At 71.7% G+C, this 112,268-nt stretch carries 125 protein-coding genes and 1 pseudogene (2 of these 126 running past the window's edge); 102 read left to right on the forward strand and 24 right to left on the reverse strand.

Going from position 1 to position 112,268, the window contains the following annotated elements; genetic code table 11:
* The 3 genes from leuC to IW245_RS35850 form a co-directional block, all read left to right on the forward strand.
* Window positions 1-960, forward strand: partial view of a 3-isopropylmalate dehydratase large subunit gene (leuC, locus tag IW245_RS35840; protein WP_197007524.1) — the 3' portion only. 426 nt of this gene lie to the left of the window's left edge; the window shows 960 of its 1,386 coding nt (coding positions 427-1,386); its start codon lies off the left edge, out of view; it ends in the stop codon at window positions 958-960.
* Window positions 960-1,550 (forward strand): 3-isopropylmalate dehydratase small subunit, encoded by a 591-nt coding sequence (gene leuD, locus IW245_RS35845; RefSeq protein ID WP_197007525.1) that lies wholly within the window; start codon window positions 960-962, stop codon window positions 1,548-1,550. Before leuC ends, leuD begins: the two co-directional genes overlap by 1 nt.
* A 244-nt stretch (window positions 1,551-1,794) precedes the next feature.
* The gene (locus IW245_RS35850; protein WP_197007526.1) at window positions 1,795-2,409 is read left to right on the forward strand and encodes an HU family DNA-binding protein; all 615 of its coding nucleotides are present in this window, start codon (window positions 1,795-1,797) and stop codon (window positions 2,407-2,409) included.
* A 73-nt stretch (window positions 2,410-2,482) separates the two neighbouring features.
* On the opposite strand, the gene IW245_RS35855 is transcribed toward IW245_RS35850, so the two are convergent.
* Genes IW245_RS35855 through cofC form a run of 3 tightly spaced genes read right to left on the reverse strand, consistent with a single transcriptional unit; the run spans window position 2,483 to window position 5,417 of the window.
* Window positions 2,483-4,516 (reverse strand): RNA degradosome polyphosphate kinase, encoded by a 2,034-nt coding sequence (locus IW245_RS35855; RefSeq protein ID WP_197007527.1) that lies wholly within the window; start codon window positions 4,514-4,516, stop codon window positions 2,483-2,485.
* 18 nt (window positions 4,517-4,534) lie between these two features.
* Entirely contained in the window at window positions 4,535-4,732 is a 198-nt protein-coding gene (locus tag IW245_RS35860; protein WP_197007528.1) for a cold-shock protein, read from the reverse strand.
* Between the two features lie 40 nt (window positions 4,733-4,772).
* A complete protein-coding gene (gene cofC, locus IW245_RS35865) occupies window positions 4,773-5,417 on the reverse strand; it encodes a 2-phospho-L-lactate guanylyltransferase (RefSeq protein WP_197007529.1) in 645 nt (214 codons plus the stop codon).
* Window positions 5,418-5,499: 82 nt separating this feature from the next.
* On the opposite strand from cofC, the gene IW245_RS35870 reads away from it, so the two are divergent.
* Genes IW245_RS35870 through IW245_RS35885 form a run of 4 tightly spaced genes read left to right on the forward strand, consistent with a single transcriptional unit; the run spans window position 5,500 to window position 9,411 of the window.
* Window positions 5,500-6,210 carry a lysophospholipid acyltransferase family protein gene (locus IW245_RS35870; RefSeq protein WP_197007530.1) on the forward strand — a complete coding sequence of 237 codons (711 nt, stop codon included), beginning with the start codon at window positions 5,500-5,502 and terminating at the stop codon, window positions 6,208-6,210.
* Window positions 6,211-6,221: 11 nt separating this feature from the next.
* Window positions 6,222-7,199 carry an NAD(P)H-dependent glycerol-3-phosphate dehydrogenase gene (locus tag IW245_RS35875; protein ID WP_197007531.1) on the forward strand — a complete coding sequence of 326 codons (978 nt, stop codon included), beginning with the start codon at window positions 6,222-6,224 and terminating at the stop codon, window positions 7,197-7,199.
* Between the two features lie 5 nt (window positions 7,200-7,204).
* Window positions 7,205-8,305, forward strand: coding sequence for a cystathionine gamma-lyase (locus tag IW245_RS35880; RefSeq protein ID WP_197008859.1), 1,101 nt, complete (start codon window positions 7,205-7,207; stop codon window positions 8,303-8,305).
* A gap of 11 nt (window positions 8,306-8,316) precedes the next feature.
* Window positions 8,317-9,411 carry a D-alanine--D-alanine ligase family protein gene (locus tag IW245_RS35885; RefSeq protein WP_197007532.1) on the forward strand — a complete coding sequence of 365 codons (1,095 nt, stop codon included), beginning with the start codon at window positions 8,317-8,319 and terminating at the stop codon, window positions 9,409-9,411.
* Here IW245_RS35885 and IW245_RS35890 read toward each other — a convergent pair.
* Window positions 9,408-9,899, reverse strand: a complete 492-nt coding sequence (locus IW245_RS35890; RefSeq protein WP_197007533.1) for a DUF3515 family protein — start codon at window positions 9,897-9,899, stop codon at window positions 9,408-9,410. The two genes, IW245_RS35885 and IW245_RS35890, sit on opposite strands and share 4 nt — an antisense overlap.
* A gap of 88 nt (window positions 9,900-9,987) precedes the next feature.
* Window positions 9,988-10,221, reverse strand: a complete 234-nt coding sequence (locus IW245_RS35895; protein ID WP_197007534.1) for an Lrp/AsnC ligand binding domain-containing protein — start codon at window positions 10,219-10,221, stop codon at window positions 9,988-9,990.
* Between the two features lie 95 nt (window positions 10,222-10,316).
* On the opposite strand from IW245_RS35895, the gene IW245_RS35900 reads away from it, so the two are divergent.
* Window positions 10,317-11,255 carry a thiamine-phosphate kinase gene (locus IW245_RS35900; RefSeq protein ID WP_197007535.1) on the forward strand — a complete coding sequence of 313 codons (939 nt, stop codon included), beginning with the start codon at window positions 10,317-10,319 and terminating at the stop codon, window positions 11,253-11,255.
* Window positions 11,237-11,725, forward strand: a complete 489-nt coding sequence (locus tag IW245_RS35905) for a GNAT family N-acetyltransferase (RefSeq protein WP_197007536.1) — start codon at window positions 11,237-11,239, stop codon at window positions 11,723-11,725. Before IW245_RS35900 ends, IW245_RS35905 begins: the two co-directional genes overlap by 19 nt.
* Here IW245_RS35905 and IW245_RS35910 read toward each other — a convergent pair.
* Window positions 11,722-12,564, reverse strand: a complete 843-nt coding sequence (locus IW245_RS35910) for a polysaccharide deacetylase family protein (protein WP_233473060.1) — start codon at window positions 12,562-12,564, stop codon at window positions 11,722-11,724. The genes IW245_RS35905 and IW245_RS35910 overlap by 4 nt on opposite strands.
* A 91-nt stretch (window positions 12,565-12,655) precedes the next feature.
* Window positions 12,656-12,847, reverse strand: coding sequence for a 50S ribosomal protein L28 (rpmB, locus tag IW245_RS35915; RefSeq protein ID WP_197007537.1), 192 nt, complete (start codon window positions 12,845-12,847; stop codon window positions 12,656-12,658).
* A 192-nt stretch (window positions 12,848-13,039) separates the two neighbouring features.
* Here rpmB and IW245_RS35920 point away from each other — a divergent pair, with 192 nt between their 5' ends.
* Together IW245_RS35920 and recG are read left to right on the forward strand one after the other, a co-directional pair.
* Window positions 13,040-14,518 carry a DAK2 domain-containing protein gene (locus IW245_RS35920; protein ID WP_197007538.1) on the forward strand — a complete coding sequence of 493 codons (1,479 nt, stop codon included), beginning with the start codon at window positions 13,040-13,042 and terminating at the stop codon, window positions 14,516-14,518.
* 2 nt (window positions 14,519-14,520) lie between these two features.
* Window positions 14,521-16,686, forward strand: coding sequence for an ATP-dependent DNA helicase RecG (recG, locus tag IW245_RS35925; protein ID WP_197007539.1), 2,166 nt, complete (start codon window positions 14,521-14,523; stop codon window positions 16,684-16,686).
* Window positions 16,687-16,728: 42 nt separating this feature from the next.
* Here the strand turns inward: recG and IW245_RS35930 are convergent, their stop codons facing one another.
* A complete protein-coding gene (locus IW245_RS35930; protein WP_197007540.1) occupies window positions 16,729-18,249 on the reverse strand; it encodes an LAVTG motif-containing sortase-dependent surface protein in 1,521 nt (506 codons plus the stop codon).
* Window positions 18,250-18,391: 142 nt separating this feature from the next.
* On the opposite strand from IW245_RS35930, the gene rsmD reads away from it, so the two are divergent.
* The 7 genes from rsmD (at window position 18,392) to mutM (ending at window position 22,699) form a co-directional block, all read left to right on the forward strand.
* A complete protein-coding gene (gene rsmD, locus IW245_RS35935; protein ID WP_197007541.1) occupies window positions 18,392-18,979 on the forward strand; it encodes a 16S rRNA (guanine(966)-N(2))-methyltransferase RsmD in 588 nt (195 codons plus the stop codon).
* A gap of 72 nt (window positions 18,980-19,051) precedes the next feature.
* On the forward strand, window positions 19,052-19,531 hold the full coding sequence (coaD, locus tag IW245_RS35940; RefSeq protein ID WP_197007542.1) for a pantetheine-phosphate adenylyltransferase: 480 nt from the start codon (window positions 19,052-19,054) through the stop codon (window positions 19,529-19,531).
* 11 nt (window positions 19,532-19,542) lie between these two features.
* Window positions 19,543-20,040 carry an SPFH domain-containing protein gene (locus IW245_RS35945; RefSeq protein WP_197007543.1) on the forward strand — a complete coding sequence of 166 codons (498 nt, stop codon included), beginning with the start codon at window positions 19,543-19,545 and terminating at the stop codon, window positions 20,038-20,040.
* A 170-nt stretch (window positions 20,041-20,210) separates the two neighbouring features.
* Complete coding sequence (locus IW245_RS35950) at window positions 20,211-20,762, forward strand: YceD family protein (RefSeq protein ID WP_197007544.1); 552 nt, start codon at window positions 20,211-20,213, stop codon at window positions 20,760-20,762.
* Window positions 20,763-20,766: 4 nt separating this feature from the next.
* Window positions 20,767-20,940 (forward strand): 50S ribosomal protein L32, encoded by a 174-nt coding sequence (gene rpmF / locus IW245_RS35955; protein ID WP_197007545.1) that lies wholly within the window; start codon window positions 20,767-20,769, stop codon window positions 20,938-20,940.
* Window positions 20,941-21,062: 122 nt separating this feature from the next.
* Entirely contained in the window at window positions 21,063-21,782 is a 720-nt protein-coding gene (gene rnc / locus IW245_RS35960) for a ribonuclease III (protein WP_197007546.1), read from the forward strand.
* A 65-nt stretch (window positions 21,783-21,847) separates the two neighbouring features.
* The gene (gene mutM / locus IW245_RS35965) at window positions 21,848-22,699 is read left to right on the forward strand and encodes a bifunctional DNA-formamidopyrimidine glycosylase/DNA-(apurinic or apyrimidinic site) lyase (protein WP_197007547.1); all 852 of its coding nucleotides are present in this window, start codon (window positions 21,848-21,850) and stop codon (window positions 22,697-22,699) included.
* Here the strand turns inward: mutM and IW245_RS35970 are convergent.
* Window positions 22,672-24,066 (reverse strand): glycosyltransferase, encoded by a 1,395-nt coding sequence (locus tag IW245_RS35970; protein WP_231399050.1) that lies wholly within the window; start codon window positions 24,064-24,066, stop codon window positions 22,672-22,674. The genes mutM and IW245_RS35970 overlap by 28 nt on opposite strands.
* Window positions 24,066-25,088, reverse strand: coding sequence for a UDP-glucose 4-epimerase GalE (gene galE / locus IW245_RS35975; protein WP_307788945.1), 1,023 nt, complete (start codon window positions 25,086-25,088; stop codon window positions 24,066-24,068). Before galE ends, IW245_RS35970 begins: the two co-directional genes overlap by 1 nt.
* Window positions 25,089-25,321: 233 nt before the next feature.
* Between galE and IW245_RS35980 the strand changes: the two genes are divergently transcribed.
* The 5 genes from IW245_RS35980 (at window position 25,322) to IW245_RS36000 (ending at window position 31,809) form a co-directional block, all read left to right on the forward strand.
* Entirely contained in the window at window positions 25,322-25,516 is a 195-nt protein-coding gene (locus tag IW245_RS35980) for a hypothetical protein (protein ID WP_197007549.1), read from the forward strand.
* Between the two features lie 156 nt (window positions 25,517-25,672).
* Entirely contained in the window at window positions 25,673-29,287 is a 3,615-nt protein-coding gene (locus tag IW245_RS35985) for an SMC hinge domain-related protein (RefSeq protein WP_197007550.1), read from the forward strand.
* Between the two features lie 43 nt (window positions 29,288-29,330).
* Window positions 29,331-29,987, forward strand: coding sequence for an HAD family hydrolase (locus IW245_RS35990; RefSeq protein ID WP_197007551.1), 657 nt, complete (start codon window positions 29,331-29,333; stop codon window positions 29,985-29,987).
* A gap of 79 nt (window positions 29,988-30,066) precedes the next feature.
* On the forward strand, window positions 30,067-30,570 hold the full coding sequence (locus IW245_RS35995; RefSeq protein WP_197007552.1) for a TetR/AcrR family transcriptional regulator: 504 nt from the start codon (window positions 30,067-30,069) through the stop codon (window positions 30,568-30,570).
* A gap of 63 nt (window positions 30,571-30,633) precedes the next feature.
* Entirely contained in the window at window positions 30,634-31,809 is a 1,176-nt protein-coding gene (locus IW245_RS36000; protein ID WP_197007553.1) for an MFS transporter, read from the forward strand.
* Window positions 31,810-31,947: 138 nt separating this feature from the next.
* Here IW245_RS36000 and IW245_RS36005 read toward each other — a convergent pair whose 3' ends face one another.
* Window positions 31,948-32,712, reverse strand: a complete 765-nt coding sequence (locus IW245_RS36005) for a lysoplasmalogenase family protein (protein ID WP_197007554.1) — start codon at window positions 32,710-32,712, stop codon at window positions 31,948-31,950.
* 67 nt (window positions 32,713-32,779) lie between these two features.
* Here IW245_RS36005 and ftsY point away from each other — a divergent pair, with 67 nt between their 5' ends.
* The 7 genes from ftsY to IW245_RS36040 all read left to right on the forward strand — a co-directional run bounded on the left by ftsY (window position 32,780) and on the right by IW245_RS36040 (window position 39,579).
* Window positions 32,780-33,913, forward strand: a complete 1,134-nt coding sequence (gene ftsY / locus IW245_RS36010; protein ID WP_197007555.1) for a signal recognition particle-docking protein FtsY — start codon at window positions 32,780-32,782, stop codon at window positions 33,911-33,913.
* 2 nt (window positions 33,914-33,915) lie between these two features.
* The gene (locus IW245_RS36015; RefSeq protein WP_197007556.1) at window positions 33,916-34,704 is read left to right on the forward strand and encodes an aminoglycoside phosphotransferase family protein; all 789 of its coding nucleotides are present in this window, start codon (window positions 33,916-33,918) and stop codon (window positions 34,702-34,704) included.
* A 137-nt stretch (window positions 34,705-34,841) separates the two neighbouring features.
* Window positions 34,842-35,156 (forward strand): WXG100 family type VII secretion target, encoded by a 315-nt coding sequence (locus tag IW245_RS36020; RefSeq protein WP_197007557.1) that lies wholly within the window; start codon window positions 34,842-34,844, stop codon window positions 35,154-35,156.
* A gap of 12 nt (window positions 35,157-35,168) precedes the next feature.
* Window positions 35,169-35,441 (forward strand): WXG100 family type VII secretion target, encoded by a 273-nt coding sequence (locus IW245_RS36025; protein WP_197007558.1) that lies wholly within the window; start codon window positions 35,169-35,171, stop codon window positions 35,439-35,441.
* Window positions 35,442-35,655: 214 nt separating this feature from the next.
* A complete protein-coding gene (locus IW245_RS36030; RefSeq protein ID WP_197007559.1) occupies window positions 35,656-37,005 on the forward strand; it encodes an ammonium transporter in 1,350 nt (449 codons plus the stop codon).
* A 2-nt stretch (window positions 37,006-37,007) separates the two neighbouring features.
* Window positions 37,008-37,346: a P-II family nitrogen regulator gene (locus IW245_RS36035; protein WP_197007560.1), complete on the forward strand. Its 339-nt coding sequence runs from the start codon at window positions 37,008-37,010 to the stop codon at window positions 37,344-37,346.
* Entirely contained in the window at window positions 37,336-39,579 is a 2,244-nt protein-coding gene (locus IW245_RS36040) for a [protein-PII] uridylyltransferase (RefSeq protein WP_197007561.1), read from the forward strand. The genes IW245_RS36035 and IW245_RS36040 overlap by 11 nt, the downstream gene beginning before the upstream one ends.
* 69 nt (window positions 39,580-39,648) lie before the next feature.
* Here IW245_RS36040 and IW245_RS36045 read toward each other — a convergent pair whose 3' ends face one another.
* A complete protein-coding gene (locus IW245_RS36045; RefSeq protein WP_197007562.1) occupies window positions 39,649-40,089 on the reverse strand; it encodes a hypothetical protein in 441 nt (146 codons plus the stop codon).
* Window positions 40,086-40,955 (reverse strand): amidohydrolase family protein, encoded by an 870-nt coding sequence (locus IW245_RS36050; protein ID WP_197007563.1) that lies wholly within the window; start codon window positions 40,953-40,955, stop codon window positions 40,086-40,088. Before IW245_RS36050 ends, IW245_RS36045 begins: the two co-directional genes overlap by 4 nt.
* A 143-nt stretch (window positions 40,956-41,098) precedes the next feature.
* On the opposite strand from IW245_RS36050, the gene ffh reads away from it, so the two are divergent.
* On the forward strand, window positions 41,099-42,625 hold the full coding sequence (gene ffh, locus IW245_RS36055; RefSeq protein ID WP_197007564.1) for a signal recognition particle protein: 1,527 nt from the start codon (window positions 41,099-41,101) through the stop codon (window positions 42,623-42,625).
* An 80-nt stretch (window positions 42,626-42,705) separates the two neighbouring features.
* Window positions 42,706-43,785 carry an amidohydrolase family protein gene (locus IW245_RS36060; RefSeq protein ID WP_197007565.1) on the forward strand — a complete coding sequence of 360 codons (1,080 nt, stop codon included), beginning with the start codon at window positions 42,706-42,708 and terminating at the stop codon, window positions 43,783-43,785.
* Window positions 43,786-44,018: 233 nt separating this feature from the next.
* On the opposite strand, the gene IW245_RS36065 is transcribed toward IW245_RS36060, so the two are convergent.
* Complete coding sequence (locus tag IW245_RS36065) at window positions 44,019-44,777, reverse strand: choice-of-anchor D domain-containing protein (RefSeq protein ID WP_197007566.1); 759 nt, start codon at window positions 44,775-44,777, stop codon at window positions 44,019-44,021.
* Window positions 44,778-44,956: 179 nt separating this feature from the next.
* Between IW245_RS36065 and proS the strand changes: the two genes are divergently transcribed.
* The 15 genes from proS (at window position 44,957) to IW245_RS36140 (ending at window position 58,385) form a co-directional block, all read left to right on the forward strand.
* Window positions 44,957-46,363: a proline--tRNA ligase gene (proS, locus tag IW245_RS36070; protein WP_197007567.1), complete on the forward strand. Its 1,407-nt coding sequence runs from the start codon at window positions 44,957-44,959 to the stop codon at window positions 46,361-46,363.
* A 244-nt stretch (window positions 46,364-46,607) separates the two neighbouring features.
* Window positions 46,608-47,150 (forward strand): ribonuclease FAU-1 family protein, encoded by a 543-nt coding sequence (locus tag IW245_RS36075; protein ID WP_197007568.1) that lies wholly within the window; start codon window positions 46,608-46,610, stop codon window positions 47,148-47,150.
* Between the two features lie 16 nt (window positions 47,151-47,166).
* Complete coding sequence (locus tag IW245_RS36080; RefSeq protein ID WP_197007569.1) at window positions 47,167-48,216, forward strand: WD40/YVTN/BNR-like repeat-containing protein; 1,050 nt, start codon at window positions 47,167-47,169, stop codon at window positions 48,214-48,216.
* A 124-nt stretch (window positions 48,217-48,340) separates the two neighbouring features.
* On the forward strand, window positions 48,341-50,914 hold the full coding sequence (locus IW245_RS36085; RefSeq protein WP_197007570.1) for an ABC transporter substrate-binding protein: 2,574 nt from the start codon (window positions 48,341-48,343) through the stop codon (window positions 50,912-50,914).
* A gap of 155 nt (window positions 50,915-51,069) precedes the next feature.
* Window positions 51,070-51,561: a 30S ribosomal protein S16 gene (gene rpsP / locus IW245_RS36090; RefSeq protein ID WP_197007571.1), complete on the forward strand. Its 492-nt coding sequence runs from the start codon at window positions 51,070-51,072 to the stop codon at window positions 51,559-51,561.
* Window positions 51,533-51,793 (forward strand): RNA-binding protein, encoded by a 261-nt coding sequence (locus IW245_RS36095; protein WP_372445288.1) that lies wholly within the window; start codon window positions 51,533-51,535, stop codon window positions 51,791-51,793. Before rpsP ends, IW245_RS36095 begins: the two co-directional genes overlap by 29 nt.
* Window positions 51,794-51,863: 70 nt before the next feature.
* Window positions 51,864-52,379, forward strand: a complete 516-nt coding sequence (gene rimM, locus IW245_RS36100; protein ID WP_197008863.1) for a ribosome maturation factor RimM — start codon at window positions 51,864-51,866, stop codon at window positions 52,377-52,379.
* Window positions 52,376-53,137, forward strand: coding sequence for a tRNA (guanosine(37)-N1)-methyltransferase TrmD (gene trmD / locus IW245_RS36105; RefSeq protein WP_197007572.1), 762 nt, complete (start codon window positions 52,376-52,378; stop codon window positions 53,135-53,137). Before rimM ends, trmD begins: the two co-directional genes overlap by 4 nt.
* A gap of 82 nt (window positions 53,138-53,219) precedes the next feature.
* A complete protein-coding gene (rplS, locus tag IW245_RS36110; protein ID WP_197007573.1) occupies window positions 53,220-53,579 on the forward strand; it encodes a 50S ribosomal protein L19 in 360 nt (119 codons plus the stop codon).
* Between the two features lie 139 nt (window positions 53,580-53,718).
* Window positions 53,719-54,510 (forward strand): signal peptidase I, encoded by a 792-nt coding sequence (gene lepB, locus IW245_RS36115; protein ID WP_197007574.1) that lies wholly within the window; start codon window positions 53,719-53,721, stop codon window positions 54,508-54,510.
* Window positions 54,510-55,154, forward strand: a complete 645-nt coding sequence (lepB, locus tag IW245_RS36120; RefSeq protein WP_197008864.1) for a signal peptidase I — start codon at window positions 54,510-54,512, stop codon at window positions 55,152-55,154. Before lepB (IW245_RS36115) ends, lepB (IW245_RS36120) begins: the two co-directional genes overlap by 1 nt.
* Window positions 55,151-55,807 carry a ribonuclease HII gene (locus tag IW245_RS36125; protein ID WP_197007575.1) on the forward strand — a complete coding sequence of 219 codons (657 nt, stop codon included), beginning with the start codon at window positions 55,151-55,153 and terminating at the stop codon, window positions 55,805-55,807. The genes lepB (IW245_RS36120) and IW245_RS36125 overlap by 4 nt, the downstream gene beginning before the upstream one ends.
* Window positions 55,808-55,895: 88 nt before the next feature.
* A complete protein-coding gene (locus IW245_RS36130; RefSeq protein WP_197007576.1) occupies window positions 55,896-56,207 on the forward strand; it encodes a DUF2469 domain-containing protein in 312 nt (103 codons plus the stop codon).
* Window positions 56,208-56,435: 228 nt separating this feature from the next.
* A complete protein-coding gene (locus IW245_RS36135; RefSeq protein WP_231399052.1) occupies window positions 56,436-56,846 on the forward strand; it encodes an NUDIX hydrolase in 411 nt (136 codons plus the stop codon).
* A 426-nt stretch (window positions 56,847-57,272) separates the two neighbouring features.
* Entirely contained in the window at window positions 57,273-58,385 is a 1,113-nt protein-coding gene (locus tag IW245_RS36140; RefSeq protein WP_307788946.1) for a tyrosine-type recombinase/integrase, read from the forward strand.
* 56 nt (window positions 58,386-58,441) lie between these two features.
* Here the strand turns inward: IW245_RS36140 and IW245_RS36145 are convergent, their stop codons facing one another.
* Both IW245_RS36145 and IW245_RS36150 read right to left on the reverse strand, forming a co-directional pair.
* Window positions 58,442-58,939 carry a hypothetical protein gene (locus tag IW245_RS36145; protein WP_197007578.1) on the reverse strand — a complete coding sequence of 166 codons (498 nt, stop codon included), beginning with the start codon at window positions 58,937-58,939 and terminating at the stop codon, window positions 58,442-58,444.
* A 230-nt stretch (window positions 58,940-59,169) separates the two neighbouring features.
* Window positions 59,170-59,970: a helix-turn-helix domain-containing protein gene (locus IW245_RS36150; RefSeq protein WP_197007579.1), complete on the reverse strand. Its 801-nt coding sequence runs from the start codon at window positions 59,968-59,970 to the stop codon at window positions 59,170-59,172.
* A 397-nt stretch (window positions 59,971-60,367) separates the two neighbouring features.
* Here IW245_RS36150 and IW245_RS36155 point away from each other — a divergent pair, with 397 nt between their 5' ends.
* The 12 genes from IW245_RS36155 (at window position 60,368) to IW245_RS36210 (ending at window position 69,014) form a co-directional block, all read left to right on the forward strand.
* A complete protein-coding gene (locus IW245_RS36155) occupies window positions 60,368-60,601 on the forward strand; it encodes a LexA family protein (protein WP_197007580.1) in 234 nt (77 codons plus the stop codon).
* On the forward strand, window positions 60,598-60,921 hold the full coding sequence (locus tag IW245_RS36160; RefSeq protein WP_197007187.1) for a hypothetical protein: 324 nt from the start codon (window positions 60,598-60,600) through the stop codon (window positions 60,919-60,921). Before IW245_RS36155 ends, IW245_RS36160 begins: the two co-directional genes overlap by 4 nt.
* Window positions 60,918-61,649, forward strand: coding sequence for a PD-(D/E)XK nuclease family protein (locus IW245_RS36165; protein ID WP_197007188.1), 732 nt, complete (start codon window positions 60,918-60,920; stop codon window positions 61,647-61,649). The genes IW245_RS36160 and IW245_RS36165 overlap by 4 nt, the downstream gene beginning before the upstream one ends.
* Before the next feature lie 63 nt (window positions 61,650-61,712).
* A complete protein-coding gene (locus tag IW245_RS36170) occupies window positions 61,713-62,249 on the forward strand; it encodes a hypothetical protein (protein WP_197007189.1) in 537 nt (178 codons plus the stop codon).
* Between the two features lie 17 nt (window positions 62,250-62,266).
* Entirely contained in the window at window positions 62,267-63,232 is a 966-nt protein-coding gene (locus IW245_RS36175) for a DNA cytosine methyltransferase (RefSeq protein ID WP_197007190.1), read from the forward strand.
* Window positions 63,211-65,844 (forward strand): phage/plasmid primase, P4 family, encoded by a 2,634-nt coding sequence (locus IW245_RS36180; protein ID WP_197007191.1) that lies wholly within the window; start codon window positions 63,211-63,213, stop codon window positions 65,842-65,844. Before IW245_RS36175 ends, IW245_RS36180 begins: the two co-directional genes overlap by 22 nt.
* 273 nt (window positions 65,845-66,117) lie before the next feature.
* Entirely contained in the window at window positions 66,118-66,642 is a 525-nt protein-coding gene (locus IW245_RS36185; RefSeq protein WP_197007192.1) for a hypothetical protein, read from the forward strand.
* Between the two features lie 13 nt (window positions 66,643-66,655).
* Window positions 66,656-67,093, forward strand: a complete 438-nt coding sequence (locus IW245_RS36190) for a RusA family crossover junction endodeoxyribonuclease (protein ID WP_197007193.1) — start codon at window positions 66,656-66,658, stop codon at window positions 67,091-67,093.
* The gene (locus IW245_RS36195; RefSeq protein WP_197007581.1) at window positions 67,090-67,770 is read left to right on the forward strand and encodes a hypothetical protein; all 681 of its coding nucleotides are present in this window, start codon (window positions 67,090-67,092) and stop codon (window positions 67,768-67,770) included. Before IW245_RS36190 ends, IW245_RS36195 begins: the two co-directional genes overlap by 4 nt.
* The gene (locus IW245_RS36200) at window positions 67,767-67,952 is read left to right on the forward strand and encodes a hypothetical protein (protein ID WP_197007195.1); all 186 of its coding nucleotides are present in this window, start codon (window positions 67,767-67,769) and stop codon (window positions 67,950-67,952) included. Before IW245_RS36195 ends, IW245_RS36200 begins: the two co-directional genes overlap by 4 nt.
* A gap of 207 nt (window positions 67,953-68,159) precedes the next feature.
* On the forward strand, window positions 68,160-68,666 hold the full coding sequence (locus IW245_RS36205; protein WP_197007582.1) for an XF1762 family protein: 507 nt from the start codon (window positions 68,160-68,162) through the stop codon (window positions 68,664-68,666).
* 3 nt (window positions 68,667-68,669) lie between these two features.
* Window positions 68,670-69,014, forward strand: a complete 345-nt coding sequence (locus IW245_RS36210; RefSeq protein WP_197007583.1) for an HNH endonuclease signature motif containing protein — start codon at window positions 68,670-68,672, stop codon at window positions 69,012-69,014.
* A gap of 102 nt (window positions 69,015-69,116) precedes the next feature.
* Here IW245_RS36210 and IW245_RS36215 read toward each other — a convergent pair whose 3' ends face one another.
* Window positions 69,117-69,482, reverse strand: a complete 366-nt coding sequence (locus IW245_RS36215) for an HNH endonuclease (RefSeq protein ID WP_197007584.1) — start codon at window positions 69,480-69,482, stop codon at window positions 69,117-69,119.
* A gap of 488 nt (window positions 69,483-69,970) precedes the next feature.
* Between IW245_RS36215 and IW245_RS36220 the strand changes: the two genes are divergently transcribed.
* The 14 genes from IW245_RS36220 to IW245_RS36285 are packed head-to-tail and all read left to right on the forward strand — an operon-like array spanning window position 69,971 to window position 80,167.
* Window positions 69,971-70,426: a phage terminase small subunit gene (locus IW245_RS36220; RefSeq protein WP_197007585.1), complete on the forward strand. Its 456-nt coding sequence runs from the start codon at window positions 69,971-69,973 to the stop codon at window positions 70,424-70,426.
* 19 nt (window positions 70,427-70,445) lie between these two features.
* Window positions 70,446-72,110 (forward strand): terminase large subunit domain-containing protein, encoded by a 1,665-nt coding sequence (locus IW245_RS36225; protein WP_197007586.1) that lies wholly within the window; start codon window positions 70,446-70,448, stop codon window positions 72,108-72,110.
* Window positions 72,111-72,120: 10 nt separating this feature from the next.
* Window positions 72,121-73,551: a phage portal protein gene (locus IW245_RS36230; protein ID WP_197007587.1), complete on the forward strand. Its 1,431-nt coding sequence runs from the start codon at window positions 72,121-72,123 to the stop codon at window positions 73,549-73,551.
* Entirely contained in the window at window positions 73,548-74,531 is a 984-nt protein-coding gene (locus IW245_RS36235) for a VG15 protein (RefSeq protein WP_197007588.1), read from the forward strand. The genes IW245_RS36230 and IW245_RS36235 overlap by 4 nt, the downstream gene beginning before the upstream one ends.
* A 53-nt stretch (window positions 74,532-74,584) precedes the next feature.
* Window positions 74,585-75,199 (forward strand): hypothetical protein, encoded by a 615-nt coding sequence (locus tag IW245_RS36240; protein WP_197007589.1) that lies wholly within the window; start codon window positions 74,585-74,587, stop codon window positions 75,197-75,199.
* Window positions 75,196-75,393, forward strand: a complete 198-nt coding sequence (locus tag IW245_RS41230; RefSeq protein WP_197007590.1) for a ribosomal-processing cysteine protease Prp — start codon at window positions 75,196-75,198, stop codon at window positions 75,391-75,393. The genes IW245_RS36240 and IW245_RS41230 overlap by 4 nt, the downstream gene beginning before the upstream one ends.
* The gene (locus tag IW245_RS36250) at window positions 75,390-76,682 is read left to right on the forward strand and encodes a major capsid protein (RefSeq protein ID WP_197007591.1); all 1,293 of its coding nucleotides are present in this window, start codon (window positions 75,390-75,392) and stop codon (window positions 76,680-76,682) included. Before IW245_RS41230 ends, IW245_RS36250 begins: the two co-directional genes overlap by 4 nt.
* Before the next feature lie 14 nt (window positions 76,683-76,696).
* Window positions 76,697-76,906, forward strand: coding sequence for a hypothetical protein (locus tag IW245_RS36255; RefSeq protein ID WP_197007592.1), 210 nt, complete (start codon window positions 76,697-76,699; stop codon window positions 76,904-76,906).
* Window positions 76,884-77,507 carry a hypothetical protein gene (locus IW245_RS36260; protein ID WP_197007593.1) on the forward strand — a complete coding sequence of 208 codons (624 nt, stop codon included), beginning with the start codon at window positions 76,884-76,886 and terminating at the stop codon, window positions 77,505-77,507. The genes IW245_RS36255 and IW245_RS36260 overlap by 23 nt, the downstream gene beginning before the upstream one ends.
* A gap of 2 nt (window positions 77,508-77,509) precedes the next feature.
* Window positions 77,510-77,890, forward strand: coding sequence for a phage tail fiber protein (locus tag IW245_RS36265; RefSeq protein WP_197007594.1), 381 nt, complete (start codon window positions 77,510-77,512; stop codon window positions 77,888-77,890).
* 2 nt (window positions 77,891-77,892) lie between these two features.
* Window positions 77,893-78,948 carry a hypothetical protein gene (locus IW245_RS36270; RefSeq protein ID WP_197007595.1) on the forward strand — a complete coding sequence of 352 codons (1,056 nt, stop codon included), beginning with the start codon at window positions 77,893-77,895 and terminating at the stop codon, window positions 78,946-78,948.
* 11 nt (window positions 78,949-78,959) lie between these two features.
* Entirely contained in the window at window positions 78,960-79,358 is a 399-nt protein-coding gene (locus IW245_RS36275; RefSeq protein WP_197007596.1) for a DUF6093 family protein, read from the forward strand.
* Between the two features lie 21 nt (window positions 79,359-79,379).
* Entirely contained in the window at window positions 79,380-79,778 is a 399-nt protein-coding gene (locus tag IW245_RS36280) for a hypothetical protein (protein ID WP_197007597.1), read from the forward strand.
* The gene (locus tag IW245_RS36285; protein WP_197007598.1) at window positions 79,775-80,167 is read left to right on the forward strand and encodes a hypothetical protein; all 393 of its coding nucleotides are present in this window, start codon (window positions 79,775-79,777) and stop codon (window positions 80,165-80,167) included. The genes IW245_RS36280 and IW245_RS36285 overlap by 4 nt, the downstream gene beginning before the upstream one ends.
* On the opposite strand, the gene IW245_RS36290 is transcribed toward IW245_RS36285, so the two are convergent.
* The gene (locus tag IW245_RS36290; protein WP_197007599.1) at window positions 80,168-80,332 is read right to left on the reverse strand and encodes a hypothetical protein; all 165 of its coding nucleotides are present in this window, start codon (window positions 80,330-80,332) and stop codon (window positions 80,168-80,170) included. It abuts the gene before it with no gap.
* Window positions 80,333-80,413: 81 nt separating this feature from the next.
* Here IW245_RS36290 and IW245_RS36295 point away from each other — a divergent pair, with 81 nt between their 5' ends.
* The 12 genes from IW245_RS36295 (at window position 80,414) to IW245_RS36350 (ending at window position 90,047) form a co-directional block, all read left to right on the forward strand.
* Window positions 80,414-80,749 (forward strand): hypothetical protein, encoded by a 336-nt coding sequence (locus IW245_RS36295; RefSeq protein WP_197007600.1) that lies wholly within the window; start codon window positions 80,414-80,416, stop codon window positions 80,747-80,749.
* Window positions 80,750-80,973: 224 nt separating this feature from the next.
* A complete protein-coding gene (locus IW245_RS36300) occupies window positions 80,974-81,453 on the forward strand; it encodes a phage tail tube protein (RefSeq protein WP_197007601.1) in 480 nt (159 codons plus the stop codon).
* Entirely contained in the window at window positions 81,450-81,980 is a 531-nt protein-coding gene (locus IW245_RS36305) for a hypothetical protein (RefSeq protein ID WP_197007602.1), read from the forward strand. The genes IW245_RS36300 and IW245_RS36305 overlap by 4 nt, the downstream gene beginning before the upstream one ends.
* A gap of 95 nt (window positions 81,981-82,075) precedes the next feature.
* Window positions 82,076-82,336: a hypothetical protein gene (locus IW245_RS36310; RefSeq protein ID WP_197007603.1), complete on the forward strand. Its 261-nt coding sequence runs from the start codon at window positions 82,076-82,078 to the stop codon at window positions 82,334-82,336.
* 19 nt (window positions 82,337-82,355) lie between these two features.
* Entirely contained in the window at window positions 82,356-85,205 is a 2,850-nt protein-coding gene (locus tag IW245_RS36315) for a phage tail tape measure protein (protein ID WP_197007604.1), read from the forward strand.
* Between the two features lie 13 nt (window positions 85,206-85,218).
* On the forward strand, window positions 85,219-86,046 hold the full coding sequence (locus tag IW245_RS36320) for a hypothetical protein (protein WP_197007605.1): 828 nt from the start codon (window positions 85,219-85,221) through the stop codon (window positions 86,044-86,046).
* A 2-nt stretch (window positions 86,047-86,048) separates the two neighbouring features.
* On the forward strand, window positions 86,049-87,182 hold the full coding sequence (locus IW245_RS36325) for a hypothetical protein (protein WP_197007606.1): 1,134 nt from the start codon (window positions 86,049-86,051) through the stop codon (window positions 87,180-87,182).
* 16 nt (window positions 87,183-87,198) lie between these two features.
* Window positions 87,199-87,708, forward strand: a complete 510-nt coding sequence (locus tag IW245_RS36330) for a hypothetical protein (RefSeq protein ID WP_197007607.1) — start codon at window positions 87,199-87,201, stop codon at window positions 87,706-87,708.
* An 80-nt stretch (window positions 87,709-87,788) separates the two neighbouring features.
* A complete protein-coding gene (locus IW245_RS42495) occupies window positions 87,789-88,547 on the forward strand; it encodes a peptidoglycan-binding domain-containing protein (protein ID WP_197007608.1) in 759 nt (252 codons plus the stop codon).
* Entirely contained in the window at window positions 88,526-89,497 is a 972-nt protein-coding gene (locus IW245_RS36340; protein WP_307788947.1) for a serine hydrolase, read from the forward strand. The genes IW245_RS42495 and IW245_RS36340 overlap by 22 nt, the downstream gene beginning before the upstream one ends.
* A gap of 14 nt (window positions 89,498-89,511) precedes the next feature.
* Window positions 89,512-89,808 (forward strand): hypothetical protein, encoded by a 297-nt coding sequence (locus IW245_RS36345; protein WP_197007609.1) that lies wholly within the window; start codon window positions 89,512-89,514, stop codon window positions 89,806-89,808.
* The gene (locus tag IW245_RS36350) at window positions 89,805-90,047 is read left to right on the forward strand and encodes a hypothetical protein (RefSeq protein ID WP_197007610.1); all 243 of its coding nucleotides are present in this window, start codon (window positions 89,805-89,807) and stop codon (window positions 90,045-90,047) included. The genes IW245_RS36345 and IW245_RS36350 overlap by 4 nt, the downstream gene beginning before the upstream one ends.
* A 67-nt stretch (window positions 90,048-90,114) precedes the next feature.
* Here IW245_RS36350 and IW245_RS36355 read toward each other — a convergent pair whose 3' ends face one another.
* Window positions 90,115-90,318 carry a hypothetical protein gene (locus IW245_RS36355; protein WP_197007611.1) on the reverse strand — a complete coding sequence of 68 codons (204 nt, stop codon included), beginning with the start codon at window positions 90,316-90,318 and terminating at the stop codon, window positions 90,115-90,117.
* 126 nt (window positions 90,319-90,444) lie between these two features.
* On the opposite strand from IW245_RS36355, the gene IW245_RS36360 reads away from it, so the two are divergent.
* Together IW245_RS36360 and IW245_RS36365 are read left to right on the forward strand one after the other, a co-directional pair.
* Window positions 90,445-91,164 carry a hypothetical protein gene (locus IW245_RS36360; RefSeq protein WP_197007612.1) on the forward strand — a complete coding sequence of 240 codons (720 nt, stop codon included), beginning with the start codon at window positions 90,445-90,447 and terminating at the stop codon, window positions 91,162-91,164.
* A gap of 77 nt (window positions 91,165-91,241) precedes the next feature.
* A complete protein-coding gene (locus IW245_RS36365) occupies window positions 91,242-91,820 on the forward strand; it encodes a hypothetical protein (RefSeq protein ID WP_197007613.1) in 579 nt (192 codons plus the stop codon).
* A gap of 58 nt (window positions 91,821-91,878) precedes the next feature.
* Here the strand turns inward: IW245_RS36365 and IW245_RS36370 are convergent, their stop codons facing one another.
* On the reverse strand, window positions 91,879-92,079 hold the full coding sequence (locus IW245_RS36370) for a DUF397 domain-containing protein (RefSeq protein WP_197007614.1): 201 nt from the start codon (window positions 92,077-92,079) through the stop codon (window positions 91,879-91,881).
* Window positions 92,076-92,972, reverse strand: coding sequence for a helix-turn-helix domain-containing protein (locus tag IW245_RS36375; RefSeq protein ID WP_197007615.1), 897 nt, complete (start codon window positions 92,970-92,972; stop codon window positions 92,076-92,078). The genes IW245_RS36370 and IW245_RS36375 overlap by 4 nt, the downstream gene beginning before the upstream one ends.
* A 1,015-nt stretch (window positions 92,973-93,987) precedes the next feature.
* On the opposite strand from IW245_RS36375, the gene IW245_RS36380 reads away from it, so the two are divergent.
* The 15 genes and pseudogenes from IW245_RS36380 to IW245_RS36450 all read left to right on the forward strand — a co-directional run bounded on the left by IW245_RS36380 (window position 93,988) and on the right by IW245_RS36450 (window position 107,630).
* Entirely contained in the window at window positions 93,988-94,353 is a 366-nt protein-coding gene (locus IW245_RS36380; protein WP_197007616.1) for a hypothetical protein, read from the forward strand.
* On the forward strand, window positions 94,350-94,703 hold the full coding sequence (locus IW245_RS36385) for a hypothetical protein (RefSeq protein ID WP_197007225.1): 354 nt from the start codon (window positions 94,350-94,352) through the stop codon (window positions 94,701-94,703). Before IW245_RS36380 ends, IW245_RS36385 begins: the two co-directional genes overlap by 4 nt.
* Before the next feature lie 329 nt (window positions 94,704-95,032).
* Entirely contained in the window at window positions 95,033-95,296 is a 264-nt protein-coding gene (locus IW245_RS36390) for a hypothetical protein (protein WP_197007226.1), read from the forward strand.
* Window positions 95,296-96,249 (forward strand): ATP-grasp ribosomal peptide maturase, encoded by a 954-nt coding sequence (tgmB, locus tag IW245_RS36395; protein ID WP_197007617.1) that lies wholly within the window; start codon window positions 95,296-95,298, stop codon window positions 96,247-96,249. Before IW245_RS36390 ends, tgmB begins: the two co-directional genes overlap by 1 nt.
* Window positions 96,246-97,352: a methyltransferase domain-containing protein gene (locus IW245_RS36400; RefSeq protein WP_197007228.1), complete on the forward strand. Its 1,107-nt coding sequence runs from the start codon at window positions 96,246-96,248 to the stop codon at window positions 97,350-97,352. Before tgmB ends, IW245_RS36400 begins: the two co-directional genes overlap by 4 nt.
* A 272-nt stretch (window positions 97,353-97,624) precedes the next feature.
* The gene (locus IW245_RS36405) at window positions 97,625-97,981 is read left to right on the forward strand and encodes a YraN family protein (protein ID WP_203787688.1); all 357 of its coding nucleotides are present in this window, start codon (window positions 97,625-97,627) and stop codon (window positions 97,979-97,981) included.
* Complete coding sequence (locus IW245_RS36410) at window positions 97,981-99,447, forward strand: YifB family Mg chelatase-like AAA ATPase (RefSeq protein WP_197007619.1); 1,467 nt, start codon at window positions 97,981-97,983, stop codon at window positions 99,445-99,447. The genes IW245_RS36405 and IW245_RS36410 overlap by 1 nt, the downstream gene beginning before the upstream one ends.
* Window positions 99,444-100,634, forward strand: a complete 1,191-nt coding sequence (gene dprA, locus IW245_RS36415; RefSeq protein ID WP_197007620.1) for a DNA-processing protein DprA — start codon at window positions 99,444-99,446, stop codon at window positions 100,632-100,634. The genes IW245_RS36410 and dprA overlap by 4 nt, the downstream gene beginning before the upstream one ends.
* A gap of 214 nt (window positions 100,635-100,848) precedes the next feature.
* Window positions 100,849-101,730 carry a tyrosine recombinase XerC gene (locus IW245_RS36420; RefSeq protein ID WP_197008867.1) on the forward strand — a complete coding sequence of 294 codons (882 nt, stop codon included), beginning with the start codon at window positions 100,849-100,851 and terminating at the stop codon, window positions 101,728-101,730.
* Between the two features lie 60 nt (window positions 101,731-101,790).
* Complete coding sequence (locus IW245_RS36425; RefSeq protein ID WP_197007621.1) at window positions 101,791-102,945, forward strand: aminotransferase class V-fold PLP-dependent enzyme; 1,155 nt, start codon at window positions 101,791-101,793, stop codon at window positions 102,943-102,945.
* A 125-nt stretch (window positions 102,946-103,070) separates the two neighbouring features.
* Window positions 103,071-103,655: pseudogene (locus tag IW245_RS41240) on the forward strand (M23 family metallopeptidase); the annotation flags it as partial.
* 209 nt (window positions 103,656-103,864) lie between these two features.
* Window positions 103,865-104,599, forward strand: a complete 735-nt coding sequence (locus tag IW245_RS36435; RefSeq protein WP_197007623.1) for a methyltransferase domain-containing protein — start codon at window positions 103,865-103,867, stop codon at window positions 104,597-104,599.
* A complete protein-coding gene (locus IW245_RS36440) occupies window positions 104,596-105,732 on the forward strand; it encodes an alkaline phosphatase family protein (protein WP_197007624.1) in 1,137 nt (378 codons plus the stop codon). The genes IW245_RS36435 and IW245_RS36440 overlap by 4 nt, the downstream gene beginning before the upstream one ends.
* A gap of 10 nt (window positions 105,733-105,742) precedes the next feature.
* On the forward strand, window positions 105,743-107,068 hold the full coding sequence (locus IW245_RS36445) for a DNA polymerase IV (protein WP_197007625.1): 1,326 nt from the start codon (window positions 105,743-105,745) through the stop codon (window positions 107,066-107,068).
* A gap of 181 nt (window positions 107,069-107,249) precedes the next feature.
* Window positions 107,250-107,630: an SCO2097 family morphological protein gene (locus IW245_RS36450; RefSeq protein WP_197007626.1), complete on the forward strand. Its 381-nt coding sequence runs from the start codon at window positions 107,250-107,252 to the stop codon at window positions 107,628-107,630.
* A 220-nt stretch (window positions 107,631-107,850) separates the two neighbouring features.
* Here IW245_RS36450 and IW245_RS36455 read toward each other — a convergent pair whose 3' ends face one another.
* The 3 genes in view from IW245_RS36455 to IW245_RS36465 are tightly spaced (at most 31 nt apart) and all read right to left on the reverse strand, a layout consistent with a single transcriptional unit that may run on beyond the window.
* On the reverse strand, window positions 107,851-110,262 hold the full coding sequence (locus IW245_RS36455; RefSeq protein WP_197007627.1) for a transglutaminase TgpA family protein: 2,412 nt from the start codon (window positions 110,260-110,262) through the stop codon (window positions 107,851-107,853).
* 31 nt (window positions 110,263-110,293) lie between these two features.
* Entirely contained in the window at window positions 110,294-111,595 is a 1,302-nt protein-coding gene (locus IW245_RS36460) for a DUF58 domain-containing protein (protein ID WP_197007628.1), read from the reverse strand.
* Window positions 111,596-111,597: 2 nt separating this feature from the next.
* Window positions 111,598-112,268: the 3' portion of an AAA family ATPase gene (locus IW245_RS36465; RefSeq protein ID WP_197007629.1), read on the reverse strand. The gene runs 337 nt beyond the window's last position; the window shows 671 of its 1,008 coding nt (coding positions 338-1,008); its start codon lies off the right edge, out of view; the stop codon is at window positions 111,598-111,600.

The following is a 112,268-nucleotide window of genomic DNA, read 5'->3' on the forward strand; positions in this document are numbered from 1 at the left end:
ATCGGCACCAGCGAGGTCGAGCACGTGATGGCGACCCAGACCCTGCAGCAGTCCACGCCGCGCACCATGGCGGTCAACGTGACCGGTTCGTTGCGCCCCGGCGTCACGGCCAAGGACCTGATCCTGGCCCTGATCGCCCAGGAGGGCACGGGCGGCGGGCGCGGCCACATCGTGGAGTACCGGGGCCCGGCCATCGAGGCGCTCTCCATGGAGGGCCGGATGACCGTGTGCAACATGTCCATCGAGTGGGGCGCGAAGGCCGGCATGATCGCGCCGGACGACGTGACGTTCGACTACCTGCGGGGTAAGGCCCACGCGCCCGCCGACTTCGACGCCGCCGTCGCGTACTGGCGCACCCTGCCGACCGACGCCGACGCCGTTTTCGACACGGTTGTAACGATCGACGCCTCCTCCGTGACCCCGTTCGTCACCTGGGGCACCAATCCGGGGCAGGGCGCGCCGCTCGGCTCGGTCGTGCCCGCGCCCGCCGACACCGACGACCCGGTCGCGGCGGCCAAGGCGCTGGAGTACATGGGGCTGACGGCCGGTACCCCGCTGCGGGACATCGCCGTGGACGTCGTGTTCGTCGGCTCCTGCACCAACGGCAGGCTCGAGGACCTGCGCGCCGCCGCCGATGTGCTGCGCGGCCACAAGGTCGCCGACGGGGTGCGGATGCTCGTCGTGCCCGGCTCGGCGCGGGTGCGCCTGGAGGCCGAGGCCGAGGGCCTGCACGAGGTGTTCACGGCCGCCGGGGCCGAGTGGCGGTTCGCCGGCTGCTCCATGTGCCTGGGCATGAACCCGGACACCCTGAAGCCGGGCGAGCGCGCGGCCAGCACCTCCAACCGCAACTTCGAGGGCCGGCAGGGCAAGGGCGGGCGTACCCATCTGGTGTCCCCGCAGGTCGCCGCCGCCACCGCCATCGTCGGCCGCCTGGCCGCCCCAGTGGATGTGAGCCGTTGATGGACAAGTTCACCGAGCACACCGGTACCGCCGTCCCGCTGCGCCGTTCCAACGTGGATACGGACCAGATCATCCCGGCGGTGTACCTCAAGCGGGTCACCCGCACCGGCTTCGAGGACGGCCTGTTCTCCGCCTGGCGGGCCGCCGACCCGGACTTCGTGCTGAACCAGCCGCGCTACCAGGCGGCCAGCGTGCTGGTCGCCGGGCCGGAGTTCGGCACCGGTTCCTCGCGGGAGCACGCGGTCTGGGCCCTGTTGGACTACGGCTTCAAGGCCGTGCTGTCGCCCCGGTTCGGGGACATCTTCCGGGGCAACGCGCTCAAGGGCGGGCTGCTGCCGGTCGAGTTGAGCCAGCCGGTCATCGACGACCTGTGGCAGCTGGTCGAGGAGGACTCGACGCTGGAGGTGACCGTCGACGTCGTCGCCCGCGAGGTGCGCTACGCAGACCGGGTCCGGCCGTTCCCGCTCGATGAGTTCAGCCGATGGCGGTTGCTGGAGGGTTTGGACGACATCGGACTGACCCTCCGCAACGTCGACGCGATCGGCGCGTACGAGGCAACGAGGGCCGCCTGGCTGCCTTCCACCAGGTAGAAGAGGGTGAGGTCCGCCACGCGGACGGGGCCGGCCGATGCGAGGCGTCGACCGGCTCCTTTATGCTCGGGATTCCTTATGTGCCAACGGTTTCCGCGTCCACTACCACTATCGGGGGGCGTTGGAAATCCTTGCGACACAACAATTCTCTTACGATCGGTATTTGTATCTAGCCTCAAACCGGCCTAACGTGCGCGCAGAATGACAACAGTGTGAACCACACTGCAACTTCTGAGGGGGATACGTGAACAAGGCGGAGCTCATCGAGGCACTGGCCGTTCGGCTGGGGGACAAGAAGTCGGCGACTGCGGCACTCGACGCGGTGCTGGCTGAGATCCAGAACGCGGTGACCAAGGGCGACAAGGTTTCGCTCACCGGCTTCGGGGTCTTCGAGAAGCGGACCCGGGGCGCGCGCACCGCGCGGAACCCGCGGACCGGCGAGGCCGTGAAGGTGAAGAAGACCAACGTGCCGGCGTTCCGGGCCGGCGCCAGCTTCAAGGAGCTGGTGGCCGCGGGCAAGGCGCCGAAGGCGACCCCGGCCAAGGCCGCCGCCAAGGCCGCTCCGGCGAAGAAGGCCGCCACCACCACGGCGGCCAAGGCGGCCCCGGCGAAGAAGGCCGCTGTCACCAAGGCCGCGCCGGCCAAGAAGGCGGCTGTCACCAAGGCGGCTCCGGCGAAGAAGGCCGCCGCGGCGAAGACCGCCCCGGCCAAGAAGGCCGCGACCAAGACCGCGCCGGCCAAGAAGACCGTCGCCGCCAAGGCCGCGCCGGCCAAGAAGGCGGCTGTCACCAAGGCGGCTCCGGCGAAGAAGGCCGCCGTCGCGAAGAAGGCCCCGGCCAAGAAGGCCGCCAAGAAGTAGTACGACAGCGCCCCGCACGAACGCTGATAAGGGCACCCGCCTGGGGGATGGAGGCGGGTGCCCTGTCGTGTGTCTAGGCGTTCATCCGGCGGAGAAGTTCCTCCTGCGGGTTCGGGCCCTCGGCGGCCCGGCGGCTCCACATCCCCTTGCCGTCCAGCTCGAACGTCGACACGTCGTCGGCCATCGACAGGTCCAGCGCCAGCTCCAGGGCCTGCTTCGAGGCGTCCCCGGTGACCCGGACCAGGGCCTCCACCCGGCGGTCGAGGTTGCGGTGCATCAGGTCGGCCGAGCCGATCCAGTACTCCGGGTCCGTGCGGCCGAACCGGTACACCCGCGAGTGTTCCAGGAACCGGCCCAGCAGCGAGCGCACCCGGATGGTCTCGGACAGCCCCGGCACCCCGGGCCGCAGCGCGCAGATGCCCCGGATGATGAGGTCGATGGTGACCCCCGCCTGGCTGGCCCGGTAGAGCGCGTCGATGATCTGCTCGTCCACGATCGAGTTCGTCTTGAACTGGATCAGGCCCTCGGAGCCCAGCGCCGCCTGCGCCTCGATCCGTTCGAGGATGCCGGGGCGCATCCGGACCGGGGCGACGAGGAGGCGGCGGTAGCCGGTCTGCCGGGAGTAGCCGGTGAGCTGGTTGAACAGGTCCGTCAGGTCGGCGCCGACCTCGGGATCGGCGGTGAACAGGCCGAAGTCCTCGTACAGGCGCGCGGTCTTCGGGTGGTAGTTGCCGGTGCCCACGTGGCAGTACCGGCGCAGGACCGCGCCCTCCTGGCGGACCACGAGGGCCGTCTTGCAGTGCGTCTTCAGCCCGACCAGGCCGTAGACGACGTGGCAGCCGGCGCGCTCCAGGGTGCGGGCCCAGCCGATGTTGGCCTGCTCGTCGAACCGGGCCTTGATCTCGACGAGCACCACGACCTGCTTGCCGGCCTGGGCCGCCGCCACGAGGGCGTCCACGATGGGGGAGTCGCCCGAGGTGCGGTACAGCGTCTGCTTGATGGCCAGCACGCCCGGGTCCGCCGCCGCCTGCTCGATGAACCGTTGCACACTGGTGGAGAACGAGTGGTACGGGTGGTGCACCAGGATGTCGCCCTCACGCAGCTGCGCGAACACGCTCTTGGGCGTCTCGCCCTCGGCGAACTGCGGATGCGTGGCCGGCACGAACGGCCGGTCCTTCAGATCCGGCCGGTCGGTGGCGTTGTAGACCTGCCACAGCCCCGACAGGTCCAGCAGGCCCGGCACCCGCAGCACGTCGTGCGCGTCCATGTCGAGCTCGCGGATCAGCAGCTCCAGCACGTGGTCGGACACGCCGGCGGCGATCTCCAGGCGGACCGGGGGCCCGAACCGGCGGCGGGCCAGCTCGCGTTCCAGGGCCTGGAGCAGGTCCTCGTCGCGGTCCTCGTCGACGTCGAGGTCGGCGTTGCGGGTCACCCGGAACACCACCTGCTCGACGACCGTCATGCCGTCGAAGAGCTGGTCGAGGTGCGCGCCGATCAGCTCCTCGACCGGCAGGTACCGCCCAGGGCCGACCGTGACGAACCGGGGCACGTTGTTGGGCACCTTCACCCGGGCGAACCGTTCCGGGCCGTCACCGGGGGCTTGGACCAGTACCGCGAGGTTCAAGGACAGCCCGGAGATGTACGGGAACGGGTGCGCAGGGTCCACGGCCAGCGGGGTCAGCACCGGGAACACCTGGTCCCGGAAATAGGCCCGCAGCCGCTCCTGGTCGGCCTTGCCGAGCGCGGACCAGGTCACGATGTGGATGTCCTCGGCGGCCAGCGCCGGCAGCACGTCCTCGGCGAGGCACCTGCCCTGCCGTGCGACGAGGCTGCCGCCCCGGGCGGCGACCTGTTCGAGCTGCTCGCGATGCGTCATGCCGTCGGGGCTGTGCATGGTCAGGCCCATGGTGAGCCGCCGCTTCAGGCCGGCCACCCGGACCATGTAGAACTCGTCGAGGTTGCTGGCGAAGATAGCCAGGAACTTGACGCGTTCGAGCAGGGGCAGCCGGGGGTCCTCGGCCAGGGTGAGGACCCGGGCGTTGAAGTCGAGCCAGGAGAGCTCGCGGTTGAGGAACCGGTCAGCGGGCAGATCGGGTGATGCGTTCACACGATCATCATGGCCGGATCAAGGCATCGTGGGGATGGCCAACCGGTAAACACGACCTTGCTCGTCGGTGTCCAGTCGGATCCGCTGGCCCAATCGGAGAAGCCGCAGGCCGGAGGCGGCGAAGGCCTCCGCCGGAAAGTCCAGCTCCTGGCCGTTGTCGAGCAGCACCGTGCCCGAGTGGTCTTCAGCGTTCCACGTGGCGACTGTCCCCTGCATAGGGCAACCCTAGCGGTACCAGATCACGACCATTCGATGGTTACGGCGACACCTGCTCCGCGCGACGGCGGCCGATCGCGTCGCTGGTGTGCCGGCCCAGCCCGAGCGCCACGGCGGCCACCAGATCGGCCGGGGTGTCCACGTCCAGGCGCAGTGACGGCCACTCCCCGGCCAGCGCCACTGCCCCGGACCGGGCGTGCGCGGCCGCCGAACCGGGACCGAACGCCGGCCTCAGGTCCCCGGCGGAGGCCAGCAGGGTCGTCCCGGTCCCGGCCGCGTCGGGCACGTGGCAGCGGTGGTGCCACCGCGCGGCGGCGAGCGCGGCGGTCAGGTCGGCGGGCCGGAGCGCGGGCAGGTCGGCGGTCAGCGCGACGATCCGCCCGGTTTCGTGGGCGCGCAGCACCGCCTGGCCGTGCCGGATCGCGGCGTTCAGGCCGTCCCGGCCGGCGGCCGTGGCGGGGTCCGCCGTCACGAGCACCCCGGCCGGCAGCGCCGCGCGCAGCTCCTCGTCGTCGGTGACCACGAGGACCCGCCGGACGGCCGGACAGGCGAAGGCGGCGGCGACGGTGTCGAGGGCCAGGGCCCGGGCCAGGCGTTCGTGCTGCGCTCCCGGGGTCGCGCCGCGCAGCCGGGACTTCCCGAGCACGGCCCGCTTCACCGGAATGATCAACGACCACGGGGACACTCCGGCAGGCTACCCCGAGATGGACAGCTGACCGGTGATGGCGGACGATCAGCAGGCAGACAGGGAAACGAGGAGGTTGCGGATGGGCCGCAGGCTGGGGTTCTGGCGACGGTTCGCTGTGAGTGTGGTCAAGCCGTCGGTGCTCGCGCTCACCCGGCGGGACTACCGGGGGATGGGACACATCCCGGCGTCCGGCCCGGCGATCCTCGCGGCGAACCACATCTCGCACGCCGACCCGTTCGCCCTCGCCCAGTACGTCTACGACGCCGGCCGTTGGCCCCAGTTCCTGGGTAAGGCCAGCCTGTTCAAGCTTCCCGTCGTCGGCCCCTGGATCCGGGCGGTCGGCCAGATCCCCGTCTACCGGGGCACGGTCGACGCCGCCAAGGCCCTCTCCGCGGCGGAGGCGGCCCTCGACCGGGGTGAGATCGTCATCTTCTACCCGGAAGGGACGGTCACCCGGCAACCGGAGCACTGGCCGATGCGGGGCAAGACGGGCTGTGCCCGGCTGGCCCTGACCACGGGCGCGCCGGTGATCCCGATGGCGCAGTGGGGGCCGGAGAAGATGTTCGACCCGATCACGAAGAAGGTGGGTCTGCGGCTCCGCAACGACGTGGCGATCGTGGCCGGCCCGCCGGTGGACCTGAGCCGGTGGAAGGACTCCCCGCTGACGACGACCGTGCTCCAGGAGGTCACGGACGAGATCATGTACGCGATCCGGGATCTGCTGCAGGACATCCGTGGCGGACGCGCCCCGGAGTTGTACACCCCTCAGAGCAAGGGCGGCCACGCGTGAAGACTGTTGTCATGACTGCCGGTTCGTTCGGCACGACGTTCGCCAAGGTCCTGGCCGACGCCGGCAGCGACGTGACCCTGTGGCACCGCCGGCCCGAACTCGTCGCCCGGATCAACGAGTTCCATGACAATCCCGACTATCTTCCCGGTATCGCGCTGCCGCACGCCATCACGGCCACCGCTGACGCCGCGGCCGCCCTGGCCGGTGCGGAGATCGTCGTCCTCGCGACCCCGGCCCAGGCCCTGCGGGAGAACCTGGTCGCGTGGCGGGACCTGATCCCGCCGACCGCCACGATCGTCAGCCTGGCCAAGGGCATCGAGCTGGGCACCGGGCTGCGGATGAGCGAGGTGATCGCCGAGGCCGGTGCCGTGTCCCCGGACCGGATCTGTGTGCTCACCGGCCCCAACCTGGCCCCGGAGATCGCCGCCGAGCAGCCGACCGCCTCGGTGATCGCGTGCACCGACCCGGCCCGGGCCGAGCTGGTCCAGGACGCGGTCGCCAACGGGTACTTCCGGCCGTACACCAGCACGGATGTGATCGGGTGCGAGCTGGGCGGGGCGGTGAAGAACGTGATCGCGCTGGCGTACGGCATCGCTACCGGCATGGGGCTCGGCCACAACACCAAGGCCACGCTGATCACCCGGGGGCTGGCCGAGACCGCCCGGCTGGGCGCCAAGCTCGGCGCTGACCCGATGACGTTCGCCGGCCTGGCCGGGCTCGGGGACCTGTTCGCCAGCTGCTCGTCGCCGCAGGCCCGCAACCGGGCGTTCGGCGAGGTGCTGGGGCGGGGCGCGACGCTGGCGGAGGCCCAGGCCGGTACCCGTCAGACCGTCGAGGGTGTGAAGAGCTGCCTGGCGATCCGGGATCTGGCGCGCGGCTGCGGGGTCGAGATGCCCATCACGGAACAGGTGGAGCAGGTCTGCCACGAGGGCGTCGACCCGCGCAAGGCCCTGGCGGCCCTGATGGGCCGGGAAACCAAGCCGGAGTAGGGGACATCGTGGACTATCACGACGGGACCCGCGCGGTCCGCGCCGGCCTGCCAGAGCCAGTGCCCGGCCAGCCCTTCCTGCCGGGCCCGGTGTTCGCGGGGCCCTACCACCTCGACCCGGTCGCCGGCCCGAACGCCGCCCCCGACGCCTACGGCCGGGAGAGCAACCCGACCCTGGGCCGGCTGGAGGCGGCGATCGCGGAGCTGGAGGGCGCGGCCGGCTGCCTGGTGTTCGCCAACGGGATGGCCGCCGTGTCCGCGGCGATGCTCGCCCTGACCCGGCCCGGCGACGCGGTCACGGTGCCCGCCGACGGCTACTTCGGGGTCCGGCTCTTCGCCGACGGGGACCTGGTGCCGCGCGGTATCGCGGTCCGGGCGATCCTGACCGACGCCGACCACGACTTCACCGGCGTCCGGCTCGCAGTGCTGGAGACCCCGGCGAACCCGAGCATGGCCGTCTGCGACATCGCGGCCCTGTCCGCGCGGGCGCACGCCGCCGGCGCGCTGGTCGCCGTCGACAACACGATGGCCACCCCGCTCGGCCAGCGCCCGCTGGACCTAGGCGCGGACCTGGTCGTGGCGTCCGGCACCAAGGCGCTGACCGGCCACTCGGACCTGCTGCTCGGCTACCTGGCCAGCAACGACCCCGACCTGCTGGCCACCCTGCGGTCCTGGCGCAGCCACACCGGCGGCCTGCCCGGGCCGTTCGAGGCCTGGCTCGCGCACCGGTCGCTGGGCACCCTGGACCTGCGGCTGGGCCGGCAGAGCGCCAATGCCGCGGCGGTACACGGGATGCTGGCGAAGCGGCCGGAGGTGACGAACCTGCGGTGGCCCGGCACGGACCCGGTCGCGCTGCGCCAGATGCGGCGGATCCCGGGGGTGCTGGCCTTCGAACTGCCCTCGGCCGACCATGTGGGCGCTTTCCTGACCCACTCGGCGCTCGTGCACCCGGCCACCAGCTTCGGCGGGCTGCACACCACGGCCGACCGGCGGGCCCAGTGGGGCGAGAACGTGCCGGAGGGGCTCGTGCGGCTGTCGTGCGGGTGTGAGGATGTCGACGATCTTCTCGCGGACCTCGCGGCTGCTCTGGACCGCGCTGCCGGGTAGATTGACTCTCCGTGAACAGCGCGCGGAAGATCAGGGTCGCGGTCGTCTTCGGCGGTCGGAGCACGGAACACGCCATCTCGGCGGTCAGCGCAGGCAGTGTGTTCGCCGCGCTCGACCCCGACGAGTTCGAGGTCGTGCCGATCGGCATCACCCGCGAGGGGCACTGGGTGCTCACTTCCGGTGATCCCGCGGGCCTGGCGCTGGAGGGCCGCACGCTTCCCGAGGTCACCGAGGGCTCCGGCTCCGCCGTGGCGCTGTGGGGCGGCGGCACCGTCGTCGCGCTGGACGCGACCGCCGGCATGCCGGGCCTCGGGGACGTGGACGTGGTCCTCCCCCTCCTGCACGGCCCGTACGGCGAGGACGGCACCATCCAGGGCCTGCTGGAGATGGCCGGCGTGCCGTACGTGGGCGCGGGCGTCTTCGCCTCCGCCGCCGGGATGGACAAGGAGTTCACCCGCAAACTGCTGGCCGCGGCCGGCCTTCCGATCGGCCCGTGGACCGTGCTGAGGCCGGGCCAGGAGTTCGACGAGGCCGACAAGGAGCGCCTGGGCCTGCCGGTGTTCGTGAAGCCGGCCCGGGGCGGCTCCAGCATCGGCATCTCGAAGGTCACCGACTGGGCCGACCTGGACGCCGCGATCGCGCACGCCCGCGCCGCCGACCCGAAGGTGGTCATCGAGGCCGCGATCGTGGGCCGTGAGGTCGAGTGCGGCGTGCTGGAGGGCGAGCACGGCGGGGCGCCCGAGGCCAGCCTGTGCTCGGAGATCCGGATGGTGCGCAGCGCGTCGGGCTGGTACGACTTCGACACGAAGTACCTCGACGACGCCTGCGAGTACGACCTCCCGGCGCACCTGCCCGCCGAGGTCACCGCGAAGCTGCAGGACTACGCCGTGCGGGCCTTCACCGCGCTGGACTGCGCCGGCCTCGCCCGGGTCGACTTCTTCGTCACCCCTGAGCTCGACGTCTACATCAACGAGATCAACACGATGCCGGGCTTCACGCCGATCTCGCAGTTCCCGCAGATGTGGGCGGCGTCGGGGCTGCCGTACCCGAAGCTGGTGTCCCGGCTGATCCGCACGGCGCTGCGGAAGGGCACCGGGCTCCGTTAGTTCTTGCAGGCCGCCGGCGGTTCCGCGACGGCGGGCACGGCGGCGGCCACCGAGGAGGAGAACCCGGCGATGAGCTGCCCCTGGTACGACGTCGGGATGCTCACCCGCACCGGCGTCACCCGGTCCACGGTCCGGAACACGTTGGTGTCGGCCGCCTGCTCCCCGTACCAGCACACGCCGTTGATCGGGAACAACGTGCCGGTCGGCGGGAATGTCGTCGCAGGCCCGCCGCAGGTCATGGTGATGGCCGGCGAGCCGTACGCCGCCGTCTGCTCCGTGTTGCCCACCACGGCCCGCCGGGGCAGCTCGCCGAGCACGTCCGGCAGGCCCGCGACCAGCGCCCGGCAGCGCGGCACGTCGGCCTCGGCCAGCGCCGCGCCGGGCACGGTGACGCCCGAGCTGGGCATGACCGTGGACGTCGGCGTCGGCTCGGGCGCGGCCTTCGTGTTCACGAACCACAGCGCGGCGACGCCCAGGACCAGGGTCACGGGGACTGCGACGAAGGTGGCGGTCCGCGCGGCGGCCCGCCGATCGGGATCGGACAGGGCAGGCTCCTCGGGGGCGGCCGGCGGAGACCTACAGGTGCACCACCGAACAGGTGAGTGTCCGGGTGATCCCGGGGACCGCCTGCACCTTACTCACCACCATCTTGCCCAACTCGTCCACGGTCTGGGCCTCTGTGAGGACCACCACGTCATACGGGCCGGTGACGGCGTCCACCTTCGCGACGCCGGGGACGTCCACGATCGCGGCGGCCACGTCCCTCGCCTTGCCCACTTCGGTCTGGATCAGGATGTACGCCTGGACCACGACACGACTCCTTTGCCGTCGACGCACAGGGTGTGAACTGTGAAACTACCGCAGCGGGGCAGGATTCGGATCGCAGAGCGCAGGGGAGTGCGGAAATGACAGTCGCCAAGACGGGGGAGTTCGGGTTGATTGCCCGAATAACCGCCCGATTGGGTACCGGACCCGGGGTGCTCCTCGGCCCCGGCGACGACGCGGCACTCGTGGCGGCCCCGGACTCCCGGGTGCTCGCGAGCACCGACGTCCTCGTCGAGGGCCGGCACTTCCGCCGCGACTGGGCCTCCGGCACCGAGATCGGCCGCCGGGCCGCCGCCGCGAACCTCGCCGACATCGCGGCCATGGGCGGCTACCCGACCGCGCTGCTCGTCGCCCTGTGCTGCCCACCGGACCTGGACGTCGCCTGGGCCGAGGAACTCGCCGACGGACTGGCCGCCGAGGCCGCCCTCGCCGGGGCGGCCGTCGTCGGCGGCGACATCTCCGCGAGCCCGGTGCTCACCATCGCCGTGACGGCCCTGGGCGACCTGCGCGGCGCGAAACCCGTGCTCCGCGGCGGCGCCCGCCCCGGCGACGTGGTGGCGGTGGCGGGCCGCCTCGGCTACGCCGGCGCCGGCCTGACCATCCTGTCCCGCGGCTTCCGGTCCCCGAAACTCCTGGTGGACGCCTACCGCCACCCCGAGGTGCACTACGCCGCCGGCCCCCAGGCCAACCAGCTCGGCGCGACCGCGATGCTCGACATCTCCGACGGCCTGCTCGCCGACCTCGGCCACATCGCCACGGCCAGCGGGGTCGCCATCGACGTGCAACGCGCCGCCCTGGACGTGCCGGCGGCGATGGTCGACGCGGCCAAGGCGCTGGGCGTGGACCCGTACAGCTGGGTGCTCGCCGGGGGCGACGACCACGCGCTGGCGGCCACCTTCCCGCCGTACGCCGACCTCACCGACGACTGGCACGTGATCGGCCGGGTGAGCCACGGCGGCGGGGTCACGGTCGACGGCCGCCGGTATATCGGGCAGAAGGGATGGGACCACTTCCGATAGGGTTGTTCACTGTGAGCGATCTCGTCTTCCGGTCCCTGCCGTACACCGACCCCGTCGTCCAGCGGCTCCTCGAGGAGATCTACCTCGACCAGACCGAACGGTACGGCGGCCCCGACGCTGCGGCCGTCGACCCGGCGGAGTTCGCCCCGCCGCGCGGTGACTTCCTGACCGCCTGGCAGTACGGCGAACCGGTCGGCTGCGCGGGCTGGCGCAGCGACGGCGACAACGACGCGGAGCTCAAGCGGATGTACACCGTCCCGGCGGTCCGGGGCCGGGGCGTGGCCATCGCGCTGCTCGCCGCCGTGGAGGACAGCGCCCGGGCCGCCGGCCGGATCCGGCTGATCCTGAACACCGGCCCGAAGCAGCCGGAGGCCATCGCGCTGTACGAGAAGTGCGGCTACGACCCGATCGAGCCCTACGGCCACTACAAGGACTACGCCGAGGCCGTCTTCCTGGGCCGCGTTCTCTAGCGGCCGTCGGGGAGGTCGGTGACCGGGAGGGGTTCCAGGGAGAACTGGGTCTTCAGCCACGGCAACATGTTCCGGTACGTGACCGGGGTCTGCGGCCGGCCGAAGTCGTGGGACAGCACGATGGTCCCCGGCCGGATCAGGGTCCGGATCCGCTTGGACATGAACGCGACCATCACCTCGCCGGTGCCCCGGTCCTCGTCCTTGTAGCTCAGGTCGTCGACGTCCCAGAAGATGGAGTTCATGCCGAGCAGGGCGGCGTTGTCGACCATGCGCTTGTTGAACTTGCCGTAGGGCGCGCGGAAGTACCGGATCCGGGCCTTGGGTTCCGCCTCGTGGATCGCGTCGTTCGTCGCGGACAGGTCGCTCAGCATCTCACGATCGGGCAGGTCGCCCAGGTCCGTGCGGTGTTCCCAGGAGTGGTTGCACACGGTGTGGCCCTCGGCGACGATCCGCCGGACCAGGGCGGGGTTCGCCTTGACCTGCTTGCCCACCAGGCAGAACGTGGCCCGCACGTGGTTCTGCAGCAACGCGTCGAGCAGCGCCGGGGTCTGCACCGGGTCGGGGCCGTCGTCGAAGGTCAGCGCCACAGTGGTACCGCCGGTGCCCTGCAGTGAGCCGCCGGGGCCGATCGCCTTGCCGTTGAGCGCCGGGGCCAGCGGGCGGCGCTCCGGGCCCTTGGGCGAGGACTGTTGGTGCTCAGGCGTCGGCTGGGGCGCGGTGGCCTTCGGGGTGGGCGCAGCGCCGGCCTCGGAGCCGGGCGGCGGACCGCAGCTGGTGACCGCGAACCCGAGCGATAGGGCGATGGCTACCAGGACGGTCCTGGGGAGGAGGGGGCGCACAATTGGAAAGAGTACTGTAAAAAAATCCGACCGTCCCCCCAAGATCATCAGGGTGAACGGTCGGATTCGAAGTGGAACTAGGCGCGCGTGACTAGGCCCTGGTGACCTTGCCGGCCTTCAGGCACGAGGTGCACACGTTGACCTTCTTGGTGTTGCCGCCACCAGCCGGGGTACGCACGGTCTGGATGTTCGGGTTCCAGCGGCGGTTGGTCTTCTTCTTCGACCAAGGCACGTTGTGGCCGAAGCCCGGCCGCTTGTCGCAGACGTCGCACACGCTAGACATGATTGTTCTCCTGGATCAGTCACTTCCGGCCGCGCGTTGGTCGCAGCAAGACACGGTCGCCCGGGGTGCAGGGCAACCCGGCAAGGTTACCTGACAGGAAGGCGGAACCTCTAATCCGGGTCCCGCCCCGACCCGCGGACCGGACAGCAGGTCAGGAAACACACACCGGGTTCTCCGCTAGGGTAACTAGTCGTGCTGGACAGTCTGGACGCGGGTGCGGTGCGCCGCTGGTGCGCCGCCGCGCTCGCGGCGCTCCGCCGGCACCAACGCGAGATCAACGACCTCAATGTGTACCCGGTGCCCGACAGCGACACCGGCACCAACCTCGTGTTCACCCTCGACTCCGCCCAGCGCGCGCTCCTCGCCGAGCCGGAGCTGGCCGAGCTGGGCAAGGTCCTGCACTGCATGGCCCGGGGCGCGCTGCTCGGCGCGCGCGGCAACTCCGGGGTGATCCTGTCCCAGCTGCTGCGCGGGATCGCCGACGCGCTCTCCGCCAGTCCGGACGCCCGGGGCCGGGCGCTCGCCGGGGCCCTGCGCGCGGCCGTGACCACGGGGTACGCGGCCGTGTCCACGCCCGTCGAGGGCACCGTGCTGACCGTCGCCCGGGCCGCGGCCGACGCCGCGGAGGAGTCCGGCTCCGACGACCTGGCCGCCGTGGCCTCCGCCGCCGCGCTCGGGGCCGAGGTCGCCCTGGCGCACACCACCGAGCAGTTGCCGGCCCTGGCCCGGGCCGGCGTGGTCGACGCGGGCGGCCGGGGCCTCGTGCTGTTCCTCAACGCCCTGGTCGAGGTCGTGACCGGCGTCGCACCCGCCCGCGCGCCGCTAGCCAGGGTGGCCGCCGACCCGACCCTGCTGCTCACCGCGCGCGAGGAGGGCTCGGAGGAGTACGCGTACGAGGTGCAGTACCTGCTCGACGCGCCCGACACCGGCGCGCTCCGCGACATCCTCGGCGACCTCGGCGACTCCGTGGTGATCGTGGGCACCGGCGACGGCTCGTGGAACGTGCACGCGCACGTCAACGATGTCGGCGCGGCGATCGAGGCCGGGGTGGAGGCGGGCCGGCCGTACCGGATCAGGGTCACCCGGTTCGAGGACGAGTCGCCGACCGCCCGCAGCGTCGTGGCGTTCGTCGAGGGGGAGGGCCTGCGCGAGCTGCTGGCCGCCGAAGGGGTGCTGACCAGCACCGACGGCGTGACCCGCCCCGTGATCGCGCTCGGCACGCCGCCGGCCGGCTGGAAGGGGGACCGGGTCATCCCGCTGCGCTCCCCGGTGCAGGCCCTCGCCGCGCTCGCCGTGCACGACCCGGGCCGGGCGCTCGACGACGACGTGATCGCGATGGCGGAGGCGGCCGGCGCCTGCCGGTACGCGGAGGTGACGTTCGCCACCCGCGACGCCATGACCATCGCCGGACCCGCCCACGCCGGTGACGTCGTGGTCCTCGTGGACGGCGAGGTGAACCTGGTCGGCCACGACCTGGCCACGGCCTGCGTGACCGTCCTCGACCGGGTGCTGGCCGCCGGCGGGGAGCTGGTGACCCTGCTGTTCGGCGCCGACGCCCCCGCCGGGTTGGACGCCGAGCTGCTCGCGCACCTGGCCCGCAAGTGGCCGTTCGTGGAGGCCCGGGCGTATCCGGGTGGCCAGTCACAGCCGCTGTTGATCGGGGTCGAGTAGTAGTGGTCACGCTGGAAACCCCGCTGAAGGGCGTCGTAGGGCCGGCCGCGGCGCCCCTGGAGAAGGCGCTCGGCCTGCGGACCGTGGGGGACCTGCTGCGGCACTACCCCCGGCGGTACGACGAGCGCGGCGAGCACACCGACCTGGCCACCCTGGAGATCGGCGACCAGGTCACCCTGATGGCCCAGGTGCAGCGGGTCACGGCCAAGCAGATGAAGCAGCGCCGGGGCAGCATCCTCGAGGTGCTGATCGGCGACGGGATCCGCACCATCACCGCAACGTTCTTCAACCAGCCGTGGCGGGAACGCGAACTCAAGGTCGGCAAGTGGGGCCTGTTCGCCGGCAAGGTCACGGAGTTCCGGGAGAAACGGCAGCTCAACGGCCCCGAGTACGTGCTCCTCGACCCCGACGACGAGAACGCCGCCAACGAGATCGAGGAGTTCGCCGGCGCGATCATCCCGGTGTATCCGGCGGCGGCCGGCCTGCCCACCTGGACCATCTCGCGCTGCGTCCGGCTGGCCCTGGAGATGGTCGAGCCCCCGCCGGACCCGCTGCCGTCCGCCCTGCGCGCCGAACGCAAGCTCGTCGGCCTCGACACCGCGCTCCGCGACATCCACCGGCCTGCGTCCAAGGAGGCCCTGTACGCGGCGAAGAAGCGCCTCAAGTGGGACGAGGCCTTCGCGTTGCAGGTCACGCTCGTGCAGCGCAAGCAGCGGGCCGCCGACTGGCCTGCCAGGGCGCGGCCGGGGCGGGCGGACGGGCTGCTGGCGGCGTTCGACAAGTCGCTGCCGTACACGTTGACGAACGGGCAGGTCCAGGTCGGGGCCGAGATCGCCGCCGACATGGCCGCCGAGCACCCGATGCACCGGCTGCTGCAGGGCGACGTGGGCGCGGGCAAGACGCTCGTCGCGTTGCGCGCGATTCTGCAGGTGGTCGACTCCGGCGGGCAGGCGGCGCTGCTCGCCCCGACCGAGGTGCTCGCCGGCCAGCACCACCGGGGCATCGTGGAACTGCTCGGCCCGCTCGCCGCCCGCGCGGACGAGAAGGCCCTGGCCGGGATGCTCGGCGGGTCCGCGGCCCTCGGCGTCGAACTGCTCACGGGATCGCTGGGCGTCGCCGCCCGCCGCCGGGTGCTCGCCGGGCTGTCCTCCGGGGAGACCGGGCTCATCATCGGTACCCACGCGCTGCTGTCCGAGGGCGTCGACTTCGCCGACCTGGGCCTCGTCGTCGTCGACGAGCAGCACCGGTTCGGCGTCGAGCAGCGCGACATCCTGCGCGCCAAGGCCGACCAGCCGCCGCACACCCTGGTCATGACGGCCACCCCGATCCCGCGCACCGTGGCCATGACCGTCTACGGCGACCTGGAGGTCTCCGCGCTCACCGAGCTGCCGGCCGGCAGGTCCCCGATCGCGACCCACGTCGTGCCGATGGGCGACCAACGCTGGCTCGACCGGGCGTGGGCCCGGGTCCGCGAGGAGGTCGGCAAGGGCCACCAGGCCTACGTCGTCTGCCCCCGGATCGGCGACGAGGAGCCGGGTGGGGCGACTGACCGCCGACCCCCGCTCGCCGTGCTCGACGTCGCCCCCGAACTGGCCGAGGGCCCGCTGAAGGGCCTGCGGGTGGAGATCCTGCACGGCCGGATGCCCGCCGAGGACAAGGACTCGGTGATGCGCGCCTACGCCGCCGGCGACGTCGACGTCCTCGTCGCCACCACGGTCATCGAGGTCGGGGTCAACGTGCCCAACGCGACCATGATGGTGATCCTCGACGCGGAACGGTTCGGCGTCTCCCAGCTGCACCAGCTGCGCGGCCGGGTCGGCCGGGGCAGCGCGCCGGGCCTGTGCCTGCTCGTCTCGGAGGCTGTGCCGGAGTCCCCGTCGGGGGAGCGGCTGGCGGCCGTGGCGTCCACGACGGACGGGTTCCGGCTCGCCGAGCTCGACCTGGAACAGCGCCGCGAGGGCGACGTGCTCGGCGCGGCCCAGTCCGGGAAGCGCTCGGCGGTGCGGCTGCTCTCCGTGATCAAGGACGCGGACCTGATCACCGAGGCCAGGGCCGCGGCCACGGCACTCCTCGCCGAGGACCTCGAACTGGAACGGCACCCGGTGCTCGCCGCGACCGTGGCGACACTCGTCGCGGAGGACCGCGCGGAGTACCTGGAAAAGGGTTAGAAAAAGGGCCCCGCCGGAGCGGGGCCCTCTCACGGTGCGGTGTTACGCGGTGAACGTCGTCCGGCGGCGACGGGCGGCCACGAACAGGAAGCCACCGACGGCCAGCAGCGCGGCGGCCACACCGGCGGCGATGCCGATCGAGGCACCGGTGACGGGCAGGTCACCGCCGCCCGGCTTGGTCGCGGTGCACGAGGCGTCCGGCGCGTAGGCCACGTTCGTGACCTTCTCGTCGATCGTCACGGTCGCGGTGAGCCCGGCGGTGCCGGCGATCACGACGTCCTTCTTCTCGCCGGCCGCGAGCTTGACGACCTCGGACTTCTTGTCGCCGTACTCGATCGTCGCCGTGACGCTCGGCAGGCCGCCGACCGGGTTGGTGACGGTGACCGTCAGGTTCTTGCAGTCGGAGGTGCCGGCGACGGTCGGCGCGGCGCAGTTCTTCGGCGCGGTCCAGTCGCCCTTGAAGAGCTCCTTGGTGCTCTTGCCGTCGGAGCTCTTGACGCCGGCCACGATCCCGGTGGCCTTCGCCGCCGGGATGGTGACGACCTTGACCTCGCCGGCCTTGAGGGTGACGGTCTCGGAGAAGCCGCCGGCGGCAGTGACGACGAAGGTCGCGTCCAGGGTGGCGGACTCGCCGTTCATCAGGGTGAGGCCGACGCTGCCGTCACACGCCGGGAGGGCGTTGACGGTCGGCACGGCGGCGCAGTCCACTGCCGGGCCCGAGTAGTGGTCCAGCAGGTACGGCAGCTTGTCCTTGTCGGTGCCGCCCTTCTTGGCCAGCGGCACGGACACCTTGGTGTCGTTGCCCTGCGCGGACGCGACGGTCAGGTCCGGCGCGGTGTCCAGGGTGGCGCTGATCAGGAGCACCTCGACGTTGCAGGCCGGCACCTTGACCGCCAGCGAGATCGTCTTGTGGGTGGGGTCGATCAGCTTGCTGTCCACGTCGAAGACGAACGACGCATCGTCCGGCGAGTCACCCGGGGACACGAACGAGACCAGGGTGAACGGCTGCTTCTCACCGTCGCACAGCGGCAGGTCGCCTTTGAGCGAGACCGTGGCGAGCCCCTTCGGGCCGTCGAAGGTGTGGCTGAAGTGCGCCCGCGAGGCCTTCAGACACGTCGGCGGGACGGGCTTCTTCTTGCAGACGTCCTTGAAGGTGACCGTGGGCAGGGCGTGCGGGTTCTTCTTGGTGCCGCCAGGGAAGCTGACGTGGTAGCCGTCGGGCCAGGTGACGGTCAGGCTCAGCGTTGCCTTCTTGGTGTCGCCAGGCACCCGCTGGGTGCCGCTGACGTAACCGTTGGCGTTGCCCGTGGGGACCGGGATGACCAGCTTGTCGAAGGTGACGTCGGTCGGCGTGGCCTTGACCGCGCTGATTGTGCCCTCGGTTTTGAAGTCGTTTCCGACGGTCCACGTCACGATCCACTCACCGGTGGCGCGGTCACACTCGGTGGTGGGGGTGACGGAGGAGTCGTGCGCGCTCGCGGGGCTGGCCAGGGCGAAGGTGGCGGTCAGGCCGACCAGCGCGGCACCGGCGACCGCCCCGAGGCGGCGGAGGGTTCGCTTCAAGGTGGGACTCCAGGGAAGATCGAGGGGCGCCGGCGGCTGTCGCGCGCCAGGCTCGCGGAGAGTAACGCTCGGTGCCCGCGAGCACGAAACGCGCGTGTACCGTCAGAACGCTGAACGAATATGGCCGGAAAGGACTCACCCGATGACCCGGATCGTCGCCGGAGCCCACGGCGGGCGGCGCCTCGCCGTCCCCGACGGGGCCGACACCCGTCCCACCTCCGACCGGGTGCGCGAGGCGTTGTTCAGCGCGCTGGAGAGTCGGATCGGCGTGGATGGGTCACGATTCGCCGACCTGTACGCCGGCTCCGGCGCGATCGGCCTGGAGGCCTACAGCAGGGGCGCGGCGCACGTCCTGCTGGTGGAGTCCGGCGCCAAGGCGGCCCGGACCATTCGTGACAACATTGTGACCTTGCGTGCCACGGGTTCGGTGGAACTGCTGGTCTCCAAGGTCGACTCCGCCGTACAGACCGCCCCTCCGGCGCCGTACGACATCATCTTCGCCGATCCGCCCTATGCGGTCACCGACTCCGATGTGGCCGGCATGCTGGCCGGACTCATGGCCAACGGCTGGTTGACCGAGGGCGGGGTGGTCGTCGTGGAGCGGGCGAAGCGGTCGGCCGAGCCGGAGTGGCCGGCGGGCCTGGTCGCCGACAAGCCGCGCAAGTACGGCGACACCACTTTGTGGTATTCGCGGCACGAGGCCGCCGCGCTGCCGTCCGAACCGGTGTGACGGTCCGGTGACCGCCCCGGCGGGAGCGCGCCGGAACGTCGCCGGGCCCCGGTCTTTGGTACGGTCCGCCTCGTGAATCGTGCTCTCTGCTCGGGCTCCTTCGACCCGGTGACCAAGGGTCATCTCGACATCGTCGAGCGGGCCAGCCGCCTGTTCGACGAGGTCATCGTCGCCGTCGCCATCAACGACACCAAGGCCGGCCTGTTCACCCTCGACGAGCGGATCGAGCTGCTCCGCGAGACGACCGGACAGCTCCCGAACGTCCGGGTGGACTCGTTCCGGGGGCTCACTGTCGACTACTGCAAGGTCAACGACGTGCGGGCGATCGTCCGGGGCGTGCGGGTCGCGGGCGACTTCGACTACGAGCTCCAGATGGCACAGATGAATGTCGGACTCGCGGGGGTGGAGACGCTCTTCATGGCCACGAATCCGCTCTACTCTTTCATCGCGTCCAGTCTCGTCAAGGAAGTGGCGAAGTGGGGCGGCGACGTCTCGGCCTACGTGCCGGACGTGGTCGCGCGGCGGCTGGCCGACAAGTTCGCTCAGGCTTAGGGGAGGCGTCAGTGGACCCGCTCGACCGGATCGACGAATTGGTCACGTACGTCGAGGCTGCGCGCTCGATGCCGATGTCGCGCAGCAACTGCGTGATCGAGCGGTCCGAGATGATCGCGCTCCTCGACGAGCTGCGCGGGGAGCTGCCGGCCGACCTGCGCCGCTCCCAGGCCCTGCTCGAGGAGCGGGACAAGATCATCAACGCGGGTCAGCGCGAGGCCGACCGGATCGTCTCCGAGGCCGAGGCCGAGCACGCCCGTCTGGTGTCGCAGAACGAGATCACGGTGTCGGCCGAGCACGAGGCGTCCCGGCTGGTCTCCGAGGCCCGCCAGGAGGCCCAGCGGCTGCGCGACGAGGTGGACGACTACGTCGACACCACCCTGGCGAACTTCGAGCAGTTCCTGACGAAGGCGTTGGCCGCGATCGAACGGGGCCGCGACAAGATGCACGCCCTGCGCGAGATCGGCTCGTTCACCCCCGACGACGGTGACCGGCCGCTGCCTTTCTGAGGGGTACCCGTCGCGTTGGGTTGATTTTGCCCTCGAAGCGGTGAATGTCCTGGCGAGCGTGGCGCGGGCCGGTGGTGGCTCGGGCCGAGTTGGGCGGGACGGACCTGGTCAGGTAACCTGGTTCGTCGGCCTATCCGGGTCGAGATTCCCTGACGCCCGCAGACGGAAGCATGTCTACTCATCTTGATGCCCGAGCACCGCTGGTCCTGGACACCCGGGAGCTGCCGCGGAGCCCTGGCGCCATGCGTGAGTTGCGTCGCACCGTCCCGGCGCCGGTGGATCTCGGTGTGGAGCTGATCGGCGTTCCGACCGGTTCCGAGCTCACGCTCGAGCTGCGGTTGCAGTCCGTCTCCGAGGGCGTCCTCGTGAGCGGCTCGGTGACCGCCCCGCTCGAGGGCGAGTGCGGCCGGTGCCTACGCCCGATCAACACCACGACGGTGGTCCACCTCTCGGAGCTGTTCGCTTACCCGGACAGCACCACGGCGGAGACCACCGACGAGGACGAGGTCAGTCGACTCGAGGGCGATCTGCTCGACCTCGAGCCGACTCTGCGGGACACGGTGGTGTTGGCTCTGCCGACCAATCCGGTGTGTCGCGAGGACTGCCCAGGCCTGTGCTCCGAGTGCGGAGTTCCCTGGGACGATCTGCCTGATGACCACAGCCATGAGGCGGTTGACCCACGCTGGGCCGCGCTTGGCAAGATCAAAGCATCTGAGGAGTAGAGACGTGGCCGTTCCGAAGCGTCGCATGTCGCGCAGCAACACCCGGTCCCGTCGGGCCAACTGGAAGGCCCAGGTCGTGCCGACCGTGGCCTGCCCGCAGTGCAAGGCCGACAAGCTGGCGCACGCGGTCTGCCAGACCTGTGGCACGTACAACGGCCGTCAGGTCGTCGAGGTCTAAAGCGCCTCTCCGTAGTTTTTCGGGGTTGTCCACGCGCAGCGATGCGCGTGGGCAACCCTTAACTTTTTGCCTATGCCGGTAATGTCCCTTTTGGGAATCCGCTACTGCCCGAGAGGGGACCGATGGCCGCCCATCACCGACCACCGCTGAGTCTGCTGGAAGCCGCGTTCGGCGTGCGACTCGAGCAGGGCCTGGTCGAACGGGCGCTGACCCACCGGTCGTATGCCTACGAGAACGGCGGCCTGCCGACCAACGAGCGGCTGGAGTTCCTCGGCGACTCGGTCCTCGGTGTGGTCGTCACCACCGCGCTGTACCTGAACCACCCCGACCTGCCCGAGGGCCAGCTGGCCAAGCTGCGGGCCAGCGTCGTCAACATGCGGGCCCTCGCGGAGGTCGCCAGGGGCCTCGGGCCGAACGGGCTCGGCGAGTACCTCTACCTCGGCAAGGGCGAGGAGGCCACCGGCGGCCGGGACAAGTCGAGCATCCTCGCCGACACCCTGGAGGCCATGCTCGGCGCGATCTACCTCGAACACGGCCTGGAGATCACCACCGGCGTGATCCACGGCCTGTTCGACCCGGTGATGGAGGCCGCATCCCAGCGCGGGGCCGGCCTGGACTGGAAGACCAGCCTCCAGGAGCTGACCGCGACCCACGGGTTCGGCGTGCCGGAGTACCTAATCGCCGAGGAGGGGCCCGACCACTCCAAGACGTTCACGGCGTGGGCGGTCGTCGCCGGCGAGCAGTTCGGCGCCGGGGGCGGTCGGACGAAGAAGGAGGCCGAGCAGCGGGCGGCCGAGTTGGCATGGCGGGACCTGTCGGACCGCAAACCGGCCACGGACTAGCCGGGCGGCACCAGGCGGCGGTGGCCGGATGGTCGAAGATCGCACAGTAGTGCGAAACTCAGAGCATGCCTGAACTCCCCGAGGTCGAGACCATCCGGGCCGGACTGGACCGCTGGCTGCCGGGCCGGTCCATCGCCGACGTCGAGGTGCTGCACCCCCGCTCCGTGCGCAACCACGAACCCGGCCCGGACCACTTCGCCTCCCTCCTGCGAGGACGGACGATCACGGGCACGGCGCGGCGGGGCAAGTACCTGTGGCTGCCTCTGGACTCCGGGGACGCGCTGCTGTGCCACCTGGGCATGTCCGGCCAGTTCCTGCTCAAGGGGGCCGACGAGCCGGCGGACAAGCACCTGCGGGTCCGGCTGTCCTTCGCCGACGACCAGCCGGAGCTGCGCTTCGTCGACCAACGCATATTCGGGTACCTGGACTACGCCGACGGCGGGGCCGACCTGCCGGCCAGCGTGGCGCACATCGCCCGCGACCCGCTGGACCCGCTCTTCGACGACGCGGAGTACTCGGCGCGCCTCCGCCGGAAGCGGACCGAGGTCAAGCGGTCCCTGCTCGACCAGACCCTGATCTCCGGGATCGGCAACATCTACGCCGACGAGGCACTGTGGCGCTCCCGTCTGCACTGGTCGCACCCGGTGGCCGAACTCACGGAGGAGCAGGTCGCCGAGCTGCTCGGCCACATCCGGGACGTGTTGGCCGAGGCCGTGGTCCAGGGCGGGACGAGCTTCGACTCGCAGTACGTCAACGTCAACGGCCAGGGCGGCTACTTCTCCCTGGTGATCAACGCGTACGGCCGCGAGGGCGAGCCCTGCAAGCGGTGCGGCGACCCGATCCGCCGCGAACCGTGGATGAACCGCTCCGCGTACTCCTGCCCGACCTGTCAGCCGCCGCCGGCCGCGACGCGGTAGTGCTCCTCGTGCGCGGCGAGCCACAAGCCGAGCGCGTGCCGGTCCAGGGCCCGTCGCCGGGCGAGCAGCCCGAGCCGCCAGCGCAGCTCCGGGTCGGCGAGCAGCCGGTCACAGGTCGCGCGCACGGCTGTGGCGGGCACAACGAGCCCGGCGCCGCCGAGGAGATCCGCGACGCCGTCGGCCTCCACCGCCACCACGGGCAGCCCGGACATCATGGCCTCGACCAGTGGGAACGTCGGCCCGGCGGTCGCCACGACCACGGTGGCCCCGGCGTAGTGCGCGGCGCCCAGCGGTGACCCGCCGGCCACCTCCAGCACTGCGGGCACGGCCGGCTCGGCGCGCCGGGGCGGATAGTCCCTGGCGTCCAGGACGAGGCGGCGTGCGACCGCCCGGTACGCCCGGTCGTGGCACAGCCCGGTGACCGGTCCGCCCGGGTCGACCCCGCTGAGGACGTACGGCGTCCCGCGCCGCCAGCTGTGCGCCAGCGCGGCGAGCCCCGCCCGGGGGCCGATCGCGTGCACCACGTGCACCGGGGGCAACCGCAGCGCGAGGGGCCGCAGGGCGTCGTGCAGGACGGCGGCGTGGCCGGCGGGCAGCGACTCCCCGCCGAGCGCGTCCAGCCGGACCCGCCCGAGCGGGTGCGGCCCGACCACGGGCTGGAACGGGACGCCGCCCGGACCGGTACCGGGATCGTGCACGCCGGCCAGCATCCGCCATCCCGCCGCGACCGTTCCGGGGTGGGCGGCCCGGCCGCCGGGACACGACAGTCCGGCCAGCATCCGCAGCCCGACGGCGAGTGTCCGACGGTCGCCGCGCAGGTATCCCCGGCTGAGGTGGCGGGCGGCGGCCTCCCGGATCAGCCAGGTGCTCGGTTTCCGGACTGCGGCCCAGCTCGGCGCTGATCCATCCAGCACGCCGTGGAGTGCGGCCCCGTGGCGGAGCCAGGCTTCCGTGAGTGTGGTGCCGTCGCAGGTCGTGGCGCCCGCGATCATCGGCCACCGGCCGGTCGGCTCCCGGGTCGGCCGGCCGTCGTCCGAGGCGGGGAGGCGGCGCGGCAGGTTCGTCATGGACAGCACGTTGCCGGGCAACCCGCCGCCACCGGCCCATCCACCCGCGCCGGACCGGCCGCTCGGATCGGATCGTCCGCCCATGCCGGACCCGGACCCCGGGCCGGGCCGGGACGCCGCCTCGGACCGCATGCCCGATCCGGATAGTGCCGACCTTGCGGGCCACAGCCCGGCGGCGACCGGGAGGGCGGGGCCGTCGTCGTCCAGGGTCACCAGGTGGAACTCGTGCCGACGGAGCCCGCGCAGCAGGTCGAGGACCTCGTGGTCGATCCGGTCGGCGAGCAGCGCCACCCGCAGCATCAGAGGGTCGTGGCCACGTCGTGCGGGCGGCGTTGCCGGGCGATCCGCAGCTGGGCGGCCGTCGCGGCCCACGCTGACCCGACGATGTCGTCCAGGCTGCGCTGCGCCCGCCAGCCGAGCCGGTCCCGGATCCGCGCGGGGTCGGCGACGGCGGTGGGCGGGTCGCCGGGCCGGGGTTCCCCGACGACGTACGGCAGCGGCTGGCCCGTGGCCCGCTCCACGGCGGCGATCAGTTCGAGGACGGACACGCCGACGCCCCGGGACACGTTCAGGGTGTCGGCGGTGAGGCCGCCCGCCTCCAGGGCGCGGACGGCCGCGACGTGCGCGCCGGCGATGTCGGACGGGTGCACGTAGTCCCGGACGCAACTGCCGTCGGGCGTGGGGTGCCCGGTGCCGTGCACAGTGGCCTTCCCACCCTCGACCGCCGCCCGCAGCAGCCGGGGGAGGAGGTTGTCGCCGCCGGTGTCGGCGAGGGCCGGCGCCCCGGCCCCGGCCACGTTGAAGAACCGGAGGATCGCGTGGTTCAGCCCGGTCGCGGCGCCCACGTCGCCGATCAGCCACTCGCCGGCCAGTTTCGTCCGCCCGTACGGGCTCGACGGCCGGGTGGGCGCGTCCTCCGCGTACGAGTCCGCCGTGCCGTACACGGCGGCGGTGGAGGAGAACACCAGGTGAGGTGTCCGAAGGTCGACCAGCACCTCGAGGAGATCTGCGAGGGTGTCGAGATTGGCGCGGTGGTAGCCGAGCGGGTCCTCGTACGAGGCCGCGACGTCCTTGAGCGCCGCCAGGTGTATGACTCCGCTCACGTGGTACCGGATGATCGCGTCACGGACCGTCATCCGGTCCCGGACATCGGCGCGGATCAGCGGAACGGTCGGCGGCAGCCGCCCCGCCCTGCCGGCTGAAAGGTCGTCCAGAACGACGACGCGCAGGTCAGCACCCATGAGCGCGCGCACAACGTGCGCACCGATATACCCGGCTCCACCTGTCACCAGCCATGCCACACGAGATACAACGATGATCACACGCTGTAAGTGTAAGTTTGTCAGACTTGGGACAGTCAACCGTTACAGAGTTGAGCCGACTTGACTCACCTTAACTTGACTTGCAACGGGGTGCGGTGGACGATATAGAGGTCGCTAGTCGCGCCCACGTGCGCCTGGTATTCGGTGCGTTCGAGATACCCGGCGGCGGGTCGCGGGTTCTGGCCCAACTGGCACATCTGCACTCAGCGACATTTATTCATCAAGGAGATGCTATGGCGAAGGCCCTCTATGGCCACGTCGGTAGCCTGCCCGATCGCCGGCTGCTCGACGAGGTCACCAAACTGCGTGCGACGGTTCACGCGCTGGAGTTCGAAATGACCCGCTTGCGGGCCGAGAACGACCGGCTGGCTGCCGCGGTCTCGACGGAGGAGGAGCTGTTGCGCCTCTCCGAGCCGGTCATGGCCTGAGGCCATCCGCGCACGCCCGACAGAAGGACAGAAACACCCGATCTCTCCGGGATCAGACAACAGCGATACCCGATCTCTCCGAGATCAAACATAAGCGCGCCGTCCCTGGTTGTGGGTCGGCGCGCACTGCTGTGACCAGGTAGGTAACCTCGGCAGGTGCATCTCAAGAGCCTCACGGTCAAGGGCTTCAAGTCCTTCGCCAACGCCACGACGCTCCGCCTGGAGCCCGGCATCACCTGTGTGGTGGGCCCGAACGGCTCAGGCAAATCCAACGTCGTCGATGCCATCGCCTGGGTTCTGGGTGAACAGGGCGCGAAATCCCTGCGCGGCGGCAAGATGGAGGACGTCATCTTCGCCGGCACGACCGGCCGTGCCGCCCTCGGCCGCGCCGAGGTGACCCTGACGATCGACAACACCGACGGTGCGCTGCCCATCGACTACACCGAGGTGTCGATCACCCGCCGGCTGTTCCGGACGGGCGAGAGCGAGTACGAGATCAACGGCGACTCCTGCCGTCTCCTCGACATCCAGGAACTGCTCAGTGACTCCGGCATCGGCCGTGAGCTGCACGTCATCGTCGGCCAGGGCCAGCTCGACACCGTGCTGCACGCCAACCCCGAGCACCGCCGCGCCTTCATCGAGGAGGCCGCCGGTGTCCTCAAGCACCGCAAGCGCAAGGAGAAGGCGCTCCGCAAGCTCGACGCCATGCTCGCGAACCTGACCCGGATCGGTGACCTCGCCACCGAGCTGCGCCGCCAGCTCAAGCCGCTCGGCAAGCAGGCGGAGATCGCCCGCCGGGCCGCCGGTATCCAGGCCGACCTGCGCGACTCCCGGCTCCGGCTGCTCGCCGACGACCTGGCCACCCTGCGCGGCACCCTGCACCGGGAGGTCGCTGACGAGACCGCGCTGCGGGAGCGCCGCGAGGTCGTCGAGGCATCGTACGCGGAGTCCTCCGCCGAGCTGGCCGAGCTGGAGAACGCCCTGGCCGCCGACGCGCCGGCGCTCGCCAGGGCCCAGGAGACGTGGTACAGGTTGTCGGCGCTCCAGGAGCGGCTGCGCTCGACGGCCCAGCTCGCCGCCGAGAAGCTGCGCTACCTGTCCACCGAGCCGGCCGACGAGCGCGCCGGCCGGGACCCGGAGCAGCTGGAGGCCGAGGCCCAGAAGATCCGCGAGCAGGAGAACGGCCTCCGCGAAGCCCTCGAGGAGGACGAGGAACGGCTCAAGGAGTCCGTCTTCGCCCGCCAGGAGCTGGAGGTCCGGCTCCGCGAGGCCGAGCGCGCCCTGGTGACAGCGGCCAAGGCCGTCGCGGACCGCCGTGAGGGGCTCGCCAAGCTGTCCGGCCAGGTCGGCGCGGTCCGCAGCCGGGTCGCGGCGGCGGCCGAGGAGCTGACCCGGCTCAGCACGGCCCTGAACGAGGCCAGGACCCGGGCCGAGGACGCCGCCGTCGCCCTCGCCGAGGCCCAGGGCGAGGGCGAGGCCGTGGACGAGGGCGGCGCGGACCTCGACGTGCGGCACGCCGACGCCAAGCAGGCGGCGGACCTGGTCACCGCACGGATCAAGGAACTCACCGACGCCGAGCGGGCCGCCGAGCGGGAGGTCTCCGGCTGGAAGGCGCGCGCGGAGGCCCTGGAGCTGGGCCTACGCCGCAAGGACGCGGCCGGGGCGCTGCTCGCCGCGGCCGGGCGGTCGCCGGGGGTGCTCGGCAGCGTCGCTTCCCTGCTGACTGTGGACTCCGGCTACGAGGCCGCGTTGGCCGCGGCCCTCGGTGGGCTGGCCGACGCGGTGGCCGTGGACTCGGTGGACGCGGCGACGGCCGCGATCACGATGCTCAAGGCCGACGACGCGGGGCGGGCCTCGCTGCTGGTCGCGGCCGGTGGCCGGCTGCCGGGAGCCGCTGGCGACGGCGGCCGAGCCGGAGACGGCGTCGTTGCGGCCGCCGGAGCCGCCGGAGCCGCCGGTAGCGGTGGGCAGGTGGCCGGCGTCGCCGGTGGCCGCCCAGCCCTGCCGTCCGGTGCGCGCTGGGCTCTCGACGTCGTGCGGGCCCCCGGGAACCTCGCGGACTCCGTGGCCGCCGTGCTGCGGGGATTCGTCTTCGTCCCCGACCTGGCCGCGGCCCGCGCGCTGCTCGCCGACCACCCCGGCCTGACGGCCGTCACCACCGACGGCGACGTCCTCGCCGCCGGGCAAGCCGCCGGCGGTTCCGCGAAGGCCCCGAGCCTGCTCGAGGTCCAGGCCGCCGTGGACGAGGCCAAGCTGCGCAAGGCCGAGTTCGAGGAGCGGGCCGGTGAGCTGGCCGACCAGCTGGAGATCGCCCGCGAGGAGCTGGCCGTCCGGCGCGAGGCCGTCACCGCCGTGGCCAATCTGCGCCGCGAGGCCGACGCGCAGCGCAACGCCGTCCAGCGCCGGCTCGCCGAGCTGGGGGCCGCGGCGCGCAGTGCGCAGAGCGAGGTGGACCGGTACAAGGCGTCGTGGGAGAAGGCCGAGGCGGCCCGCGAGCGGGACCTGGCCGGGCTCGCCGAGCTGGAGGAGCGGCTCCAGGCCGCCGAGGACCTGCCGGTCGACGAGGATCCGTCCACCGAGGAGCGCGACTACCTGGCCTCGGCGGCGCAGGCCGCACGTCAGGGCGAGATGGAGGTCCGGCTCGCTGTCCGGACCGCCGAGGAGCGGGTGCTGGCCCTGTCCGGCCGGGCTGAGGGGCTGGCCCGGCAGGCCCGGCAGGAGCGGGCCGCGCGGGAGAAGGCCGCCGAGCGGCGGGCGGCCAGGGAGCGCGCGGCCCGGGTCGCGCACGCGGTGTCCCTCGGCGCGGGGATCGCCCTGGACCGGATCAGTGGTTCGCTGAGCGTGGCCACGGCGGAGCGCGAGGAGGCCAGCACGGCCAAGGCGCAGCGGGAGCAGGCACTGGTCGGGGTACGGGCCCGGGTCCGGGAGTTGTCCGGCGAACTGGAGCGGCTGACCAGCCAGGTGCACCGCGACGAAGTGGCGCGCGCCGAGCAGCGGCTGCGGATCGAGCAGCTGGAGGCCAAGGCCGTCGAGGACTACAGCATCGAACCCACGGTGCTCCTGGACGAGTACGGGCCGCAGGCGCTGATCCCGGTCGAGGACGGCGACCCGGTGCGCTTCGAGCGGGCCGTGCAGGAGAAGCGGGCCGCCCGGGGCGAGCGGGAGTTGGCGCTGCTCGGCAAGGTCAACCCGCTGGCGCTGGAGGAGTTCGCGGCGCTGGAGGAGCGGTACAAGTTCCTCTCGGATCAGCTGGAGGACCTCAAGGCGACCCGGCGGGACCTGTTGACCGTGGTCAAGGAGGTCGACGACCGGATCCTGGAGGTGTTCCGCGACGCGTACGAGGACACGGCCCGGGAGTTCCAGATCGTGTTCCAGACCCTGTTCCCGGGCGGTGAGGGCCGCCTCGTCCTGACCGACCCGGACAACCTGCTGCTCACGGGCGTGGAGGTCGAGGCCCGGCCGCCCGGCAAGAAGGTCAAGCGGCTCTCGCTGCTGTCCGGTGGCGAGCGGTCGCTGACGGCCGTGGCCCTGTTGTGCGCGATCTTCCGCGCCCGGCCCAGCCCGTTCTACATCATGGACGAGGTCGAGGCAGCCCTGGACGACGTGAACCTGGGCCGGCTGCTCGACGTGATGAAGCTGCTGCAGGACAACAGCCAGCTCATCGTCATCACGCACCAGAAGCGGACAATGGAGATCGCCGACGCGTTGTACGGCGTCACCATGCGCGGCGGCGTCTCGCAGGTGATCAGCCAGAAGCTCAAGGAAGCGTGAGCGGTCACAGCGGCCTTTGATCCACGAACTAGGAGACACAGTCGTGAGAGACACCTGCAAAGCCCTGCTGATCGATCTCGACGGAGTGCTGCGGTACTTCTCGATCGAGCGGCTGGCGGCGGTCGAGGAGCGGCACGGGCTGCGCGCCGGGGCGCTGCCGGAGATCGCGTTCCACCACAGCCTGCTCAACCCGGTGGTGGAGGGCGAGATCAGCCACGCGGAGTGGGAGCTGCTCACCGCCGAGGCGCTGCACACGCTGGCGTGGCCGACCCCGGAGAACGGGCCGGACGACCGGATGGCCCGGGCCCGGGCGGCGGTGGCCGACTGGCAGTCCGACCACGGCGAGGTCGACAAGGTGGTGCTGGAGTTCGTCCGGGAGGTGCGGGCCGCCGGGCTGCCGGTCGCGTTGTGCACCAACGCGACGGACCGGCTCGACGCCGACCTGGCGGAGCTGGGCCTGGCCGGGCAGTTCGACCACGTGGTCAACTCGTCGGTGCTGAAGCTGCGCAAGCCCGACAAGGCGTACTTCGTCGAGGCGTCGGCGACGGTGGGCGTGCCCCCGAAGCTGTGTCTTTTCGTCGATGACAGCGACCGGATCATCAACGGGGCCCGGGTGGCCGGCATGGCGTCGTTCCGGTTCACCGGCCACTCGGACCTGGACTACCTCAGGGTCGCGCTCGGCCTGCCCAAGGCCGGCTAGCCCGGACCGACTCGCACGGCCGTGTGAGTCGGCTCTCTATTCCCTGGCTACTGTACCGGCTGGACGGTACAGTCATCCCATGACTCGCGGACGGATCCTGGACGCCGCCGAGGCGCTGCTCGTGGAGCAGGGCACCGGCGCGTTCACGCTGTCCGCCGTCGCCGAGCGGGCCGGCGTGAGCAAGGGCGGCCTGCTCTACCACTTCAAGACCAAGGAAGCCCTGATCCAGGCGCTGGTCGAGCGGCTCGTCGAGGAGTTCGACCGGTCGATCGAGTCGCACTTCGACGGCTCCTACGCCCGTGCCTACGTCACCGCGACCTTCGAGGTCGTCGCCGGGGACCCGGCCGTCACCGGGCGGCGCTGGGCCGTCGTCACGGCCGCCGCCACCGACGCCGGGATGTCCGAGCCGCTCCGGGTCGCGTTCCGCCGCTGGCACACCCACCCCGACACCGGGGACGAGGTGACCAGCCAGCTGGTCCGGCTCGCCGCCGAGGGGGTGTGGGAGGTCTGCCACATGGCCCCCGGCACGTATGACGCCCAGCGGCTCGCCGAGCTGCGCCAGCGGCTGCTCGACCTGATCTAGATCCACTTTCTCCAGCCGTCACCCGCGTGGGTGACGGCTGCTACCCGTGCAGGGAGGTACACGATGATCAACCGCGCCCGTTGGGGCACCACACTGACGTTCGCACTGGCAGGTCTCCTGATGGGGGTGTGGGTCACGCGTATCCCCGCGCTGGCCGCCACGTTCCACCTCGACGCCGGCCAGGTCGGCCTCGCCGTGCTCGCCTGGGGCGTCGGCGCCCTGGTCGCGATGCAGTCGATGCGCGCCGTGATGCTGCGGTTCGGCAGCCACGCCGTGCTGCGGGTCGCCACCCCGCTGACCGCGTTGTCGCTGGTCCTGGTCGCGGCGGCCCCCAACTATCCCGGCCTGCTCGCGGCCGTCGTTGTCTACGGCATGGTCTTCGGGATGATGGACATCGGGATGAACTCCCAGGCCGTCACGGTCGAGCAGGCCCACGGCGGCTCCATCATGAACGGCATGCACGCCGGCTGGAGCGTCGGCGCGCTCACCGGCGGCCTGGCCGGGGCCGGCACCGCCGCGCTCGGCCTGACCTTCGGCCAGGCGCTGGTGGCCGCCGCCGCCGTCGGGGTGCCCGCGGCCCTCGCGCTCGGCTTCACGTACCTGCCCGACGCGCGGGGCGCCCGGGTGGCCGGTGGCGCGCCGCGGCGGAAGCTGCCGCGCACCGTGTACCTGATCGGGGCGCTGGCGTTCGCCGCGTTCCTGGTCGAGGGGTCGATCGCGGACTGGTCGGGGCTGTACCTGTCCGGGGACCTCGGGTCGACCGAGGCGGTCGCGGCGCTCGGCTACCCGCTGTTCGAGTTCTCCATGATCATCGGTCGGCTGTTCGGGGACCGGCTGCGGAACCGGTTCGGGACCCGGAACATGCTCGTCGGGTCCGGGGCGGCCACCGCGCTCGTGCTCGTCGGGCTGATTCTCGCCCCCGGCCCGTTCGGCGGCCTGACCGCGTTGTTCGTGGTCGGGTTCGCGATCTGCACCGTCATCCCGATCACGATGTCGATGGCCGGGACCGTGGGCGGGGCGCAGTCCGGCGCCTCCGTGGCGCAGGTCGGGGCGATGGGGTACACCGGGTTGCTGCTCGGGCCCGTCGTCCTCGGGTTCGCGGCCGACCACTCGAGCCTGCGGACGGCGTTGTGGATCGTGGTGGGGGTGTCGGTGGCCATCGCGGTGGGATCGCGGCTGACCCGGCCCGGGACGGTGCTGCCGGTGGCCGTGGAGGAGCGGGAGCTCGTCAACGCCTGAAAGACCCTATGAGGGTTACGGAGGTTCCTGGGCCTGGGGGCGGCGGCACATCCTGCCGGGGGCCGGGGGTGATCCGTGAGGTCGGGTGGCCTTGGCGGGCGGGGCGCGGAGCGCCCCGCCCGCCAAGGCCACCCGCGATCAGTCCCGCACGACCCCGTCCTGCTGCCGGGCCAGCTCCGTCAACCCCAGCGCCAGCATCGCCTGTGCCGCCGTGTACGTCACCATCACCCCGGCGTCCAGCACCGTGTCGGCCCGGCCACCCGCGCCACCCGCCTGCCGGTACCGCCGCAGCCCGACCAGGAAGTCCGACACCACGAACAGCGCGCCACCGGTCGCGGCCCGGGTCGCCGCGGCGTCCCAGCGCGGATCCTCGCCCCGCCGTCCGCGCAGGTCAAGCGTGCTGACGGCCACGGCGGTGAGCAGCCCCGCGTACCCGAAGCCGGCCACGGCCTCGCCCCACCCGGTGCGTTTCGCGACCCCCGGCAACACGGCGGCGAAGCCGGCGAGCGCGAGCGCGTACGGCGCGGCGAGCCACGGCCGGTACCGCAGCATGCCCGGCCGGTCGCCCAGGCCGTTGACGGCGGCCAGGTAGTTGACGTGCGCCCCGGCGAACGCCCCGGCCCCGGACAGGAACGCCAGCCGGCTCTTCCCGAGCAGGGCGGTGTCCCCGGCCGCCGACAGGGTCAGCGCCGTGGCCACCCGCCGCTGGACGGGCCCCGGGTCGGGGGCGGCGACCGCCGCCGCGAGCACCGGCATCAGGGCCGGCTTGATCAGCCGGCGGGCCTTCGGCTTCCCGGCGAGGATGGCCAGGGTGTCCAGGACCGCCAGGCCGGCGTAACCCACCAGATTCCCCCGGGGGGTTACTTTGTTCACAAAGCCGGCGAGCGGCGAACGTCCCAACATGTGACCATCCTGCCCCAGCCCAGAGGAGCCCTCGGCTACCGGGCGGGCATCTGTCAGGATCTTCCCCATGGACTTGTGGGTTTACGCCGTCATTCTCGGGGTCGTGCTGCTGCTGGGCGGCGCGGGACTGGTCGTCGCCCGGCGCTCGGGGCGGGCCGTCGAGGCGCCGCCCGTACGGCCGCGGATCGCGCCGGAGGAGCCGGCGGAGACCGGGTCGGTCCCCACTCGTACCCCCGAGATCGGCGAAGCCGCTCCCGCGCCGGTGACGGTCGAACGGCCCGAGCCCACGGCGGGTCGGCTCGTCCGGCTCCGGGCCCGGCTCGCCCGCTCGCAGAGCACACTCGGTCGCGGGCTGCTGGCCCTGCTGGCCAGCGACAAGCTCGACGACGACGTCTGGGACGAGATCGAGGAGACCCTGATCACGGCCGACGTGGGGGTCGAGGCGACCGGGGTGATCGTCGCCCGGCTCCGCGAGCGCACCCGGGTGCTGGGCACGCGCACCGCCGCCGAGCTGCGCGGACTCCTCGCCGAGGAGCTGACCGCCGCCCTCGACCCGGACCTGGACCGTTCGCTGAAGAGTGCCCACGACGGCCGGCCGGCCGTGATCCTCGTCGTCGGCGTCAACGGGGCCGGCAAGACCACGACCTGCGGAAAGATCTCCCGGGTCCTGATCGCCGATGGCCGCACCGTCCTTCTCGGCGCCGCCGACACGTTCCGGGCCGCCGCCACCGAGCAGCTGGCCACCTGGGCCGGCCGGGTCGGGGCGGAGATCGTCCGCGGGCCCGAGGGTGGCGACCCGGCGAGCGTGGCCTTCGACGCCGTGAAGCGGGGCATCGACACCGGCGTGGACACGGTCCTGATCGACACCGCCGGCCGGCTCCAGAACAAGGTCGGCCTCATGGACGAGTTGGGCAAGGTCAAGCGGGTGATCGAGAAGCACGGGCCCGTGGACGAGACCCTTCTCGTGCTCGACGCGACGACCGGTCAGAATGGGTTGGCACAGGCGCGGGTGTTCACCGAGGCGGTGGACGTCACGGGTGTCGTGCTGACGAAGCTCGACGGTACGGCCAAGGGAGGCATCGTGATCGCTGTCCAGCGCCAGCTCGGCATCCCGGTGAAGCTCGTCGGCCTGGGCGAGGGCCCGGACGACCTGGCGCCGTTCGAGCCGGCCGCCTTCGTGGACGCTCTGCTGGGGGACTGACGTTGACGCAGCAGGAGATTCCGCTCTACGGGGGGAACACGTCCACGGTCGTCCGGATCGGCGACACCGTGCGCCGCAACACCGGGCCGTGGACCCCTGCTGTGCACGCGTTGCTGCACCATCTCGACCTGGTCGGCTTCACCGGGGCGCCCAAGGCGTTCGGCATCGACGAGCAGGGCCGCGAGGTGTTGTCGTTCACCGAGGGCGAGTGCGGGGAGTATCCGCTCAAGGAGCACTGGGTCACCGACGAGGCGCTGGTGACCGTGGCGACGATGCTGCGGATGTTCCACGACGCGCAGTACGGCTTCCGGCCGCAGCCCGGGGCCGTGTGGCGCTCGTTCGGCCCGCCGCCGCCGGACACCGAGATCGTCTGCCACCACGACGCCGCCCCGCACAACGTGATCTGGCGGCCCGACGGCACCCTGTCGCTGATCGACTTCGACCTGGCCTCGCCGGGCGCGCGGATCTACGACGTGGCGTACGCGGCGTGGACCTGGGTGCCGCTGTTCTCCGACCGCGACTCGGTGACCCTGGGCTGGCGGCGACCGGACCGGCCCCGGCGGCTGCGGCTGTTCGCCGACGCGTACGGGCTGATCCCCCGTGACCGGCACCGCCTGGTCCGCACCATCCGCAAGCGCATCGTGGACCATGTGGAGGGTATCCAGCGGATGGCGGGCGCCGGCGACCCGGCGTTCGTGCGGATCGTCCACAAGGGCCACCTCCGCCGCCCCCTGCGGGACCTGCAGCTGATCGACCACGAGCGCCCGATGCTGGAGTACGCGCTGCGGTAGCGATTCGGTCATATCCCTCTTGGTCGAAGTGGTCCCGTTCTGGGGTTGCGCGTGTCGAATAGCCTGGGCGGCAGACGGCTGGCGATCCGTTCCAGCCCTGGTTTGCACCTGGGGGTGTGATGAGTCAAGGGCAAGGCATGAACGTCGAGCACAGCACTCTGCACAGCGGCGCCACCGATGTTCGCGATGTCCGCACTGAGGTGGACGGATTGCTCGGCAGGCTGAAGGGCGTCGTCGTCGAGGACCTCAGCGGGGCGTGGAAGGGCAACGCCGCCGGGGCCTTCCAGACCCTCATGCAGCGCTGGGACGACGACGCCAGGAAGCTGCTCACGGCGCTCTCCGACATCGCGGACCTCCTCGACAAGGCCGGCGCGCAGCACCACGCCAACGAGGAGAGGAACACCCAGATCGTCGACGCGATCCACCAGGCACTGAGCCCGCACCGCGGATAGGGAGGCACACCGATGCTGGAAGTCAACTACGCCGCCCTCGAGCACGCCCAGGGCCAGATGAAGACGCTGTCGCACCAGATCGACGAGAAGCTCGACACCCTGCGCGCCGGCCTGCAGAAGATGCGGTGGGACGGCGCCGACCGCGAGGCCTACGACGAGCACCAGCGCGCGTGGGATGCCGCGGTCACCGACCTCAACGGCGTGCTCGGCCAGATCGCCGCCGCGGTCGGTCTCGCCCGGGAGAACTACATCAACACCGAGGCCAGCAACTCGAAGCTGTTCTGACGCTGGCGTGGTCCCGGCCGTCCGTGGCCGGGACCGTCGCGGTGGGTCCCGCGACGGTTGTCCAGACCGGTAACACTCCGGAAACAACACGTCACCTGGTCGAAACCGATCAGGCTCCGCGCGCGAAACACCCGCCCGGTTAGCTTCAGCCAGCCGGCAGCAGGGCAGTGTCGCCCCCCTTGGGCCGGACGACTGGCTACGAGAGGAGCGGCGCATGCCGCCGATCAACGCGGGTGACACCGCCTGGGTGCTCGCCTCGACCGCCCTGGTGCTGCTGATGACGCCGGGGCTCGCCCTGTTCTACGGCGGCCTGGTCCGAGGCAAGAGCGTCCTCAACATGATGATGATGAGCTTCTCCACCGTGGGACTCGTCAGCGTGCTCTGGGTGGCCTACGGCTACAGCATCGCGTTCACCACCGACAAGTACCAGGGCCTGTTCGGCGGCTTCGAGGCCCTCGGGCTGCGCGGGGCCCTGGACGGCTCGACGGGCGCCGACGAGCACAAGATCCCGGTTCTGGCGTTCGCGGCCTTCCAGTTGATGTTCGCGATCATCACGCCGGCCCTGATCAGCGGGGCGATCGCCGACCGGGCCAAGTTCGGCTCGTGGCTGCTGTTCGTGGGCCTGTGGGCCACGATCGTGTACTTCCCCGTCGCGCACTGGGTGTTCGGCGCGGACGGCTGGATCCTGAGCAAGCTCAAGGCGTTCGACTTCGCCGGCGGTACGGCGGTGCACGTCAACGCCGGCGCCGCGGCCCTGGCGCTGTGCCTGGTGCTCGGCAAGCGGGTCGGCTGGCCGAAGAAGGAGTCCTTCAAGCCGCACAACGTGCCGATGGTGCTGCTCGGCGCGGGCCTGCTGTGGTTCGGCTGGTTCGGTTTCAACGCCGGCTCGGCGCTGGCCGCCAACGGGCTGTCCGCGATGGCGTTCATGAACACCCAGGTCGCCACCGGTGCGGCGCTGCTGGGCTGGATCGTGGTCGAGTGGCTGCGCGACGGCAAGCCGACCGCCGTGGGTGGCGCGTCCGGCGCGGTCGCCGGGCTGGTCGCGATCACGCCGGCCTGTTCGACCGTGGAGCCGATCGGGGCCATCGCGATCGGGCTGATCGCCGGTGTCGTGTGCGCCCTGGCGATCGGGCTGAAGTACAAGCTGGGCTTCGACGACTCCCTCGACGTGGTCGGCGTGCACATGGTCGGCGGCGCGGTGGGCGCCCTGCTGATCGGCCTGTTCGCCACGACCCTGTCGGGCGGCACGGGCGACATCAACGGCGTGTTCTACGGCGGCGGCTTCGGCCAGCTCGGCAAGCAGGCGATCGCGGTGGCGGCCGTCGGCGGGTACTCGTTCGTGGTCACCTGGCTGCTCGGTTGGGCGATCGACAAGACGATCGGGTTCCGGCTCAGCCCCGAGGCCGAGGCCGCGGGCATCGACATGGCCGAGCACGCGGAGAGCGCGTACGAGCTGAGCACCACCGGGGGCGGCAGCGCCTTCGCCCTGGCCGGCATCGCGCCGGCCCCCAAGGTCGAGAAGACGGCGGCGGCGCCCGAGGCCGAGAAGGTTGGAGCAGAGTGAACATGAAGCTCATCACCGCGGTCATCAAGCCGCACCAGTTGGAGGCGGTCAAGGAGGCCCTCGCGGCGCTCGGCGTGGCCGGTATGACGGTCAGCGAGGTGCAGGGCTACGGCCGGCAGAAGGGCCACACCGAGGTGTACCGGGGCGCGGAGTACACCGTCGAGTTCGTGCCGAAGATCCGCCTGGAGGTCGTGATCGACGAGTTCGACGCGGCGAAGGTGGTCGACGCGCTGGTCACCGCCGCCCGGACGGGGCGGATCGGCGACGGCAAGGTCTGGGTCACGCCCGTCGAGGACGTGGTCCGGGTCCGCACCGGCGAGCACGGCCTCGATGCCCTCTGAGCGGCCCACGGCCTCCGGCGGTCAGGACCTGCGGGACCTGATCGCCGGGGCGGCCGTCGAGGAGCGGGCCGAGCTTCTCGACGGCTGGTTGGCGGGGCTCCTGCCACCCGGGGGCGGCGTCGCGCTGGTCGCGGTGGGGGGCCTCGGGCGGCGGGAGCTTCCGCCGTACCCGGATGTCGATCTGCTGCTCCTGCACGACGGCTGGCCGGGGATCGGCACGGTCGCCGACCAGGTCTGGTACCCGATCTGGGAGCGGAAACTGCCCCTGGACCACGCGGTGCGCACCGTCGAGGAGGCGCTGGCCGTCGCCGAACAGGACGTGAAGGCCGCGCTCGGCCTGCTGGACGCCCGGCACCTGGCCGGGGATCCGGCGCTGACCGCCCGGCTGCGGGGCGTCGCGGTCGGCAGTTGGCAGTCCCGGGCCGCGCACCGGCTCGCCGCGCTCCGCGAGGTCACCGAGGCCCGGTGGCGGGACCGGGGCGAGCTGGCGTTCCTGCTGGAGGGCGACCTGAAGGAGGCCAGGGGCGGGCTGCGGGACGCGACCACCCTGCGAGGTATCGGTTACGCGCAGATCGCGGACACGCCCCGGCCGGCCGCCCGGGCCGCCGCGGCCCGGCTGCGGGAGACACGCGAGGCGTTGCACCACGCGGCGGGCCGGCGGTGCGACCGGCTGTTGGCCGAGCTGCGCGAGCCCGTCGCGGCCCTTCTGGGGGTACCGGACCGGGAGGCGCTGCTGCGCCGGGTGTCCGAGGACGCCCGCACGCTGGCGTACGCGGCCGACGACGCCTGGCGGGCCGTGGACCGGTGGCGGGGCCGGGCGGGGAAGCCGGGGCCGAGGCGTCCGCTGGCCGACGGCGTCGTCGAGTCCGGGGGCGAGGTCCGGCTGGCCCGCGCGCTGCGGCCCGACCCGGTGCTGCCGCTGCGGGTCGCCGCCGCCGCCGCGACCCACCGGCTGCCGATCGCGGTCAGCACCCTGGACTGGCTCGTCGCGCACTGTCCCCCGCTGCCCGAGCCGTGGCCGGCGTCGGCCCGCAACGCGTTCCTGACGCTGCTGGGCGCCGGGCCGGCCCTGGTCGACGTGTGGGAGGCCTGCGACAGGGCCGGGCTGGTGACCCGGTGGCTGCCGGAGTGGGGCCGGGTGCGGTTCGCGCCGCAGTACGACCCGGTGCACCGGCACACCGTGGACCGGCACCTGATCGAGACGGCGGCGACGGCGGCCCGGTACGCGCACGAGGTGACCAGGCCCGACCTGCTCGTCCTCGGCGCGCTGGTGCACGACCTGGGCAAGGGCCTGGGGGAGTGCGACCACTGCGTCGCCGGCGTCGCCCCGGCCGCGCTGGTGTGCGCCCGGATCGGGCTGTCCGCCGCCGACACGGCAGTGATCACCGACCTGGTCCGCCACCACCTGCTGCTCGCCGACGTGGCCACCCGGCGCGACCTGGCCGACCCGGCGACCCTGCCGCCGGTCGCCGAAGCCGTGGGCACCGTGGACCAGCTGGAACTGCTGCACGCCCTCACCCTCTCCGACGCCGCCGCCACCGGCCCGGGCGCGTGGTCGGACTGGAAGGGCAAACTCGTCGCCGAACTGGTCGGCCGGGTGGCCGGCTACCTGGGCTCCGGCCCGGTACCGGCCCCGGGGCTGCCCGACCCGGCCCGGTTCGCCGGCGGCCCGCTGCCGGTGGTGACCTGGCGGGACGGGCTGGTGTCCGTGCTCGCCCCGGACCGGCCGGGCCTGCTCGCGGCGGTGGCCGGCTGCCTGGCCCGGCACCGCTTGGACGTGCTGGCCGCGACGGTGGCGGTGTCCCCGGCGCAGGTGGGGCTCGCGGCCGGGTCGGACGCCGCCGGACGTCCGGAGCCGGTCGGGGCCAGGGCGCTCGTCGAGTGCGAGGTCCGACCCCGGTACGGCGACCCGCCGGCCCCCGGCCTGCTCCTCGACGCGCTCCGCCGGGCGGTGCTCGCCGGACCCGAACCGCCGCGACCGGCGGACCCGGCGGGGGAGGTGCGGCTGCGCTGGTGCCACGACGCGACGGACGCCACGATCCTGGAGGTCCGGGCCACCGACGCGCCGGGGCTGCTGCACCGGATCACGGCGGCGCTCGCCGAGGCGGGGGCTGACGTGCGCACGGCGCGGGTGGCCACGTACGGCGCGGCGGCGGTGGACGCGTTCTACCTGGTGGGGGAGTACTCGCGCGTGGAGGTGGAGAAGGCGGTCACCGGCCGGGTCGGGGGCTGAGCCGGCCGTTCCGGTGGGGCCGGTCGTCGCGCGCCGGGTCGGGCCCCACCGTAACCGTCAAAGGTCTTTCTAGAGGGGCGTCGGGTGCAGTTGGCGGCGGAACAGCCGCATCAGGCAGAGGTTCTCCGCGATCGTCATCGACGCGTACGGCCCGTGGTGCAGCGCGCTGGTCTGCCCGGTGCGCAGCGCCTGCTCGGCGTTGGCGAGCGCGAGCCGGATCTCGGCGAGGTAGACGCCCTCCAGGAAGCAGGGCGGCTCGTCGGCGGCGATCAGAGCCGCGCCGATCTCCCACAGGGTGCGGCGGATGTTGCCGGACAGGAACAGGTTGCGGGCGGCCAGGGCCCGGGAGTAGAGCCGGACGTACAGCGTGAAGTGCGCCGGGTCGTCCAGCACGAGGGGCAGCACCCGGCCGTCGCCGAGGTCGACGTCGACGTTCTCCGGGTGCAGTCCCCGGTCGACGACCTCCTGGCAGACGTCGTGCACGTCGGTGCCCTTGATCGTGGTCCTCATCCCCGGCCGCCCTCCGCGGAGAGACCCAGCACGCGCAGCAGGTTGCCGCCGAACAGGTCCGGCATCCGCTCGGCCGGCACCCCGGCCATCGCCGCCATGATGCCCATCGACTGCAGGGACACGGTGCTCGACGAGTAGGGCTTGTCGGAGCCGTACATCACCCGGGACGGGTCGACCTCGCGGAGGACCTGGAAGAGGTCGTAGACCCGGACGACCGAGGTCTCGAAGTACACGTTCGGGAACGGCTTGAGCACCCGCAGCGCCCGGGGCATGTCGATGAACGACGCGTGCCCGAGGATCAGCTTCAGGTGCGGGAGCGCCGCGGCGACGGTGGCGACGTCGTGCGAGATGGCCGGCATGCCGTAGCCGGTGTGCACGAGCACCGGCAGCCCGTCGTCGGCGGCCCGCTTGTATATGCCGCGCACCAGGTCCGAGCCGATCTCGAACTCCTGGGCGCGCGGGTGCAGCTTGACGCCCCGGTGGCCCCGGGCGAGGCACAGCTCGTACTCCGCCTCCCACGGCCCGTGCGGGTTGAGCCGCATGAACGGCAGCAGCCGGTCGGCGTGCGGCGCGCACTCGGCGAAGATCCGCTCGTTGGGGACGTGGAAGTCCTCGCCCTGGTCGGGGTCGTTGAACGGGAACACCACGGCCCCGGTCACGTCGAACTTGGCCAGGTCGGCGAGCAGTCCGTCGGCGTCGAGGGTCTTGCCGTCGGTGTCGGTGCCCAGGTGGGTGTGCGCGTCCCAGATCGGGGCGTTCTCGACGGCGGAGGCCGTGACCTGACTCAGGTACTCGTACGAGTCCATCGCCATGCCCTCCTGGGGGATGGCGCGCAGATCGAAGTACCGCTCGTACGGGATGCGCATCGGAACATTATTAGGCACGTCACAGCGGAAGTGCCGGCGGGTGGCCGGTACCAGATGCGGCTTTTGACCGCCCCGAATGTTTCTGGACCGGGCCGGTAGTCTGGAGCGACGCGGATTCAACCACCACCAAGGGATGACCTGACGTGTTCGACACGCTCTCCGACCGGCTCTCTGGCATCTTCGCCCAGCTCAAGGGCAAGGGCCGCCTCAGTGACGCCGACATCGACCGCACCGCCCGGGAGATCCGGATGGCGCTGCTCGAGGCGGATGTCGCCCTGCCCGTGGTCAAGTCCTTCATCTTCCAGCTCAAGGAGCGGGCCCGGGGCGCTGAGGTGTCCAAGGCCCTCAACCCGGCCCAGCAGGTCATCAAGATCGTCCACGAGGAGCTGGTCCTGGTCCTCGGGGGCGAGGGCCGCCGGCTCCAGTTCGCCAAGCAGCCGCCGACGGTGATCATGCTGGCCGGTCTGCAGGGTGCCGGTAAGACGACCTTGGCCGGCAAGCTCGCCCTGCATCTCAAGGGCCTCGGGCACCAGCCGATGCTCGTCGCCGCCGACCTCCAGCGGCCCAACGCCGTCCAGCAGCTCCAGGTGCTCGGCGAGCGGGCCGGCGTCGAGGTCTTCGCGCCCGAGGTCGGCAGCGGCGTCGGAGACCCGGTCCAGGTGGCGAAGGACGCGATCGAGCACGCCAAACGGCACATGCGCGACATCGTCATCGTCGACACCGCCGGCCGGCTCGGCATCGACGCGGAGATGATGGCCCAGGCGGCCGCCATCCGCGACGTGACGAACCCGGACGAGGTCCTGTTCGTCATCGACGCCATGGTCGGTCAGGACGCGGTGGCCACGGCCGAGGCGTTCCGCGACGGGGTCGGCATCACCGGCGTCGTGCTGTCCAAGCTGGACGGCGACGCCCGCGGTGGCGCCGCGCTGTCGGTCCGCCAGGTCACCGGCCAGCCGATCATGTTCGCGTCCACCGGCGAGAAGCTGGAGGACTTCGACGTCTTCCACCCGGACCGGATGGCGTCGCGGATCCTCGGCATGGGCGACATGCTCTCGCTGATCGAGCAGACCGAGAAGCTCTTCGACGAGGAGCAGAAGGAGAAGATGACCGCCAAGCTCATGGGCGGTCAGGACTTCACCCTCGAGGACTTCCTCGACCAGCTGCTCGCGGTGCGCCGGATGGGCCCGATCTCCAACCTCCTGGCGATGATGCCGGGGATGAACCAGATGAAGGACCAGATCGCCGAGGTCGACGACAAGCACCTCGACAAGGTCACCGCCATCATCCGGTCGATGACCCCGGGCGAGCGGACCGACCCGAAGCTCCTGAACGCCTCGCGCCGCACCCGGATCGCGAACGGCTCCGGCACGTCCGTCACCGACATCAACCAGCTGATCACCCGGTTCACCGAGGCGCAGAAGATGATGCGCCAGATGGGCGGCATGATGGGCCTGCCCGGCCGGGGAGGCAAGTCCAGCTTCACGAAGTCGCAGAAGAACAAGCGCAAGGACTCGAAGAAGAAGGGCGGCGGCGCGTCCGGCGCCCGGGCCCGCGGCGGGATGCCGACGCTGCCCCCGGGCATGCCCCCGATGCCGCCGGCCGGTGGCCTGCCCGACCAGGGCTTCAAGCTGCCGAAGATCGACTTCAACAAGTTCAAGAAAGATCAATAACGCTTTTTTCGTACGGTGAGAAGGTCCCCGCCGCGCGCCGGCCGGGGCCTTCTCCCGTTCGTGGCCGCTAGATTGGGGCCATGGCGCTTCATGTGCGTGGTGTCGTCCTGCCCGACGACGAGGTCCGCGACCTGTGGCTGGTCGGCGACCGGGTCACCTTCGAGCGGGTCCCCGACGCGACGACGGTGGTCGACGGCGGTTTCATCCTGCCCGGCCTGGTCGACGCGCACTGCCACCCGGGCATCCGCCCCGGTGGCGGCCCGGTCGGCTCCCTCGAAGAGGCGCGCGGCCTCGCCGCGATCGACCGCGACGCCGGGGTGCTGGCGATCCGGGACGCGGGCTCGCCGTTCCCGTACGCCGAGCTGGACGACGCCGAGGACATGCCCCGCCTGGCCCGTGCCGGCCAGCACCTGGCCCCCGTCAAGCGCTACCTGCGGGGCGTCGGCGAGGAGCACGAGGCCGACACCCTGCTGGCCGGGGTGCGCAAGCAGGCGGCGGCCGGCAACGGCTGGGTGAAGATCGTCGGGGACTGGATCCTCCGCGAGACCGGCGACCTGGCCCCCTCCTGGGACGCGGACGTGATGCGGGCGGCCGTCGCCGAGGCGCACGCGGCCGGGGCCCGGGTCGCGGTGCACACCTTCGACGAGAAGGCCGTGGAGATCCTGGTGGACGCCGGGGTGGACTCGGTGGAGCACGGCACCGGGCTGTCCCTGGACCTGATCGCGAAGATGGCGGCCCGGGGTACCACCCTGACCCCCACCATGATCAACATTGAGACGTTCGAGGGGATCGCCCGCCAGGCCGACGGCAAGTTCCCGGTGTACGCCGCGCACATGCGCCGCCTCCAGCGCGACTTCCCCTCGGTGGTCGCCTCGGCGTACGAGGCCGGCGTCCAGATCTTCATCGGCACCGACGCCGGCGGCGGGATCAGCCACGGGCTGGCCGCCGAGGAGATGCTGCTCCTGCACGAACGCGCGGGGATGAGCGCCGTCGACGTGCTCGCGGCCGCGTCGTGGAAGGCGCGCGAGTGGCTGGGCTTCCCCGGCCTGGTGGAGGGCGGCCTGGCCGACCTGGTGGTGTACCCGACCGACCCCCGCCGCGACCTGTCCACGGTCCGCGAGCCGCGACGCATCATTCTGCGGGGCAGGGTCCTCCTGTAGCGGCGGCGCTCCGCACCGCCGCCACAGCGCCCCCTTCCGGGCCGCTCAGCCACACGGTGCGACCCTCGGCCCGACGGGGCGGCTCAGCCCGAAGCGGCCGTCATCGGGCCCGGCCCGATGACGGCCCCGAACGCGTCCGGGGAGGGCGCCGTCACCGGCGCCCTCCCCGAATCTCCGACCTCACCAGCGAGGCAGGGACCCCCAACCGCCCCCGCCCCGCCGGCGAATCCGACCTACGCCGCCTTGCGTGCCTTCGTCAGCCGCCGCAACGCGAACCCGGTGACCAGCAGGAACCCGGCCACCCCCAGCAGCGTCGGCACCAACGGGCCTCCACCGGTCACCGGCAGCTCCGGCGTGGTCGGCGGCGTGGACACCGGCGCGCTCGGCGAGGCGGTCACGCTCGGCGAAGGAGACGGCGAGGGCGACGGGGAGGATGACGGGGACGGCGACGGAGAGTGCGTCATCTTCACCTTGCCCCACCCCTTCAGGGTCGCCGTCCGGATGTGCTCGGCCGGCGACTGGTCGGTGACCGTGAGTGTCCCCGTGCGCGGTCCGCCGGCGGTGGGCTTGAACGCGACCTTGACGGTGCAGCTACCGGCCGGGCCGGGCACCGACATCCCGGTGCACATGTCGTCGCTCATCAGGAAGTCACCGGCGTTGGTCCCGCCGATCGTCACCGCGGTGATGTTGTACGGGGCGTTGCCGGTGTTGGTGACCGTGAACGTCTGGGTGGCGCTGGTCGTGCCGATGGCCTGGCCGCCGAAGTCCTTGCTGGTCGGGTTGAGCGCGACGATCGGCGCGGCCCTGACCCCGGGCGCGGCGAGCTCGATCGGGGCGGCGGCCACGGGCGCGGCCGCCTGGGGCGCGGACTCGACGGGTGCCTCGGCCTGGGCGGTGCCGGTCGTGACCGCGAACGCGACCAGGGCCGCGAGCAGTCCGACGGTGCCGGCCACTGTGGCGGGGGTGGAAAGGATGGACGTGCGTGTCCTCATTGTTCTCCTCGGAGCATGTGTGCGGGGCTGCGCGAGGTATGCAACTTCCCGTACCGAATTGGGTGCCTCTCGGGCCCGAGTGTACGGATCATTCTCCGCTTAGTACCCTTTATCGGTTATAAGTAGTTGAAAAAGGGCCGGCGGGCGGCGTTCCGGGCCCGCGACTAGGATCGGTGCCCATGGCGCGTGTGCTCACTCCCCGGGCGGAAGACTTTCCCCGCTGGTACCAGGATCTGATCTCCAAGGCCGAGATGGCCGACAACGGGCCGGTGCGCGGGACGATGGTGATCCGCCCGACCGGTTACGCGATCTGGGAGCGGATGGTCTCCGACCTCGACGCCCGGATCAAGGCGACCGGCGCGGAGAACGCGTACTTCCCGCTGTTCATCCCCGAGAGCTACCTCAAGCGTGAGGCCGAGCACGTCGAGGGCTTCAGCCCCGAGCTGGCCGTCGTCACGCACGGTGGCGGCAAGAAGCTCGAGGAGCCGGTCGTGGTCCGGCCGACGTCCGAGACGGTCATCGGCGAGTTCATGGCCAAGTGGACCCAGTCCTACCGGGACCTGCCGCTGCTGCTCAACCAGTGGGCGAACGTGGTCCGTTGGGAGATGCGCCCCCGGGTGTTCCTCCGCACCAGCGAGTTCCTCTGGCAGGAGGGTCACACCGCGCACGCCGACGAGCAGGACGCCCGCGACTACGCGCGCCGGATCCTGCACGAGGTGTACGAGGACTTCATGGTCAACGTGCTCGCCATCCCGGTGACCGTGGGCCGCAAGACGAACCGGGAGCGGTTCGCTGGCGCGACCAGCACGTACACCCTGGAAGCCCAGACCGGGGACGGCAAGGCGCTGCAGATGGGCACGAGCCACGAGCTCGGCCAGAACTTCGCCAAGGCGTTCGACATCTCCTTCTCCGCGAAGGAGGGCGGCCAGCAGTTCGCGTGGACGACCTCGTGGGGCGTGTCCACCCGGATGGTCGGCGGCCTGATCATGGTGCACGGCGACGACAACGGGCTGCGGGTGCCGCCGAAGCTGGCCCCGATCCAGGCGTACGTCATGGTGGTCAAGGACGGCGACGGCGTGGCCGAGGCCACCGACCGGGTGCTCGCCGAGCTGCGCGCCGCCGGGGTCCGGGTGCAGGTCAACGACCGGACCGACACCCCGTTCGGCCGGCGCGCCGTGGACGCGGAGCTCAAGGGCTACCCGATCCGGATCGAGATCGGCCCGCGCGACATCGCCGAGGGCAACGTGACCATCGCCCGGCGCACCGACGGCTCGAAGACCCCGGTGTCCGTGGACGGCGTGACCAAGGCCGTGCTCGACGCGCTCGAGGCCGACCAGAAGGCGCTCTACGACCAGGCCGTCGTGGCCCGCGCGGCGAAGACCACCGACGCGGCGACCCTGGACGAGGCGATCGAGGTCGCCGGTTCCGGGTTCGCCCGGATCGCGTGGGACAAGGTCGGCGTGGACGGCGAGGCGAAGGCCAACCAGTCGGCGGTCAGCGTGCGGTGCCTGGTCCGCGAGGACGGCGGCGTCCCGCTCAGCCAGGACGAGCCCGGCTTGATTGCGTATCTGGCGCGCTCCTACTAGTGGGTGGGGCCCAGCCTTACTGGGCAAACCAGCCACGACGGGGTGGTCGCACGCCGGTGACACCCCACCGTAACAAATGATGATCTTGATCTGGCTTTTGATCTGACGTCTTGGCCCGCTGAGGGCGTCGAGGCGGAGGCGCGGAGGTTCCGGCATACCGGTGTTGTATGCCGGGTTCTCCGCAACGCGCGCATCGTCGTCCTCAGCGGGTCCCACCACTAGCCCTTCTGGTTATGGTGGTCCGATGCCCACGGAGATCAACCTGTACTTCGGCAGCGCCCTCTGCCAGATCCTGCCCGTCCGCCCGGTGCTCGACGACGAACGCGGCCCACTGGTCGCCCTCGCCGGAGGCACCCCGGTGAAGCGGACCCGCACGGAGCGCTCGCTGCGGGACATCCCCCGCGACGAGTGGCCCGAGGGCGGCTTCCCGTTGGAGGACGACGTCTGGTTCGGCAACGGCGTGCTGATCTTCCAGCCGCACGGCGCGAACCACGCGGTGTGGTGGTTCTTCGAGGCGGACGGCGCGTTCGCCGGCTGGTACGTCAACCTGGAGACCCGCAGCCCCGACGGCTCGCAGGTCGTGGACCAGGAGCTCGACATCTGGGTGGAGCCGGACCGCACCTGGTCGTGGAAGGACGAGGAGTCCTTCGCAGCGAAGACGGGCGACCCCCGGTTCTGGTCGGCTGAGGAGGCCGCCGAGATCCGGGCGGAAGGGAACCGGGTCGTGAAACTGATCGAGGCGGGCGAGTTCCCGTTCGACGGAACGTGGACCGACCTCCGTCCTTAGAGTACTTTCCGATTGCATGATGAAGAAGATCGTCGTGACCGCCGCAGCCGGAGTCAGCATGGTTCTCGCATCCGGTGTGGCCGCTGAAGCCGCACCCCACCGCAGCTACGCCTGGGAGATGAACTCCACCCCGACGACGTCGCGGTTGCGCGGCCTGGCGGCCGTGAACTCCCACATCGCCTGGGCCTCCGGCTCGCAGGGCAAGATCCTGCGCACCGTCGACGCCGGGCACACCTGGCAGTCGGTCGGCCCCGCCGGGGTGGACGCCCTGCAGTTCCGCGACATCGAGGCGTTCGACGCGCGCAACGCAGTGGCGCTGTCGATCGGCCCCGGCCAGGACTCCCGGGTGTACGTGACCTCGGACGCCGGCAAGACCTGGACGAAGTCCTTCCAGAACGCCGACGAGAACGCGTTCTACGACTGCGTCGCCTTCGGTGACCGCCAGCACGGCCTGGCGATGTCCGACCCGGTGGACGGCACGTTCCGGATCATCTCGACCTCCGACGGCGGCCGGTCGTGGGCCGTGGTCGACCCGGCCGGGATGCCGGCTGCGCTGCCGGGCGAGGGCGGGTTCGCCGCGTCGGGCACCTGCCTCGTGGCCCGGGGCGACGACTACTGGATGGCCACCGGCGGCGCCGAGTTCGCCCGGGTCTTCCACTCGACCGACCAGGGGCGCACCTGGACCGTGGCGAACACCCCGCTGCGCAGCATCCCGTCGGCCGGCATCTTCTCCGTGGCGTTCCGCACCGCGACGGAGGGCATCGCGATCGGCGGCGACTTCGCCGAGCCGAACCGGGCCGGCCAGCTGCTGGCCGTGACGCACGACGGCGGCGCGACGTGGACGGAGGTCACCGACACCGCGCCGAAGGGCTACCGCTCGGGCGCGGTGTGGACGGGTGAGGAGTACATCGCCGTCGGCCCCACGGGCAGCGACTACTCCTTCGACGGGATCACGTGGAAGGCGTTCGACGCCGGCAGCTTCGACGCGGTGTCGACGGCGGACGGCCAGTACACCTGGGCCTCCGGCGAGCAGGGGCGCGCGGCGCGCCTGGTCGTCCGGCACTGACCCCCGTTCCACGACGACGGCCGCCCCACCCGGGGCGGCCGTTTCGCGGGTAGGGGCTGGCAGCAAGCGGCCGTCCGTCACCGCCCGACCACTGACAGCGCCCCGCATCGTCCATCATGGATCCATGACGACACGGCGCGACACGCTCCCGGCCTTCGAAGGCGCCGCCGAGCTGATGGACCTGCTAGGCAGCCTGTCCGCGCCGCCGCCCAACCTGCGCTGGCGCCGGTGGCGGCGGCGGATGCCCGTCGTGCACCTCGTCCGGGGCCCGGCGAACGCCGACCTGCTCGACCGGGTCAAGCTGCGGTTCTCCGGCCGGATCCCGACCGCGCGGCTGCAGCTCACGGCCGCCGACGGCGACGACCTGCGCGCCGTGCTCGCGCACATCGTGGAACTGCTGGCCGGGGCGCGGGCCTCGGGCGGCCGGTTGCGGTTCCGCCGGCACCAGCTGGTGGAGTACCTGCTGCAGCCGCTGCCCCGGGACGGGACGGCCGACGCGGCGAACCGGGACCGGCTCCGGCGCAGGCTGGTCCGGTGGCTGGGCGCGGTGGACCAGGCGAAGGAGGCCGTGCCGAAGGAGTGGCTGAAGGTCCTGGTCGGGGCCCTGATCACCCCGGCGACCGCGCTCGCCGCCGCGCTGGTGTCCCGGTTCGGCAGGCATGCCCGGTGGCTGACCACCCAGCCGTACCTGAACCCGGCCGGGGCGGCGGGCCTGACCGGCTTCAGTCGGCAGCTCGGCAACGCCCGGCACGTGGAGCGGCACCCGGTCCAGGTCGAACAGTTGCTGGTCGCGGCGTTCCTCGCCGACCTGACCGCCGCGTCCACCCACCGGCTGGCCGGCTGGACCCGGCCCCGGTGGCGGCGCCGGCCGGTCGCCCTGCTGATCGACGACCTGACGGCCGCACCGGTCGGGCCCCGGCTGCTGCGTGCCCTGTTGGAGGAGCGCCGGGCCGTCCCCGCCGACCCGCTGCTGCTGCTCGTCGCGGACGCCGGCCCGCCGGACGGCCCGGCCGGCGACCTGGCGATCGGTGCGCCGGCGCTCCGCCAGCAGCTCGACAACGGCGTGGACGGGCACGAGATCGAGACCCTCGTGGTGCCCGACGCGACCGTGCCCACGGCAGAGGTGCCCTTCACGCTGCGGGAACGCCGGCTGTGGCCCGGCTGGGTGTGGCCGACCGTCGCCGGGGTGCTGGCGGTGGTGCTGATCGGCGGGGTCGGCGGCTCCTGGCTGCGCGACCGGCGGACCTGGTCCGCGGAGCACTGCGGGCTGGCCGGGCCGGTGGCCGGGGTCGACGTGCTCACGGTGGGGCGCGAGTGCGTGGGGGTGTCGGACGGGACGTACCCCTTTGTGAATGATCTTGATCTGTCGCAGGGGCGCGCGCAGTCGGACCTGGGGGTCCGGCGGGCGGAGGCGGACCGGCTCCGCGCCGTGCAGGCCACGATCGGCGCCCGCAACGCCGAGATCACCGGCAGCGGCCGGCCCTACGTGACGATCGCGCACATGACGGCGATCTCCGTGGCCAGCCCCAGCGGGGCCCTGCTCAGGGGCGCGCGCGAGGAGTTGGAGGGCGTCGCGGTCGCCCAGCGCGAACTCGTGGAGTCGGGGACCCCGATCCGGGTCCTGATCGCCAACGCCGGGTACCGGATGGGCCAGGCCCCCCTCGTCGCCGACCTGGTCGCCGCCCGCCCCGGGGTGGTGGCCGTCACCGGCATGGGCCAGAGCCTGGCCCCGACCCGGGTCGCGATGGGCCGGCTCCAGGCCGCCGGCCTGCCGATGGTCGGCAGCGTGACCTCCGACGACGAACTGCCGGGCCTGTACCCGCTCTACCACCAGGTCGGGCCGGCCAACCTGCGCGAGGCGGCGGTCGCGGCGGCCTTCGCGAGAACGAGACTCGACGCGACGACCATCCGGGTGTACGCGTCCGGCGACCCCGACGACTCCTACAGCTCCAACCTGGCCCACGACGCGGAGGAGGCGTTCGCCAAGGCCGGGCTCGCGGTGGAGCTGCCCGGCCAGGGCCGCTACCGCACGGAGGCCGCCCCGGCCCTGCCCCTGCCCACGGCCGCCCAGCGCGGGATCGACGCCTGTGGCAGCGACAGCCTGCCGTTCTTCGCCGGCCGGGAGGCGGAGCTGAGCGAGTTCCTCAGCGGCCTGTCGCAGAGCTGTCCGTCGAAGCGGGTCCGGATCCTGGCCGGGGACGACGCGACCCGGTTCGTCCTGGACGGCAAGCTGGTCGGCTTCCCGAACGTCGAGCTGCGCTACCTGTCGTTCGCGAGCAGCGCGGCGCTGGCGGCCGGCGGCGGGCCCACGGGCTGCCAGCCGGCCCGGTTCTACCAGCTCTACCAGGAACTGTTCGCCCGGCAGTGCGACGACGCGCTCGACGGCCGGGCGCTGATCGGCCGCGACGCGGTGATGGTCGTCGCGCAGGCGGTGTCCCGGATCCAGGAGCGGGGCGCGCGGATCCCGGTCAGCCCGGGGGAGGTGCGGTGGGGGATCTGGCGGATCGGGGACCCCAGGCCCTTCGTGGGCGCGAGTGGCCTGATCGACTACTCGCACGCCGCTACCGGACAAGTGCCCAGAAACAAGGTTGTTCTTGTCATGCTCGCCCAGGTCGGGCAACCCAGGCCCACGCTGGAATGGCAGTGTGGCACGCTCGACGACGCCCACCCGGCGGCCAGGGGCTGCCCGATGGAGTGAAACCCGGGGGAGTCTGGCAGAATGGTCGGCTGGTAACACTGTCGTGTCGGCGCCCTCTAACCCCGGCACGGCGGCAGTCCACCCGAGGAGCCAGCGCCCAACCCCACGGGCGCGAAGCCACTCAACCGAAGCTACCGCTCAGGAGCAGTTCTACCGTGGCTACAAAGATTCGTCTTCTGCGGATGGGCAAGATCCGCAACCCGCAGTACCGCATCGTCGTCGCCGACTCGCGCACCAAGCGCGACGGCAAGGCGATCGAGTTCCTCGGCATCTACCACCCGAAGGAGGAGCCCTCGCTGATCGAGGTCAACTCCGAGCGGGCGCAGTACTGGCTGGGTGTCGGCGCGCAGCCGAGCGAGCCCGTCCTGGCGCTGCTGAAGCTCACCGGCGACTGGCAGAAGTTCAAGGGTCTCGAGGCCCCCGCGCCGCTGAAGGTCGCCGCCCCGCGCGCCGACAAGAAGGCCGCGTACGAGGCGGAGTCGAAGGTCGCCGCCGGTCTCGCCGAGGCCCCGAAGGCTGAGAAGAAGCCGGCCAAGAAGGCCGCCGAGAAGACCGAGGCCCCCAAGGCCGAGGCCGCCCCGGCCGTCGAGGCTGAGACCAAGACCGAGGAGCAGGCCGTTGTTGCGGACGCAGGCGCGGACGCCTGAAGTGCTCCGCCCCGCGCTGGAGCACCTGGTCAAGGGCATCGTCGAGCACACTGACGACGTCAGGGTGCGGATGGTCGACTCCCGGCGCGGTGCGCGCCTGGAGATCCGGGTGCACCCCGACGACCTGGGCACGGTGATCGGCCGGGGTGGGCGCACCGCCCGCGCGCTGCGCACCGTCGTCGGCTCGATCGGTGGCCGTGGGGTCCGGGTCGAGATCGTCGACGCGTACTAGGGAAATTCAAGGTGGCGTCGGGTGTCAGCCCGGCGCCACTTCTCTTTTTGTGGCAGGAGTTCAGGCGATGTTGTTGATTGTGGGGCGGATCATCCGTCCGCACGGGATCCGTGGCGAGGTCGTCGCGGAGCTCCGCACGGACGACCCCCAGGATCGCTTCGTGCCCGGCACGGTGTTCACCACCGACCCCGTGGCCCGCGGCCCGCTGACGCTGGAGTACGCGCGGCAGCACACCACGGCCGGCAAGGCCCGCCTGCTCCTCGCGCTGGAGGAGGTCAACGACCGCGACACGGCCGACAGCCTCCGGGGCGTGTTCCTCGGCGTCGAGGTCGAGGACCTGCCGGAGATCGACGACCCGGACGAGTTCCACGACCACCAGCTGGTCGGGCTCGCCGTGATGGTCGACGGCGAGAAGATCGGCGAGGTCAGCCGGGTCATCCACGGCCCGGCGCACGACCAGCTCGTGGTCCGCCGTCCGGGCACCCACGACGCGCTGGTGCCGTTCGTGGCCTCGATCGTGCCGGAGGTCGACGTGGCCGGCGGCAAGGTCGTGGTGACCCCGCCCGGCGGGCTGTTCGACCTGTGAGAGTCGACGTCTTCACGATCTTCCCGGACTATCTGGCCCCGCTGGAGCTGTCCCTGATCGGCAAGGCCCGGGGCACCGGCGCGCTGGACCTGCGCGCCACGGACCTGCGGGACTTCACCCACGACGTGCACCGCACGGTGGACGACACGCCCTACGGCGGCGGCCCCGGCATGGTGATGCGCCCGGAGCCGTGGGGCCAGGCGTTGGACACGGTGCTGACCCCGTCCAGTCTGTTGCTCGTGCCGAGCCCGGCCGGGCGGCGGTTCGACCAGGCGATGGCGCACGAGCTCGCTCTCGAGGAGCATCTCGTCTTCGCCTGCGGGCGCTACGAGGGCATCGACCAGCGGGTGTTGTCGCACGCGAGCGGGGTCTGCCGGGTCCAGGAGGTGTCCCTGGGCGACTACGTGCTGTTCGGGGGCGAGGTGGCCGTCCTGGTGGTCCTGGAGGCCGTCACGCGGCTGCTGCCGGGCGTGCTGGGCAACGCGGACTCGCTGCTGGAGGAGTCGCACGCCGCCGGCCTGCTAGAGGCGCCGATGTACACGAAACCGGCCGAATGGCGCGGGCATGGGGTCCCGGAGATTCTCCGTTCGGGGGATCATGCGAAAATTGCTCGATGGCGGCGTGACCAAGCGCTGTTACGTACGGCACAGCAGCGGCCTGACCTGCTGAAACAGTGTTACGACACGCTTGACAAGCGTGATCTCGCCACCTTGTCCGAGGCCGGATTTCAGGTATCAGCCCAGGATGTGGCAGAGTAGTGGGGTTGCTTCTGGCAGCCCCAAACCGTATTGACCGACCCGCGCGCCTATGCGCGCCTTGAGCACGAGGGAAGCAGCAGCGATGAACACGCTGGACACCCTAGACGCCCAGTCTCAGCGGACTGACATCCCGCACTTCCGCGCCGGCGACACGCTCAAGGTGTCTGTTCGGGTCGTTGAGGGCAACCGTTCCCGGGTCCAGGCCTTCCAGGGCGTCGTGATCGCCCGCCAGGGCGCCGGCCTGCGGGAGACCTTCATCATCCGCAAGGTCAGCTTCGGCGTCGGCGTCGAGCGGACCCTGCCGGTCAACAGCCCGGTGATCGACAAGATCGAGGTCGTCACCTACGGTGCCGTCCGTCGGGCCAAGCTCTACTACCTGCGCGAGCTGCGCGGCAAGAAGGCCAAGATCAAGGAGCGTCGCGACCCGAAGCCGGTCAGCTAACCGCTTCGAGATCGTCTGACATAGGCTCTCTCCCGTGAGGGAGCCCGAACGACCGTTTGATCGCCCCCGTGGTTCACGTGAACCCGGGGGCGATCGCCGTGCCAGCATCAGACAACGGATCAAGGAGCGGCGGCAGCAGATGCCGTGGTGGCAGGAGATGCCCCTGCTCCTGATCATCGCGTTCTGCATGGCCGTCCTGCTGCGCACGTTCCTGGTGCAGGCGTTCTTCATCCCGTCCGGCTCGATGGAGCCGACGCTGCAGATCGGCGACCGGGTGCTCGTCAACAAGGTCGTCTACGACCTGTGGCAGCCGGAGCGGGGCGAGGTCGTGGTCTTCCGGGGCACGGACAAGTGGGCCCCCGAGGTGGTGCCGGCGCCGACCTCGTCAGGTCTGTTCGGTCGGATCGGGCGCGGGTTCGGCGACCTCGTCGGGTTCAGCGAGCCCAGCGAGAAGGACTTCATCAAACGCATCATCGGGGTACCGGGGGACGTCGTCGCCTGCTGCGACGCCGAGGGCCGGGTCACGGTGAACGGCAAGGGCCTCGACGAGCCCTACGTCGCGGACAACTCGCCGCTGCAGGATCCGATCCCCGGCCAGGAGTGCAGGGCCCGCAAGTTCGTCAAACTGACCGTGCAGCCCGGGCACGTGTTCGTGATGGGCGATCACCGGGGCGTGTCGCAGGACTCCCGATGTAACGGGCAGGTGCCGATCGACAAGATCATTGGCAGGGCGTTCGTGATCGCGTGGCCGGTGGGCCGGTGGGATTCGCTGTCTGTGCCGAAGACCTTTTCCGAGGTACCGAAGTTGAACGCCCTCCGGTTGGAACCACGTCGGGTGGCCATGGCTCCCTTGGGTATGGGTCTGTTAATTCCGAGCATGGCGGTGTCGGTGCACACAGCACGGCGTCGGGGACGTAGGCTCCCTTGGTGATTGCCGAGGAGACCAGTAAGAAGAGTTCTGGATCGTTCTGGCGCGAGCTGCCGTTCCTCCTGGTGGTGGCCGTGGTCGTGGCCCTGCTGGTGCGCGGCTTCGTGCTCCAGACGTTCTACATCCCGTCCGAGTCGATGGAGATGACTCTCGTCAAGGACGACCGCGTCCTGGTCAACAAGCTGGTCTACGACTTCCGTTCCCCGCACCGCGGCGAGGTGATCGTCTTCGAGGCCCCGCAGGGCTGGCGGAGCAATCCGGACGAGAAGGACTTCATCAAGCGCGTCATCGGGGTCGGCGGCGACCATGTCGTGTGCTGCAACGACAAGAACCAGATCATGATCAACGGCGTGCCGCTGGATGAGTCGTCCTACGTCTACGACCAGCCGGGAGTCGAGCGCGACTCCAGCCCGGACCCGTTCGACGTGGTCGTGCCGAAGGACAGACTGTGGGTGATGGGCGACCACCGCTATCACTCCGGCGACTCCCGCGAGCACTACGTGCGCAGCAGCCACGACGCGACGACGGCCACGATCTCCGTGGACTCGGTGGTCGGCAGGGCCTTCGTCCTGTTCTGGCCGTTCGACAGAGCGAGGTGGTTGTCCGTGCCCGACTCCTACGACAAGGTGTCCGACCCGCCGTCATGATGTCTCCAGCCCGTGGGGTCATCCGCCGCGACGGCGGGCTCTACGCCCTCGAGAAGGCCCTGCACCGCCGCGGTTTCGCGGCGGTCGCGGGGGCCGACGAGGCCGGCCGCGGTGCCTGCGCGGGCCCGCTGGTGGCCGCTGCGGCGGTCCTCGGCGGCACCCCCGTGCCCGGCCTGGCCGACTCGAAGCTGCTGACCCCCGCCGCCCGCGACCGAGTGTTCGACGAGGTGCTCGCCCACGCCGTGTCCTACGCCGTCGTGATCATCGAGCCCGCCGACATCGACCGCTACGGCCTGCACGTCTGCAACATCGCCGGCCTGCGCCGCGCGATCGCGGGCCTGGACCTGCGGCCGGACTACGCGCTGACCGACGGCTTCCGGGTGGACGGCACGGGGATCCCCGGGCTGGCGGTCTGGAAGGGCGACCAGGTGGCCGCGTGCGTCGCGGCGGCGAGCGTGCTGGCGAAGGTCACCCGGGACCGGATCATGGTCGACCTCGACTCCCGGTTCCCGGAGTACGGTTTCGGGGTGCACAAGGGCTACGTGACCCCGGTGCACACGGCGGCACTCGAACGCCACGGGCCGTGTCCGGAGCACCGACGCTCCTACGCGAACGTGGCCCGGGTATCGGACAAAAGTTACGTTAGCGCCTAAACGGTGCCACGATCGGCGTGGCGTCGGGGGTCGACGCGCGATCAGGGGGCTACGTGAGTGAGAATGTCGGCATGGACGGCGGTGGACGATGAGTGCTGAGGATCTCGAGAAGTACGAGACCGAGATGGAGCTGCAGCTCTACCGGGAGTACCGCGACATCGTCCGCCAGTTCTCCTACGTCGTGGAGACCGAGCGCCGCTTCTACCTCGCCAACCAGGTCGACCTGCGGGTGCGCAACGGCGACGGCGAGGTGTACTTCGAGGTGGAGATGCAGGACGCGTGGGTCTGGGACATGTACCGGCCGGCGCGGTTCGTGAAGAATGTCCGGGTGGTCACGTTCAAGGACGTGAACATCGAGGAGCTGGAGAAGCCGGATATCTCTCTGCCTAGTGAGATCTAGCTGTTGGGTGGTGTGGCGACCCGGGCCTTTGGTCCGGGTCGTTCTGCGTCTGGGCGCTGGCGTACCGGGGCGTAGTCGTGGGTTTAGGTTCGGGGCCGTCCGGGATCAGGTTGTGCGTTTGGGGCTGGGCCTGAGCAGGGGGCTCGCAGCGGCCCGGATGGTGGGCCGGCGGGTTTTGTCCGGTGACGGGTCGGACAGACCGGCTGGTGGTTCCGGAGAATGGCGGTCATGTGGGATACGGCCGTGGTGATCGTCAGGGACAGCGCCGAGCGGGTGCTGCTGGTCCATCAGAACTACGGCCCGCGGTTCTTCGGGTTGCCCGGTGGCAAGGTCGAGCCGGGCGAGACGCTGGCGCAGGCGGCGGTCCGTGAGGTTCTCGAGGAGACCGGGCTGACGGTGACCGTCGGCGACCGGGTCTCCGTCGATGACCTGGTCTATCCGGGCGGGGCGCGCTTCCGGGCGCACGCGTTCGTCGCGGAGTCGGTGGAGGGTGTGCCCTCGGTGCCCGACCGGGTCGAGATCTCCACCGTCCAGTGGTATGACCTGGGTGAACTGCCGAGCCCGCTGACGCCGTCGGCGATGGCGATCCTGCCCCGGCTGAGGGCTGCACGGCACGCCGGCCCGGGGCGCGGGGTCTGACAGGGGCGGTGTCCGCCGATGGTGACCGGTTCGGCCCCGGGCGTGCCGGCCGGATCGCCGGTGACAACGCTGGCCACGTCGCTGGCCGGATTGCTGGGCCGTCGTCGAATCCTCCGCCGCTGGCACTCGAAGGCATCGCCGTGCACATCGACCTCGACGGCGGAGAACAGCTTGCCGCGTAGCCGAACGGGGAGCCCTGGTCGCGGTGTGCGCGAGGTGTCAGCACACGTCTGAGGGTGCTTTGGCACTGACCTGCTGAGGGTTGTCCACAGGCCGGGTGGTTGTCCACACAACCACGCACTACTAGATCTAGTGATGATCTAGAGCATCTGTACTAGATGTAGTGTGAGGTGGGTGGTTATCCAACTGAATAGGGAAGCGGGGGCCAGGATGGCGCGGGAGTATGTCACCCGGAGGGCAGTACCAGTGATCTACTCCATCCCCCTCGCCGAGGCGATCGACGAGTACACGTCGTCGAGCTTGTTCTCTCGACTCGCGGCATCGACGCAGCGCCACCGCCGGTACACCCTGTCGCGGTTGCTGGTCGTTGCGGCGAACATCAGCTCGACTGACTTGTCGGTTCGTCACGTTGATCTGTGTTTGCAGGATCTCGAACAGGGCGACGCGCATCTCGGCGGGCGGCGAAAGGGTAAGTCGCAGCGCAGCCTGAACAGCGACCGCGCGTCGCTGGGCATGTTCATCGAGTGGATGCGGTCGTCTCGGTCGTATGTGTCGCCGAGCTTCAATCCGGTCGCCGAGTTGAAATACTCGAAGAAGACAACCGCCCGCAAGATGCTTCAAATTCCCGCCGTTCGTCTGCCCGAGGTGTTCGCCGCCGCCGGGGCTCGGCATCCGGTCGAACGGATGGCGTGCGCGCTGGGCTCCTACCTGGGTTGCCGGCCCGCTGAGGCTGCGATGCTCCGGGTCGAGAGTGTCGATTTCGCGCGGCTGGAGATTGAGCTACTCGTCGAGAAGACTCACCAGCGGTTGACGATGCCGATGTGTGCCGAGCTGCGCGACGAGCTGGTCGACTACTTCCAGTGGTACAAGCGGGCGATGGGCGTGACCAAGCTGTCGCCGGGCTGGTACCTGCTGCCGGCGCGCCTAACCCTGGGATCGCCTCAGATGCCCCGTGGGCTGCGCGGAGTGCCGGGGGCTACCAAGATGACTCCCGGGTGGCCGGTCGACCCTGCTGCGCCGCTAGGGCGGGCTGGGATCGGTAAGGCGGTCAAGGCCGCCGCCCGCGCGGTCGGCTACTCGGGGTCTGAACTGGATTGGGTGGGCGGGCACACGTTGCGCCGGTCGGCGGCGCGGGCATTGTATGAGCGGCTGCGCGACCACGGCCGCGATGACGCGCTCGTGATGGTGCAAACCCTGCTCGGGCACGCCCAGATCTCAACCACGATGGCGTACATCGGCGTCGACACCCAGAAGGACCGCTTGCGCGGGCTGCTGGCTGGCCAGCGGATGTACGACGCCCCCGTCGCGGCCAAGGGCGCCGACGTGGTGGACCTGGACACCTGGCGGCGCGCGGCCTAGGTAGACCTGACGAAGCGGCCCCGGATGACTGGTATTCACCCGGGGCCGCGCTCAGGTTACGACACGGCCAGGGGGACGCCAAACCTTGCGGCTAATAGATGCTCTTCAGCCCTCACGCGGCCCCCGCGGTCGCGTCGAGCCTCTATGGTCAGTGTGTCGAGGGTGCGGCGCTCCCGGAGGGTGAGCGTGTCCACCCGCGCCCGCACGGTGGACGGCAGCACGCCGAGCACCTGCGCCGCCGCTTCGATGCCGCCGCCTCCCGCGACGAGCGCGACGGCCAGCTCGGCAAGCGGGATGAGCCGCGCCGAGGCGAGCCGCGCGGTCGCTGTGGCCAGATCGGGGACCGCAGCGCCGGCCAGCTCGGCGCGCGCCTGCGCGTGCGTCAGGCTGTCGATGAACGTCACCGAGTCGCACTCAGCCGGCATCAGGTACACACCCTCACTCGGGGCGTAGCGCGCCCGGTGGGCCGAGAGTCCCGGCACCCACAGGATGTGACGGCGGTGCGCACCGGCTACGCGCATCGGGTCGTAGTGGTCGTGACTGAAAAGCTCCATTTCCTGATCCTCCGTCCCCGGAGCAGCGCAAACGACGCCGCCCCGGCCCATCACTCGAACAAGCGTTCGAATGAAGGTCCCGAGCATACGGGACCGCCCCCAGCTTGGCGAAGATTCGCAGGAACGACCCACCCGCAACGGTCGTTGCACACGCAATCTTCACGCTGAACGGAAGATCAATCCGTTCGGCTGAGGGCGGTACATGTTCACATGCTCGACAAACGGACGCACTATGGTTTACCTAGTCGGTCCAGTATGGATCGGACGTTATCGGGCGCCTTGTGTGTTGGTGTCCCGTACGTGAGTGACAGCGCCGCGCGCACCGCCGCCCGGATCGCCTCGCGGCTCGGCTCGGGCAGTTCGTCGACCTCGGGCGGTAGTCGCCGGGCCCACTCCGATTGCGGACCCTCGTACACGGGAAAGCCCAGACTTGCCGCCGTGGCGAGGACGATCTCACGGGGGGCCACGTCGAGTGCGCGGGCGAGGCCCTTGATCGTGGCGACCCGGGGAAACTCCGAGTTCTCGCCCTTGGCGAGTCGGTGCACTGTCGTCGGCGAGTTGACCCCGACCTCGCGGGCGATCTCGGCGAGCGTCCGCCCGGCTCTGAGGGTGGCGATCAGCGCCGCGAGCGTCGGCGGCGGGTGCGCGCCGTAGGGCGGGGGGGCTGGTTCATACCGCGCGACGCCCAGCCCGACCGCGACAAGCTCCCAGGCCAGATCGAGGATGGCGCCGAGCAGCGCGTCGGGTATCTCGTCGACCTCGGGCGGCAACTCTGCGGCGAGTGTGCGCCAGGGCGTCTCGGCGAGCCCCATGTCGATGCCGACCCCCTGCGCCGTGGCGCGCACCGCGCCGAGCTGGGTGACGCCGAGCGCGTCGGCGAGCGCCCGAATGGTGGCAGGGAGCGGGAACTCAGTGTTCTCGCCGTCGCGGAGCTTGCGCAGCCCCTTCACGTCTCCGCCGAGCGTCGCCGTCAGTGCCTCCGGGGAGTGGCGCTGTTGATACTCGGCGATCAGCTCGGCCAGGGTCAGCATTCATGCGCCCAGGTCAGCATGGGTCTGTGTCCTTCCGTATGTACGGGTCGCTCTCCCGCACCGCTCTTTCTACACCGCCGCCCCTAGTCCACAGTGAGCCGCGTCTCGAACGGTCGCACTAAGCCTTTCAGTTTGAATCGTTAACAGGTGATCTTAAAGTGTTGACCATCGGGGCGCCCGAACGTAGGTTCGAGGAAGCCGCCAGGGCGCCTGACCTTTGAGAACTCCACAGCGTTGCATCATCAGCCCGCCTCGCCAGCGGGCCGCCCTCGCCCGACTTCAGGTCGGCAGCCCGGTCGCGCCGGGCCGAGGCGCGCGAAGCGGTGGGCGAGTTGAACCGTGTCCGCCGTTTTCAATTTAAACCTGATCGTTACAACTTCAAAGTGGAGGGGCTCACGTGATCGAGCTACTCACCGACACCCGCCGCGAGGTGCTCGCCACCATCGCCGGGTACACCCGATCGCACGGGTACCCGCCGAGCCTGCGCGAGGTCGCCGCCTCGACCGGCCTGTCGACGACCACCACCGACTACCACCTCCGGCGCCTGGCCAACGGCGGATACGTCCGCCGCGACTACGGCCGGTCCCGGTCGCTGGTGCTCACCGACCTCGGTACGGCGGTGGCGCTGTGACCGACTACCGACTCAAGCCCGAGCCCGTCGCGCTCGACGACCTGGCCGCGACGGTCGAGGCGTACCGCAAGTTCAGGGCCGAGGCCGACCGCTGGGCCGACGCCGCCGCCGAGCTGCGGCGCGTGATCGAGGCCCGGCTCGCCGACTCCGATGTCGGCACCGTCGCCGGCCGCCCGGTTGTGCGCCACACGAGCTACGTCGAGCGCCGGGTCGACATGGCCAAGCTGCGGCTACTGAGTCCGGCGGCACTGGTCGAGCAGTGCACCAACGTCACCGAACGCCGCCGGTTCTCCCTCGTCGAGGGCGAGGCGATCGAGTGAGCCTGTTCTCCCCACCTGCCGGGGCCGACCCGCTCGGCTCGACGATCCAGGGGGTTGTGCGTGCCGCCTCCGCCGGGGCACCCCGGTCGCGGCAACGCCGCATCGGCCCGAGCAGCGCCGGGCACCCGTGCGCGCGCCGGGTCGGGTACGAGCTGGCGGGCACCGAACATGTGAACGCCGGCTCGGACCCCTGGCCCGCGATCGTCGGCACCGCCGTACACGCCTGGCTCGCCGACGCGTTCGCCCGGCACAACCGCGAGCTTGACCGTGAGCGCTGGCTGATCGAGCAGCGCGTCGCCGTCACCCCGACCATGAGCGGCACCGTCGATCTGTTCGACACCCAGACGGGCACCGTGATCGATCACAAGGTGTTGGGCGCCGACTCGCTCAAGTCCATCAAGCGCGACGGGCCGGGCGACCAGTACCGCACACAGATCCACCTGTACGCCTACGGGCTGGCCCGCGCCGGGCACGAGGTGCGCCGGGTCGCCCTGGCCTGCTACCCCCGGTCCGGGTGGCTCGACGGACTGCACGTGTGGAGCGAGCCGTACGACGACGCACTCGCCGCCGACGCGCTCGCCCGCCTGGCCGGGGTCGCCGAGCTGTCCCGGCTGCTTGACCCCGCGAGCCTCCCGGCTGAACCCGGGCCGACGTGCACATGGTGCCCGTTCTGGCGTCCCGGCAGCACGCCGGACGCGACCGGATGCCCCGGAGCATCCGCACCGTAGCCCACCGCCCGACCGTCCATTCGGGGCGGAACAACTGAACAACAACTCAATAGGGGAAACACCATGTCTTTCGCTGCACCCGCCGCCAGCGGCGGCGACAAGCTCGCCGAGCGCGACGTACTCGGCCACCTGCTGATCGTGCGCCCGGTCGAGTACGTCGAGCAGATCACCACCGCTTTCGGGGACAAGGACGCCGTGCGCGTGTCCGTCGTCGACCTGGACGCCACCGACCCGGACACCGGGCAGCCCGGCCACCGGTTCGACGACGTGCTCTGGTTCGGCGGGCGCCTGGTCGGCAGCCTCAAGCGCCAGCTTGGCGACACGATCCTCGGGCGCATGGCTCAGGGGACCCTCAAGCCCGGCGCCACCGGCAAGCCGCCCTACGAGCTGTCCGACGCCACCTCAGACCCGTCCGCGGTCGCCCGCGCCGAGGCGTGGATCGCGGCGAACCCCCGGTTCACCGCACCCGCCAGCACCAGCCCGGCACCGGCCCCGGCGGCGAGCGCCGCACCGGCCCCGGCCGCCGTGCCCGAGGCGCTGCTCGCCCAGCTCGGCCCGGGGCAGCGGGCGCTGTACGAGAAGCTCGCCGCCCAGGGCTAGCCGTGCCGCTGCATCACGTGAGCCTGTTCGCGGGCGTCGGCGGGTTCGATCTCGCCGCCGCCCGCGCGGGGCTGACCCCGGCGCTCGCTGTGGAGATCGACCCCGCCGCCCGGGGCGTGCTCGCCGACCGGCTGCCGTCCCTTCCCTTGCTGTCCGACGTGCGTGAGGTATCCGCCCGTGACCTGGCAACAGCCGTCCCTGATCCCGCCGACTGCTTTCTCACCGCCGGGTGGCCCTGCCAAGACCTGTCCACCGCAGGCAACCGCGCCGGACTCGACGGCGAGCGGTCCGGACTGTTCTTCGAGCTGCTGCGCATCCTCGACGGGCTGCGCCCCGGCTGGTTCCTGCTGGAGAACGTCCCCGGGCTGCTCACCAGCAACGCCGGGCGGGACATGGGCACCGTCGTCGGGTCGCTGGCCGACCTCGGGTACCGCCTGGCCTGGCGGGTACTCGACGCTCAAGGTTTCGGAGTTCCCCAGCGACGCCGCCGCCTGTACTTTCTCGGCCATCGCGGCGCGGGAGATCCCGCCGCAGTACTACTTGAGCCCGAAAGCGGCGGCGGGCGCGCTGCGCCGTATCGACCGCCGGGGCCGCCGACTGCCGCCGGACCTGCGCGACGCGCTGGCCCTGCTCGCAGCGACACCGAACCCGTGATCGTCGGCCCCTTGCAGACCAGCCGCAGCCCGCGCGGTCACGGAACGGCCGGAGTCAATGACCAGTACGTGTTAGCCGGTCACGTGCGCGTGGCCGGTCCCGCCGCCGTCCGCCGCCTGGTGCCCGTCGAGTACGAGCGCCTACAGGGCTTCCCGGACGGATGGACCGCCACCAGCTACGGCAACCCCCAGGGGGACGTGCCGCGCTTCACCCAGCTCGGCAACGCCGCGCCCGTGCCCGTCGCCGAGTGGATCACGCGGCGGCTGGTCGCACACCACAACTCAACAACAGGAAGGAGTGACCCGCCTTGTTCGACCGCGAAGAGGTAGAGAACTGGCTCGCGCTGCTACACGGCGACTCCCCGGGGCTGGTGCACCTCTGCGGCACCGACGCATGGGCCGGACGCACCTTCACCCCCGACCGGCTCGCCGACGCCGCCGACTACGCCGCCCAGCTCGACGCCGAGGGCCGCGCCGGAATCTACGTCCGGATGACCACCGTCACCCGCGCCCCGAACCGGGGCGAGCGCGGTGGGGCGAACCTGTCGGCCAGCCTGCCGGCGCTGTGGGCCGACCTGGATATCGCCGGCCCCGGCCACAAGGTGGCGCCCGGGTCGCTGCCGCTGCCGCCGACCGAGACCGCCGCCCGCCAGATCATCACCACATCAGGACTCCCCGACCCGACACTGTGGATTCACTCCGGCGGCGGGCTGTACCCGATCTGGTACCTCAGCGCGGCGCACGTCATCGACGGCGACCTCGACGAGCTGGGCGCGCTGTCCGCCAAGTGGCAACACATCATCGGGGCTGCCGCTGCCCGCCTCGGCTGGCATTACGGCACCGGGGTCGGGGACCTCGCCCGGGTGCTGCGCGTGCCGGGCACCGTCAACCGCAAGACGAACGACCCGCGCCCGTGCCGGATCGTCGAGGCCGAGGGCAGCGCGTTCACCCTCGCCGAGCTGCTCGACGCTGCCGCCGCGATCGAGCTGCCCGCCCCGGTCGCGGTCGCCGTCGCCCCCACCGCGCCCCGCGCCCGCGACCTCGCCTCGCGGTTCCGGGCACCGGGCGGCGGGCTCGGCCCGTTCGACGCGCTCGCCGAACACGCCACGTGGGGCGACATCCTCAGCCCGCTCGGCTGGTCCCTTGTGGGACACGAGCGCGACGGCGCCGAGCTGTGGCGCCGGCCCGACGCCACCTCGGCATACTCCGCCCGCGCCAACCACGCCGGCACCCCGACGCTCGTCGTTCACAGCGACGCCGCCGGGCTCCCGTCCGGCCCGGGGCAGCGCCTCACGATGGGCCGAGTCTGGGCGCACCTGCACCACCGGGGTGACGAGCAGGCCGCAGCCCGCGACCTGGCCGCCGCCGCTGCCGGCACCGCCGGGGCGTCGGCCGCCGCGCTCTCGCTGCCGGGCACGGTCCTCGCCGCTGTCCGGGGCACCCGGGGCGCACGCATCCCGGCACCCCGCGCCAGCCCCGAGCAGCCGACCCCGAGGGCGGCCCCCTCGACCGAAGCGGCACCCGCCGCGCCGGTCGAGCGCCGCCTCGCCCTGGTCGACGGCACCGCCGCCCGTGCGCTGCCTGCGCCCGACCCCGAGCCGGTCGCGTCCGGGGCGCTGCCCGTCAGCTTCACCGACGACGGAAACGCCCTCCTGCTCGCCGACACCATCGGGGCCACCACCCGGTACGTGCCCGAGCGCGGCAAGTGGTTGGTGTGGGACGGCGGGCGCTGGGCGTGGGACGACGCCGGGACGGTCATCGAGCGCGCCCGGGTCATGGTCCGGGCGCTGCCCGCAGACGACGACGCCGCCCGCAAGCACCGCACGCGGTCGCTGTCGAGGGCGGGTATCGACGCGATGATCGCCCTTGCCCGCACCGACCGGCGGCTCGTCGCCCCGGCGGCGCTGCTCGACGGCGACCCGTTCGCGCTGTGCACCCCGGGCGGGGTGGTCGACCTGCGCACCGGAAACACGCGGCCCGCCAACCCGGCCGAGCTGCACACCCGGTCCACGCTGGTCACCGCCGATGCCGGGCACCCGGTCGAGCGTTGGTCGCGGTTCCTCGCCGACACGTTCGGGGACGACCCGGACCTCGCCGGGTACGTACAACGCATGGTCGGGTACGCCGCGACGGGCCGCGTGGCCTATCACGTGCTGCCGTTCCTGTTCGGTGCGGGCGGCAACGGAAAGTCGGTGTTCCTCGACGTGGTGCGCCGGCTGCTCGGCGACTACGCCGGGTCGGCCCCGGCTAACTTCCTGATGGCCGGCGCCCAGCAGCACGAAACCGAGGTCGCCCGCCTCGCGGGGCTGCGGTTCGTGATCTGCTCCGAGGTCAACCAATCCGACCGGTTCGACGAGGCGCGCATCAAGCTGCTTACTGGCGGCGACGCCCTGACGGCCCGGTTCCTGCACCGTGATCACTTCACGTTCGAGCCGTCGCACACCCTGTTTCTGATGGGCAACCACCAGCCGAGCGTGCGGTCGGGCGGCGTGAGCTTCTGGCGCCGGTTGCGGCTCATCCCGTTCACGAAGGTCGTGCCCGAGGAACGCCGCGAGGAAGGTCTCGCCGACCGCCTGGTCGACACCGAGGGGCCCGGCATCCTCGCGTGGATCGTCGCCGGGGCAGTCGACGCCCTCGCCGGGGGGCTGCGCGACCCCGACAGCGTGAAGGCCGCCACCGACGACTACGCCGCCGAAGAGGACTCGCTCGCCCGGTTCGTGGACGACCGGTTGCACATCGGGGGCGGCGACCTGGTGCGCACCGCCACCGCCGAGGTCCGCCAGGCGTACGAAGCCTGGTGCGCCGAGGAGGGTGAGCGCGCCATCTCGTCGCAGATGTTCGGCCGCGAGCTGCGGTCGCGCTACGGGGTGACCGTCGCCCGGTCGCACGGTCGGCGCTTCTACACCGCCGTCACGCTGCTCGACGGGGTGCCCGATGCGTAGCCCGGATGCGGCACCGGAACGGGCACCCGAACGGGCACCCGGGCCGCACGGCACCGGGACAGGCCGCCGCCGGGTGCCCGATACCCCCTCGCGGGTGCCCGTCTGGTGCCCGATTTTCGAGGCGACGGGCACCCGCCTTTCCCCAGCTCATCCATAGCGGGTGCCCGATGGTGCCTGAGTTTCAGCGGTATTGGTTCTCACACGCACACATAAGAGAGAACAACCCCCGCCGCGACCGTCACCATCGGGCACCCCCGACCCACGGGGTTCGCCATGTCCGATCACATGATCACCACCCAGGTACTACCCGGCCCGTGCCGCCGCTGCCGCTCCCTGGTCCTCACCGGGGTCGCCGAGGGCGTGCCCGTCAACGCCGACGCGCAGCCCCTCGACCGCGACGGGGTGTTCGCCGCCCTGCTCGGCGGGCGCTCGACCTACGTGCTCCAGCGCGGCGAGCTGGTGCGCCTCGACGCCACCCGTGCCGGGCTCACCGGCCCGGTAGTGGCGGATCACCGATGCGGGGAACCGCTCCCGGCCCCGCCGCCCGCACCGCCGCCGAGGGCTGCCCCTCCGGCCGCGGTTCCGTACATCTCCCGCAACGCGAACCGGGTACGCGAGCACCTGCTCGCCCACGGCCCGGACCTCACCACCGGGGTCGCGGTCCGGCTGGGGCTGTCCGTCGAGACGGCCGAGAACTTGCTACGCCGCCTGGTCGCCGCCGGGCAGGCCGAGCGCATCGCGGGCGTGATCCCCGCTCCATGGCGCGCTGTCGCCGCCGAACTCATCCCGCCGTACTAAGGAGGCACACCCCTTGTCCGAACTCATTGCCTCGTTCTACGCCTACGGCGACCCCGCCCCGCAAGGCAGCCTCAAGCACGTCGGCGGCGGGCGCCTGGTCGACTCGTCGCGCCGACTCCGGCCGTGGCGCCAGCTCGTCACCGCCGCCGCCCGCGAGGCGCTGCGGGTGTCCGGGCAGACCGAGCCCCACCTCGGGCCGGTGCAAGTCCTGGCCGTGCTCACGGTGCCCAAGCCCAAGAGCGCCCCCAAGCGCATCCAGACATGGCCGAGCAAGCGCCCCGACGTCGACAAGCTCGCCCGCGCCATCCTCGACGCCCTCACCGACGCCGGGGTGTGGCACGACGACGCCCAGGTCGTCGAGTTGACGGCCGTGAAGGTCTACCCCGACGAGCACCCGCTCGCGCTGCCGACGACCGGCGCCTACATCCAGATTTGGAGCGTGACCGAGTGAAGACCCTCCCCGCCGTGCTGTGCTGCTCGCCGCGCTGCGCCCGAACCGAGGACAAGGCCGCGCTTGACCCGCGCCCGGCCGCCCCGGGCTACGTCCTGTGCTGGACGTGCCGCGACCGCGCCGAGGAATACCTCACCAGCCTCGCCAGGCTGTACCTGGACTGTGAGGCCGCGATGATCCGGGCGACGGGGCTGCACGACAAGGTGTCGGGCACGTCGTCGCCGGGGCTGCCGCTCAACCTGGTCGCCGCCGAGGCCCGCTCGCGCATCGTCGCGGTGCTCGCGGAGTGGGCCGGCATGGTGGTCGACGAGCGGGGGATCGACGCACCGAAGCGGGAAGCCGGCGCCCTGGTCGACTTCCTGCTCGGTCAACTCCGGTGGCTGGGCGCGCACCCCGCCGCCGGGGACCTGTGCGACGAGCTGGCCGACCTGGTGCACGCCGCCGACCGCGCCGCCTATCCCAGCCCGCCCCGGCGGACCCAGCTCGGGCGGCGCTGCCTGTTCACCGAGTGCGGCGGCGTGCTGGTCGGGGTGGTGCACGTCGACCGCCCGGAACGGTCCCGCATCGAGTGCGACCTCGACCCGGCCGCGCACCGCTGGGCACGTGATCAGTGGATGGCGGTACGCCGCGCCGCGAAGGTCACCCCCGTCGCCCGCCCGGTCGGGATGGCGGCGTGAGCCGGGTCGCGGCGCTGACCGCCGCCGACGTCTCCGCGCTGTCCGGGCGCCCGCTGGGCACGATCTACCGCCTCGCGTCCGAGCAGCGCTGGCGGCGCCACCGCGAGGCGGGCAAGGTGTTCTACCTGCTAGAAGACGTCGAACACCTGCTCGTAACGACCCCCACAGCCAAGATCCATTGACCATCTGACCTGGACCGAAGAGGATAGATACCAGGTTGGTGCACTGCACCCGAGAGAGCCCCGAGCCGATGCGGCCGGGGCTTCTTTCGTCCCGCCGCCCCGTCGGGCGCACCCGGCCACAACAACCCACACCGATGCCGGCCGACGAGTCGCGCCCCGCCGGGGCGGCGGTTGAACCCCGAACACATACCCCCGGGAGGTGCCGCCGTGTCGCACGCCCACGAGGCCGCCATCCCGCTGCACGTCGTGCCCCTGGACCTGGCCGCAGCGAACCGCATGGTGGCTACCCTGCACCGCCACCACCCCAAGGTGGCCAGCCACCGCTACAGCATCGGCGTCATCGACGACCAGGGCGTCATCCGGGGCGCGGCCATCCTCAGCCGACCGGCCGCGCGCATGACCGACTGGCACACCGTCGTTGAGGTGTCCCGCCTCGTCACCGACGGCACCCCGAACGCCTGCTCGATGCTCTACGGCGCCGCAGCCCGCGCCGCCAAGGCCCTCGGTTTCCGCAGGGTGCAGACGTTCATCCTGGACACCGAACCCGGCACTACGCTGCGGGCCGCCGGCTGGGTGCTCGACGGCGTCTCGCCGGGCGGTTCCTGGGCCAGCCCCAGCCGCCCGGCCCGCGACCTGCACCCGACCGGCCCCAAACAGCGCTGGGTCAAGGACGTGAATCCCGTCCGACCGCGCCGGGCCGACCTCGACGGGTAGCCCGTGCCGCGCGCCGCGAAAACGTGCTCGACCCGCGACTGTCCGAACATCACCCGCGCCGGTCGGTGCGCCGACTGCCGCCGCGCCGCCGAGGCCGCCCGGGGCAGCGCCCGGGAACGCGGTTACGACGCCCGGTGGGACCGCACCCGCGCGGCCTTCCTCGCCCGCCGCCCACGGTGTGCACGCCTCGGCTGCACCCGAACGGCGACCGATGTGGACCACCGCGACGGGCTCGGCCCGCTCGGTCCCCGAGGCCACGACCCGGCCAACCTCCGGCCGCTGTGCCACGAGCATCATTCGCAGCGCACCGCCCGCGACCAGCCCGGCGGGTGGAACCGTCGCGTGTGACCGTCCGTCACCGTGGCACCCCAGGGGAGAACCCCCTTATGTCCGGTTTGGGGGACCGCCGGGGAGGGGGATTTTGTTCTGTACGCAACCCAGGGTTTCCCTCTACCGGAGATGATTGCGCAGGCGGAACCAGGTTCCGCACCGCGCGCCCTTGGCGTTGTTGCAGGGCTGACACGCACGCATGAGGTTGTACCAAACGTCCCGCCCTCCCTTGGCGATCGGGAAGACGTGATCCGTGTGTTCAGCAGTTGCACCGCAGTAGCCGCACGGGTCGTTCCTGATTGCCCGCCGGTAGTCCGTGGCCAACGCCCGATCCATGGCGTCCAGCCCCACTCCGGCACGCTTCCGGCGACGGTTGAAGCTTGCCTGGGCTACCTCGGGATTGTTGCGGTTGTACTGGCGTTTGTACTCGCTCAGGTACTCCCTGTTGGCCTGGTTGTACTCCCGGTTGTAGTGGGGCTTGCACATAGCTCCGGAGTAGGCAACCGCTCCACAGTCACAGCGACCCGGCGGCGGCTTGGGTACGTCGAGACCCGGGATGCGCGGATCGTCATATCGCCACCAGTGAATGTAGTGCTTCCAGCACCAACCCCTTGAGTGCTGCGGACCGGCGCACCCGGACAGTGTGCATTCTCGGGTTCGCACGGGTTCGTACGGCTCTAGCGTTCCCCTGTGGAACATCCGCCAGTAGTGCGGGGTGCACAGCCCATTAGCGTGAACCGGGCCGTCGCATCCGTCAGCGGTGCATGAGGTAGGCCGCGTCAAGGGCTTGACCAGGCCGCGTTTCCGGTGCCACTCGTAGTGCTTGCGGCAGTAACCCCGGGTCTGATTCGGTCGGGGGCAGTCGTCAACGCAACAAATGCCTGTATTCGGCCTGGACATGGTGGCACTGTACGGGGCGTCACTGACAAAACCGCCAGGCGGCCTCATGATTCACGATGGGTGGGGTGGTGACCATGCCCGCCCTCCCGAAGCGCAACCCCGCACGGCGGAACCGCTCCGCGACGGCGGCCACCCTCAGCGCCGTGCACGACGTCGCCGCGCCCGAGCTGCCTGCCGGCCGTGCCTGGCACGAGCAGACGGTCGCGTGGTGGGCCGACATCTGGGCGTCGCCCATGGCCCCCGAGTTCGACCCGTCGGACCTGCACGGGCTGCTGGCGCTGGCCGCGCTCGTCGATGACTTCTGGAACGCCGACACCGCCCGGGAACGCGCCGCCCTCGCAGGCGAAATCCGGTTGCAGCGGCAGTGTTTCGGCCTCTCGCCGATCGACCGGCGGCGGCTGCAATGGGAGATCGAGCGCACCGACGAGGCCGTCGACAAGGGCCGCCGCCGCCGTGCCGCCGACCCCGTTCCGTCCCCGCCGCCTGGCCCGGACGACGACCCCCGGGCGTTGCTGCACGCCGTGACCTAGCCGGCTGGGGGTGCGCACCGTGGCGACGTTCATGGTTCCGCCCCCGGACCCGACGCCGTGGCCGACGCTCGGTCCGCAGATCTGCGACCTGATCGAGGCGCGAGCCGTGCATGGCCCCGGCGACCTGCGCGGGCAACCGGCTCGGGTCGACGCCGAGACCCGCGCGCTGATCTACCGGATGTATGAGGTGCACCCGCGAGGGCACCCCCGCGCCGGCCGGCGGCGGTTCAAGCGCGTCGGGCTGTCGATGCGAAAGGGCAGCGCGAAGACCGAAAAGGCTGCGTGGGTGCTATTCGCCGAGCTTCACCCTGAGGGGCCGGTGCGCTGCGACGGGTGGCGCGAGGTCGATGGTGTCTGGCAACCGGTCGGCCGCCCGGTCGTCGACCCGTACATCCCGATGATCGCCTACACCGCCGACCAAGCCGAGGAACTGGCGTATGGCGCGCTGCTGGTGATGTGCACCGAGGGGCCAGACGCCGATCTTTTCGACGCCGGACTCGCACGCATCACCCGCGCCTACGGCGATGGCAAGGCCGAGGCCCTGGCGTCCTCGCCGAGCGCCGCCGACGGTGCGCGCACCACGGCTCAACATTTCGACGAGACGCACCGCCTGATCCTGCCCCGGATGCGAGACGCCCACCAGACGATGCTGGCCAACATTCCGAAAAGGACGTTGGCTGACGCCTGGTCGTTGGAGACGACGACCACCTACGCCGAGGGCGAGGGCAGCGTTGCCGAGGGCACGCACCGCTACGCCGAGCAGGTCGCCGCCGGCAAGGTGCACGACAAGACCCTGTTTTTCTTCCATCGGGAGGCCGCCACGCGGGCCGGGGAAGACCTGGCCGACCCCGCCCAGATCGACGCCGCCATCCGCGAGGCGTCCGGCCCGGCCCTGGCGCTGTGGCCGGATTTCGACGGCCAGGTCGAGGCCATCGCCAGCCTGTACAACCAGCCCGACACCGACCGGGCGTACTGGGAACGCGTGTGGCTCAACCGGCGGGTCAGCTCGGCCCGGCAGGCGTTCGACGTGGCCCGCTGGCGAGACCTGGCCCGGCCCAACGTGCGAATCCGCGAAGGCGAGCCCATCGTGATCGGGTTCGACGGCGCGCGCTGGCGCGATGCCTGCGGGGCTGTCGCCACGCACATCGAGACCGGTTACCAATGGCCCCTCGCACTGTGGGAACGCCCGACCGGCCTGTTGGTGGGGCACGAGACCGACCCGGATGTCTGGGAGGTCACCGACGACCAGGTCGACGGCACGGTCGCCGACGCGATGGCCCGGTACCGGGTCCTCGCGCTGTACGCCGACCCGCCGAGGTTCGAGGCCAACGTCGCGAAGTGGGCCGGCCGGTTCGGCGACCACCGGGTCCTGGAGTGGTACACCAACCGGCCCAAGCCGATCGGTGTGGCCATGCGGGCGTTCAACACCGCGATCACCTCGGGCGAGTTGACCCACAGCGGGGATGCCGACTACGTCCGCCACATCGGCAACGCCCGGCGGGGCGACCTGCGGGTCCTCGACGACGACGACACGCCCCTGTGGACCATCTACAAGCCCCGGCCCGACAGCGAGCAGTACATCGACCTCGCCATGTGCGGCGTCTTGAGCTGGCAAGCACGCCTCGACGTGCTGCGGCGCGGCAACTGGCAGCGACCCACCGGAAAAATGATCATCATGCGCTAGGGGGTGGCACGTGCCGCTTGCCCCCGAACATCAGCTCGCCCGACTGGTCGCCGAGCACCAGCGCGACCTGAGGCAGTTGCGGGAATTCGCCGACTACTACGACAACGACCCGCCGTACGCCTACATGGTCCCCGAGCTGATCGCCGAGCTTGGCGACCGCCTGCAACAGCTCTTGATCAACTGGCCGCGCCTGGTGGTTGACACCGCCGAGGAACGCGCCGACGTGTTGGGCTTCCGTGTCGCCGGGGTGCCGAAAGCAGACGGCGACCTGTGGGACATCTGGCAGGCGAACAACCTCGACGAGGCCAGCAGCCAGGCGCACACCGATGCGATGGTCATGGGCCGCGCTTTCATGATCATCAGCGCGAACCCGGAACCGGACCGGCCGCCGCTGATCACCGCCGAATCCCCCCTTGAGACGCACGCGATCCTGGACCCGGCCACCCGTCGGGTCACCTCGGCGTACAAGGCATGGACCACCGACGGCGACGGCGACGGGCCGCCGGTGGAGCACGCGACCTTGTACCTGCCGAACGAAACCCGTTGGTACGTCAAGACATCGGGCGGCGAATGGGTCGATGACCCCGAGTTCGAGGCGGACGAACACCAGCTCGGCCGGGTGCCGGTCGTGCCGATCGTCAACCGGCCTCGGTTGCGCCGGCCGCTCGGCCAGTCCGAGTTGGTCGACGTGATCCCGCTGGTGAACGGGGCCAACAAGATCGGCACCGACATGATGACCTCGGCGGAGTTCCACAGCATGCCGCGCCGGTGGGCACTCGGGTTCGGCCCCGAGGATTTCCAAGACGCCCAGGGCCGGCCGGTGTCCACCTGGTCGAAGATCGCCGGCCGTATCTGGGCGTCGACCCGCACGAGGTCCGAGGGTGCCGAGGTTGGCCAGTTCCCCGAGGCCGATCTCGCGAACTTCCATTCGACGTTGCGGGCGTTGGCCACCCTGGTCGCCAGTCTCTACGGTCTGCCCCCGACCTACATGGGTTTGAGTTTCGACAATCCACCGAGCGCGGATGGCGTCCGCAGCCTGGAAGCCCGGTTGATCAAGCGCGTCGAGCGCAAGTCACGGCCGTGGTCGGGGTCGCATGAGGACACCATGCGGTTCGCCGACCGGTTCGTCACCGGCGTCTGGCGGCCCGAGCTGGTGCGCCTGGAAACGATTTGGCGCGACCCGGCGACGCCGACGCGTGCCCAGGCGTCCGATGCCGCCGTGAAGCTCTACACCTCCGGCATCTCCACCAAGAGGCAGGCCCGAGAGGATGTTGGCTACACCGTCGAGCAGATCGACCGGATGGAAGCCGACGACGCCGCCGCCCTGGCTTCCGACCCGATCGGGCAGATGACCCGGGCGCTTTCCGCAGGCCAGGAAGGGGCTTCGGCCCCCGGTTCCGCCGGTTCCGGTAGCACCGGAAGTGCAGGCGGCACCGAGTGAGCGTCGTCGCCGTCGCCGAGTCCCACTACCGCCGCCAGGTCGCCCTAGCGCGCCGGGTGGCCGAGGAGTCGGCGGCGGCATGGCGGACCCTCGACCCGCTGCGCCTTGACGCCTCGTGGGCCGCCGAGTCCGACCGGCTGCTCGCCCTGGTCACCGGCGGCCAGGCCCTCGCCGCCGCCGACGCCGACGGCTACGTCACTGCCGCCCTGTCCGCCCAGCACCTCGACCCGGCCGCCGCCGGTGCCGTCAACGCCCGCAGCCTGGCCGGCGTGGCGTCCGACGGGCGCGGCCTGGCGACCCTGCTGTACGAGCCGGTGATCGCCGTCAAGACCGCGTTACGGCCGGCGGGCGGGCGGGGCGCGACCGTCGAGAAGGCCATGACCCTCGGCATGCTGCGCCTCGACACCATCGTCCGCACCCAGCTCGCCGACGCCGCCCGGGTGGCCGTCGGCGTCGGCGTGGTCGCCCGCCGTTCCGCCGGGGGCTGGGTGCGGATGCTGTCTACCCCGTCGTGCGCCCGGTGCATCGTGCTGGCCGGGAAGTTCTACCGGTGGAGTTCCGGTTTTCTGAGGCACCCCCGGTGTGACTGCCGGCATATTCCGGCGGCCGAGAACACGGCCGGGGACCTGCGCACCGACCCCGGGAAGTACTTCCGGTCGCTGCCGGAGCCCGAGCAGAACAAGCTGTTGGGCCGTTCCGGCGCGCAGGCGGTGCGCGACGGCGCGGACCTCGCCGCGGTCGTCAACGCCCGCCGGGGCATGACCACCACCGCCGCGTTCGGCCGGACGTTCGCCACCACCCGCGAGGGCACCACCCGGCGGGGACTGTTCGCCGGCTACACCACCGACGACCAGGGCCGGCTACAACGCCGGACCGGGCCGCCGCCGCGCTGGCGGCTGATGCCCGAGCAGATCTACACCGACGCCACCGACCGCGACGACGCGATCCGGCTGCTTCGCCATCACGGCTATCTGCGCTGAAACCCCGGCACCGCAACGGATGCCGGCATCCTCGACCCGCAACGGGAGCACCCTTGAACACCTCGACTGTCGCCGACTGGTTCCGGCTCACCCGGCACGACGCCCCCGCCGACACCCCGCCGGCCCCCGACCCGCAGGTCGACGACGACCCGGCCGACGGCGACGACGCGGCGGTCGACTGGCAGGCCGAGGCCGGCAAGTGGAAGAAGCTCAGCCGCACCAACGAGCAGCGTGCCAAGGACAACGCCGCCGCCGCGACCCGACTGGCAGAGCTTGAGGCCGCCCAGCAGACCGACGCCGAACGGCTCACCCAGCGCGCGGCCGACGCCGAGGCCCGAGCCCAGGCCGCCACCGCCCGCGCCGTGGTCGCCGAGGTGAAAGCCCTCGCCGGCATGTTCGCCGACCCCGACGACGCCGTTGCCCTGCTCGGCAGCCTCGACGGCTACGCCGATGCGGCTGGCGACATCGACACCGACGCCATCGGCGCCGACCTGGCCGACCTGCTCGTCCGCAAACCCCACCTCGCCAAGCCGGCCGGGCCGCGCACCCCGCGCCCGGACCCTGGCGTCGGCTCGCGCGGGGACGCCCCCGAGGTCGACTACCGCACCGCCGCCCCGGCCGTGTTCGCCGACGAGCTGGCCAAGTACGGGCTACGGCCCCGGTCGTGATCCGGGTCCGGGCCGAACTCGGCGACGGCCGGACCGTGATCGAGGTCGACGGGCACGAGCAGCACGCCGCCGACGGGGTGGTGTGCGCGGCGGTCTCTGCGATCACCCAAACGGCGTTGCTCGGCCTGCTGGCCGTCGCCGACACCCATCCCGACCTCGTGACGGTCGACATCACCCACCTGGAGCAACCTTGAACACCAGCCCCCGGCCGGCATGGTTCCGGCTCGGCCGCCACGACGTGCGCTCGACGCTGCCGGCGCCACTGCGCGCGATCATGCAAAACGGCGTCCTCGACCGCGTGTTCCTCGACGCGCTGCTGCCCGACTTCCTGTACCCGGCCATCGCCGACAGCGAGCCGTGGGCCGGCGGCTTGGGCGACACCAAGACGTTCACCCGCACCGGCCTCATCGCCCCGAACCCCGTGCCGATCACCGGTTCGGACCCGACCCCGCACACCTACGGCGTTGAGCAGTGGTCGGTAACGATGGATCAGTACGGCGACACCATCGACACGAACCTCCTGCACTCCGCGATGACCCTGGCGTCGAAGTTCCTGCGGGACGTGCAGACGCTCGGGATCAACGCGGGGCAGACGCTCAACCAGATCGCCCGCGCCCGGCTCTACGCCGCGTACGGCGGCGGCCGGACCTGGGCGACCACCGCGCAGGGCTCGGCCTCGACCACGTGCGTTGTCGCGGACGTGTCCGGGTTCCTGTCCGTGATGGTCAACGGGGTACCGGTCGCGGTGTCGCCGACGAACCCGCTGTCGGTCACCGTGGCCGGGGTCGCCAACACCGTCACGGCCGTCAACGTCGGCGCCAAGACCCTGACCCTGGGCACCGCCGTCACGCAGGCGATCGGTGACGCCGTGGTCGCCGCGAACGCCCCGGTGTCGGTACGTCCCGGCAGCAAGGCCACAGCGTTCAACCTCACCGGTTCGGACGTGGCGACGTTCAAGCTGTTCCGGGCGGCGGTCACCCGGCTGCGCAAGCAGAACGTTCCGAGCAACGGCGGCTACTACACCGCGCACATCAGCCCGGACACCGAGGCGGCGCTGTTCGACGACGCCGATTTCAAGCAGGCCGCACAGGGCCGGGTCGACTCGCCGATCTACCGGGATCTGTCGATCGGTCGTTTCGGTGGTATCGACTGGGTGAGGAACCTGGAGTCGCCGACCGTGACGGTGGGGTCGGTGACCGTGCAGCGGCCGATCGTGACCGGCGCGGGAGTCCTGGTCTCGGCGCCGTTCGAGGGCATGGGCTCGCTACTCGCCGGGACCGGCACCGAGGACGTGCCCGACATCCGGATGATCGGCCCGGCCACCGGCGCGCAGGTCGCGCTGATTGTGCGCCCGCCGCAGGACCGTCTCCAGCAGCAGGTGTCAACCACCTGGTCGTGGGTTGGTGACTTCGGCGTCCCTTCTGACTCGGTGACCGGCGACTCCGCGCAGTTCAAGCGGGCCGTCGTCGTCGAGCACGCCTGACGGGGGTGGTGTCGATGCGGGTCACCGCTCGTGAGGCGTTCTCGGCCTACTTCCAGTACCAGGTGCACCAGCTCGCCGCCGGGCAGCAGGTCGACGGGGACCTCGCCGACTACCTGCTCGCCTCGGGCGCGCCGGTGGACCCCGAGGGCGGCGACCAGCCTCGGCGGCGGGGCCGTCCAGCCAAGGACAAGGAGTCTGCCCGTGCTGCCCCTGGCGACGGCTGAACAACTCGCCGCCCGGCTACAGCGGGACCTTGACCGGGCCACGGCCGACCAGGCGCTCGCCGGGGCCTCGGCCCTGATCCGGGCGATTGCCCGCCAACGGCTCGACTACGCCGCCGACGACACCGTGATCCTCGTCGGCGGCGAGCGGGTGCTAACGCTGCCAGAGCGGCCGATCGACGAGACCGTGCCGTTGATGGTGGTGGAGCTGGCCGACTGGGACGGCGCGGCCGACCTGGTGCTCGTCGCCGGCCGCGACTACGTGCGCACCGGCGACCAGCTCACCCGAGGCTGGCCGGCCTGGTACGCAGGCGCCACCCGGTTGCAGGGCTGGCCGTACCACCGGCCGCGCGGCATCTGGGCACCCCGGGTCCGGGTCACCTACTCCCACGGACACCTGGTCATTCCCGACCACATCGTCGCCCTGGTCCTCGATGTCGCCCAGGGCTACTACCTCAACCCGGACGGCCTGAGGTCGCGGTCGATCGACGACTACAGCGAGACCTACGCGACCGAGACCCTGGGCGCGCCCCGGGTCGAGGCCATCCGCAACCAGCTCGCCGCCACCGGCACCCGCCGGGGCACGTTCTCGATTCGGGGGTGACCATGGCCGGCAACCTCACCGACGCCGCAGAAAACGCCGTGTTGAACTGGCTGTCGGGCAACACCACCACCGCGCCGGTCGGCCCGCTGCGGGCCGCGCTGGTCACCGCCGCCGGCACCGACGGCGCGCCCGGCACCGAGCTGGCCGGCGGCGGCTACAACCGCCAGACCGTCACCCTGACGGCCGCGCCCGGCCCGATCTCAAACACGACGTTGCTGCGCTGGTCGAACCTGCCGGCGGCAACCGTTGTCGGCGTCGAGGTGTGGGACTCGGCCGGCACCCCGGTGCGTTGGTGGTACGGCCCGCTCGCCGTGTCGCGCACCGTGTCGGCCGGCGACGCCCTCGAATTCGCGGTCGGCGCGCTGACCCTCGCCCTGGACTAGCCGTGACCACCCTCGTGTGGAACGCCGAGGGCGCGCCGGCCAGCGGCACGGTCATCACGGTCGGCAACTCCGGCGGCGGCTCGGGCACGCCGTTCGACGCCGTGCAACAGGGCACCGCAGCCGTGTTGCAGTACGACGCCGCTACGGCCGCCAACGGCACCTACTCGTTGCGGTGCGCGACCGGCGGCACGTCGGCCATGAGCTACGTGCGCTGGACAACCGCCGTCGGATCGATGGCGAGTGCGGCCGGCCGGTTCTACCTACGCTTGTCGGCCCTGCCGTCGGCGACCCGATCGATTCTCGCCCTGCACGCCGCCGGCCTGGCCAGCGACCGGGCCACGTTCGCCCTACTGACGACCGGCGCGCTCAGATTGAGGAATGCCAGCGCCGCCACGGTGGCCACGTTCACGAACCCTTTGGCGCTGGGGACCTGGTACCGGGTCGAGTACCTGATCGGCGCGTCGGCGGCCGGCATGTGGGAAATGCACCTCTACGCCGGCAACAACACGGCCGCCATCGAGGACATCAACGGCGGCGCGGCCACCTCCAATTTCGGCGGCCCGGTCGGCGCGGCCTCGTTCGGCTACTACACATCGGCCCCGTCGCTGCCCGACATGTGGTTCGACGGCCTGGCGCTCGGCGACGGCGGCGCGCTGTTTGGCCCCGAGACCCCGGCGACCACCTGGCAGGGCGCGGCCACCCTCGCCGGTGCTGCCGACGGTACCGCCACCGGCAAGCTCGTCACCCCGGGCGCCGCCGCGCTGAACGGCTCGGCGTCGCTGTCCGCCGCCGAGCGGTCCGTCGCCGTCGCCGGTGCCGGACTGTCCGGGGCGGCGACGTTGCTGTCGACCGGCCGCACCGCCGTGACAGCGACCGCCGGGTTGTCGGGCGCGGTGCTGTTGACGGCCGCCGGCACCGTCGCCGTCCCGGCCGCCGTAGCCCTGAACGCGGCCGGCGTCGTGACCGCCGACGGCACCGTCCCGCCCGGCCGCATCGTGCACCGCCCCGCCATCGGCACCGTCGCCCGCCCGTCGACCGGCATCGTGCCCCGCCCGTAGGGAGGTGCCTGATGTTGCTCGACCAGCTACTCGCCCGGGGCCGCGCGCTCGCCGAGGCCCTGATGGTCGACGCCTGCCGCATCCGGCGCCGCACTGGCGCGACCACCGACCCGGCAACCGGCACGGTCACCCCGACCTGGATCACGGTCTATGAAGGGCCGTGCCGGTTCCAGCAGGTCGGCCGGCTCGGGCAGCGCGCCGACGTGGCCGAGGCATCCGTCGTGCTGCTGCGCGCCGAGGTGCACCTACCGCTGGGGCCGACCGTCGGCCTGGCCGTCGATGACGAGATCGAACCGACCCGCGCCCAGTTCGACCCCGACCTGATCGGCCGCGTGATGCGCGTGCACGACCTGGAGCACAAGACGGCCGCGACCGCGCGCCGGGTGCAGACCGTCGAGACGACCGGATGACCCGGCCGGGACGGGGGCACAGTGGGTGATGAGTTCGAGGTGACGGTCACCGGGCTAGGCGAACTTGACGTCACCCTCAGTCGGGCGGCGTCGCGGGCGCTGCCCGAGACCGAGGCCGTGGTCACCCGGACCGCCGAGCTGGTCACGCAAGGGTGGCGCGCCCGGTGGGCCGGCATCGGTCACGCCCCGGCGCTCCCGGCCGCCGTCGGGTTCGACCTGTACCACCTGCCCGGCAGCGTCCGCGCCCGCATCGGCCCGGACAAGAACGCCCGACAGGGCGCGCTGGGCAACATCTTCGAATACGGCACGGTCAACAACCCGCCGATCCCCGGCGGCGCGCCCTCCCTCGACGAACAGGCCCCCGCGTTCGCCTCGGCGCTCGACGCCCTGGCGGCGCGGCTGGTGGAGGGGGACGCATGATCGCCGAGCACGCCGCAGCGGTCCTCGCGCTGCTGCGGGCGGTGCCGGGCTTGGTCGTGCATGACGGGCAGGTCCCGCCGGGCGCGGTGCCGCCCTACGTCGTGGTGTACCTGGTCGGGGCGTCGACCGGGCCGACGACGCTGGCCGGCCGCGCCGAGCACGCCACGACCCGCGCCTACTGCCACGCCGTCGGCGCGAACGCCGCCGCCGCGCGCATCGTCGCCGACCGGGTGGCCGGTGCGCTGCTCAACGCCCGGCCCGTGATCCCCGGTTGCTCGGCCGGCCTCATCCGTCACGAGCAGTCGCTACCGCCGCAGCGCGACGAGTCGACCGGGGTGCTGTTGATGGATGCCGTGGCGGTGTACCGGTTCGATAGCCACCCGGCGTGATCAGCCGCTGATCGGCTTTTTCGGCAGGACGTTCCACACGAGCACGCCGACGCCGACGCCGACCAACGCCAACGTGATCGGCGACGTCGCGCCGAGTTTCACCGCGACGGACATGGCGACGAACACCGCCACGACGGCGGCTACAAGCCTTGGACCTCGATGCATGCCCGTCACTGTACCGGCACATCGCCGCTGGTCACTGCCCACCTGACGGGCGAATTTCCCTAGAACCTTGGAGGCCGCGCGATGGCGCTGCTTGTCGTTTCCGCCGTCCCGGCCGCCGGTCGGGCAATCAACTTCCTGCCGGTGTCCATCTCGGACACGGTGGCCGCCGTCGACATCGCCGACCGGGGCGTCGTGTTGCACGTGCGCAACGGCGCGGCGGCCCCGATCACGGTCACGGTGTCCGACCCCGGCCGCACCCCCGCCGGCAATGCCCCGACCGTGCCCACGGTGTCGGTCCCAGCGTCCGGCGAGCGGCAGGTCCTCGTGACTCGCGCCAACGTCGACCCCGCGACCGGGCTGGCCACGGTCACCTACTCGTCGGCGACCACCGTCACCGCCGACGCCTACCGGTACTAGGGGGCGTCGTGCGCTGGTGCGTCATCCGCCACCCCGAGCGCCCCGAGCTGGGCGCGGCCGTGATCGCCGAATGTTCTCTGTCGCTGTATGAGCCCCTGGGCTGGGCGCGGGTGTCGGACTGGTCGAGGGACCGCGATGCCCTGCGCCTGGCCGATCATCCCGCCCCGGCCCCGCCCGCCCCGCCGTCCCGCGCGGCCGGTCGCACCCCGAAGGAAGTGAAATAGATGGCTGTTGTGATCATGGACGGCAAGACCCGTGTCTCGTGGCTGGTCGCCGTCGCCAACACCGCCGCGCCCACCGTCGCCGAGATGGCCGGCGGGGTGAGCCTGGAGACCGCGTTCACCCCCGACGGCCTCGACATCAAGGTCACCACCGGTCGCAAGGACACGTCGAACCTCGCGTCGCGCCGTAACTCCGAGCGGGTGACCCGGATCAGCTACGCGGTCGCGGGCACGTTCTACCGCGACGACACCAACGACATCGCGTGGAACCTGCTGCCCTACGGGGCCAAGGGGTTCCTCGTGGTGCGCGAGGGCATCGACCGTGAAACCCCGTGGGCGTCCGGTCAGCGGGTGCGGGTGTTCCCGTTGGAGGCCGGCGAGCCGAACCCGGTCAAGCAGACCCCGGAGGAGCGCTGGACGTTCGACACCGAGTTCGCGGTCTGGGCCGGTGAGCTGGTCAACCAGCGGGCGGTGATCGCGTGACCGAGTTCGCCGACATCCTGGCCGTCGCCCAGCGCCCGGCCACCTCCGTGCCGCTGTGCCTGCGCGGCGACCTGGTGGCCGAGTTCCGCGCCCTCGAACGCGATCTCGAACAGGCCGACCGGCGCGCCCCGAGCCTGGCCGAGGCGTCCCCGGCCGCCGTGATCGCCGCGCGCATGAACGCGCTGCGGGAACAGATGCTCGCCGCCACTGTGGCGTTTCGCCTGGAGGCCATGCCGCCGGCCGCGTGGTCGGACTTCCTGGCCACACAGCCCGCCAAGTCCAAGGACATCGACGAGGACGCGTTCAAGGCGGCCTGGTACGCATGGGTCTGCCAGCTCGTCGCCCACACCTGCACCGACCCGGTGATGACCGCCGAACAGGTCGACCAGCTCGTACCGCGCCTGTCGGGCGAGCAGTGGGCGCGCCTGTCGGACACGGCCTGGTCGATCAACGCCAGCGAGGTCAACGTCCCTTTCAGCGTCGCCGCCTCCGTGCTGCTTCCGGAAGCCAACTCCGCGCAGAAGTAGAGGCGGCGCGCGCCGTCGGGACCTCCCGGTCGCGCCTGCTGGGCCGGCCGGCGCGGCAGGTCACCGAGCACGACTTCGACGACGCCGGCCGGCTGGTGCGCTCGACCACCACCACCGACCCCGATTGGCTGCCCGAGGACCGGGGCCTACTGCTGGCGCTGCTGGCGGAAGAGGCCGACACGTGCGCCGGGTGCGGGCACCCGATCGACGAGTGCCGCGACCCGGCCAACGCCGGCCGGTACGAGGTCGTGCAACAGATCTGCCAGGCGTGCCGCGTGACGGCCGCCCAGCTCGACAACGACGCCGAGAACGGCAACCCGCCCCGTGGCCTCTACACCGGGTCCCGCCTGACCTGACCTACGGGGAGGTGCCGGCGTGGCTGAACGCACCGTCACCGTTTCCCTGATCGCCAAGTTGCAGGGGTTCACTCCGGCACTGGTCGCCGGGGGCCGCACCGTCCGGGAGTTCCGGGGCGAACTCGACCAGCTCGCCACGAAGCACCGTTCCGGGTTCAACGACCTGACCGTCGCCGCCGCCGGGATGGGTGCAGGGCTGGCCGGGGCGTTCATGTACGCGACTCGGGCCACCGCCCAGTTCGACAAGCAGATGTCGGAAGTCGGGTCCGTCGCCGACGCCACCGGCGGCCAGCTCGACCAACTGCGCCAGTCCGCTTTGCAAGCCGGCAAGGACACCGCCTACAGCGCGACCGAGGCCGCGAGCGCGGAAGCCGAGCTAGCCAAGGCCGGCATGAGCACGGCCGACATCCTCGGCGGCGGCCTCACGGGTGCACTCGACCTGGCGGCGGCCGGACAGATGGACCTGGCCGACGCCGCCACCATCTCCGCGCAGGTCATGAACGTCTGGCACCTGCGCGGAGACCAGGCCGCCCACATCGCCGACGTGTTAGCCGCCGCCGCCAACAAGAGCGCGGCCGACATGCACGGCCTCGGTATGAGCTTCGAACAGGTCGGCCTGGTCGCGGTTCAGGCCGGCTGGTCGTTCGAGCAGACCACGGCAACCCTCGCCGCGTTCGCCGACCGGGGGCTCAAGGGGTCCGACGGGGCGACCTCGCTCAAGACGGCGTTGACGGCGCTCATGGCCCCGACCGACAAGTCCCGGGCGCTCATGGCCGCCTACGGCATCGAGGTGTACGACGCCGCCGGCAAGATGCTCGACAACGTGGGCATCGCCGGCCAACTCCGCCGCGCGCTGGCCGGGGTGTCCGACGCCGAACGCAACGCCGCCCTCAGCACAATTTTCGGGTCGGACGCGATCAGGGCCGCCAACGTGTTGTTCGACCTAGGCGAGGACGGCGTACGCAAGTACAACGAGGCCGTCGACAACCAGGGCGCCGCCGCCAAGACGGCCGCCGAGAAGACGAACAACTTGTCGGGTGATGTCGAGCGGCTGACCGGTTCGTTGGAAACGCTGGCCATCACGTCGGGCAGTTCGGGGACGTCCGGGCTGCGGGTGCTGGTGCAGGCCGCCGACGCCCTGGTCACCTCATTCGCCACCGCCCCGCCCGCGATCACCGGCACGTTGACCGTGCTGGCCGGGGTGGCGGGTGCGGCGATCCTGGCCGGCGCGGGTGTCGCCCGGATGCGCCAGTCGATCGCGGACGCCACCGACGCCCTGGACCGTATGGGGCCGGTCGGGCAGAAAGCCGGCGTGGCGCTGTCGTTCACCGCCAAGTGGGCTGGCCGCGCCACCGTCGCGTTCGTGGGCTTGCAGATCGTCAACGCGATCGGTACCGCGATGGCCTCGGCCGCCCCGGATGTCGACCAGCTCACCCGCTCCATGCAGAAGTTCGCCGAGACCGGCGAGAAGTCCGGCGAAATGGCCCGGTTGGCGGGCAAGGATCTCGACCAGTTCGCCGACGACATCAAGTGGTTCCGCACCCAAGGCGGGCTGCACGGCGTCGAGCAGGCCGTCGCCATCGAACCGGGGTTCATGGCAGCGTTCGACGGCTCGGTCACCAAGGTGTTGGAGCGGGTCAAGGCATGGGACGCCGCCCTCGCCCAGATGGCCAAGAGCGGCCACTCCGCCGAGGCCGCCCGCGTGTTCGACCAGCTCGCCGACGCCGCCGCCCGCTCGGGCGTCAAGGTCGACGACCTGCGCTCGTACATGCCGGCCTATACCGCCGCCGCCGAGGACGCCGCCAAGGCCACCGACGCGGCGGGACTGGCCGCCCAGCGCGCCGCCGCCGAGCAGAAAGAGGCCGCCGACAAGGCGAACCTCCTGGCCGGCGGGTGGGCTGCCGCGGTCGACAAGGGCAAGTCGTTGGCCGACGTGTTCGACTTGTTGAACGGGAAGGCGATCGGCTGGGCCGAGGCCGAGCTACGGGCGCAAGAGGCCGCCGACAAGCTCGGGCAGGCGCTCGACGGGTCGAACGGGTCGTTGGACATCCACACCAAGGCCGGCCAGGACGCCAAGGCCGCGCTGCTGGATCTGGTCAAGGCCGATCAGGCGGCGATCCAAGCCAAGTACGACGAGACCCAATCGGTGACCGAGGCCAACGCGCTCTACGAGCAGTACCGGGCCGAGTTGTACCGGACCATGCGGCAGGCCGGCCTGACCAAGGATGCCGCCGAGGCGTTGATCGCAACGTACTTCCGGATGCCGCCGGCCGTGGCCACCACCGTCACCGCGCCGGGCGCCACCACCGCCCACAACCAGGTGGCCGACCTCGACCGGCAGATCCGGGCACTGACCGACCGGCAGGTCCGCATCGACGAGTCCGGCGCGCCCGACGCCGAACAGCGCATCCGCCGCTTGCAGCAACAGATCGACGCGCTGCACGACAAGCAGGTCACGCTGACCACGATCATCTGGGAACAGCGGCGCTACAGCTCGTCTGACGAGTTCCAGAACGAACACGGCTACCGGTGGGGCGGCGTGACCTACGCCGCGACCGGGGCGTTGCGCGACGCCAACGTGTACGCCGCCGGGGACAAGCCCACGTATGGGTTCGCGGAGAAGTCCACCGGGGGCGAGGCGTTCATCCCGCGCCTGGGCGACCTGCAACGGTCGCGGGGCATCGCCGAGCACGTCGTCCGCCGCTGGCTCGGCGGCACCGTCGCCTGGAACGGCGGCGGCATGGGCGGCGGGGGCGGCAGCGTCGAGACCCTGGCGCCGCTGGTGCTCAAGGTCGACATCGAAACCATCTGGCAAGGGCTGCTGCGGTTCCGGCGAACGGCCGGCAAGTCGGCCCTCGGGCTCGGGTGAGGGGGCGGACACGATGGCCCTACGTGTGGAGATCGCGTTCGCCTCCCCGCCCGACAGCACTTCGCCGACATGGGTGGACGTGTCCGAGTTTCTGCGGCCCGCCGACGCGCCCGTCACCATCCAGCACGGCCGCAGTACCGAACTCGACGAGATCGAGCCGTCGCGGGCGTCGTTCGCGCTCGACAACGGCGACTTGCGGTTCACGCCCGGCAACCCTATGAGTCCGTACTACCCGGGGGTGAAGGCCGCGCGTCAGGTGCGGATCTCGACCACGGCCGGCGGGCAGACGTTCGTGCTGTTCACCGGCTACCTACAGCCCATCGAGATTGGCGCCTGGACCGAGACCGACCGCGCCGGGGTCGTGCAGTTCACCGCCGTCGACCGCCTTGCGCGACTCGACCGGGTGCGCCAGGCCGAATCGACACTCACCAGCCACGTCGCCGGGCGCGGCGGCAGCGCGCTGGTCGCGTACTACCCGCTCGGCGAGCCGTCCCAGCCGGTCGGTTTAAGCCACGTGCCGGGCGTCGCCGACCTGGTGTACGCCGACAACCTCGACCCCGGCGACCAACTGGGCGCGCCGCTGCTCACACCGGCCGCCGGGACGCCCGCCCCGGGCGACGAACTGCGGCCGGCCCTGTTCACCTGGGCGACGGCGCGCACGCCCGCCAACGTCGCCTATCCCGACCCGGGAACGGCCACCCTCACCCTGTCCATGGACGCCGCCCCGTTGATCCTGCGCCCCGGGTACACGTTGAGCCTGGTCGCCTGGACCCGCCTCGGCGTCGACTTCTACGGCGACCGTTCGGAATACGGCGGCGTGACGCTCGATAGCGAGGTGTAGTCGTGAGCGTCTGGCTTGGTAACCGGCTGTTCTTCACCAAGCGGCCCGACGGCCGCTACCGGGGCGGCCTGATGACGGACGGCGGCGCCACCTTCGCCACGGGCCTTAGCTCCAACGCGGTCGGCGGCGACCCGGCCGCCGTGATGGTGCGCTACGTGTTTGGCGCGTCGACCGTCGACCTGTGGGTCAACAACGTCAAAACGACGTTCACGCTCAACGCCGCGCCGCCGACCTTTCAGTTGCCGTTCGATCGTCTGCAACTGGGCAATTTCGCGCTCGGGTCCATCTGGCATGTCCAGATCTACCAGGCGCCCACCGGGGCTGGGTTCGAAGAGTCCGACTACCTGGCACAGCTCGCCGTGGGCACGCGTCCGCTCGGCCCCCAGACGGTCCGCGACCGCATCGCTTCACTGGCCGACATCGCCGCCATCCCCGCCGCGAGCTTGGTTCTCGACCCGGCCGCGCGCACCCCGATGCCCACCGCCCAGGTCGCCGGCAACAAGGTGGCCGACCTGATGCGGCTGTCGGCGAACACCGACGGCGGCATCCTGTTCAGCGACGGCGCCGGCCGCCTGGTGCTGCACGCCCGCACCCGCCGGTACAACCAGCCGGTCGACGCGACCATCTCGTACCGGTGGTTGTCGCAGCCCTTGAGTTGGCGCGAGGACACGCCGACCAACGACGTGACGGTGCAGAGGCCCGCCGGCCCGCCGGGCAACGCCGTCAACGCCGCCAGTGTCGCAGAGTTCGGCACCTACCCGGCGACCGTGCTGGTGGACACCACCTGTGCTCCGGACCTGACCAACCGGGCCGCGTGGATGACCCGCACCTACGCCCAACCCCGGGTGCGCTGTCCCCAAATCACCCTCGACCTACTCGACCGCACCGAGGCCGAACGGGCGTTGATCCTGGCCCGCGCCATCGGCGACCGCATCGCCCTCACCGGCGTACCCGCCGCGTGGCCGGCCGGCGCGTCGAGCCTGATCATCGAGGGCATCCGGCACGTCATCGACGGCGACAGCCACGTCGTCATCTGGAACACCTCGCCCCTGCTGGGCACGACACCGGCCACGCCGCCGGCCTGCCCCGCCGTCGGGTCCGCGACCGTCGGCCCGTCGACCACCATCCAGTTCTAGGCCCGGAGGTGCCCCGGTGGCCATCACCGTGCCCGTCGCCCGCACCTGGGCGGACACCGACCCCCTCAACACCACCAACCTCAACGTCGGGGTGCGCGACCCCATCGCGTTCGCCCTCAAACCGCCCGGGTGCGCGCTGAACCGCACCGGCACCCTGTTCAACCTGCCGGCCAGCAGCTACGTCGCCGTGCCGCTCAACAACGCGGTGTTCAACAACGCCGGGATGTACAGCGCCGGCAACGACTACATCCGGATTCAAGCCACGGGCCTCTACCAGATCACCGCCTATGCCGGGTTCGACTCCAACGCCACCGGCCAACGAAAGCTGGGCATCAACGGCGACGGGCAGTACCTAGCCGAGGACAACCGGCCGGCCATCTCCGGTGACGCCACGCATTGCACGATCAACGCCCTGGTGCCGTGCACCGTCGACATGTTCATCCGGCTACACGTCTTCCACACCGGCAGCGCCGCCCTGAACATCAACGCGCCGAAACTCGCCGTCGCTTGGCACTCGGCCCTGTAGCCGTCCCATCAACCCCACCGCCGCGCGCCTGGCGCCTGGCGGCCTCTCGCCATGCCCACAACTGAATAGGGAGTACCGCTGTGGCCACGATCGCCACCACCACCATGCAGAAGTTCGCCCGTGACTGGGAGAACGCCATCGTGTCGGCCGAGTTTTCCGGCATCGTCGGCGACCGCGCCCACGCCCGTAGCGGCGGCTATCACATCAGCCGGGAGGATCAGCCCGGCTCGAACTACAGCGTTCAGCTTGCCGAGGACAAGCTCGGCGATTCCCGCTGGGCGAGCGCCGTAGACATGTCCATGAACGCCGCCGACATGGCGCTCGTGACGGGCCGGCTGCTCGCCAGCGCGAAGGACCCGGCCGACCCCCGGCTCGACTTCACGCGGGAGTTCTACGGCACGACCAACGGCCGCGACGTGACCGGGTGGGACACCTACTACAACCGGCCGTCGAGTTCGGACTCGTCGCACCTGTGGCACGTTCACGTGTCGTTCCTGCGCAAGCACGCCGACAACCCCGCCGCCATGTCCGCCGTGCTGTCGGTCATCACCGGCCAGCCCGCCCCGGGCGGGGGCACCCCGACCCCCCAGCCGGGCTACCCGGCGTGGCCGGGCCGGGAGTTCGCCTACACCCCGGGTCGGCCGCAGATGAACGGCGGCGACGTGCGTACCTGGCAGCAGCGCATGAGCGCCCGGGGCTGGAGCATCGGGGTCGACGGCTGGTACGGGCCGCAGTCCGCCAGCGTCGCCCGCCAGTTCCAGGCCGAGAAGGGGCTCACGGTCGACGGCATCGTCGGCCCGCAGACCTGGGCGGCGGCGTGGACCGCCCCGATCACGTGACCGAACCCGGCACGCGTCGGTGGCGCCGGGCGCGCGGGCCGCTGGCCGCGACGCTCGCCGGGCTGCTCGGGGTGGTGGTGCTCGGCGCGGCGACGTTCGCCGCCCGGGTGCCGCCGCCCCCGCCGGCCGCCTCCCTGATCCTGTACCCGCCGACGGCGGCCCCCTCGACCATGCCGCAGCCCTGCACGATCGAGGGCGGTTGGCCGTGCGAGTGGGCGCCGCGGTTTCACGCCGCCGCCGAGCTGGTCGCCCGCAGCCCCGGAACCCTGGGCCTGGTGCTCGTCGACCGGCACACCGGGGCCCGGTTCACCGCCGGGGCGACCGGCGAGCGGATCTGGACCGGCTCGACCATCAAGCTCGCCCTGACCGTCTACGCGCTCGACGCCGCCCGCACCGGGCGCCAGCCCCTCACCCCGGACGCGCGCGGCGACCTGGCCGCCATGCTCCACACGAGCGACGACGCCGCAGCCTCGCGCACCTGGCAGCGCTACGGCGCGACCGCGATGCTCGCCACGTTCCGCGACACGTACGGCATGGCCGGGCTCACGATGTCCGGCAGTCACGGCGACTGGGGCGCGCTCACCGCCACCCCGGGCGACCTCGCCGCGCTCATGTCCTACGCCCTCGACCACACCCACCCCGACGACCGCGCCTGGATCGCCGCCGCCATGCGCGACGTCGGGGACGTCCAGCACTGGGGCATGTGGTCAGCCGGGCCGGGCTCGGGCGTCAAAAACGGATGGCTGGAGAACCCCTACGGCGGCGCGTCGCACTGGTGCGTGTCCACCGTCGGGTTCACCGGGGACGGCGAGCGGTACGTCGTCGCGGCCATGTTCCAGATGCCCGAGGGCCGCGACTCCCTCGACCTGGGCGCGCGCACCCTTAGCGACCTCGCCGCCGTGTTGTTCGCCCGCCCGACGCCCGCCCCGGTCGCCCCTCGACCCACCTAGGAGGATTCCCGCCCGTGCGTGCCGCCGACCTCGTGCTCGCCCTACTCGGCACGGGTGTCGTGTCCAGCATCGTCGGCGCGCTACTCGGCCGCCGCGCCCGTGACGCCGAGGTCGCCAAGCTTTATGCGGAGCGCGATGTGCTGCGCGCTCAAGCGGCGCACGCCATCACCGAGGCCGCCGCCGCTGTCGCCGACGAGCTACGAACCGAGCTGGCCCGCCTGTCCGACGAGCTGGCCGACGCCCGTACCGAGATCGCGCGACTCCGCGCGGTTATCGACACCCTCACCAGCAAGGAGCACCCGAGACCGTGAATCCGGCCCTGACCCCGACCGCGCTCGGCGCGGCAATCTCCGTGGCCATCAAGGCCGTACTACTCGCCCTGGTGGCGCTGCGGGTGCTGCCCCTCGACGACGCGCAGGTCGCCGCGCTCGTCCTGGCCGTCGCCGCGCTCGCCGATCTCGGCGTGTACCTCGGCGTGGTCCGGCCGCGCGTCACCCCGATCGCCAACCCCAAGGATGCCGACGGCACGCCGCTCGTCCGCGCCGAGTAGCCCACACCGCAACGCCCTCGCCTTCCGCCACGTGCGGGGGGCGGGGGCGCTTTTTTTGTGTTCCGGGCTAGTCCGCCTCAATCCCGTTCGCGCGGAGAATCCGGCGCACCTGCTCGCGGGCGTAGCCGGAATCCGCTGCGATCTCGCCCACCTTGGCCCCGTCGAGTTTCGCCTCGACGATCGCCTTATGTAGCGCGGGTTTCGCGGCCCGCATCACCTCGGCCGCCTCGCGCACGGCGCGCCGCTTCGGGGTGTCTGTCTGCTCAGTCATCCACTCATCGTGTCACACATCGAGAGGCCACACCATGTGGCCACACGGCTTGACGTTGCGCCACACAATGTGGCCTACTGGTGTTGCCACACAATGTGGCATCAAGTCAGAGGATGGGGAGCGGCAATGGAGATCGAAAACGCCACCGTCAAGGGCCACGACATGACGGCCGGCATGGTGTGCACCTACTTCGGGCGCGGCGAGCAGCCCACCGAGACCGGTGTCGTGGTCCGGGTCGTCAAGCCCGGCACGCGGTACCTGGTGATCGACGGCAATGACACCGTGCTCGACGAGTTCGGCGCGGCGGTCAAGTTCTGGGCCTACGGCGACGACTTCATGCCGCGCGCCGCGTACCGCCGCGTGCAGGACGGCAAGCGTGTCGAGTTCGTCTCGCTCGCCGCCGAGCTGCCTACCTCCGCCGACGAGTCGGTCGAGTTCAGCCACTGCGCGCACTGCTCGGCGCTCATCTCCCGCCGCGCCGACCGCCCCGGCCGCCGCTGGGGACACGCCGCCTCTGACGGTTGGTGGCTCCCGTGCGGCGACGGCTCCAGCCGCAAAGCCACCCCCGACGACACCCGGCCCGCGCCCCTCCTCAACAACTCGCCGCACACCCAGACCGCCAGCGACGCTGACGAGCAGCCGCTCACCGTGACGGCCGCCAACCTCGCCGCCGGGGACTGGGCGAACCTCGGGCACGACGACGCGCCGCTCTGGGTGTTCATCACCGACCCGCCGACGCTCGACCTTCACGACGTGCAGGTCATCGGCCTGGCGCGCGGACACCGGCCGATGTCGACGATCCTTGCCCCATCCTGCCCGGTCGAGATCCGCCGCCCAATCCGCTGACCCGCCGCCGGGGCGCGCGACCCGCCGCCCCGGCGCCTTCCCCTGTCTGGCTGATCGATCCAACTGGAGCCCCCGCGATGACTGCCCCGACCGCCGCCGCCTCGACTCGCTCGCTTTCTGTACTGCGCTGGGTCTCTCTGATCGCCGCCGCCGCGCTGGGCCTGTGGGGCGAATACACCCTCGCCGTCGCGGTCGGCTGGCACCCCGTCGCCGCCGTCGCCTACCCGGTCGCCCTCGACGCGTACCTATGGGCCGCGCTCGCCGCCGGCCGCCGCAGTGACCTCGGGTGGGCGCTCGGGCTGGCCATCGTGTCGCAGCAAGCCGCACACGTCGCCCCGATGCTTCCCCACGGCGCACAGATCGCCGTAGCCGCCCTGGTCGCCGCCGTCCCCCCGATCATCGTTTGGCGCGTGCATGTGATGTTCACTCCCGAGCCGCAGTCCGAACCCGAGCCCGAGCCCGTAGCGCCCCCGGCCGAACGCCTCGCCGCCCTGGCCGCAGAACTGCCGCCCAAAGGCCAGCGCCCCGCTGCCGCCACGGCCGCCGTTGCCGCCCGCATACGAACCGAGTTGCCGGGTCTCGACGAACTCACCATCGCCGACGCCCTTGGGGTCAGCACCCGTTACCTCCGCAGCATCGCGCCGCGCGCCGCCTGACGCCAGACACGCGAAAGGGCGGCCCTCATGGTGGGGCCGCCCCGCGTTGTGGGTAGGTCTACATGCCGCGTTGGTCCTTGAGGCTCTCGGTAAACGCCGCCCACTCTGCGGAGCTGAACACCAGCGCCGGACCAGTTGGGAGCGTCGAGTCGCGGACGCCGACGACTCCGGGGATGTTGTCGGCCACCTCAACACAGTTGTTGTCTTGACCAGTGCTCCGGGTCGACTTGCGCCACCCCGAGAACTCGCTCGTGTTCATGTTCCGTGTGCCCTCTTCTCGTCTCGGGTCAGAACCTCGTCAGCCGCGTCGCGCAGTACCGCGATGCTGTCTGATTCGGACAGAGCCGCGTCTCGCATCCGCCGGTAGATCTCGGCGTACGGCGCGACCTGGTCCCGCTCGGTGTAGATCAGATCGGCCGTTTCGGTGTCGACCGCTGCGACATCCGGGTCACCGTCGGGGTATGTGTAGAGCGAGAACGACGAGCTAGGCAACCAGTTATCGGCGATCTGCACTCGCACGGGAAGCACAAGCACCCGGATACGCGGGTCGTGCTCGGCAGTGTCCGCCACATGGCGTAGCTGGGCGCTCATGACATCCGGCGAGGCCGCCAGCCGACGGACCGCAACCTCTTCGAGAACGACCTCGTATCTCGGTCCGTCCGGCCGATCTAGCATCCGCTGGCGGAACGCCCGCGCCTCGATCGCCTTCTCACTGCTGTAACGGGGTGGGTGGTTGCCTTGAATTCGAGCCCAGTTCGTTCGGGCTCTGGTGTAGTCCGGAGTCTGTAGCAACCCAGGCACGACAACGCCCTGGTACTCGCAGATGGTCAGGGCACCTGACTCCAGGTTTGCGTACGTCTGTTGCCGCTCGCCCATGTGCGGACTGAAAGCTTCCCACCAGCCGCGCTCAGCGGCATCCGAAGCCATCTTGATCAATGCATGCCATCGGTCGCCGGTCACGCCCAAGGCGTCAAGCACCTCGCGCACGTCAGCGACGTTCGGCCGTTCCTTCGCGGTCTCCAGTCGGGACACCGTCATCCGTGACTTTGAGAGCTTCGAGCCCAGCTCGGTGGAGGACAGGCCGGCTGCTGTCCGCAGTTCCTTGAGTTCGGAGGCGAGGCGGCGACCGCGCACAAGCGGACTCGTTGTCATGGGCTGACTCCTGTTGGTGATCGTGGTCTGTTCAGAGGTGCCGCCTTGATCAGAGGGTACCCGCTGCACAGAACTGCGATTCGATCCGAATCCCGTTCGGCTGGGCCAAGGCATCGAAGGCGGACGTGTAGTGCGGAACGTGTCGCTGTGAGTCTTGCATCACATCCGTTCTGCTGGAACACTCGGATCTGTCCGAAACCTTGAACAGAACAGAGATCTTGAACTGAACAGCTTACGGCGAGCGAGTGATCTAGCCCAGATGGGATGAATCGGAAGCCGCTGAGCGGCGCTGAAAGGCAGAGGGCGGGCCTGGTTTCTGAGGCCACGCGGCCCGCCCTAGCCATCGAACGAGGGGAAGGCGTATTGCAGTGGACCTGCTACCAACCGACTCACGGACTGTCTACCACGAACCGATACCTGGGGCTACCGCTCTAGGGGCCAGCGAGGCGCGCGACCTGCTGGCCGAGCACGTGCTCGACCCTCGCTCGGGGATGTGTCGCGTGTGCCTAGTGCCGGGCCCATGCGAGTCGGCAGGCTTGGCCATCACCTCTCTCGCACGTCTTGGCGTTCCGCCGCCGGGCGTTGTCGCCCTGACGCCGGTTGACGGGCCGACGGTGGCGCTGCCGACGGTGCCGCCGCCCCGGCACCTGGTCGCGCCCGAGCGTCCCGAGGGGTTGCCCAGGCACCACGCCGCCCCTCCGCCGTCCCCGGCGCCGCCGGGTGTCGACCCGCTCGACTGGGCGCTCGCGTCTCGTCTCCTGTGGGACCACCGCGCCGACGAGTCGGGGGTGTGCCGTGCGTGCGGCACGTCGTACTGGTGCCGCGCTCGCCGGCTGGTCGATCGGGTCATCAACCCGCGCCGTCTGTCGCCGCAGCCCCGCCCCGAGCCGGCCGACCGGTTGCGACTGTCGGCACCGGGGTCGAGGTCGCGCCGCGTGCCGGGGGAAGCGGGCCGCGCCTACTTCGACCCGCCGCCGTACTGGGGTGCGCCCGGTTGGTTTGGGCAGGCTGCGGCATGACGGTCAACGGGCGCACGCTGCCGCTGGCCGTGCCGCAGGGGACAGCGTTGGGGACGCTCACCACCTGGTACGACGACAGCGCGAGAAAGAGCATGATCCCGGGCGGGTACCGGGTCGAGTGCGACGGGCACCACTGGCTGTGGCTGATGCCGGGCACGGGCTACAAGATCAGCTACGACGGGCAAGCGTGGATGGTCGAGGGCGGCGAGTGGGGGCTCGTGCGCCTCACCTGTGACGGCGGACCCGTTACCGTGCTTCCCACCTCGTACCGCGAGCAGCCCCTCGATCCTCGCGAAACCTACGTCGTGGTGCCCGACTTCGAGATGTGGGCGACCTGGGAACTGTTCAGGTGGCGCGGATGACCAGCGCCCGCGACCAGCCACCCCCGCCCGATCCGATCCGGCCGCCGCGCCCGTTCGCGCTGCGCCGCTGGTCTGACCCCACCGGAGTCAGCGGCACGGGCGTCGTCGCGCACGGTGTGGTGTGGTTCGACGGCCGGGTCGAGCTGCGCTGGATCGGCACCACAACCGGGGTCACGAGTAGCTGCTCGTACGACTCGATTGACGACGTGCTGCGCGTGCACGGGCACGGCGGACGCACCGAGGTCGCATGGCTGCCCGAGCCGTCGCCGAAACGCTGGTGTGGCAACCCGTGCCCCACCCACCCGAGCGACGACGCCAGCGTGAGCGCTGCACGTTTGACTCTGACCTGATCCACTCAACTCGCGGCGGCTCCTGGGATCGGGCCGCCGCCGCGCCCCGACCGCTGGCGGTGCCACTCACACGCCGCCGGCCGTGCGGGGCAACGCCGGGGCCCGCTCGTTTCCCAACAAGCGGCGGGCCCCGGCACCTCGACCCGACACAACCGGGAGGCACGACGTGACGCTCGATGTGACACCACGCGGGAGGGGCCCGCCGACCTGCGCGCGGTTGAACCGGCACCAGCAGATCCATAGCGAGCGCACCTAGTCGAAAGTCGTCGATTTACGACACAGTGAATACGCGCCGCACCTGTGGCGCACCTCGTGAAGGAGGCCCGTTCATGTACCCCCCAATGTTCGGCCCGGCGCAGCCGGACCCCCTGATGCCGGCATCCCGCCTGTTCCCCCGGGCGCTGCCAATCGTGCCCGGCAACGACGAGCAGCCCACTGACGCCCGTCCCTTCGTGCTGCGGGGCACGGTGCCCGGCATCGTCACGGCAAAGCACCGCACACCGGCCACGCTGAAGAAGCACAGCAACCCGACCAGCCTCGACGGCCCCAAGGCTGGCACCAAGAACGACGAGTACACGACCCCCGACGACTGATGACCATCCTTATCATCAGCGCGCGCGGCGACTGGTCGGCTGAAGTTGTGGCCGATCAGCTCGCCGCGCGCGGCGTCGACTGCATCCGCATCGATCCGGGGGAGTTCCCCCGCGATGCGCGCCTCGCCGCCCGCCTGGGCGCGGGGTGGTCGGGGACGTTCACCGGGAACGGCGGCCCCCGGCTCGCGCTGGAGGACGTCACGGCCGTGTACTACCGCCGCCCGAGTGACTTCACCATGCCCGACGGCATGTCCGGCCCCGAGCTGGGATTCGCCCGCTCACAGGCCCGGGTCGGCGTCGGTGGTGTCCTGGCCTCGCTGCCGGTCAAGTGGATCAACCACCCCGGGGCACTGGCTGATGTCGAGTACAAGCCGCGCCAACTCGCCGCCGCCGCCGACGTCGGGTTCATCGTCCCTCCGACGCTGATCACCAACGACGCCGCCGCTGTCCGCGAGTTCGCCGAGGCGACGGGCGATCTGGTGGTCAAGCCGCTCGCCGACCCCATCGTCGCCGAGGCCGGCGACTACACCCCCGTATGGACCCGGCGCGTCACCGCCGCCGACCTGGTCGACCTCGCCGGGGTGGAGACCACCGCCCACCTGTTCCAAGCATGGGTGCCCAAAGCCTTCGAGGTCCGCCTCACCGTCGTCGGCCGCCGGCTGTTCCCCGCCGCCATCCACGCCGGTTCCGACGCCGCTCGGGTGGACTGGCGGGCCGACTACGACTCGCTGACGTACGAGACGATCGCCTGCCCCGCGCCCGTCGTAGCCTCGGTGGCGAGGTTTCAACAGCGGTTCGGCCTGATCTACGGCGCGTATGACTTCGTCGTCACGCCTGATGGCCGCTGGGTGTTTCTGGAGTGCAACGGCGGCGGCCAGTTTGGCTGGCTCACCGAGGAACTTGACCTACCCATACCGGCGGCCATCGCCGACGAACTCACGGAGGCACCATGACTGACTGGCACGCCCAAGCCCGCGCCCTCGCCGCCCGGCTGACGGCTGACGGCGCGCTCACTGACCCGGCCTGGCGGGCAGCGATCGAGGCGACCCCACGCCACCGGTTCGTGCCCGAGGTCCCCGTCGAGGACGCATACACCGACGACGCCCTCGTCACCCAGACCCGGCCCGGCGACCTCGGCGGCGGCGCGTTCATCGAGATCCCGACATCCTCGGCCAGCGCACCCGAGGCCGTCGCGGTGATGCTCGAAAACCTCAACATCACCGACGGGGCCCGGGTGCTGGAGATCGGGACCGGCACCGGATACAACGCCGCCCTACTGTGTCACCGCCTCGGCCCCGACCGGGTGTACTCCGTCGACCTGGACCCGGCGCTAGTGGACCGCGCGCGCGATGTGCTGGCCGACCTCGACTATCACCCGACGCTGAAGGCCGCCGACGGATACGCCGGGCTCCCCAGCGCGGCACCGTTCGACGCCATCCTCGCCACCTGCTCAGTAACCCAGATCCCCCCGGCCTGGATCACTCAACTCGCCCCCGGCGGGCGCATCGTCGCGCCCCTACACGGCGGAACCGACGCCGCGCTCATGGTCCTCACCAAAACCGCCCCCGACGAAGTAGTCGGGCACTTCGACCCACACCGCATGTCGTTCATGCCCCTACGCCCCCGCCTCGACGACCCGCTCGCCGGGCCTCGCGCCAGCACCCACGGCCGGATGCCCCACTACGGCACCACCACCCTCGACCCGGAACGCCTGACCAACCCCGACGACGAACTCGCCTTGTTCCTCCACCTGCACATCCCGGGACTGTCCATCGGCACCACAGAGGGCGGACCCACCGGCAAGGCAGTCACCATCTCCGACGCCGCATCACTCGCCGAGGTCCCGCTCATCCCCGCCGGCCCCGGCCGCTGGACCGCGCTACAACGGGGCCCCGCCCGACTCTGGGACACCGTCGAGCACGCCGCCGCCCTCTGGGACACACTCGGCCGCCCCGGACGCGACCGCCTCGGCATCACCGCCCTCGACGACCCCGACCGCCAATACATCTGGCTCGATGACCCCGACGGGCCCTACTCCTGGCCCATGCCGCTGTAGCTGGATGTCGCGGCCCCTGAAGGCACAAGCCCGAGGGGGTCGCGCTGGTCATCCGTGCTGTTCACTTTGAATCTCCCATGCTACGGTTCAAACTGAACAGAAGTTATCCACAGGCTGTTCACAGCGTCAGCCAATCCCGCGCTCTGGTCTCTGTTTCCCCAGCTCAACCGGAAGTGTTGGTTATCCACAGGCGTGCCGCGGCTCCTTCCGCGACCCGGCATCGTTTCGTCGGATCGGACGATCGGGTCGACGTGGCGGAGTTGGGAGAGCGCGTGGCGGCGAAGGACGCGGTGGGTAGGTATGGCGAACGGGTCGCCGCGAGGTTCCTGGTCGATGCCGGCATGGCGGTGCTCGACCGGAACTGGCGGTGTGGCGAGGGCGAGATCGACATCATCGCCCGCGACGGCGACGCGCTGGTGATCTGCGAGGTCAAGACCCGGCGCGGCGACTCGCACGGCTCGCCGGCCGAGGCGGTGACGGCGGCCAAGGTCGCACAGGTGCGCCGGTTGGCGAAATACTGGCTGGCCCACAGCGGGCTGTCCACGGTGGAGGTCCGGTTCGACGTGGTCTGCGTCCGCCCCCGACGCAGCGGCCCCGCCACGGTGGAGCACCTGCGTGGGGCGTTCTGATGGGGTATGCGAGGGTGCACGCCGTCGGCCTGACCGGGGTGCGCGGCAGCCTGGTGGAGGTGGAGGCCGACGTGCGCACCGGCCTGCCCGGGCTGCTGCTGACCGGCCTGCCGGACACCGCTCTGCACCAGGCCCGCGACCGGGTGCGCGCCGCCATCGTCAACTGCGGCGAGGAGTGGCCGTCGAGGTATGCGGTGGTGAACCTCCTCCCGGCCTCCCAGCCGAAGGCCGGTTCGGGATTCGACCTGGCCATCGCGATGGCACTGCTCTGTGCCCACGGTGCGTTGCCGGCCGCCGTGCTGGCCGACACGGCGTTCATCGGCGAGCTGGGGCTGGACGGCCAGGTCCGGCCCGTGCGCGGCACCCTGCCCGCCGTGCTGGCCGCCGCCAGGGCCGGGGTCCGACGGGTCGTCGTGCCGCTGGCCAACGCCAGGGAGGCCGCCCTCGTGCCGGGCATCCTGGTGAAGGCCGTGGACAACCTCGGTCGCCTGATCGCCTTCGCCAGGGGCGCCGGTCGCCTGCTCGACCCGCCGCGGGAGCGGCCGGTGACGTTCCCTCCTGGCCCGGACCTGGCGGACATCGCCGGCCAGGAGGACGGCCGGCGGGGCCTGGAGGTGGCGGCCGCCGGCGGGCACCACCTCGCGTTGTTCGGCCCGCCGGGCGCCGGCAAGACGATGCTCGCCGAGCGGCTGCCCGGTCTGCTGCCCCGGCTCGACGACCAGGCGGCGCTGGAGGTCACCGCCGTGCACTCCGTGGCCGGCGTGCTGCCCCCAGACGGCGCGCTGATCCGCCGGCCGCCGTTCCAGGCGCCGCACCACACCACGAGCCCAGCCGCCCTCGTCGGAGGCGGGAGCGGGCTCGCCCGGCCCGGGGTGCTGTCCCTGGCCCACCGGGGCATCCTGTTCCTCGACGAGGCCCCGCTGCTCAGCGGTACCGCGCTGGACACGCTGCGCCAGCCGCTGGAGTCGGGCTGGGTGCGGCTGGCCCGGACGCGGGGCACGGCGGAGTACCCGGCGCGGGTGCAGCTGGTCATCGCCGCCAACCCGTGCGCGTGCGCCAGCGGGGTGCTGGTCTGCGACTGCAGCCCACTGGCCCGCCGGCGGTACCTGGCCCGGATCTCCGGGCCGCTGCTGGACCGGATCGACGTCCAGCTGACGCTGCGCCCCGTCACCCCGGCCCAGCTGATGGTGGATCCGACGGCGGCGGCGACCGAGCGCTGGTCGGGCACGGGCTGGACAGCGAACAGCCAGGTGCCGGGCGTGGACCTGCGCGGGGGTCCGTGGCGGCTGCCCACCACAGTCAGCCAGGACCTCACCCGGTACCTGGAGCTGGGGTTGCTGTCGGCGCGCGGTTTCGACCGGGTGCTCCGGGTGGCCTGGACACTCGCCGACCTGGGCGGTCGGACCAGGCCCGACAAGGGCGACATACGCGAGGCCATCCATCTACGACTGAGGAGTTCCACATGACCGTCACCATGGCCCGGATCGTCCTGGCCAGCCTGGTCGAACCGGGCAACGCCGTCCTGGCCCGCCTCGTGCGGACCTCCGGGCCCGCCGAGGCCCTGCGCCGCCTCCTGGGCGAGCCCGAGGCACCGCACGACCTCGTCACCCTGTCCGCCGCCGCGAAGGCCAGACTCGGCGACCGGGACCCGTGGCGCCTCGCGGAGGACGCCAGGAGCGCCGCGGACCGGCTCGGCGCGCGGCTGGTCACGCCCGAGGACCCCGACTGGCCGACCCGCGCCGACGAGCTGGCCCGGATGAGCCGCGGCGGCGCGACCGGCATCGACGTCGACAGCCAGCCACCGGTGTGTCTGTGGGTGCGCGGCGCGCTGCCGGTCGCCGACACCGTGGACCGGTCCGTGTCGGTGGTCGGCGCGCGGACGGCCACGCCGTACGGCCTGTACATGGCCACGGAGATCAGCTTCGGCCTGGCGGAGTCGGGATGGACGGTCGTTTCCGGTGGCGCGTACGGGATCGACGCCGCGGCGCACCGGGCGGCGATGAGTGCCGGGGGACGCACCGTGGCCGTCCTGGCGTGCGGCATCGACACGGTGTATCCACTGGCCCACGCCGGGCTCTTCGAACAGATCGCGGACACCGGGCTGCTGCTCACCGAGTGGCCGCCCGGGGCGACCCCGCACCGTACCCGGTTCCTGGTGCGTAACCGGCTCATCGCCGCCCTGTCGCGGGGCACGGTCGTGGTCGAGGCGGCGGCGCGCAGTGGGGCCCGCAGTACCGCGCGGCGGGCGTTCCAGCTCAACCGGGCGCTGATGGCGTGCCCCGGGCCGGCGACGTCGCCGACGAGCGAAGGCTGCCACGCGGAGATCCGCGAGCACCACGCCCGCCTCGTGACGACACCCGAGCAGGTGCTGGAGGAGGTGGGACGGATCGGGGAGTACCTGGCGCCGCCGGTCCGGGGCCGGGCCACCGAGCGGGACGGGCTGGACGACCTGGCGGCGCGGGTGCTCGACGCCGTGCCCCGGGGGCACGCGATCTCCGCGGCGGAGATCGCAGTGGTGGCGGGGGTGTCGCCGACGGACGCTCGGCGCAATCTGCCGGCGCTCGTCGCGCGGGAGCTGGTGGTCGAGGACGATCACGGCCTGTTCCAGACCCGCCGCAGGCCGTCGACCCGTCCGGCGGGTCGCAGGGGCTAGCAGCCGCCATCCGGGCAGCCCACTCCCTTCTGGCGCGCGGGCTGGCAGCCGCCATCCGGGCCGACGTTCGCGGCTGGCCGCCCGCAGCGCCAGGGGCCGGAGCGGGTGACAGCCGTGCGCCGGATCGTCGCGGGTGCCGGTCCGGGTCGGCCGGTGGGGCTAGGGTCGTGGTGTGAGTTCGGCCCATGAGAGTTACTCCGCGCTGCCCGAGGCGATGCGCGACGCCGTGGACGACTTCGCCCGGCACCTGGCCAGCGAGCGCGGCCGGTCGGTGCACACGGTGCGCGCGTACACCGCGGACACGGTCTCCCTGTTGTCCCACGCCGCGGCCGACGGCCACCCGACGGTCGCGGGCCTGGACATCCGGGTCCTGCGCGGCTGGCTGGCCGGGGTCCGCGCGGGCGGGGCCGCGCGAGCCAGCCTCGCCCGCCGCGCCGCCGTGGCCCGGGTGTTCTGCGCCTGGGCGCACCGCACCGGCCTGCTCGCCGTCGACCCGGGTCAGCTCCTGGCCAGCCCCAAGGCCCGACGGGACCTGCCGCACGTCCTCCGCGCCGAGCAGGCGGCCGACATGGTGGAGAAGGCCGACGAGACCACCCCGGCGGGGTTGCGCGACCGCCTGGTCCTCGAACTCCTCTACGCCACCGGCATCCGGGTCAGCGAGTTGTGCGGCCTCGACATCGACGACGTCGACCGCGAGCGCCGCGTCCTGCGGGTGCTCGGCAAGGGAGCGAAGGAACGCGCGGTGCCCTACGGGGTACCCGCCGAACTGGCTCTCAACGTCTATCTCAGCCGCGGCCGACCCGCCCTGTTCCGGTCCGAGAAGAACGCGCTGCTGCTCGGCGACCGGGGCGGGCGGCTCGGGGTGTCCAGCGCCCGGAAGATCGTCGAACGCGCGGCCGACCACGCGGACCTGCCGCACCTGTCGCCCCACGGTCTCCGGCACGCCGCGGCCACCCACCTCCTCGACGGCGGGGCCGATCTGCGCTCGGTGCAGGAGCTCCTCGGGCACGCCTCGCTGGCCACCACCCAGATCTACACCCACGTCTCGGTGGACCGGCTCCGCCAGGCCTACAACCAGGCGCATCCCCGCGCCTGACCTGAGATATTCGTCGGTACCCCTGTGCCGGAGCCGCCGGAGGCCCTAGCGTCAGGGTCCATGGCGAACCCTCCCACCCCGCTGCCCGGTGCCCGAGACCTGTTCACCCTCGACCAGACTGTTCTGCAGCTCAACCACGGCTCCTTCGGAGCCGTTCCGCTGCGCGTCCAACAGGCCCAGCAGGCGCTGCGCGACGAGATCGAGTCCAACCCGATGCGGTTCTTCACCCGGGGCGCCATCGAGCGGGTCGAGGCCGCGCGGCGGGCGATCGCGGAGTTCCTGGGTGCGGATCCGGAGGGTACGGCGCTGGTCGCCAACGCAACGACCGCCGCCCAGATCGTCTCCGACTCGGTGGCTCTCGCGCCGGGCGACGAGGTGCTCGTGACCGACCACGGGTACGGCGCGGTCACCATGGGGCTGCGGCGCGCGTGCGACAGGGCCGGGGCGGCCGTGGTGACCGTGGCCGTCGAGCCGAACGCGACCGACGACGAGATCGTGGCGGCGCTCGTCGCGGCGGTCGGCCCCAGGACCCGGTTGGCGTACGTCGACCAGATCACCTCCCCGACCGCGCTCCTGTTCCCCGTCGCCCGGATCGTCACGGCGCTCCGTGCGCTCGGCGTCGCCACGCTGGTCGACGCCGCGCACGTCCCCGGCGCCCTCGATGTGGACGTCACGGCGATCGGGGCGGACTTCTGGCTGGGCAACATGCACAAGTGGGCGTACGCGCCGCGCGGCACGGCCGTCCTCACCGTCGCCGAGGAGTGGCGGCCCCGGATGGAGCCCACGATCGTGTCGTGGGAGGCGCACCGCGGCTTCCCCGGGGCCATCGAGTGGCAGGGCACCCTGGACTACTCGGGCTGGCTGGCCGCCCCGGTCGGGATCGACGTACTCCACGACCTCGGTTGGGCTGAGGTCCGCGCGCACAACACGGCCCTGGTGGAGTACGGCCAGCGGATCGTCGCCGCGGCCCTCGACGCCCCGGCCCCCGGCTCACCGGGGCTCCCGATGCGCCCCATCCCGCTGCGTCCCGGACTGGTGGACAGCCAGGACGCCGCCGTCGCGCTCCGGGCCCGCATCGTCGCGGAGATCGGCGCGGAGGTCGCGATCAGCTACTGGGGCGGCGGCGGGATCCTCCGGCTGTCGGCGCAGGTGTACAACACGGCCGCGGAGTACGAGCGGCTCGCCGAGGCGTTGCCGGTGCTGGTCAAGGGCTGAGGCCCCGCGCCGGTCCGTGCCGGGCCGGCGCGGTTGCGGCTGTGACCAGGGCCCTGTTGTCCACAGGCAGGGTGGTTATCCACAGGGGAGCGACCGGCGGTCACGCCGACAGTGACCCTGGGGGCATGTCCGTGCTCAGCGCCCTGCTCACACTTCTTCTCCTCGGGGCGCCACCTGCTTCCTGGGTCCCACCCGACCGACCCGGGATCGCGTCCCGAGACGCGCTCCGGGACAGGCACTACCGACCGGGCGCCGAGGGGGTCTCCCGCCCGGTGGCGCTCCCAGCCGTGGACCCGCCGGGACCATCCATCCGGTACCAGTGGCCACTCGCCCCCACCCCGACGGTCACCCGCCGCTTCCAGCCCCCTCCGGCCCCGTGGCTCCCCGGCCACCGCGGCGTGGACCTCGCCGGCGCCCCCGCCCAGCCGGTCCTGTCCGCCGGGGCAGGGGTCGTCCACTTCTCCGGGGTCGTCGCCGGCGTGGGCGTCGTCAGCGTCCAGCACCCTGACGGCCTGCTCACCACATACCAACCGGTCACACCGGCTGTCGCGACGGGTGCCGTCGTCCGCCCCGGCGACCAGTTGGGCGACCTCGAACCGGGCCATCCCGGCTGCCCGACCACGGCGTGCCTGCACTGGGGCCTGCGACGCGGTCGCACCTACCTCGACCCGCTCACCCTTCTCGGACACGGCCGCGTCCGCCTCCTCCCGACGACCACCGCGAGGCCCGCCCGCCTGGTACCGGCCACCACCCGAGGTGAGCCGCCACACCCGCCCACCGGCACCCGCGCCGGCCTTTCCGCTGCCCACAGCACCCGTCGGAACCACGGACCACCCCTCGGACACGTTCGGCTCCAGCTGCTCCCCGACGCGGGGAGGCTAGGCTTCCAGGCGTTGACGTCGACGAAGGAGATTGAGCCGTGGAGCGAACCCATGCGGCGCCGCGCACAGCGGTCGTCTGGGCCGTGTTGCGCGCCGAGTTGGAGCGGCGGGCCGGCGAGAACCTGACCATCGTCGACGTCGGCGGTGGCACGGGCGGGTTCGCGGTGCCCCTCGCGCAGGCCGGGCACACGGTGACCGTGGTGGACGCCAACCCCGACGCGCTGGCCGCCCTGGCGAGGCGCGCGGCCGAGGCCGGGGTCGGCGAGCGGGTCACCGCGGTGCAGGGCGACGCGGACCGCCTCGGCGAGCTGGTGCCCACCGCTGGCGCCGACCTGGTGCTGTGCCACAGCGTGCTGGAGGTCGTGGACGACCCGGCCGTCGTCGCCGGCGACCTCGCCGGGGCGCTGCGCTCCGGCGGCGCGGCCAGCATCGTGGTGGCCAACCGGGTCGCGGCCGCCCTGGCGCGGGCGATCGCCGGCCAGTTGCCGGCCGCTCTGGCGACCTTCCAGGACCCGGCCGGGCGCGGCGGCCCCCGTGACACGCTGCTGCGCCGGTACGACGCGGAGTCCGCCTCCGCCCTCCTCGCCAGCGCCGGCCTCGCCGTGGAGCAGGTGCACGGGGTGCGGGTGGCCGCGGACCTCGTTCCGGGGGCGCTCCTGGACACCGAGCCGGGGGCGTACGAGGCGCTGCTCCGGTTCGAGCTGGCCGCCGCCGCGGTGCCACCGTACCGGGACATCGCCACCCAGATTCACCTGTTGGCCCGCAAGTCATGACCAGCCGGATCTTCCCGGATCCGGCCAGCCATGCACCCCTGACCGGCACGATCTCCGACATCCTGCCCAGCGTCCTGACCGCCATCACCGGCGCGGGCGCCGACCGGCTCGGCCTGACGGCCCGGCTCGCCGGTGCCCGCCGCGTCGTCGTCCTGCTGATCGACGGCCTGGGCTCCCGGGTGCTGCCCCGGGCGGCCGACGTGGCCCCGGTCCTCGGCGACATCCGGGCCGGCCGGCTGGGCGGCATGACGGAGATCGCCTGCCACTTCCCGTCGACCACCCCGGCGAGCCTGGTCAGCCTCGGCACGGGTGCCCTGCCCGGCGCGCACGGCGTCCTCGGCTTCCGGGTCAACCTGCCCGGTACCGACCAGGTGCTCGACCACACCCGATGGCAGGACGACCCGGACCCGGCGGTGTGGCAGCCGGTGCGTACCCGGTTCGAGTCCGCCGGCGTCTCCACCGCCGTGCTCGGCCCGGCGGCCTACGAGGGCAGCGGCCTGACCGTCGCGGCGTACCGGGGGGCGCCGTACACCGGCGCGAACCTCGGCACGCTGGTCGACCGGGTGCTGGCCAGCGACGCGCGCCTGATCTACGGCTACCACCCCCGGGTCGACACCGCCGGACACCTCTTCGGCCTCGGCTCGCCGGAGTGGCTGGCGGAGGTCGCCGCTGTCGACGCCATGCTCGGCCAGCTCGTCGAGCGGCTCCCGGAGGACACCGCGCTGGTGGTGACCGCCGACCACGGCATGATCAATGTGCCGGACGAGGACCGGATCGACTTCGACGCGGTCCCCGAGCTGCGGTCCGGGGTCCGGGTGCTGGCCGGCGAGCCGCGGGTGCGGTACGTGCACACTCTGCCCGGCGCCCAGGCCGACGTGCTCGCGGCGTGGCGCGCGGTCCTCGGCGACTCGGCCTCCGTGGTGAGCAGGTCGGAGGCGATCGACTCCGGCTGGTACGGCCCGGTGCCCGACGCGCACCGCGACCGGATCGGGGACATCGTGGTGACCTGCCTCGGTCGGCGGGTCGTCGTGGCCTCCGAACTCGAGCCGGGCGCGTCCGTCCTGGTCGGCTACCACGGCTCGGTCACGCCGGATGAGGTCGGCATTCCCCTGATTGTCGTACCGCCCCGGTAGGTTCACGGCTGTGGGCCGTCATCAGCCACTTCCCGAGGAGCGCGACGTCCGGTTCGGTCCGGGCGCCGACGATGACGGCTGCCCGATCCTGCACGTCGACATGGACGCCTTCTACGCCTCCGTGGAGCTTCGCCGCCGCCCCGAGCTGCGCGGCCGCCCCGTCATCGTCGGCGGCCTCGGCCCCCGGGGCGTGGTGAGCGCCGCCAGTTACGAGGCGCGAAAGTTCGGCGTCCGCAGCGCGATGCCGATGGCCCGCGCCCGGCGCGCCTGCCCGCACGCGGTCTACCTGCCGCCGGACTTCGAGGCGTACAGTGCCGCGTCGCGCACCGTGATGGCCATGTTCCGCGACGTGACCCCCCTCGTGGAGCCGCTGTCGGTGGACGAGGCGTTCCTGGACGTGTCCGGTGCCGTCCGCCTGTTCGGCCCGCCGACCGGCATCGCCCAGCGGCTGCGGAGCAGGGTCCAGGCCGAGATGGGCCTGACGTGCTCGGTCGGGGTCGCGCCGAACAAGTTCCTGGCGAAGCTGGCCTCGACCAGGGCCAAGCCGGACGGCATGCTCGTGGTGCCGCGGGCGATGGTCTTCGACTTCCTGCACCCACTGCCGGTCGGCGCGCTGTGGGGCGTGGGGGAGCGGACGGCTGAGGCGCTCCGCCGTCTGGGGCTCACGCTGGTCGGCGACGTCGCCCAGGCCCCGGCCGCCACCCTCCGCCGCGCCCTGGGCGAGGCCGTCGGCCGCCATGTGTACGAGTTGTCGTGGGGTCGCGACCCGCGCCGCGTCGTCACCGACTCCGTGGAGAAGTCGATCGGCGCGGAGACCACGTTCGACCTGGACGTCACGGAGCCGGACCTTCTCCGTCGCGCCCTCCTCGCGCTGTCGGACAAGGCGAGCCGTCGGCTGCGTGCGGCGGCGATGGTGGGCCGCACGGTGGCGCTGAAGGTCCGCTTCGACGACTTCAGTACGGTCTCGCGGTCCCGGACCCTGCCGGTGCCCACCGACGTGACCCGCGAGGTCTTCGAGACGGCCTGGTCGCTCTACACGATTTTGCGAGATTCAGTGGGTTCTCGACCAGTTCGCCTGATCGGGGTGCGCGTGGAGGGCCTGCTCGGCGCCGACGGCCAGCCCCGCCAGTTGACCCTGGGCGAGCCCGACAAGGGCTGGCGGGAGGCTGACCAGGCGACGGATGCCGTGGCAGCCCGGTTCGGGGTCGCGGCCCTGCGCCCGGCCAGCCTGTTGCGGCCACGGGACGCCGGAATGACGGGCCGGAAACCGGGTGGTGAACGTGACCTGAGATCGACTGCCCAGGAAGGCCCTGAAGGTGGCAGGATAGAGGAGTGACAGCGGGTGGAGGTCCACTACACCCCGAGTTGGGAAGTCCGGAATCCGGTCAGGTTTGATAACTGGCCAACATCCGGCTTTCCGAGTCGGTGGCCCCCTCGTAGACTGGCCTATAGGCAGCCGAACGGCTGCGCGGTCCGCCGACCCGCCCGGGTCGGCTCGATGACCGGGGAGGAGTGCCGTGCCGCTCTCCGAGCACGAGCAGCGACTGTTCGAGGAGATCGAGCGGTCGCTCGCCGATGACCCCAAATTCGCCTCGGCGGTGCGGGCCAGCGATCCGGGCTACCGCAGCCGGCGTCGCCTGGTGGCGGCCGGTGGGCTGTTGGTCATCGGCCTCGCACTGTTGATCTACGGTGCTGTGAGCAAGATTCCGCTGCTGGGTGTCGCCGGTTTCGTGGTGATGCTCGGCTCCGCGGCCTACGGACTGCAGTCGCAACGCCGGGCGCACCGTCCTGAGCTGCGCGCCGTCGGGGGTCAGGCGAGCCGCCGGACCCGGACCCGCAAGTCCTCCTTCGTCGACCGTCTCGAGGAACGCTGGCGTCGTCGCATGGACGACCGCTGACCCATCGTGTGCGGGGCCCGGCCGGGTGATCCCGGCCGGGCCCCGACGCGTACCCGCACCGGCGGTCACCCGCCGCTCCCGGCGGCGCGTCAGAGGTCGCGAACGTCGACTCGTCCTTTCTCCACAGCGTCCATGCGCGCGATCGTGGTGGCCCGCGCCACCCGCCTGACACGGAGCGGCCCCCACACCTGGTGGTGTGGGGGCCGCTCTTCCCGATTCCTCAGCGCGTCCGGAACAACTTCCGCGGCGTCAGATGATGGTGCAACCGCGCCAGCCACTCCACCGTCACGAACCCGGCGTTCCCGGTGGCCCGTCGCCACCGCTCCACGGTCGACGGTGGCATCAGCACGGCGGAGATCCGTACCCACCGGCCGGAGTCGTCGCGCAGCCCGGCCCGCACGGCGCCGAGCGCGGCCCGGATGCCTTCGCCGGCGAGTGGCTCCCGGGCGTACCGGGCGCGTTCCTCGGCCGTGGCCAGCAGCCTGGCCCCCTCGGCGGCGCCTCCGGTGAGCAGCCCGGCGAAGGCCCGCTCGCCGACCACCCGGCCGGTGAGCCGGGTCATCAGGCCGCGGGGCGTCTCGATGGCGTCGCTGTCGAGCCCGTAGTCGGTGAGCAGGTCACCGAACTCCGTCCACGCCTGGTGGGTGTTCCGCCGGACCACGTCGGGGTCGGCGGAGCTGGTCCACGCGAGCCGTCGGCGCCGGGTGAGGATCCGGGCGGTCGCGGGGGTGAGGAGTAACGCGAGGAGCACGAGGGCTCCGACCAGGAAGTACGGCCACTGGGCCGGCTTGACGGGCGTCGCACCGGCCGCCGCGCCGCTGTCCTTGTCCTTGATCCCGGTGTCGCCCTTCGGGGCGGTCGGGTCGCCGTCGTCGACCGGGCCGGAGGACGGGCCGGCGTTGGTCGGGGTCGGGTTCGGCCGGCTCGGGTCGGGGGCCCAGGGCAGGGCCACGGAGCCGGCGACCAGGGCCGACGGGGTCGGGTCGAAGGGCACCCAGCCGAAGCCGGTGAAGTACACCTCGACCCAGGCGTGCAGGTTGTAGTTGGTGACGACCCAGGTCTTCGGCGAGCCGGGAACCTGGGTGCCCTGGGTGAAGCCGGTGACGACCCGGGACGGGATGCCGGCCTGGCGGACCATCCAGGCCATCGCGGAGGCGTACTGCTCGCAGTACCCCTTCTTGTTCTTCAGGAAGTCCTCGATCAGGCTTCCGCTGGTGCCCGGCTTGGTGCTCAGGGTGTAGCTGAACCCGTTGGTGTCGGAGAACGTGTTGAGGATCCCGAGCACCTTGTCGTACTGGTTCGACGCGCCCTGCGTCGCCCGGATCACCTCGGAGGCCACGTACGCGTTTTGCGGCACCTTGGTGAACATCTGCGCTGCCGGGTCGTCGGGGCTGACGTTGGGGGCCCTGCGCAGCACCTCGGCCGTGAACCCGTAGTCGATGTAGCTCTGGGTGTACTTGGCCCCGCGCGCGTTGCTGCCCTTGCCGGAGAACGCCACCCCGGTGATCGGGTCGTACTGCCAGGTGCCCTTGACCTTGCGCGTGTCGACGGTGCTGGCCCTCGGGTACAGCAGGAGGTAGGGGGTGTCGAGGTTGTGCACCTCGATGGAGGCCGTGTGCTGCTGGCGCTTCACGTCCGCGGACATGCCCTGGCTGGGGTCGGGGAGCGAGCCGAGCGCCTTGGGGGTATGTGGGTTCGAGGGGCGGAAGCCGGACTCGGTGACGTCGTCGGCGACCGCGAGCTTCAGGTACCCGGGACTGGGGTTGTCCGTGGTCATCCTGGCCATCTCGATGGTCCCGTTGCGCATCAGGAAGCCCTGCAGCTGCGTGATCGGGTTGACCATCGAGCCGCTGCCGTTGCCGGACCCGTTGCCGGGCCCGGTGCCGTCGCCGGTGACGCCGAAGGTGTTCATGATGCCGCTGCCGAGGCTCGGGACGAGCAGGGGCAGCGCGACCGCGATGGCGAGGCTGGCGATGCCGAGCCGGCGGCCGGCGGCCCCCATCGGGGACGGCTCCCACGCGTCGATGTCCTTGCCGTCGCCGCTGAACCGCCGGCCCCAGCGCCGGACCCGGTCGGTGTTGTCGGCGACGAGCAGCCACAGGTAGCCGGTGGCGCCGAGCACGAACGGCCACACCGGCACGCCGGTGTCGATGACGGCGACGGGCACCGAGTAGATCGCGAGCATCGGCAGGCCGGCGAGTGCCGGCCGGCGGAGCGTGACGGCGAGCATGTCGATGAGCAGGGTGACCATGCCGACGCCGAGCAGGGTGAGGAACTGCAACGCGACCCGGCTCGGGGCCGGCACCGCGACCTGCTGGATGTCGTCGCCCGCGGTGTTCAGCAGGTCGTTGAAGTGCACGAAGACCGCCGGCGTCGGCAGGACGCCCAGCAGGGCGCCCTCGCCGAACCGCGAGGTCAGGAACAGCAGGAGCACGCCCATCGTGATCAGCGGCTGCGCCCAGGACGGGGCGCGCAGGGCCCGGGCCGTGACCGCGGCGCCCACGATGAGCACCACGAGCATCGTCGCCAGGGTCAGCAACCAGCCCCAGGACTCGAAGATCGAGGTCAGGGGCGCGATGGCCAGCAGGGACGCGATCCCGGCGATGATCGCCACATGCCTGCGCTGGGTCACCCCGTCACCTCCCTCGGTCGGGTCGAAGCTGTCATGGGTTAACCCCCGTCGATACGGTTTCGGCCATGGCGGCGCGGAAGGCGAAGCCCTGGTTGCCCCGGGCCGCCTGCGGCCACAGCGCCGCGAGCCGGGAGCCGTGCGAGACGCCGACGACCCGCCAGCCGGCCCGGAGCAGGGCCAGCGCGCCGGCCTCGTGCGCCTGTTCGGCGGCGGCCCGCTGGGTGGGCGGCAGTTGCAGCCAGGTCGTGCTGTCGAGCAGGAAAGCGATACATATCGATCCGGTACGCCGCAGGCCGCCCAGCAGTTCGGCCTCCTCCGGCGTGATCAGCCCGAGCACGGCGATGACGAGCCCGCCGTCGGAGCGGCGTCGGATCCGCTCCATCAGCCGGGTCAGGTCGCCCCGGGGGCCGAGCTTGACGTCGGCGAGGTAGTCGAGCATCGCGCCCTCGCCGTCACCTTCGTTGGCGTCGATGTCGGCGCCGGTGTCGGTGACCATCCGCAGCTTGTAGCCCTCGTGCCGCAGGTGCAGGGCGACGCTGGCGGCGGCCGAGACGGACCACTCGAAGCTGGAGGTGGGGCCCTCGCCCCGGTGCGCGGTGCCCCGGGTGTCGACCACGATGGTGGCCTTGGACTCCCACGGCTGTTCCTCGCGGCGCACCATGAGCTCGCCGACCCGGGCCGTGGACCGCCAGTGCACCCGGCGCAGGTCGTCCCCGTGCCGGTACTCGCGGGTCGCGGCGTCGTCCTCGCCGTGCACGGCCACCGACCGGGCGCGGCTCTCGCCGGACCCCGCGTACTCCCCGGCCAGCCGGATCTCCGGCAACGCCGTGACCTGCGGGATCACGGTCAGTCGGTCGGTGGACGGGAAGGAGCGGGTCAGCTCGCACAGCCCGAACGGGTCGGTGAGCCGCACGACGAGCGGCCCGACCTCGTACCGGCCGCGCACGTCGGCGCGCACCGTGTAGGCCACAGTGGACGTCTGGTACGAACCCAGGCGTTCCAGGACCAGGCGGGGCCGGGAGCCCAGCGCGTAGGGCAGCCGGTCCTCCAGCAGCATCGTGCCGGTCGGGATCCGGGACAGGTTCTGCAACCGGAGCACGACCCGGGCGCTGGCCCCGACCGACGCGCGCCGGGGGTCGAGCACCCGGCTGCACGTCAGGCGGTACCGGGTCCGGGAGATGGCCGCCGCCGCGAGCAGCGGAAGCGTCGCCAGGAGCAGGGCGACCGGGAGCAGGTCCTTCTCGCCGAGGACGATCGCCGACACCAGGGCCGCCGCGGCCGCCGCGAGGAACGACCGGCCCCGTGTGGTGAGCCCGGCCAGTGCCTCCCGCATCGCTACCGCCGCCTGGAGTTGTGCTGGTCGCTGGTGGGGATCTGCAGCTTGTGCAGGATGTCGGAGACGATCGCGTCGGTGGTCCGGCGGGCGAGCTGGGCCTCGGCGGTCGGGATCAGCCGGTGCGCGAGGACCGGCACGGCCAGGGCCTGCAGGTCGTCGGGGAGCACGAAGTCGCGGCCCTCCAGGGCGGCCACGGCCCGGGCGGTGCGCAGCAGCTGGAGCGTGGACCGGGGGCTCGCGCCGAGCCGCAGGTCGGGGGCCTCGCGGGTGGCGGTGACCAGGTCGACCGCGTACTGCTTGATGGAGTCGGCCACGTACACCTGGCGGACGGTGTGGATCAGCCGGCGGATCATGTTCGCGTCGGTGACCGCGCGCAGCTCGTCGAGCGGGTCGGACGCGCCGTGGTGGTCGAGCATCGCCAGCTCCGCGCCCGGCGCCGGATACCCCATGGCCAGTCGGGCGGTGAACCGGTCGCGCTGGGCCTCGGGTAGCGGGTAGGTGCCCTCCATCTCGATCGGGTTCTGCGTCGCGATCACCATGAACGGCGTCTGGAGGTAGTAGGTCGTCCCGTCGACGGTGACCTGCCGCTCCTCCATGCACTCCAGCAGCGCCGACTGGGTCTTCGGCGAGGCCCGGTTGATCTCGTCGCCGACGACCAGGTTGGCGAACA

The organism is Longispora fulva, assembly GCF_015751905.1.
Lineage (GTDB): Bacteria > Actinomycetota > Actinomycetes > Mycobacteriales > Micromonosporaceae > Longispora > Longispora fulva.

Coding starts and splice junctions, on each gene's coding strand:
- IW245_RS36380 (WP_197007616.1), top strand. CDS start 93,988: ATGACGGTCAACGGGCGCACGCTGCCGCTGGCCGTGCCGCAGGGGACA.
- IW245_RS36030 (WP_197007559.1), top strand. CDS start 35,656: ATGCCGCCGATCAACGCGGGTGACACCGCCTGGGTGCTCGCCTCGACC.
- IW245_RS36290 (WP_197007599.1), bottom strand. CDS start 80,332: ATGCATCGAGGTCCAAGGCTTGTAGCCGCCGTCGTGGCGGTGTTCGTC.
- IW245_RS36460 (WP_197007628.1), bottom strand. CDS start 111,595: ATGCGGGAGGCACTGGCCGGGCTCACCACACGGGGCCGGTCGTTCCTC.
- rpmB (WP_197007537.1), bottom strand. CDS start 12,847: ATGTCTAGCGTGTGCGACGTCTGCGACAAGCGGCCGGGCTTCGGCCAC.
- IW245_RS35980 (WP_197007549.1), top strand. CDS start 25,322: ATGGCGAAGGCCCTCTATGGCCACGTCGGTAGCCTGCCCGATCGCCGG.
- IW245_RS36130 (WP_197007576.1), top strand. CDS start 55,896: ATGAGTGCTGAGGATCTCGAGAAGTACGAGACCGAGATGGAGCTGCAG.
- mutM (WP_197007547.1), top strand. CDS start 21,848: ATGCCTGAACTCCCCGAGGTCGAGACCATCCGGGCCGGACTGGACCGC.
- IW245_RS36360 (WP_197007612.1), top strand. CDS start 90,445: ATGGAGATCGAAAACGCCACCGTCAAGGGCCACGACATGACGGCCGGC.
- IW245_RS36215 (WP_197007584.1), bottom strand. CDS start 69,482: ATGTGCAAGCCCCACTACAACCGGGAGTACAACCAGGCCAACAGGGAG.
- IW245_RS35970 (WP_231399050.1), bottom strand. CDS start 24,066: ATGCTGCGGGTGGCGCTGCTCGCCGACCGGATCGACCACGAGGTCCTC.
- leuD (WP_197007525.1), top strand. CDS start 960: ATGGACAAGTTCACCGAGCACACCGGTACCGCCGTCCCGCTGCGCCGT.
- IW245_RS36020 (WP_197007557.1), top strand. CDS start 34,842: ATGAACGTCGAGCACAGCACTCTGCACAGCGGCGCCACCGATGTTCGC.
- IW245_RS36005 (WP_197007554.1), bottom strand. CDS start 32,712: ATGTTGGGACGTTCGCCGCTCGCCGGCTTTGTGAACAAAGTAACCCCC.
- IW245_RS36275 (WP_197007596.1), top strand. CDS start 78,960: ATGTTGCTCGACCAGCTACTCGCCCGGGGCCGCGCGCTCGCCGAGGCC.
- IW245_RS35905 (WP_197007536.1), top strand. CDS start 11,237: ATGGGACCACTTCCGATAGGGTTGTTCACTGTGAGCGATCTCGTCTTC.
- IW245_RS36365 (WP_197007613.1), top strand. CDS start 91,242: ATGACTGCCCCGACCGCCGCCGCCTCGACTCGCTCGCTTTCTGTACTG.
- IW245_RS36035 (WP_197007560.1), top strand. CDS start 37,008: ATGAAGCTCATCACCGCGGTCATCAAGCCGCACCAGTTGGAGGCGGTC.
- IW245_RS36050 (WP_197007563.1), bottom strand. CDS start 40,955: ATGCGCATCCCGTACGAGCGGTACTTCGATCTGCGCGCCATCCCCCAG.
- IW245_RS36255 (WP_197007592.1), top strand. CDS start 76,697: ATGCGGGTCACCGCTCGTGAGGCGTTCTCGGCCTACTTCCAGTACCAG.
- IW245_RS36080 (WP_197007569.1), top strand. CDS start 47,167: ATGATGAAGAAGATCGTCGTGACCGCCGCAGCCGGAGTCAGCATGGTT.
- IW245_RS36065 (WP_197007566.1), bottom strand. CDS start 44,777: ATGAGGACACGCACGTCCATCCTTTCCACCCCCGCCACAGTGGCCGGC.
- ftsY (WP_197007555.1), top strand. CDS start 32,780: ATGGACTTGTGGGTTTACGCCGTCATTCTCGGGGTCGTGCTGCTGCTG.
- proS (WP_197007567.1), top strand. CDS start 44,957: ATGGCGCGTGTGCTCACTCCCCGGGCGGAAGACTTTCCCCGCTGGTAC.
- IW245_RS36045 (WP_197007562.1), bottom strand. CDS start 40,089: ATGAGGACCACGATCAAGGGCACCGACGTGCACGACGTCTGCCAGGAG.
- IW245_RS36410 (WP_197007619.1), top strand. CDS start 97,981: ATGGGGTATGCGAGGGTGCACGCCGTCGGCCTGACCGGGGTGCGCGGC.
- rsmD (WP_197007541.1), top strand. CDS start 18,392: ATGACCCGGATCGTCGCCGGAGCCCACGGCGGGCGGCGCCTCGCCGTC.
- IW245_RS36425 (WP_197007621.1), top strand. CDS start 101,791: ATGGCGAACCCTCCCACCCCGCTGCCCGGTGCCCGAGACCTGTTCACC.
- IW245_RS36440 (WP_197007624.1), top strand. CDS start 104,596: ATGACCAGCCGGATCTTCCCGGATCCGGCCAGCCATGCACCCCTGACC.
- tgmB (WP_197007617.1), top strand. CDS start 95,296: ATGACCATCCTTATCATCAGCGCGCGCGGCGACTGGTCGGCTGAAGTT.
- IW245_RS36145 (WP_197007578.1), bottom strand. CDS start 58,939: ATGGAGCTTTTCAGTCACGACCACTACGACCCGATGCGCGTAGCCGGT.
- IW245_RS35870 (WP_197007530.1), top strand. CDS start 5,500: ATGGGCCGCAGGCTGGGGTTCTGGCGACGGTTCGCTGTGAGTGTGGTC.
- IW245_RS36085 (WP_197007570.1), top strand. CDS start 48,341: ATGACGACACGGCGCGACACGCTCCCGGCCTTCGAAGGCGCCGCCGAG.
- IW245_RS35860 (WP_197007528.1), bottom strand. CDS start 4,732: ATGCAGGGGACAGTCGCCACGTGGAACGCTGAAGACCACTCGGGCACG.
- rplS (WP_197007573.1), top strand. CDS start 53,220: ATGAACACGCTGGACACCCTAGACGCCCAGTCTCAGCGGACTGACATC.
- IW245_RS36320 (WP_197007605.1), top strand. CDS start 85,219: ATGGCCCTACGTGTGGAGATCGCGTTCGCCTCCCCGCCCGACAGCACT.
- IW245_RS36125 (WP_197007575.1), top strand. CDS start 55,151: ATGATGTCTCCAGCCCGTGGGGTCATCCGCCGCGACGGCGGGCTCTAC.
- IW245_RS36420 (WP_197008867.1), top strand. CDS start 100,849: ATGCGCGACGCCGTGGACGACTTCGCCCGGCACCTGGCCAGCGAGCGC.
- IW245_RS36355 (WP_197007611.1), bottom strand. CDS start 90,318: ATGACTGAGCAGACAGACACCCCGAAGCGGCGCGCCGTGCGCGAGGCG.
- IW245_RS36300 (WP_197007601.1), top strand. CDS start 80,974: ATGGCTGTTGTGATCATGGACGGCAAGACCCGTGTCTCGTGGCTGGTC.
- IW245_RS35875 (WP_197007531.1), top strand. CDS start 6,222: ATGACTGCCGGTTCGTTCGGCACGACGTTCGCCAAGGTCCTGGCCGAC.
- IW245_RS36385 (WP_197007225.1), top strand. CDS start 94,350: ATGACCAGCGCCCGCGACCAGCCACCCCCGCCCGATCCGATCCGGCCG.
- IW245_RS36220 (WP_197007585.1), top strand. CDS start 69,971: ATGCCCGCCCTCCCGAAGCGCAACCCCGCACGGCGGAACCGCTCCGCG.
- rnc (WP_197007546.1), top strand. CDS start 21,063: ATGGCCGCCCATCACCGACCACCGCTGAGTCTGCTGGAAGCCGCGTTC.
- IW245_RS36185 (WP_197007192.1), top strand. CDS start 66,118: ATGTCCGATCACATGATCACCACCCAGGTACTACCCGGCCCGTGCCGC.
- IW245_RS35900 (WP_197007535.1), top strand. CDS start 10,317: ATGACAGTCGCCAAGACGGGGGAGTTCGGGTTGATTGCCCGAATAACC.
- IW245_RS36025 (WP_197007558.1), top strand. CDS start 35,169: ATGCTGGAAGTCAACTACGCCGCCCTCGAGCACGCCCAGGGCCAGATG.
- IW245_RS36375 (WP_197007615.1), bottom strand. CDS start 92,972: ATGACAACGAGTCCGCTTGTGCGCGGTCGCCGCCTCGCCTCCGAACTC.
- IW245_RS36370 (WP_197007614.1), bottom strand. CDS start 92,079: ATGAACACGAGCGAGTTCTCGGGGTGGCGCAAGTCGACCCGGAGCACT.
- IW245_RS36295 (WP_197007600.1), top strand. CDS start 80,414: ATGGCGCTGCTTGTCGTTTCCGCCGTCCCGGCCGCCGGTCGGGCAATC.
- IW245_RS36060 (WP_197007565.1), top strand. CDS start 42,706: ATGGCGCTTCATGTGCGTGGTGTCGTCCTGCCCGACGACGAGGTCCGC.
- lepB (WP_197007574.1), top strand. CDS start 53,719: ATGCCGTGGTGGCAGGAGATGCCCCTGCTCCTGATCATCGCGTTCTGC.
- IW245_RS36000 (WP_197007553.1), top strand. CDS start 30,634: ATGATCAACCGCGCCCGTTGGGGCACCACACTGACGTTCGCACTGGCA.
- IW245_RS36135 (WP_231399052.1), top strand. CDS start 56,436: ATGTGGGATACGGCCGTGGTGATCGTCAGGGACAGCGCCGAGCGGGTG.
- IW245_RS36400 (WP_197007228.1), top strand. CDS start 96,246: ATGACTGACTGGCACGCCCAAGCCCGCGCCCTCGCCGCCCGGCTGACG.
- IW245_RS35995 (WP_197007552.1), top strand. CDS start 30,067: ATGACTCGCGGACGGATCCTGGACGCCGCCGAGGCGCTGCTCGTGGAG.
- IW245_RS36150 (WP_197007579.1), bottom strand. CDS start 59,970: ATGCTGACCCTGGCCGAGCTGATCGCCGAGTATCAACAGCGCCACTCC.
- IW245_RS36170 (WP_197007189.1), top strand. CDS start 61,713: ATGTCTTTCGCTGCACCCGCCGCCAGCGGCGGCGACAAGCTCGCCGAG.
- dprA (WP_197007620.1), top strand. CDS start 99,444: ATGACCGTCACCATGGCCCGGATCGTCCTGGCCAGCCTGGTCGAACCG.
- IW245_RS36265 (WP_197007594.1), top strand. CDS start 77,510: ATGGCCGGCAACCTCACCGACGCCGCAGAAAACGCCGTGTTGAACTGG.
- IW245_RS36075 (WP_197007568.1), top strand. CDS start 46,608: ATGCCCACGGAGATCAACCTGTACTTCGGCAGCGCCCTCTGCCAGATC.
- IW245_RS36390 (WP_197007226.1), top strand. CDS start 95,033: ATGTACCCCCCAATGTTCGGCCCGGCGCAGCCGGACCCCCTGATGCCG.
- IW245_RS35950 (WP_197007544.1), top strand. CDS start 20,211: ATGTCTACTCATCTTGATGCCCGAGCACCGCTGGTCCTGGACACCCGG.
- IW245_RS36040 (WP_197007561.1), top strand. CDS start 37,336: ATGCCCTCTGAGCGGCCCACGGCCTCCGGCGGTCAGGACCTGCGGGAC.
- IW245_RS36285 (WP_197007598.1), top strand. CDS start 79,775: ATGATCGCCGAGCACGCCGCAGCGGTCCTCGCGCTGCTGCGGGCGGTG.